The sequence below is a fragment of the Sporosarcina obsidiansis genome (assembly GCF_009651005.1).
Classification (GTDB): domain Bacteria; phylum Bacillota; class Bacilli; order Bacillales_A; family Planococcaceae; genus Sporosarcina; species Sporosarcina obsidiansis.
On sequence record NZ_WHVW01000001.1, the window covers coordinates 288,611 to 378,428 of the forward strand.

Genomic DNA, 89,818 nt, shown 5'->3' on the forward strand with positions numbered 1-89,818 from the left:
CTCTTGGCTTCGGCTGACCCCGCAGTTGCGCCTTCGCTGGTGACTAATAGTTTAGAGTGCAGCCATTCCTTTTTGTTGCTGATCAAGTTTAAGCGAACTTCTTTATAGAGTGTACGGTGAGTGGCCCTCGTATCGCTTTGGAGATGGGGAATTGCTTTTTCCAGAAGTCAACTAGCAGTGGATGGATGAAAAGCTGTAGAAATTCATCAGTCAATTTTACAGGTGTTATCTTCGAAAAAAATTAACGTAACCAACTAACCAAAGTGATATAAATCTTGGATTACTTATCGAACAAAATTATATGGATATCTGGTGTAGGAGGAGGCTTTTCAGCACGCTGAGGAGCTTTTTTATCGTGAGGCAGACCGATTCACCGTGTAGTTAATATCTATTTTTAGAAACGAGCCAGTGGGCATTGTATGCGAAGCGAGTGTTGATCTAGCCGTTTTACGTGGAGAGCAGGTGTCTGCACTGGAGTTGCTTCAAGTCTAGAAAGGAATGGTTTCAGTATTATTGAAGGATTTGGCCCACCCCCATTATCAGGCTTTTGTGTTGAGTGATTGTACCGCGGAAGATATTTTGTCCGAAAAGGAAGAGAATACTTTTTTAGCAGCAGTAGAAGTGCCAACTGAGCAAGGAACTGTTTTTTACAATGACACGTTCGGAGGCAAACAAATGAAGCAACTTAGGGAGATGAATCAAAGAAGGAAATCATAAATCTTGGTTGACATTTCGAATATTATGGAGGTTATTGGAAATTTTAATATTGAGTAAAGTAAGAAATAACGGATGTGCCGCAAACGGGCCATTTAATTGAATAATGTTTTTAAAGAAATCTTGGAGTCTATGGCATAATAAAGATATTTTATAGGGAATTATTGTTATTATAGATAGTAGAACAATCTCATTTATTTTCTTATCCAAATAAAAGAACAATTAGGATCCGCAAATTTTACAAAGGGAGTGTGTTCATGTCAAAAATTGTTATTATTGAGGACACGGAAAAGATAAGAGAGGAACTAAAAACCTTTTTAATCAGATATGGATATGAGACTGTTGCGCCAACAAATTTTGAAAATATTATTAATGATACTCTAAGGGAAGAACCTGATCTAATACTTTTAGACATTAACCTGCCCATATTTGATGGATACTATATTTGCAGAGAAATAAGAAAAACCTCTGATGTACCAATAATAGTCGTTACGAGCAGGGATAACGAGATGGACGAACTTATGAGTATGAATTTAGGTGCTGATGATTTTATTACAAAGCCATTTAATACTCAAATTCTTTTGGCGAGGATTGAAACTATATTAAGAAGAGTTCACGGATCTAACCTCCGAGATACTATTGTTTATAACGATCTAAAGCTTAATTTATCCAATGGTTCTGTTATTTATAATAAGAGGACAGCAGAGCTAACCAAAAATGAACTCAAAATACTTTCCTGCTTGATTAAAAATAAAGGAAAGATCGTATCAAGGGATGATTTAATGGACTTTATGTGGAATTCTGATGTATTTGTTGATGATAATAATTTATCCGTTAATATTACGAGATTAAGAAAAAAACTTGAAGGAGTAGGGATGAAGGAAAATATAGAAACAAGACGTGGATTAGGTTATATACTACCATGAGTATAAAAGATTATTTAAAAGATAGAACGTTATTTCTGCTAATCAATTTTATATTATTCATCATCATATGCGGGATTATGCTACTAATTAACATTAACAGCAAAATAATTCTCCTGATTTTCTGCATATGGTTTTTCCCCATTCTATCTTATATAATTGTGGAATTTATTAAACAAAAAAGCTTTTACGTTAAGTTAAACGATATAATGGAAAGTTTGGATAAAAAATATCTATTGTCTGAAATTGTGAAAGAACCCCATTTTATAGAAGGTAAGTTCTTATATGATTTATTAAAACGGGCAAACAAGGATATGCATGAGCATGTAAAGAAATATAGAGATATGGAGCATGAGTATAGAGAGTATATAGAAACCTGGGTACATGAGATCAAGACCCCTATTGCATCAGCAAGGTTAATTATAGAAAATAATCAAAATGATATTACCAAAGACATTAATACTGAAATAAAGGAAATTGAAGAATACATCGAACAAGTATTATATTACTCAAGAAGTAATAATGTAAGCAAAGATTATATTATTAAAGAGGTCTCTTTAGCTACTCTTGTAAGAAGCGTCGTCAAGAAAAACTCCAGAGACTTTATTAGCAAAAGTATTTCTATTGATATTGAAGGTGTAGAAGGCATTGTGTACAGCGACGTTAAATGGCTGGAATTTATATTAAATCAAGTGATAGGAAATGCCATTAAATACGTTAGAGAAAGTATTGGTAAGGTGAAAATATTTACTACTCGAAATGAAAACAATATAGTACTTACCATAGAGGATAATGGCATAGGTATTAAAGAGAAGGACATAAATAGAGTTTTTGAAAAGGGGTTTACTGGCGAGAATGGAAGGAAGTTTGGAAGGTCTACCGGTATAGGACTTTATTTATGCAAAAAACTTGCTGCACAGCTTGGCTTAGGACTAACCTTAACTTCAAAAACGGGAGAAGGAACAAAGGTTAGCATTATTTTTCCTTTAGGAAACGTAAACTAAATGAATTGTTTTTTTGAGTGTAACGGATTTATGGCAATAGCTATAAATCCGTTTTTTTTTATGCCTAACCTTGCAAAAATGTAACTTTAATAAAATATAAACAAATATGTCCTCCTAATGACTACTGATAAGATACGTATAAGAAATCAGATTAGGGGGAATTGAAATGAAAAAAATAGTAAACACCATAGTGGCTGTCATATTTTTATTTGTTGGAGTTTTCTTTGCATACGAATACATTACGGATCCAAAGATTGTAGATGGGGTTGTGTCGAAAAGTATCGATGACAAGGGAAAACCCGTAGGGATAACAACTGAGTTCTCACCGGAGGATACGATTTATTTCAGTGCAAAAGCTAACAGATTTTGGATAAAAAAAGCAGAAGTCGTATGGTATAAAGGTGAAATTGCAACTGCAAACAGATTGTTAGTGGAGGAAGGAATTAAGCTTAATGAAGCAGGATACTTCACAGCCGAGCTATCTGTTCCCGAAGGTCTTGATGAAGGTGATTATAGTGTAACGATTTATGTAGACGGTAAGAAAATTCGAGAAACAGACGCCGAATTTGATATTAAAAAATAGAGAGAGATGTGAAAACGATTATTTGAAAATCTCATAAAACAGATGGAGGAAAGATAATGCAAACTATACTAAGCGTTGAAAAGATTGAAAAATATTATGGTAATAAAGGAAATATAACTAAAGCCATTGACAATATAAGCTTTAAGGTAAGACAGGGAGAGTTTCTAGGAATCATGGGTCCTTCAGGCAGCGGCAAGACGACACTCTTGAATTGTATTTCAACCATTGATAATGTGACGACGGGCAAAATTATTATAAATAATCAAGATATTACAGTTCTTAAGGCAAAAGCCATGGAAGAATTTAGACGTGATGAATTAGGTTTTATATTCCAGGATTTTAACCTTCTTGACACACTAACTGCTTACGAAAATATAGCTTTATCCTTAACGATACAAAATAGGGGAATAAAAGAAATAGATGAACTGATTAAAGATGTGGCGAAAAAACTTGAAATTACAGAAATGCTCAGCAAGTTTCCCTTTCAAATGTCAGGGGGACAGAAACAAAGAGTTGCATGTGCTAGGGCTATCGTTACTGAGCCCTCTCTTATTTTGGCCGATGAACCTACTGGCGCATTAGATTCAAAATCCTCAAGATTACTTTTGGGTTCATTTGAAAAACTGAATAAAGAGTTTCAATCCACGATACTGATGGTTACTCACGACTCCTTTACGGCAAGCTATGCCAATAGAATTTTGTTTATAAAAGATGGCCGGATTTTTAATGAATTAATACGTGGAGAAGATACGAGAAAGGAATTCTTCAATAAAATAATTGAAGTTGTTACTTTACTTGGAGGCGATGTTGGCAATGTTCTTTAAAATAGCTATTAACAATGTAAAAAGAAGCTTTAGGGATTATACAATATATTTCCTTACACTGACCCTTGCAGTATGTATATTCTATAGTTTCAACTCGATTAATTCTCAAAATTCCATATTAGAATTAAATAAAAATGCCAGCTTTATGATAACACTGAATAAACTTATTGCTGGAACGTCAGTATTTGTATCTTTTATTCTTGGCGGGCTGATCATTTATGCAAATAAATTTCTAATTAAAAAGCGGAAAAAAGAATTAGGTATATATATGACATTAGGAATGTCAAAACGTAAAATTTCAAAAATCTTGATCTTTGAAACCCTTTTAATAGGTGTGCTGTCCCTTGTGGTAGGAATTTTACTCGGAATTATCGTATCGCAGGGTCTGTCGCTTCTTGTGGCTAACATCTTGTCGGTTGATCTGAACAAATATAAGTTTATTATTTCATTGAGCGCGGTGGGTAAATCGGTTCTGTACTTTGGAATAATTTATCTGCTGGTAATGATCTTCAATCAGTTTACTATTTCGAAATACAAATTGATCGATATGTTAAATGCTACAAAGAAGAATGAAGAAGTAAAGCTCAAGAATTCTTTTATATCATTGTTAATATTTATTTTATCAATGGCATTGTTAGTAACTGCTTACACCAGGATACTAAAAACCGGCTTAGCTGCTGGAAACGGTGAATTGTCAGTCACTGTCATGATGGGAGTTATCGGAACTCTGTTATTCTTTTTCAGTCTCTCTAACTTCTTTATCCATATTGTGCAAAAGAGCAAAAGAATTTATCTGAAAGATATAAATATATTTGTATTAAGACAGATAAACAACAAGATCAATACTAACTTTCTATCTATGACTGTAATATGTCTTATGCTTTTTTTAACTATTACCCTTTTATTTACGGCGTTTGATTTGAAAGGAACAGTTGATAAAAATTTAGAAGAAAATATCCCTTTTGACGCTTCTGCGTTTCTCGTCGTTGATAACAAAAACGAAGATCCAAAGGTAAATGATATAGAAGAATATTTAAATAAAATAAACTTTAAATTTGAAACATATGAAAAACATTCCTTTTATGATGAATACAAACTTAATTTAACTATTGAGAATTTGTTATTAGAGTATTTAAGCAGTCAGGAGCAGATTGATTTAAAGAAAAATTATTTGGATGGCGCTGTATCCGCCATTAAAATATCGGATTATAATTCAATTATAAAGCTTAAGGGTCAAGAGGCTGTAAATTTGAAGGAGAATGAGGTTTTAGTTGTATCTAACTATGGTCGGGTCAATAGTGCTTTGCCTGACTATATGAAAAATGAAAACAGCATTAATATAGATGATAAAGTATATACCATCAAAAATGAAACTCCTATAGAGGAGAGTATAAAGAACACAGGAGGCAGCAAATTCTTTTATCTCATAATTCCTGATAACTTTAAAGGAGACCTGCAAACAGAGTTTACAAGTTTTAATGTGCTATATGATGATCGCTATTTTGAGAAATCGGAGAAGAAATTTTCAAACTTGTTTAATAAGCTTTCGGAAGATCAATATAGAGACATCTCTCCAGCCTTAGTTATCGGGAGTACAAGGGATCAAATACAAGATAAAGAAAATGGTTTTGCAGCAATAATTGTATTCATTGGTCTTTTTTTAGGTCTCATATTTATAATATCCAGCGCAGCAGTTATGGCATTGCAGCAGTTATCTGACGCAAGTGACAGCCTGGAACGATATAAGTCCCTGAAGAAAATCGGTGTTACTGAAAAATTAATAAACAAAGCGATATTGAAACAAAGCTTAATCTATTTTTTTGTACCCTTAGGCTTGGCTATTATTCATTCAATAGTAGGAATAACCGCAGTTAATGATATTTTAGCATTTCACTATCAAAGTATCATAGCAAGTTTTTTATTCCTTGTCATAATATATGGTGCATATTTTTATGCAACGTATGCTGGTGTTAAGAATATAGTTAAAAATAGCAACTAATTCTAATTAAATATATGTTGATTGGTGAACTAACAAGGATGCTTGGTTCGAAAGTAGCCAAGCATCTTACATAAATCCACCAACACATCAACAAAATAAGAGTGGAGGGAATTGCTATTATTTTAAAGAGAAAAATATTAACTGCTATTCTTAGTAGTTTGTTATTTGCACTTATCTTTTCACTACTTGGTAGCTTCGAAGTGAACCGATTTTTTAATTTATATTTCAATTTATATTATTTAAACTTATTATTTGTAATTACATACGGAGTTATTGCTTCCTGCTTTAGTGACTGGATTAGTAGGAAAATTGCTAAAGGATCTTATAGTTGTGAAATTATCTCCTTCTTATTACATTGCGGTTTCGGAGCAGTATTACAAGCATTTGGTCTTGGGTCGGCTATCTCATTCTTTATGATTGATCGTTTATTAAGTAGGGTTAAGATTGGATGGCTATCAGTTATCATAGCATTATCTATTGTAGTACTGGCATTTATAATTTTAATTAATTGGTAGACAAAATAAGCGAATAGACTTAACAGTGAGAGATTCGTATTATGTAATTAAAGTAACAAAATTTTTAGTTGAATATCGATTTTCAACAATCGGGCGCGATTATCGCACACTAAAAAGGTTAACTTCTCAATTTTTTGTTGAGAAGTTGACCTTTTTGTTATCTTATCTCCTAGCTTCCTAGCGTACATCCTATAAACTACCATTGAAATACAAATGCAACCAATGTCATGAAAGGCATATTGACAGCACTTGTGGTTTTAGTCGGGATTTGTGCAGCTTTATTTATCTGAATTCAGCAGAATCCAGATAAAGCCTCCGAACGCAATCACGCCAAGGCGTAATGGATTATCATCAAGCGTATGCCTTCTGCAGATGATCCGCACGAGAAAAATAAAGTGGTCAAAAGTGTCGGTCGTGTTAGCTGCAGCTGTGATCTGGCTATTACCGTGGTTGTACTCACTGGTCACATAAGTGCAAGTAATAGAAGACTACTTAACAAAAGTAGAATTTTCTACTTTTGAAAATTGGATGTGTATGAGCTGATTGAATTAGCTAGGATATCTGCCAGCAATAGAATACTACGAGGACGAGCGGCTTAATTACACATCTTCTTCTATGTTAGCAGTATAGTCTTAAAGAATCATAATTTGAAATCTATTTGACAATGATTATCATTATCACTTATGCTATTTATCAATGAGAAGAGTTCTCATTAAAACGAGGGGGTTTGAAGAGAGATGAAGAGATTAGTAAGTGTGTTAAGTGTGTTCGTACTGCTGTTGATTTTGGGAGCATGTGGCACTCGAGAAGACAAAGCGGCTGATAAAGCAGCGGCTTCTAGTAAAACTGAAGAGGTAGAGACGGCAAACTCAAGTATCGAAGTGACAGATCTTACAGGCCAGACACTGACGTTTGATCAAACACCATCATCAGTCGCTACATTGAGCTCAGGAGATTTAGATATGTTACTAGCACTTGATATAGAAGTAGCGGGGCGTCCGACTGTTCAAGGCCCGCCAGTAGAAGCACTTGCAGAAATTCCTGAAATCGGGAATCCACATCAGCCGAATTTTGAGAAGATTGCAGAAATAAATCCGGACGTTTTGATTGCCGCACCGAGCTTCAAACAGCACGAAGCCAATATGGAGCGTCAAGGAACGAAAATAGTGTACACTGCTGCCAATTCTGTTGAAGATATTCAAAAAACAATTGGATTGTTTGGACAGTTATTCGATAAAGAAAAAGAAGCGCAAACAATTCAAGACACGATTGCTAGTGCAATTCAGAAAAGTACAGAAGAACAAGCTCATCCTGTGAAGACATTACTCGTCTATGGAGCACCTGGTACCTATTTAGCGGCACTTCCAAATTCCTTGTCAGGAAACCTATTAGAATTAGCAGGCGGAGAGAATATAGCTAGTGATTTTCCGAATGAAGAAAAGTATCCACAGTACGCAAGCTTAAGTGTTGAGAAAATCATAGAACGCAATCCTAAAATGGTGATGTTAATTACGCATGGTGAGCCGGAAGCTGTCAAAGCTGCATTCGAAGGCGAAATGTTGAAGAATCCAGCTTGGAAAAACTTAGACGCGGTGAAGGCTGGAAATGTGATCGTATTGCCTTCTCACTTATTTGGTACCAATCCAGGAACCAAAGTGGTAGAGGCACTACATGTGATGAAAGATAGCTTAGGCCAGGTGAAATAAAATGATTGCTGCACACGAACAGACGCAGAAAGAACGACATCCACTTGCTAGGCAGCGTCTCATTGTGTTGGTGACAAGTGGCAGTTTGCTCTTGATCGCAGCTGTCGCTAGTTTGATGATCGGTCCAGTTTCGTTCTCCGTGCAAGAAATTTGGAATGGAATTTTCCGAGCTAATGACACGATGGAACGTCGCATTGTATGGGAATTACGATTTCCGCGTGTATTAGTTGGGTTAATCGTTGGGACTAGTTTGGCGGTGTCAGGTGCAATCTTGCAAGGAATTATGCGTAATCCACTCGCAGATCCAGGAATTATCGGTGTATCTTCCGGAGCAGGGCTTGCAGCGACCACGATCATGATTATATTTCCCGCGTATATCATGTTCTTACCACTGGCTGCATTTCTCGGTGCACTAGTTACTGCACTGGTCATTTATGCCCTGTCATGGAGAGGCGGTGCGTCACCGTTGCGAATTATCCTGGTCGGTGTAGCAATCAATGCGGTTATCGGTGCTTTTATGAGTGCGCTTATGCTGTTATACAGTGATCGGGTACAGTCGGTTTTGCCTTGGCTTGCGGGTGGGATTGCAGGTGTAGGTTGGGTTCAATTCGAGATGATCATATACTACGCAATTGTAGCGATCGTCCTTGCAGCATTTTCGATTAAGCATATCCGAATTTTACGATTAGGAGATGAAGTAGCCAAATTGCTTGGACACAACGTAGAAAGAAGCCGATTTTTCTTGATTGTTCTGAGTACGTTATTAGCTGGAATGGCTGTCAGTGTCTCAGGATTAATTGGTTTTGTTGGACTGGTGGTACCTCATATTATGCGTTCGATTGTAGGAGGAGATTATCGTTTCCTCTTGCCTGCTTCCGCGCTCGGCGGTGGATTGCTCGTGGTCGTGGCGGATACGATTGCTCGCAGTGCGTTTAATCCCATTGAATTGCCTGTTGGAATTTTACTGTCCTTCCTAGGCGGACCATTCTTCTTGTATTTAATTCAAAAACGGAGGGATTCATTTGCTGATAACTAAAGAGCTTACTTATCGTCATTCCTCTTCATTCGAATTATCATCGATCGATCTGCATATCAAGCAAGGGGAAATCGTCAGCCTGTTAGGACCAAATGGCTCGGGTAAGTCGACATTTTTGCGATTGATTTCACGACTCATTAGACCCGAAAGCGGAGAAGTCCTGTTGAATGGAGAGCAGTTGAAGCAAATGAAATCGCAGGAAGTGGCGAGAAACTTGGCGATGCTACCTCAAATGCAAGATCATCAATTGGATGTCACGGTTGGAGAGCTAGTAGAATTCGGCAGACATCCTCACCGATCAGCATACGGGAAGCTTAGTGCAGAAGATCAGGAGATTATTAATTGGGCAATAGATGTAACAAATTTAGGGGCTTATAAAAATCGAATGTTACAGTCATTGTCTGGCGGAGAACGACAACGTGCATGGATTGCGATGGCTATTGCCCAGCGTCCGAAAATCTTATTGCTAGATGAACCGACTACGTATTTGGATATTTCACATCAACTAGAAGTGATGGAGCTTGTGACGGAGCTGAATGAAACATATGGGATGACGGTTGTCATGGTACTTCATGATATTAACCAAGCGGCAAGTTACAGTGATCGGCTGATTGTGTTGAAGGACGGACGTGTAAGATTCGATGGTATTCCACAATGCGTCTTATGTAAAGATATGTTTCAATCAATTTTTGAAATTGATGCGGAAATTTTTATGAATAATGGGAAGTGCTTTTTCACGCCTAGTAAATTACGAAAGGGAGAATGTTATGAGAACAGAAGGGGAAAAGAAACAACCAATTGATCAAGGGCTCGTACGTCAATTTTTGATTGCGGCTCATGGGAATTTTGAGGAAGTGCAGCAACTGATCGAACAGGAACCCGATTTAGTTCATGCGGTAATGAACTGGGGAGGCGATGACTGGGAAAGTGGTTTGGGCGCAGCTGCCCATACCGGAAACCGGGAGATTGCAGAGTATTTAGTGGGGAAGGGCGCCCGCATGGACATTTTTGCAGCGGCAATGCTAGGGGAATTGGAAATTGTTCAATTTATGCACAAATGGTATCCCGATTTTAGTGAGTTAAAAGGACCTCATGGTATTCCGTTATTACGTCATGCTGTGGCAGGCGGAGAGCAAGCGCAACACGTAGTAGACTATTTAGAGATGATGAAATTGGAGGCAGTGTAATGCAAATGATGACAGCAATTAATACAATTTTTGTAGAAAAAGGAAAAGGGGAGCAAGTGACAGCTCGTTTTGCGAAAGCGAAAGCTGTGCATACATTTGAAGGATTTATTCGCATGGAAGTGTTGTTGAAAGAAGATGCAGAAGAACGAGATGAAGTGAAGGTTTGCACGACATGGGAAGATCGTAAATACTTCGAAAACTGGCTGCATAGTCGTGAAAATTCGAAAGCACATGATGTGAAAGCTCCTTCGACAGAACCAAGTCCCATTCTTGGAAATGAAGTGACAACGTTCGCTGTGAAGGTGCAGCACTTACCGGTACAATCCAGTGCAGTAAAGTGACTGATTAGAGACATGGCGGCAGGCTAGATCAATTGCTCTGCCGCTTCCTATCCATTCCGAAAACGATCTATGCAAATACTCCGCTGCATAGATGGCTTTCGGAATATCGTAAGCAACACTGTATATCGCGTGGACACTTGAAAGTACATTATTGAATTCTCCCATTCGCAACCCTCCCTTACTCGCGGACATTCTGGGGATACGAAAACAATATGGATTTCAAGCTGTTCCTTTTGCTGCTTTCCTTAACGGGAAAGCAGTTTTTTTTATTGAGTTACCGTACTTACGGGTAACTTGAATTCGGCATGTAAGGTCTGCGCTCATAACGCAGTTTAAGTGATCATAAACTTTAACTGTGGCGATGAAAAGGAAGAAAACCGCAACAACCAGTGATAGGTTGTTGCGGTTTTCACTTAAAATAATAAATGGGCAATTCCTGCAATAATCGGTAACGCAATAATTGTACGAAGCAAGAAAATCATAAGTAAATCAAAAATATTCAGTGGAATTTTCGTACCTAAGATTAACCCACCTACTTCAGACATATAAATGAGCTGGACGACTGAAATGGCTGCAATCGTAAATAACGTAATAGGAGAAGAAATCATGCCTTCCGCTAAAATGACAGGCAAGAACATATCTGCAAATCCAACAACCATTGTTTGTGCAGCATCAGCAGCTTCTGGAATTTGTAAAAATTGTAAGATGTACTCAAAAGGTTTCCCCAGTATTCTAAACACACTTGTGTATTCTGCTACCATCAACGCCATCGTACCGAATGCCATAACAACCGGTGCGACACCGAACCACATATCCAGTACATTTTGCATTCCGGCTCTGAATGTTTTTCCGATTGAACGTTGCTTAGAAGCTGTTTGTAATGCGTTATCCAAGCCTAATGAAAATACATTTTTCCCCTTAGGTAGTTGCTCGTCTTCTAATGAAAACTCTCGGTCATCAATATACGTATTCTTAATAGAACGTAAAGGATAAATCCTTGGCATGATGAGTGCCAAAATCAAACCCGTCAAAATAACGGTTCCGTAAAATGGTATAAAGTAGTCTCCCATCCCAACTTTTTCGATGATGACCAATGAAAACGTAATGGATACAACTGAAAACGTTGTCGAAATAATGGCAGCTTCTCGCTGAGTATAGTAACCTTCTTCGTATTGTTTACTTGTAAGTAAAACACCGATCGTTCCGTCCCCAATCCATGAAGCGAGGGCATCGATAGAAGAACGACCTGGCAGTTTGAATAATGGTCTCATCACTTTGACCATCAGCGTTCCGAAAAACTCTAACAAACCAAAGTTCAGCAATAAAGGGAGCAACAGTCCTGCGAATAAGAAGATACTGAATAAAAAGGAAACTAGACCATCTTTCGCTAATAAAAGACCACCTGTATTTTCACTCCAAATGGCTTCAGGCCCCAGTTGATAGACGACCATAATGGAGAAAATTGCTCCAATGATGCGAGTGATCGTCCAGAATGGTGTCACCTTGAATAAATTCATAAAGAATGATGGACGATGTGTGTCCTTTTGTACAAATAGATAAAGAACTGAACCTAACGCTGAAAGCGAAATGAGGATCATCATTAATTGAGGGATAATTGGTTCCAGTGCACTTGCCATAAGGTCAGCTAGCTTGGCAATGGGTACTTTCCAGCCGCCAGCAAGAGGAAGGGGAACCATAAATAATAAAATTCCAAGGATCGATGGAATTAAAAATACAAACCAAGTACTGATGCTATATTTCTTCAATGTAAGTCTCTCCTCGTAATTGATCTGAAGAATGTATATTTATACATTATACGGTGTGAACACGCAATGTAAATACTTTAACATAAAATGCAACTTTTCAGTCAGTGAATGGACTCTATTGCTACTAGGATAAGGCGGTTTTGCAAATATCAGTTGGAAAATTGAGTACCTACAGTTGAATGATAACTAAACAAGAGAAACATTACATGAATGTAAATGCGATATTACAGGTTAGTAAAAGTAAAAAAATAGACGTTTCCTCTTTAAATCTTCTAGAAAAAAGCGTATGCTATTCCAATAGTATTGATTATGAGGTAGAAATGGAGGAGGATGTTGGTGGTTTTTGGAGAAAACATCAAAGTCCGTAAACGCATCTTACAGTTGATCGAAGGCTTAACAGATGAGGAATTTAACGGAACACCATCATGCGGCGGTTGGTCTCCCAAGCAAATCGTTGAACATTTAGCGTTAATGGAGTGCCGGGTAGCTACAAACATCGCCAAAGAATTAAAAAACCCTGACAGTCTCCGTGTATTCAAAAAGCCGATTGTTGTCTCGGCCAGTCCTCTAATCAAGGCTTATTTTATGGAATACACAGAACCGACTGATACGTATCTTTCGACTTCAGAGATTAAAGAACGATTGCATGAATCACGAAATTACTTACTTGATATTTATGATTCGGCTAGTGAGGATGAGCTTCGAGGAAAATCTTTTAAGCATCCCGTTTTCGGACATGTTCCGTTAATTCAATGGTTCCGATTTGTCGGGTTCCACGAGAAACGTCATTTGAGACAATTGAGAAGAGCTGTGGAGCATGTGAAGTCTGATTTCTCTCTGATATATCAATCGTCTAAATAATATATAGGAAAGGACTTGGCCATTATCTGGTACAAGTCCTTTTTTTTATACAAACAGATATAGCGGTTCATTATTGTGAATTTTCAGCTATACTTTACGTAAGTAGAAAAGGGGGAGAGTAGATGAATCAGTCTCATTTCGACACGCCTGAAAAGTTACGAAGTCTATTATGCGAGCTTGTTAGTTGGGATAGCCGTACATTGACAGAAGGAGAGCGTTTCTTTTCATGGAAATTACAAAATAAATTAGGCGAGTTATCTTATTTTAAAGAACATCCCGAGCAAGTGACACTTCATGATGCTGGGCTTGGAAGGCAAGTGGTTCAAGCACTTTACACACATCCTGATGCTTCCGATACGATTGTACTAATTAGTCATTTTGACACGGTGCACACAGATGAATATGGAGCACTTGAGCCGCTTGCATTTCATCCAGAAGAGCTGACGAAAAAATTATTGGAAAGCAAAGAAACCTTGACGGAAGCGGCGAGAAGTGACTTGGAGTCAGGTAACTATTTGTTTGGCCGCGGCACGATGGATATGAAGATGGGGCTTGCCTTGCATATGCAGCTAATTGAGCGGGCGAGCTTGGAAATGTGGCCGATTAATTTATTACTCTGTACAGTACCTGACGAAGAAGTAAATTCTGCTGGAATGCGTGCAGCTGTTAAAGAGCTCGTTCGTTTGCAAGAGGAAACAGGTCTACGTTACAAATTATTCCTAAACGGAGAGCCTTCTTTTTCTCAAGGACCTACTGATACGAAGGAATATATGTATTCGGGGACGATTGGTAAAATTATGCCTGCAGCTTTATTCTATGGTAAGGAAACGCATGTAGGGGAGCCGTTAAAAGGAATTACTGCAGATTATATGGCGTCCTTTTTAACACAGGCCATGGAGTGGAATCCGCTGTTTCAAGAGTCTGATCGCGGTGAATCTACGCCATTGCCTGTTACCTTACTGCAGAAAGATTTAAAAATACAATACTCCACACAAACACCGCAGCGAGCAGCCGCTTTGTATAATGTGTTCGTTTTCAAGCAGTCAGCAGCTGAGGTACTAAACCTGTTTGAGCGAGTGGCAAAAGATGCAATGGCACAATGTAATGAAGCGTATCGTACAGTCTGTGCACGTGAAAATGCAGAACCAGTCGGTAATATTCGGGTCATGCGTTTCGAGGAACTATTGGAATATGCGCACAACAAGCTTGGAGAAGGAGAAGTGGCGCGCCTCAAGCAAGAAGTATTGTTGCAGGAAGATTGGGATGATCGAGAACAATCGATTCGCATTGTCGATACATTAATGATTGAGTGCCAAGAACTTGGTCCTGCCGTTGTACTGTTTTACGCACCACCTTATTATCCTGCAGTGAATTCTTCTGAGGATCCTCTGGTCATTGAATCGATTCAGTTCTTGAAAGACAGGGCCCAAGCATTTGATTTGGCACTGGAACAAGTCCATTATTTTAACGGGATTTGTGATTTAAGCTATGTTCATTACCAGGATAAAGAGGATAATTGGAAGGCTTTCGCTAATAATACACCAGTTTATGGCGCCACATATGATATTCCTTTTGAGGATATGCGAAAATTAACAGCTCCTGTACTAAACGTTGGTCCATTCGGTAAGGACGCTCACCAAAAGACAGAGCGCGTCCATATCGATAGTGCGTTTAAAGAAATGCCTGTACTTCTAGAACAGCTTGTAAAAAAATTGGCGGGCATGCAACAGAAGCCGAAGTCTAGGTAAAGTTCTCCTTCCTTCATAACGTAACGCTCCTGTCTGAAAAAAGACAGGAGCATTATTATACTTAAAGTTGTTGTTTAAATGATTCGACTCACTTCCTGGGATTGGTTTTCTAAAGCCGTAGCCGATAAAGCGATCGATTGGAACTCTTTCATCGCGATTTCAATTTCTTGTTGGCATTGCACAATGTTTTGTTGAGCCAATGAAGTCCCTTTAGATATGACCCCGATATCTTCTGTGATGGTTTCAATCCCTCTTCGAACTTCAATAATAGACTCTTCCACATTACCAGATAGCTTTCGGACTTCCTTCGCCACTACGTCAAATCCTCTTCCGTATTCTCCAGCTCGGGCCGCTTCGATAGCAGCATTAAGTGCCAGTAGATTTGTTTGACTGGCAATTTTCCGAATGGTTGTAACAATCCCTTGGATATCATTTGAGTGTGCCTCCAAGTTGCGTAGAGATTGATTGTTTTGCTCGGACACTTCTGCTATCCCTTTAATCATTGTAAGAAGTTCATTACTTCTTTTCTCCCCAATATCTGCTCGTTCAGATAACACTTCTGCCATTTGGTGCATTTCATTTACGACTTCTACAACAGAGTTATGACGAGAAGTAATATCTGTAGCAATTTTTGAGACACCTATTACTCGTTTATGGTCTTCGCTGAAAATGGGTATATACGTAGCTTCAAGCCAGACAGGGACACCCGATTTCGATTTTCGCTGGATTTTTCCTTGAAAGCTAATTCCTTTAGATAAATTAATCCATTGTGTTTCATAGGCATCGCTTTTTAAAAAGTTTGGAAAGCAAAATGTTTCATGCTTCATGCCGATCATTTCTTCTGGTTGATAGCCGATCGTTTGGGCGAAGTTTTTATTCACATACGCAACACGACGGTCCATAGTAAATCGAATAATCGCTAAATTGTCTTCCATTGCCTTCACAACATCCTGATCGGTAACCTGTTGAATCATAGATTTTACCATAAACTAAGCCTCCTATAGATTAAATATCATACGATGGTGGTTAAATTTGTTATATTAATTAAACCATAGAGTCTAAAGGAATAGAACAGTAAGAGAAATTAAAATTTTATATGTGACTATAATTCGAAGTTACTATATTGCGGGAAAGTATTCCTGTTCGACTTCTTTTCAACTTTTAAATATTTCAGCTATACTAAGTACTAGTAGTAGCTAGAAGATGGGATGTGGAAAGATGAGTCATTTAGTAGTAGAGAAATTAACCAAAACGGTTGGAGATAAAACTCTATTTGAAAATGTTGAGTTTACCATTACGAGTGGAGAGAAGGTAGGCTTAATCGGCATTAATGGTACCGGGAAGTCCACGTTATTGTCTATTCTTGCGGGTCAGGAAGAGGCGGATTCATACTTCGCGGATCATCCGAATAAATTCAGGATTGCTTTTCTTCCACAGGAACCTATTGTAGATCCAAACTTAACTGTTATGGAAACTGTTTTTGAAAGCGATGCGCCGATTATTCAATTGAATCTTCGTTATGAACATGCTTTGCAGGAACTTTCAGTGGATTCATCAAATCGAGAATGTCAAGAACGATTCACGCGTCTTCAAAACGAAATGGACGAGACGGGTGGCTGGGATTTGAATGCTCAGGCACGTACGATTCTTATGAAGCTAGGGATTGATATGTTTGATCGCAAAATGGGCGAGCTTTCAGGTGGACAGCAGAAACGGGTAGCCCTTGCAAAAGTGCTGATTGAGCCGGCTGATCTCTTATTACTTGATGAACCGACCAACCACTTGGATGTAGAATCGATTCAATGGTTACAAGACTTTTTACAAAATGTGCAGGGAGCTGTATTGTTCATCACGCATGACCGATACTTTTTAGATCAAGTCGCAACTCATATATATGAATTAGCGAACAAAACGTTATATTCACATACTGGGAACTATGCGGACTATTTGGAATCAAAAGCACTGCGTGAAGAAATGGCTGCCTCAACTGAGCAGAAAAACCGCAATCGCTATCGGAATGAATTAAAATGGATACGTCGTGGTGCGAAGGCTCGTTCGACAAAACAAAAAGCACGAATTGGACGTTTTGAAGAATTAGAGGAAAAGGTGAAGCAAACCGATACTTCATTAGATCTAGAAATGGACTTGCAAACCTCGCGTCTAGGTAAGAAAGTACTGGAAATTAATGAAATCACTAAGCGGTTCGGTGATCAAGTTATTTTACATCCGTTTTCCGCCATCTTACAGGCGAAAGATCGAATTGCCATTGTAGGACCAAATGGTGTCGGGAAGACGACTCTTCTTCAGATGTTAGAAGGTTCAATTTCCCCAGATTCAGGTGAGATTGAAAAAGGATCCACAGTGAAAATCGCACATTTTCACCAGCACATCCCGCCTATGGGAGAGAATCAGCGGATTATTGAATATATTCGTGAGACGTCTAATGATATAGAAGACGGCAGTGGCGCACGTCTGTCTGCCACTCAAATGTTAGAGCGATTTTTATTTCCTGCTTCGACACATGGTACACCAATTGGAAAACTATCTGGTGGGGAGCGGAAACGCCTCTACTTACTAAAGTTATTGATGGAGCAGCCGAATGTCTTACTGTTAGATGAGCCGACAAATGATTTAGACTTGGAAACGTTGTCTGTCTTAGAATCATTTATTGATACTTTTTCGGGTGTTGTTGTAACGATTTCACACGATCGTTTTTTCCTAGATCGAATCTCCCGAAAGTTGTGGGTACTCGATGGCACTGGAAACGTGAACGTATGGCTTGGTATCTATTCTGACTTTTTAGAAGAAGTACCACAAAAAAATGATAAAATTGTGACGAAAAATGAAGTCAAACAGTCAGAAGAACCGAAACAGAAAAAGAAGATGACGTATTCGGAGAAAAAACAGTGGGAAACCATTGAGCAAGATATAGAAGTGCTAGAAGGAAAGATTTCTGAAACAGAACAAGAAATGACGGGAACAGGATCTGATTATGATCGACTTCGATTACTCGACGAACAGCTAACAGAACTGAATGAGCAATATGAAGAACTGATTGAACGCTGGTCTTATTTACAAGACTTAGCCGAGTGACGTAGAACGCGAAGATGGAGGAGATTTTCTTGAGAATAAAATCAATAGAACCGACGCCAAGTCCTAATTCGATGAAAATTATTTTGGATACTGCGTTGCCTGATGGGACGAGTCATAATTATAGAAAGAAAGATGAAGTAGAGGCAACTGAACCAATTCGTTCACTCTTGGCAATCCAAGGTGTAAAAGGAATTTATCATGTACAAGACTTCATGGCGGTGGAGCGAATTGGCAATATACCCTGGGAAATTATACTCGCGGAAGTGCGAGCTGTTTTAAATGAAGAAGGCGAGGTGACGGAACAATCGGAAGCAGTGGAAATAGATGAACATTATGGTGAAGTCTATGTCCATGTGCAAACGTATAAAGATATTCCGTTGCAAGTAAAAGTCTTCAATAGTGATGCGGAAGTACGTTTCGGTTTGAGTGAACGGTTCCGCCAAGCAATGGAAACTGTACACCATGCAGAGGTGGAAAACTATATTTTATTAAGAAAGTGGGCGGATTATGGCATTCGCTATGGCGAACTACAAGAAGTTGGGGATCAGGTAGTGCAGGAACTTGAAGCGGCCTATCCAGAAAAACGTCTGCAGGAGCTAGTGGAAAAAGCCCAGAAAGCAGGCGAAGAGACGAAAGCGAGAGGCCGAAAAGTGACACTCGCAGAATTTACCGTGCCGGAATGGGAAAAGAGATTCCAACTCTTGGACCAAATGCCAGATCCAGATGTTTCTGATTATCCAGTGCTGACAATTGCACTGGAAGATGAGAAAATGTCGATTCGTCGATTAGCGACGGTTTATCTTGGAATGATTGAAGATGAATCCGTCATTCCGTTTATCGAAAAAGCGTTAGAGGATAAAAGTTGGGCAGTTCGTCGTACCGCAGCGGATTGCATGAGCGATCTTGGGTATATTGGATTTGAAACTGCAGCGATCCGTTTGTTAAAAGACAAAAATAAATTAGTTCGCTGGCGAGCAGCTATGTTTTTATATGAAACGGGCACGGAGCGTGCATTACCTGCTTTACATGAGGCTGAAAACGATACGGAGTTTGAAGTGAAATTGCAAGTACGTATGGCAATTGCTCGTATTGAAGAAGGCGAAGAAGCAAAAGGGTCTATCTGGCGTCAGATGACGGAAAGAACATAATAACATGATGGGAAACCTTTGAGATCTGAAGAAGATTCAAAGGTTTCTCTTTTTTTTATTGACAGAGTATTTAAACGGGTTTATGATGGTGTTATTAATTCGGAATTGTTTTCCGGTATTCGTAAAGTAATAATTATTATTGTGGGAGTAAAAGAATGGAGGATGTCTATAATGGTCAACCAAGCTGTTGAAAATTGTGATGCACTTAGACCTGCATCTGAAGTAATGCAAATCCAAAGACTTGGGGTCATGCGCTCAACAAGTCTCAGCTTTTTACGTATTATGTTTAGGAAAATGATGCGTGAGGCTTGGAAAATAGAGCAGACTGCATTTAATTTAGATAACAAAGGTTATGGAGAGGCTTTATACGCTATTACTACCCCACAAGGACACTATACGTTTATCGCATTGTCACGGGAAATCAGCGATGAAAATCGAAGTGATCGCGTAATTTCAGAAAGATGGGATGTAACGTTTGCACTTTGCGAAGGAGATATTTCTGAAAAAAAATTAAAAAAAATGAGGCAAGAACTTCCTAAACAAGAAATGGGTAGAGGAGATGTAACAGATCTCGTTTGGTCCAGAGCCAATAAAAGTGAACGCGTATTTACACATGTTGTGGAAGCGTTATCAAAAGGTGAGCAACCTGATATGGAAATTGTCTATGATATTGGTTATTTGTTCAGAACTACCGCAGTTTATGGAAATGGCAAATTCGGAATTGCCCCTTATGAAAAAGTGAAGGATAATCACACATTTAGTGGTGCGTTTCAAGCTCAAATGTTTGCGGTGTATATGCTACGGCATTTTAGTTTTGAGATGGTAGAACATATTGCACGTAAACGAAATCCCCAGGCGGCTATCTTACAGCCTGAAGTTAAAAAACTATTAGGAACAGGAAATGCTACAGGGCTAGGGATGGTACCTTACTTGATTTCTCATCCCAAACTTCTTCACCAATGGATTTGGATTCGGGAGATCGCTTTAGCACGTGCGAAGCAAAAACATGTGACAGCAGAAGAGTGTAAGCGTTTTATAAAGCTCTTAAATAGAGTACATATTTTCTTTGAAGATGCACCCATACCAAATGTGCAGTTGTTTGAGAATCCAAGAGATTTGGCTAGCGAAATAGAAGGGATTTCAAGACTTGCAGAAGAACTGTTTTCACATGCTCTACGTTTTGGGCAGAGTTCGGAAAATACTTGGATAGAGTTTACAGATAAAGTAAAAGAATCATTCACTGTCGAAGCGCAAGAACTCGTAAATTCTCTATTGATCGAATTGTATCCTGACGTAATTGAAGATTTAGAAGAGCAAACGAATGCAGATGATGGAATTCATCTCATACCTGAAATGTCGATCGGCTCTTTGCGTGCTATTATTACGAAGCAATATAAATGGGCATTTCAATATGATTTTAACCAACCAGAAGCCAGACATTATTTCTGGTATCGATCTGTAGAGAAGGAAGAACCACGTATTGGAGAGCGTGGCATCGATCCGGGAGATGACCTGGCTATGCCGATGAATATTGCAGAACAAGTCCAACAGCTAGCTTCGGAATTACAGTCATGTCAAGATGAACAGTCCGTCGCATCCTTCCTGCTGAAGAAGCCAGAATTACGAGGGATTGTCAGAAGAATCCAATCGTTGGATGGACTGCAATACGGCGAAGTTCAGACGAATCTTACAGGATCAGATTTATTACCGGTGTACTTATTACGCTGCAAACTGGCTATTTTCGGAGCGGAACGGTTTGATCCAAAGTCAAATCGTTGGGTTCGTATTACTTTGTTCCAAGGGGCTTCATTAGTTGAAGAAATCGGAAGTCCGACATTCCAGGATGATTGGTTCTATCCGTTATTACCAAATTCGGAGGAGATTACATGACGATAGATACGAAAGAAATGATAACGATCGATGCATTGGTATTGAGTAATTGGGATCGTGATTTTATAAACATGCTACAAAAAGGCGGTGTAACTTGTGTACATGCTTGTTGTGGCCTATGGGAAAATGCACGAGAAACATTGAGCAAAGTCGCAGAGTGGCATCGTTTTTTTGAAGAACATAGCGACTTGGTCATGCCTGTAAAAACAGGAGAAGATATTGCAATTGCTAAGAAAATCGGGAAAATCGGAATTATTCTTGGTGCGCAAAACACATCCGCTTTAGAAGATGAATTGGGATTAGTTTCTATCTTCAATGAACTCGGTGTGAAAGTTATGCAATTAACATACAACAATCAAAACCTAATCGGCAGTAGTTGTTATGAAGAAACAGATCCAGGTCTCTCTAGATATGGTAAGAATGTCATTGCAGAAATGAATCGCGTAGGAATGATTATCGACTTGTCGCATGTCGGGACAAAGACATCATTAGATACATTGGCGATTTCTAGCCGACCTGTTGCCATCACACATGCCAATCCAGATTGGATCTATCCGACGAAGCGGAATAAATCAGAAGAAGTTCTAACTGCTCTACGTGAAAACAAAGGGGTACTCGGAGTTTGTGCGTATCCTCACCTGATCAATGGTGCGGATACTACATTGGAAGAGTTTTGTGATATGATCGCGCGTACCGCAGATTTCATGGGCATCGATCACGTAGGAATTGGTACCGATTTGACGCATAATATGTCGGTGGATTTTCTTGCATGGATGCGGATGGGAAGATGGACGCATGAAATCGATTATGGTGCAGGATCAAAAGCAAGTCCAGGCTGGCCTGAGTGGCCGGAATGGTTCCAGACACCAGTGGACTTCCCTAATATTGCGAATGGCTTAGCTGCTCGCGGTATGACGTATGATGAAGTTTCTAAAATTATGGGAGGCAACTGGTACCGGTTCTTTACAGAAGGATTTAAAGCAAAGAAGGAGTTGGAGAAATGCGTGTCTCTCACTTAGAATTATACACTCATTGCAAAAAAATCTTTCAAGCTTGTGGCGTTCCTTATGGCTATGCAGAAGAAGGGGCAGAAACAGTAGCAAATGCCGAGTTCCTTGGACTATATGGTTTACAGCAATTGTCTGATGAATTGCCGTACTTGCAAAGTCAAATGGAAGAATTGGAAATACAGTTTGAAAATGAACGAGTGACGATCATAAATGGCGGTAAACAAAGTGGAATGCTGCTCGGTAAAGCATGTGCAGATTATGTCATTGCCCGCTTACGTAATCAGCAGTCGGCGGCTGTCTGTGTAAGGGATACGAGACCTTCAAGAGTACTCACTCAGCAGGCGATGTACTTGTCCAGAAAAGGGCTCGGCAGTATTATTTTGTATCAAAAACCAAGTCATTCATCATTGATCGTTTCATCTCCAAAGTCTCCATTCCCAATCATGATCCATAAGAGAAATAATGGAGATATCATGGAAGGGATCAATAAGGAGTTAGGTTTAGCGGGAGATGAAAAGTTGTCATTGCCGATAGAGACGAATCGATTTTGCATATTCGGAACAACGAAAATAGAAGAAATTGACGACTTAATGGATCGTTTTCAGAACACAATTGATCCTTCCTATATCATTACGACGACTGAGGATTTTGAACAGAGATGGGAGTCGTCGTGGGGGAATGGAGCAGAAATCAGCCGCGAACTTTGGCTAGATTTAAATGAAACGGGCAAGGGGATGCTTGTAGAATCAACAGATCAATCACGTGAACGCGGCGCAGGTGAAATGGCGTAAGTACGAAATTTAACAGCTGGAGGAGATAGAGAATGATGACAGTTAAAAGTGATGTAAACGTATTGAAGAACTTTATCAATGGTGAATGGGTGGAAACATCAGGAACAGATATCCTTGAAATCAGAAACCCAGCGAATAAAGAAGAGCTAGTGGCGACAGTTCGACAATCCAATGAAAAGGACGCTCAAGCAGCAATTGAAGCGGCTGCACAAGCTTTCCCTGAATGGAGCAAAACACCATCTCCCGTAAGAGGTGAGTATTTATTCAAAATCGCAGCGATCATGGAAGCAGAAGCAGATGAAATTGCTCGTGTCATTGTACAGGAAGAAGGAAAAACGTACGCTGATGCATTGAAAGAAGTCAATTACGCAGCAGGAATCGTGAAGTTTTATGCAGGTGAGGGACGTCGCATGACGGGAAGAATCATCGAATCTGATATGCCAGGTGTCCAAATCGAATTGCATAAAGAAGCATTAGGCGTTGTGTTGGTAGTTACGCCATGGAACTTCCCATTGTCTATTCCAGCATGGAAAATCGCACCGGCAATCCTCAGCGGAAATACGGTTGTACTAAAAGCATCTTCTGAGACACCTTTGACTGCACAAAAGTTTGTAGAAATCGTGGAAAGAGCAGGCGTTCCAGCAGGCGTCGTAAACCAATTGGTCGGTCCTGGACGTCTTGTAACAGATATGATCAATCACCCTGCAGTTAAAGCCATTACGTTTACAGGATCTAATCGTGTAGGCAACCTGATTTATACAGAAGCTGCAAAAGACATGAAGCGTGTATTACTTGAAATGGGTGGGAAGAATCCATTGCTAGTGATGGAAGATGCGGATGTAGATGCAGCCGTACAACTTGCAGTAGCAGGTGGGTACGGTCAAACAGGTCAAGCTTGTACAGCAACTAGCCGTGTGCTTGTCCATAAAGATATTCGTCAAGAGTTCACTAAAAAATTAGTAGCTGCGTCTAAAAAAATCAAGATTGGTAATGGGATGGATGAAGGCGTGACGATGGGGCCTCAAGTAAGTGAAGGAGAGCGCAAGTCTACGTTAGATTTGATTCAGAAGGCAAAAGATGAAGGCGGTGAAATTTTGACAGGTGGCGGAATTCCTGAATTTGCTGGTTCTGATAAAGGGTATTTCGTAGAGCCGACTGTCATTAGTGGTGTGAAGACGGAGATGACAATTGCTCAGGAAGAAGTATTCGGTCCTGTTATTAGCATCATTGAAATCGACTCGATTGATGAGGCAATTGAAGTTGCAAATGACGTAGCATTCGGACTTTCCGCAGCTATTTGTACAAGAAACTTAACGTATATGAATCGCGCATTGAGCGAGATTCAAGCAGGAATTGTCAAAGTGAATATGACGACAACAGGAACGTTCTTCCAAGCGCCGTTTGGAGGATACAAGCAATCCAGCACAGGAACCTATAAAGAACTAGGCAGTGAAGCAATCGAATTCTATTGCCAAAACAAAACTCGCTACATTAATAGTAACTGATTTGGTAACATTTTTCCGGAAACAAAAGTAGTCAATTTAGTAGAGAAACTAGTCGATGGTAGCGTCCACCTAGAACGGAAATCAATGATACCTCAAATTTTGGTAGGAGTTGGAAGGTGGAGGGTGCCTTTCCCTTCCATTTCTGCTAATCTACATATGCTATAATATTCCGTAAATAATTGAGTATATGTACTCATTGTAGAGGAGCAAATTGAGTTGAAGAAAACACCAGAAGTATCATCTACGGTCGTACGCGCTATCTCTGTCATAAACTTTTTGAATGAAGTCTCAGGGCCACAAGGCGTCAGTGAAATTAGTAAAGGATTAGGACTTTCTACAACAATCGTCCATCGATTACTCACCACACTGAAACTAGAAGGTATGGTATTCCAAGATCCGCGTTCAAAGTTATATTCATTAGGTACAGTATTTTTGGATTATGCGAATAAAATTTTAACAGAAATGCCCATCGCACCTGTTATTGAGCCATGGCTCATGTCTTTACGCAATGATACGGGCGAGACGGTAGGATTTTATATGCCAACAGGACAAATGCGTATTTGTGTGTTGGAGTATGAAAGCCAGCAGGAAATTAGACGATCTGTCGGAATTGGCAAGCGATTACCGATCCATGTGGGTGCAAGCGGACGAGCGATTCTGGCATTCCAGCCGGCTGAATTACAAGATAGATTATTGTCAACATTACCGATGGATGAAAGAAGCCGTTTAGAAGATTTACTTGAAGAAACGAGAAATCTAGGCTACGCAACAAATGAAGAAGAGATAACATCCAATGTGGCGGCGTTATCTGCACCTGTTTTTGACCAGCAGCATCGTGTAATTGGTGCGATGTCCATCTCTGGACCACTCTTTAGATGGAATCGTCAAACGATGAAACCGCATATATCTACGCTATTGTCTGCAACCGAAGAAATTACACACTCACTATAATAGGGACAAGGTGATTATAATGAAACCAGAAGATAAATTAAAAGAATTAGGCTTAGAGTTGCCGGAGAAACGGGCGAAAGGTGGAAATTATATTTCTTGTGTGCGTACAGGAAATTTATTGTTTTTATCGGGCTCCCTTTCATACGATGTGATTGGTAAAGTGGGCGATACACTGACGATTGAAGAAGGCTATGCAGCTTCACAACAAGCTATTTTATTTGCACTAACAACGATAAAAGAAGAAGTAGGCGAACTTTCGAAGGTTAAGAAATTTGTAAAATTGCTTGGTATGATCAATACAGCTTTCGACTTTACCGGGCAAGCAAAGGTGATGAATGGTGCCTCTGATTTATTGGTAGAGGTGTTTGGAGAAGACGTTGGAGCGCATGCACGTACGGCTGTCGGTATGATGTTACCTCGTGGAGCCGCGGTTGAGATTGATGTGATCGTGGAGGTGGAGTGAATTTCTCCGCGACTGAAAAAGTAAGCGATTACAAAGATACGCTTTAAAGGAGGTTTTACATTGAATAAATATGAATCGAAGACGGATCGTCCTGTATTGTTCATTAGTGGAGGTTTGCTTGTAGCTTTTGTAATTGCTTCATTCATCAATTTAGATTTTGTATCGAATATGGTCGATCAATCATTTGCGTTTTCCATAAAATATTTTGGAGCATTTTGGCAAATCTTACTGTTGGGAACGTTTTTTATAGCGCTTTTCCTAGCGTTCTCTAAATATGGAAATATAAGGCTAGGTGGCGTAGCAAAAGCAGAAGTAGGATATTTTAAATGGCTAGCCATGATCATGACCACATTGCTAGCGGGCGGCGGTGTATTTTGGGCGGCAGCTGAACCAATGTATCATTTTTTAGATCGTCCACCTTTTTATGCTGGTATTGAATCAAGCACGGAGGATGCAGTGGTTCCTGCCTTTGCACAATCTTATTTACATTGGGGTTTTCTCGCATGGTCGATTCTTGGTACGTTAGGAACAATAGTCTTAATGTATGCACATTACCAAAAAGGAATGCCATTAAAACCTCGTACGCTACTTTATCCGCTTTTGGGTGAAAAAATCATGCGAAAAAGTACATTAGGTACTATTATAGATGCTTTCTCAGTCATTGCAGTAGCCGCAGGAACGATTGGTCCAATTGGATTCCTAGGTCTACAAGCTGCCTACGGAATGGAAGCGTTGTATGGCGTACCAAACAATCTGACAACACAAGTTCTCATCATCATCTGTGTGGTTGCAATTGCTACTATTTCAGCTGTAACGGGTTTGCGTAAAGGTATACAATTTCTAAGTAATTTAAATGTTATCATTACGCTAGTTTTAATGGTTGCTATATTATTAATCGGACCAGGAGCTTTTATTATTGATACGTTCATCGGAGCAAGTGGTGTGCATCTTCAAGAGTTTCTAGCGATGAGTACATTCCGTGGTGATTCTGCTTGGCTTGGTTCTTGGACTATTTTTTTCTGGGGATGGTTCCTCGGATATGGTCCGATGATGGCGATTTTTATCTCGACCATCACACGCGGACGTACAATCCGTGAGTTAGTGTTGGCGGTGTCTATTACAGCACCGATTGTTACCGCATTTTGGTTTACTGTTGTGGGTGGCACAGGAATTTTTTACGAATTAGCCCAACCAGGAGTAATCTCAGAAGCTTTGAATACAGCGGGTATGCCGGCTGCGATGGTAGCTATAACACAACAACTACCGCTAAATTCATTAATTGCTCCACTCTTCCTATTAGTAACTATTTTATTTGTAGTCACGACAGGTGACTCGATGGCGTATACGATCTCTGTTGCTATAACAGGAGATGGCCATCCTCCTAAAATTATGCGTGTCTTTTGGGCAGTGATCATGGGAGCAGTAGCAATTGTTCTATTGATGATTAACGAGGGCGGAATCAGTGCCATTCAATCCTTTATTGTCGTCACTGCTATACCTGTTTCCTTACTTTTATTGCCGACATTCTGGGCAGCTCCTAAAGCTGCAAAAATTATGTATCAGGAGCAATTTGGCATGGTATCGGAAGTGGATGAAAAAAAAGTGGTTACCCAACAGGCTATAAAGAATAAAAAGAAAACAAATATCCAGCAAACTGTAACAACTTCCTCAAATAATCATTTATAAAAGTGATGTTTTACCCTGTCAATTGGCAGGGTTTTTTTGTGTTAATTGCATATGTAATGAAAATTACCTACTTATATCTATCTTTTTGAAGGGTCCAAAGGTATACTTTAATAATGATTATAATTTACCTAGGAGGTCCTATAATTGAAGAAGTCTAGAAGTATTGCGTTGAGACTGTCAGGATTGATCATCGCCTTATTTTTACTGTTGTTTTTAGTGTATTCGATTGTCACAAGTGTGATGTTACATAAGCAAAGTATTCAGGATGCGGAAGAATTTGCAATGGAAAGTGCGAACAAAAGCTCGCTTGCTCTAAGTCTACAGTTGAAAGAAACAAATGATATGCTGCGAACAACAAAACACGTCTTGGAAACTCAGCAAGCGCAAGGGAAACTTCGTTCAGATGAAATCATTCGAATCATCAAAAAGAACCTTCAGAATAATGATGATGCAACGGGAATGGCTGCTGTCATTAATCAATCGGCACTTGCAGTAAATGATGCCTTGCCAAAAGGATTAGTTGATGAGGAAAAACAATTTATTCCGTATATCTTCAAAGACGATTCATCTATTGGTGTAGAGCCGTTAAGTGGAATGGATGATCCGGCGGCAAACTCTTGGTATACAATTCCTAAAGATGAAGAGCGTGCAATTTTAACAGAACCCTATGTATATGAAACAAATGGCCAGACCATTCTCATGACAACTATTTCAGTCCCAATGTTGGATTCAGCAGGAAACTACTTCGGATTGCTGACGACTGATTTGTCTATCGATTTCTTAACAGACATGGTGAATACTATAAAGCCTATTGGTGGCTATGCAACGATCATTACCGATGCTGGCTATATTACAGCAAATAGTTTGAAGGAAGAAATGAATGGTTCTAATATGCAAGATGCTATTGATTGGAAAGGCGTCAAAGAAGTTTTAGACAAAGGCGAGTTGACGAACCTGTATGTTGATTCAAAAAGCTTAGGTGAACAAGCATTTAATGCCTTTGCGCCCATTAATTTAAAAGGAATCGATGAAAAATGGACAGTGCAGACGGTTACTCCTAAATCTGAAATTCTAGATACCTTCAATTCAATTTTATGGATTACGATCATTTCTGCGATTGTGATTGTACTGCTTATGTCTGGTGCTTCTACAGTATTCATTTATCGTCAGTTAAAACCATTGCAATTATTACAGAAATCAATGGAGACGGCTGCAGCAGGAGATTTGACGGAACTCGTGGATGAAACTAGTGTACGACGCGATGAAATCGGTGCGGTTTCATTGGCTTATAATGATATGCTTCAACGAACCAATGAAGCGATTCGTACAGTGAGAGAGTCTTCTACTCAACTAAATGCCTCTTCTACACAAGTGACACATGCATTCGAGGAACTAGTCGCAGCGAACCAGGAAGTGTCTGTGGCGACAGATGAAATTGCGCAAGGGGCGTCAAGACAATCTGAAGATACTGAACTGACGAGTCAACGAATAGCAGATCTGGCAGAACGTATGGATCATTTGAATGAAATGTTTGCAACTATGAACAAGCTTTCTGGAGAAGCTTCTGAATCTACGAAAGACGGCATAGAAGAAGTGAAGAAACTGCGAGATCATAATACATCCGCTAATGAGATGAATCACAAAGTACAAAAGCAAATTGAAACGTTATCCAATAAGATCTCATCTATTAATCAAGTCATTCAAACTTTGCATGATATTACAGCGAGTACTAATTTATTGGCGCTCAATGCGAGTATTGAAGCAGCGAGAGCAGGTGAGAGCGGAAAAGGATTTGCAGTGGTAGCCAATGAAGTTCGGCAGTTAGCGGAGCAATCGCGTAGAGAAACTGAAGTGATCCAAGGGACAGTGAAAGAAATTTTATTGGAATCTGAACAAACGGTTGAAGTAATTGACATGAACATGAAATTAATGGATGGTCAAAATCAATCGGTGACCGATACGGAAGAATCATTTAACCGTAACGCCATAATCACGAAACAAATTCGTGAAGCCATAACAGAATTATCCGAAGAACTGGCAGAAATGATGGAGCACAAGGATCAAGCCATCCTCTCCATTCAAAATGTTTCCGCTATTTCAGAACAAACAGCTGCTTCGGCCGAGGAAGTGAGTGCATCTTCCGCAGCACAACAAAACGAGCTTGAGCAAGTGGCAGATTCAACAAACCAAATGAATAAGATCGCTGGAGAACTTCAGGACGTGGTAGAACGCTTCAAGTTATCTTAAGTAAATACTTATAAAAGTAGAGATGGAATGTATAGATCATTCCGCTCTGCTTTTTTGTCGTAAGAAGTAATATACAATGGCATTACATGAGAACGGTATAGCGCCCTTTCTATATGTATGGTAAACTTAACCGATTTGATTAGTCGTAAGTATGTAGACTGGTATTTTGTGGTGGGAGAGATAAATGTCATGGGACGGTTCTTTAAGAGGAGTACGAGTAAGTCGAAAGTTTCAGTTGAAATTAGTGATGATAAGCAAGTTACTGGAGTTATCAAGTTAGAAGGATTTCCAGCTGTCTTTAAGCAAACGAAAATGATTAATCTAACTGAAAGAGATCTTGAATGCTTACTATATATACAGGAACAAATAAAACCTGTGCTGCCTGTAATGGTAGAAGCTTTCTATAAAGCGATGTATGCGGAACCAAAATTGGTCCAGATTATTACGAATCATAGTAGCATGGATCGATTGCAAGTGTCCTTGACGAAACACTTGCAATCGATGTTTGAAGGGGTTATTGATGAGAACTATTTGGAACAGCGAAAAACAATTGCGAAAATCCATGTCCACATTGGCCTTGAATCGAAGTGGTATTTGGCTGCATTTGAGACTATTTCCGATGAGTTTTTTACATTCATAGAATATCTCGATATGCCAAAAGAGCGGCAGTTTAAGACATTACGTGCTTTCATGAAAGTACTAAATTTTGAGCAGCAATTGGTCTTGGAAGCATATGAAGAAGTAAATATAGAAAATCGGCAAAAAGTAGAAGAAACTAAAACGGTTGTGAAAGAAAAAGTATTGTATACATCACAGGAATTGGCAGCTGTTAGCGAGCAGACTAGCGCATCTGCAGAAGAACTGTGTGCTAAAACTCGTATATTAGAAAAGATGACTACTCATAATCTATCATTTATCACAGATACGGAAAAGGCTTCTTTACATAGCAAGGAAGTAGTGAATAAGCAGTCACAACAGTTTGCAGAAATAGTTGAGCATATGAGAGAGCTCATGAATCGGATGGATGCACTATATAAATCTTCAGATCAAATACGTGAAGTCGTGACGTTGATCACTTCCATTGCAGATCAAACCAACTTGTTATCATTAAATGCAGCAATCGAGGCAGCAAGAGCAGGTCAACAAGGTAAGGGGTTTGCAGTAGTAGCTGCAGAGGTACGTAATTTGTCTATTGAAACAAAAAAAGCGATTGGTAATGTAAGAGGCATGATTGAAGAGACCAATGCGAATATTAACGATATGTCAAAATTTGTACGGTCAATGGAGCAAGTTATTCAAGAAAGTGCTAGCGGCAACCAACAAGTGACGAGCTCATACATTGACATCATAAAAGCTGTATCGGGTATGAAAGAGCAAAGTGAACAATCAAAATCATCTATTGAACATACGGGGAAACTCTTACAGGAAATCAATCAAGCAATTGAAACAATTGCATATTCTTCAGATGACTTAATGCAACTTGCAGAAGGATTGTAGAATAATGCAAGGTAGAAAATTGGTGAAGGGTAAAGTATTCGTTAATCATAAATAGAACGGGACGTCCAGAAAATCACTTTTTGGACAGTCCCATTTTTTTTGTGAGCACAGTAAGCTCACCGCTGTTTCTCAATAATTCAATGAAGACTTGCAATGCTTTTGTTTGAAATGGTGAATTTGTCACGATGGAAAAATTGCGTTTAAATGGAGTGCCTTTAACTGGTATCGTTTTCAAATCACCGTACTGTAACTCTTTTTGAATCGCCCATTGTGAAAGAAAGCTAATCCCAAGACCAGCTTCTACTGATTCTTTGATTGGTTGGGTACTGCTGAATTGCATGGTGCGTGAAGGGGAAAAATCTGACTGCGAAAAAAATGTTTCAGCAGCTTCTCGTGTCCCGGATCTTTCTTCTCGTAATAACCACATATCATCTTCTAAATCTTGAATGGAAATTCGTTTTGTCTGTTTGGTCAGGGGATGATTAGGTGACACAACGACATACATGGCATCCTCTGCAAAATTTTCATTTTGTAAAGGTATCGTTTCTTTAAATTGGCCTTCTATGAGTCCTACATCGAGCTGGTGGCTAATGACGAGCTCTGTAATATCAGCCGTGTTGCCGATTGTTACCACGGGTTCGATGGATGGATAGTCCCGCATTAATTTGGACAGAATACGTGGAAGGACATATTCGCCAAATGTATAACTGGCTCCAATGGATAAGGGCCCACTTGCTTTATTCGCTAAGTCATCTACAAGATTCTGCATCTTAGAATACAGGCCAACAATCTCCTTGGCGTGGTGATAGACGATTTCTCCAGCTTGGTTCAAGCGCACATATTTGTTTGTTCGCTCCAGTAACCGCACTCCGATCGCTTCCTCAAATGAACGGATATATTGACTGACCGCGGGTTGTGTCATATGAAGTTCTTCTGCTGCTCTTGAAAAGTTTTTCTTTTCGGCTACGGCTATAAATACTTGTAGTTGATGATCGATTTTTGTACAACTCCTTTTCCTTTATAAGTGTTTACTTATCATCACTATTATAAATAATTATTTTTCTTATAGACAGTCTTTTTTTATAATAAAGACAGGAGGTGTTGTCATCGTGGCTTCAACAAACGTGACTCCAGAACAGCAAGTGCCAAAACAACCGTCAAAATGGGTGGCTTGGATTGGTGGCATAGCATTCACATTTTTTATTGCACTCTTAGGTTTTTTCTTAGCGAAAGTGCCAGGGTTTGATCATATTGGTCAGCTGGCATGTGCCATCATTATTGCTGTGGCATATCGTCAATTCTTTGGTTACCCTGAAGCAATTAGACCAGGAATTGCTTTTTCATCCAAGCGATTGCTTCGGACAGCTATTATTTTATACGGCTTGAAATTGAATATCGATACCGTGTTACATGACGGATTAGGCTTGTTAGCAAGAGATGTCGGTGTCATTGTTTTCGCGATTTTTATGACGGTTTGGCTTGCTAAAGTCTTTAAAGCAGATAAAAATATTTCATTACTCCTCGGGGTAGGCACCGGAGTATGTGGTGCTGCAGCTATCGCGGCTGTTGCTCCGATCATCAAAGCAAAAGATGAAGATACGGCAATTGGGGTCGGAATCATTGCGTTAATGGGTACTATTTTTGCTATCGGGTATACGATCCTTCGTCCAATCTTGCCACTCGATTCCATCGAATATGGAATGTGGGCAGGAATTAGTCTTCATGAAGTAGCTCACGTAGCCTTAGCAGGTGCACCGGCAGGAGAAGATGGCTTGGCGATTGCGCTGTTGGCTAAATTAGGTCGAGTATTTTTATTGGTTCCGCTTTGTTTCATTTTTATTTATTTGATGAAACGGAAGAATAAAGGAACGGATGAAGGGGATACGAAAATTGAGTTCCCTTGGTTCCTCGTAGGGTTCATTATTTTGAGTGTACTTGGCAGTTATGTGTTTGGACATTCAATTCCTGTTTCGGACGGTGTCATGGAAGGCGTTTCAGTGCTGACGACATGGCTGTTGACGGCTGCTATGGTAGGGCTTGGGCTGAATGTCAGCTTGAAGGACTTGCGTGATCGCGCCATGCGTCCGCTTGCAGCAATGGCGGTGACTTCTGTGCTGTTGTCGGTAATTGTGTACTTTATTGTGTGAGGTATAGAATTGAAGTAGGTCGGGCAAGGGAGATTTTCTCTTGTTCGGCTTTTTTTATGTTTATGTGTTAATAAAGGCTAGTTGTTGAGTGATCATAGTATCGCTTCAGCGCTGGGGGATTGCCTTACGCCAAGAGCCAACTAGCAAAGGGCGCTAGTTGTCTCTTGGCAACGGCTGACACCGCAGTTGCGTCTTTGTTAGTTACTGGTAAATTTAGGTAGATCCATCCTGTTTTGTTGCTGGTCAAGTTGAAGTGAACTTTTTCTTAGTGTATGGGTGAGTGGTCCTGGTACCGTTTGGGCGCTGGGGGTTGCTTTTCGCCAGATCTCGTAAACTTCTTCTTGTTTTGACCTATTATGTTAACTAATTAGTTTCTAAGGAAATATGACAATTAAGGAAATTTTTTTAATTACGTCAGCCGCCAAAAAAAGTGCCTGCTTATTCAAATTGACAGCATCGTTAATATAAGTATATGATAAGCGAATTTTAGCATGATACGGTACTTGTGCTGCTCAACGGTATGACCGATTATGCGAGATTGGGATCGATACTTATTCTGCGAAAGTACCTTTTGTGTTGTAGTTCTTTTTTAAATACATTATTAGTTCTAATCGAATCAAATCAATCAAAGTATACTACCATTCCAAGAGATTAACTTTTACCAAATCAAGTTATTTATCAATTATTGTCGGCTTAATAACTAGTCTTAAAAACAATCTCAACTAATGCCAAGCCTTAGGTAAATGGAATCGTTCAATTGAAAATTGAAAAAGTATATCTTTTTAATTGTTTAGGGAATATATGTAAGTATATACAAATAATTTGGAAGGTGATAGGATGAATATAAATAATAAAAAAGAGGTGTTGAATATGACTACGACTGCACAAAAATGGGGAGGCAGCATTGGTGTTCGCATCCCTCACAGAATAGCCAAGAAATATGGTGTCGTAAATGGTTCGCAACTTCAGGTGTCAGATGATGGAGAAAAAATTATAATAAGACCTGTTGAAAATGAAATTACGTTGGAAGAATTACTAGCGCAATGTGTAGGAGACAACCCTCATAAGGAAATTTTTGGTGATTCAGTCGGAAAGGAAGAAATATAATCAATGGTGATAACAGATAGAGGGGATATTATTTATTTAGATTTCACTCCCCAAACAGGTAGGGAGCAAGCTGGAAGAAGGCCGGCGATTGTATTATCTCCTAAAATATTTAATGAAAAAACGGGCTATGCATCTGTATGTCCAATAAGTAATACAACGAGACAGTGGGGTTTTCATGTTCATTTGCCTGAAGACTTAAACGTTGATGGAGTGATTATCACTGACCAATTAAAAAATCTAGACTTTCGAGCGAGAAATGCTACTATAAAAGAGAAAGCTCCTGATGATGTAATTGATCTATGCCTAGAAAAAATTAGAACTTTTTTATAAAAAAGGTATTCCTTGGATTTTAGGATGCCTTTTTTGTTTATTGAAACAGTGCTTCCCTATAATAGTTATGGAGCTAAATATACAAAGAAACCTCCTATCAACGAAATAACTAAGCAATCTTTTTCTTGTACGCAAGATAGGCGCTGATCTTTTTCATGATGAGTGCCCGTTTACGGAATATAGGTCATTGAATAACCTTCAACGATTACCCAATTAATCTTTTACTGCTTTACTATCTTTTATTGAATTTGTAAAAATCGGATCTTGCTTTTTTACCGGGTGCCCTTCTACAATTGAGATATAATACTCTCCATTGGTTAAAGGGAGGAAATTCTGATTTTCTTGCTCTTTCTCAAAGTAGATTGTGTATTTATGATTGGCAATTGTTTTAAACTCCCACATCCCAACTCCCACCTAACTCCATGACAACATTGGCTGATATTATGTTAGCAGCGAAGCCCTTTTTATCTTCCAACAGTTTACTATAACAATACACAATGCAATTAATATTCTGAACTTGTTTTTCATTCGCATTCCTATTCCTTCGCTCTTTGTTCTACTAACTATGAATACCTTTAACTAACCTGAATTTCTCTATCTTCTTAGTTCCTTTTCTCTTTTTTAGGAAAAAGAGAACTGCTAGACCACAATTAATTAAACTGATAGTAAGAAAAATTACAGTAAAGTATTTTCCGCCTATTGCTGGTGATTTAGATACCGTTATTCCACAAAAACATAAATCTTGGTAATAGATAAGAGTTGTATTCCTGATTTTTCCACATTCATTAGAAATTATACTCTTTAGGTTGAAATCTTAATTACTGTGCTCATTTGTATAAGCCTTCTGATTTAACTTTTCATCACATGAAGCGTGCTTTTTTATAGCCCAGAAACACGTAACCACTCAGACATAACTGGATAACGCTCAAAGCTAAGAATGGATTAGTTACTATATAGGATTCCTCTAAAATAATGCGTTGGAAAATTAGGCCGAAAAAGAAAACTGTCCCCATAATGGCAGAGGCAACCCACGAATTTTTATGATTATTTTTATAACTGCACACCGCTGCTATTATATTACCTAATCCAAATATGACAATTGCGAGAATGCCAGGCATCATCCAACTATCAAAAGGAAGCCTAGATGCCCAACTATCAGGATATTCTTCGGCAAAGATTGTTCCGCTACGTGACATCACCATTTGAGTTCCTATCCAAATTGCACCTGTAGCCAATAACAAATCATAAATGCTTAGCATCCTAGTTCTTAGTGTATGCTTCACTTTTTTCACCTCCCATAGAGTCCTTAAAAACCATTATGACCGTTTGCTAAAAGCTAATTTCATAGCAAATCAACTAAATTGGTATTACACCCACTATAACGTTTAATTTCCAAAAATGTTTCATTTATCTGGGATACTAGTCTGAAAATCGTCTCAAACAATACAAATCAACTAGTTGACTTTATTTAGTCCACCCCCTAAACTAATACTATTAGTTTAGGGGGTGGACTAGTTTGAAAGAACAATTACAAGAAGCAGTCGATCTATTCGAGGAAGTGATGATTTACGGTACGGAACATGTCGTCAAGAACCTGGATGTACCTATTTGGAAAGAATATTCACCTGAGCAAATTCAGGTATTAAAAATTCTTTCCGCCTATGAACATCTTTCGAGCGGTCAATTGGCTGAAGTTCAAGGGGTCCATAAAAGTGCCATTTCCACTCGGCTGAAAAAGTTAGTGGAGAAAGAATTGGTGCAATTAGAAAAAGATCCGAATGATCAGCGTACCAATCGGGTTTCGTTAACTCAAAAAGGAATGGATGTCTTGTCTGTGTCGAATGAAGCGATCTATGAAAATATTGAAAAAATATTTAAAGACCGGATAGATGAACAAGAGCTTGAAACATTCATTACAACATTCCGTAAGCTCAAAGAAATTTTATTGATGAAGGAGATGTAAGGTTTGAAAACCGTCTTGAAACTAAAATGGCCGATTGCGATCGGTTTGATCATACTGACTGCTGTCTTGTTCTTGTTGGCACCTGATTTGGCGAAACAAGCAGAGGATGCAGGGTCATTCCAATTGCCGAAAACCTCAGATTCACAAAAAGCGGCAGATATGCTAGAAGCTGCGGGCGAAGCGGAGGAAACTTTATCTCTGGTGTATCCGTTAGAGCAACCAGCAGATGAAGCGAAGAAGAAAGAAATCTCCGCAACTGCTAAGACAATTAAAGAACTGAATAAGACCGTGACAAATGTGCTAGATCCATTTGAAAGTGAAGAAATGGAGGGCCAGCTAGTTTCAGAAGATGAGAAGACCGTCTTATTGCCGATTACAGTCGATGGAACACAAGATGAAATCATACAGTTGGCAGAGCACATCAAGAAAGAAGTTTTGCCGCAAGATCAAACGATATATATGACTGGCGAAGCGATTATTAATCATGATGTCAATGAAAGTGCGCAAGAAGGATTGAAAAAGACGGAATTGATTACGGTCGTATTGATTTTTGCTTTATTGCTCATCGTTTTTCGTTCGATCGTGACACCGTTCGTTCCGTTGGTGGCTGTAGGGATTACATATTTATTAAGCCAATCCTTCGTTGCATTTTTCATCGATTGGTTTGGATTTCCGGTATCCAACTATACGCAAATTTTCTTGGTAGCCATTTTATTCGGTCTTGGTACGGACTACTGTATTTTGTTATTGAGTCGTTACAAAGAAGAGTTATTAGCTGGGCATGAAGTAGAAGAAGCGATTGTTAACACGTATAAGACAGCGGGTCGGACACTATTTATCAGTGCGATGGCAGTATTTATCGGTTTTGCAGCAATTGGTTTTGCAGATTTCCCGATCTTTAAATCGGCAGTGGCGGTAGCTGTTGGGATTGCTGTACTAATGGTCATTCTCTATACCATTGTTCCGTTGTTGATGTTGTTGTTGAAAGAGAAATTATTCTGGCCGTCTAAAGGCGCTGCATCTCACAAAGACAGCAAGATGTGGATTGCGTTCAGTAAGGTGTCTGTTATGCGTCCGCTCGTATCTATGCTGATTGTAGCGATCATTACGGTTCCGCTTTTATTGACATATGATAATGATTTATCTTTTAATACGGTTGATGAAATCGACAGCAGTAAGGAATCAGTAAAAGGATTGAATTTAATTTCTGATGCATTTGGTGAAGGGGATTCATTACCGGTGCAAGTATTGCTGAAAAAGGATGCGCCGATCGTTAAAGAAGGCGACGTGACGTATCTGGAAGCAATTGCTCGTGACTTGGAGAAGGTAGACGGTGTCAAGAGTGTCCGTACCGTGACACGTCCAACCGGTAAATTACTTGAAGATTTATATGTAGACCATCAAATAGCACTAATGGCAGATGGATTGAATGAAGCAACCGATGGATTGAATGAAATCGGTAAAGGACTTAGAAGTGTCCAAGGCGGATTAAATGAAGTAGTTGGGCAATTGCCATCTGGTTCAGCGGGTGGAAATGGACTTCGCCAAGCCGCTAATGGCATGGAGCTAATTAATGGCCAGTTAACGCAAATTGCAGGTGGTTTACAACAAGGAATGCCTGCCGCACAAGCTGCTGGAGGATTGAATGCTCTTAGTACAGAACTAGGTAAAATCAGTGCAGGCATTGCAAGTGCAGCCTCACAAATTGATCAAAGCGGCTCACAGGTTGGGACGCTAAGCAGTGGGTTGAAAGAACTCGCTGCTGGAGTGAAGGCTTCAAATGATGGGTTGACTGAAGTTGGGAACGGCTTGAAAGAGTTAGCTGATATGCTTCATGAAATGGGAGATACGAAGAGTGTACGAGATACAGGATTATTCATTCCATCAGGCACGCTTGACAATGAAGAGTTTAAGCCAGTGATCGATCGCTACACGTTTGATGGAGAAAAAGGCATCTTAATGGAAGTTATTTTGTCCGAAAATCCATATTCTCGAGACGCGATTTCTACTGTACATGATATTAAACAGACCGTCAAACGTTCTGTGATGGGTACTCCGTTTGAAGAAGCGGAGCTTGCATTCAGCGGTATATCTAGCATGAACTCCGACTTGAATGATATTTCATCGGCCGATTTCACGCGAACGGTAACGATTATGCTAGTTGGTTTGTTTGTTGTGTTGTTCATCTTGTTCCGTTCAGCGATTATGCCGCTTTATATGATTGGTTCATTGCTATTGACGTATTATACAGCGATCTCGATTACCGAGCTAATCTTTGTGAATGGACTAGGATATGACGGTGTCAGCTGGGCAGTTCCGTTCTTTGGATTCATCATGCTCATCGCATTGGGTGTCGATTACTCTATCTTCTTACTAGATCGTTTCCGTGAAGAAAGTATTAACGGCTTGAAGATCAAAGAAGCTTTAATGCGTTCCATGGCGAAGATGGGTACGGTTATTATTACGGCGGCTGTCATCTTGGCTGGTACGTTCGGGGCGATGATGCCTTCAGGTGTACTAAGCTTGGTTCAAATCGCAACAATCGTGATCTCGGGATTGTTGCTGTATGGCTTAATTATTTTGCCGTTGCTTATTCCGGCAATTACGGTTTCATTTGGGCGAGGTGTTTGGTGGCCGTTTAGAGGATGAAGTAATTATAGATACGCTCAGCTAATATGGCTGGGCGTGTTTTATTTGTTACTGACCAGCGAGATATGTTTTTTATTTTTCTTAAACGGGTAAATAGGAAAAAAACGCTAGGCAGGGGAGATCTACTAATGAAATTACATACAGGGTCTTTATATTGGGAGACGACATTTGAAAGAAAAGGTTTTAAAACTAGAGAGAAGAAGAGTCTATATGATGTGGCCATTATAGGAGGCGGCATGTCGGGTGCACTTTGTTCCTATGTATTATCACAACAAGAATACTCGATTGTCTTGCTTGAACAGCAGGAAGTTGGGGCAGGAAGCACTTCTGCAAATACAGGACTATTACAATTTTCAAATGATATTATGCTTCATGAGCTGATGGAACAGATCGGTGAAGAGAAGGCTGTCGAATTTTATCGAACTTGTAAAGAGGCGCTTCAACAGCTTCAGGAAGTTGCAACTCATGCGCCGTTTGACGTTCAATTCCATAGACGTGATAGTTTATACTTTGCCAGTACAGAAAATGATGTCACAAGATTGAGAAAAGAGTATGAAGCATTAAAGAAACATGGATTTCCAGTTGAGTTTTGGGAAAGAGAAGATATAGAAGCGCATTTTTCGTTTTCACAACCAGCTGCCATCATTACGAACGGGGATGCAGAAGTCAATCCACTTCGCTTATGCATGGGTGCAATTCAATATGCGTATGAAAAAGGCATGGATATTTTCGAGCACACAGAAGTGTTGGAAATTAAAGACACAAAAGAAAATGCTGTAGTGAAAACGACAAATGGGGATTTTATGGCACGTCAAGTAGTGGTGACGACAGGCTATGCACCCACTCCCGAACTTACTGTACCTCAAAAAGATTTAAAAGTGACGTATGCGATCGCTACACAGCCAATAGAAGATCTATCATTTTGGTATGAACGGATGATGATTTGGGAGACGAAACGACCTTATTTATACATGCGTTTGACGGACGATCAGCGCATTGTTGCGGGAGGATTGGATCAAGATGCTGAACAGCTCCCGAAATCAAAACAGGCGAATCGTGAAAAGTTCGCTGAATTGAAAGTGGAATTGAAAAAGTTATTCCCAGATCAAGATATACAATTTGAGTATGAGTGGGTCGCTTTGTTTGGCGAATCAACGGATGAACTGCCTGTTGTCGGGCGGCATCCGGAAGAACCTAATGTTTATTATCTTATTGGACTTGGTGGTAACGGCACAGTGTATAGCATGCTGGGTGCGCGCATGATCTGTGATCTGATGTCTCGAAAAGAGAATTTCAATCAATCTATATTAAAAGTACAACGCTAAAAAGAGCCTGTCCGTAAAGTCGTTTCATCTGACTTTTCGGACAGGCTCTTATTTTTGTATGGATAGGAAAATTTCTGTTCATCCTAGGCTGTTTGTAAGAAGATGAAATACGTGGTGAACGACTCGTTTGGCTGGATCTGGATGTGTGGTACGTAATGCTCGGTCGGAAATCTCACCCAACCACTCATAGAAACCACATATGCGATCATAAACTCCAGACGACCGCTCATAGAAACCACACGCGCGATCATAAGATCCTGTCAGCCGCTCATAGAAACCGCATACGCGATCATGACCCTCGCTCACCCGCTCATAGAAACTGATTGGTGGGATGCAACTTGGGCACGTTGCCTAACTTTCCTATACAATCCTGCACAAAAGAACTGCCACTGAAAGATATTTTACTTTCAGGACAGCTTCTTCTTACCTCCAGTCAATAGCTTTTATGAATTAATTTGTTTCGAGGATACATCTATCTTTATTCGGGATGGGGTACCCCATCCCGAATAAAGATAAGCATGCCAAAAAGACCTAACGACTTTTCATTTTTTCGCAAGGTCTATTTATGATATAGTGAATATAAGGGATTACGAATAGTTGGTCGCTATTTCGTAATCATAGGTTTTTCCGTGTGTGATCAGGTGAAAGGCTAGCTTCAAGAACTTATTCATACACGCTACACACGCAACTTTATGGGGTTTCCCCTGAGGTTGCGTTTTTAATTTGTCATAATACTCTACGAGATGGTTTTTAGTTTTTCTTCGTAAAGTAATCATTGTCTTCACCATGAAAAACAAGATCTTTCGTAAATGGCGATTTCCCCGGCGATTGATGATATCTTTCATTTGATGTTTCCCAGATTGATAAACACGCAAATCAATACCGACATACGCATTTACTTGCTTATGAGTTTTAAAACGACGGATATCTCCTAACTCGCCTATAATCCGTACGGCTGTTGTCTCCCCGATTCCTGGATACGACATTAGGACCTGATATTCAACTTTTTCCTCGGAGAGGGTAACCATTTGTTTAATGAGCTGCTCTTTCTTTTCTTTTAAATCACGTATTCTCCGAGCATAGTCGCGTACCTGTTCACATCGAATATCGTTTCTTGAGATAGCTGGATAGGAAAGCCTCGCAGCCTCCATTAGGCATTGCCCTTTTGCTTCTGCACGCTGGAGAGACAAATTCTTTTTAGTATTTTGCTTCAAACGATTGCGAATGATTGTTCTTGAATGGTCAAGTACTTCGTCAGGGTGCGGATATAATTGGACAATGTTTAAAAAGAGTGCAGAACGTGTGGAGAACACGGTTTCCAGTTCAGGAAAACTTAATTGTAAGATCGCATGCATCCGATTATGTAAGTGATTGATTTCTGTATCCAGCTCATTATAATAGCGTGACCATGCCCGCATTTGTCCATAATAATCTTCTTCTACGTAGGTATGAGCACGTTCGTTACGGAAATGTGTCCGGGCTAATCCATGGGCATCTGCTTTATCAGTTTTTTGTCTTCTCATCGTCTTGGTTTCTTCATTTGCTTGGATGGGGTTTAGGCAACAGTAGGTATACTGATGATCTTGTAGAAATTTCTCAAGCCCTTTCGAATAGACACCAGTTGCTTCAAAAACGATTTCAGGTGCTTGTTCATCTTTGGTTTTCAGTTGCTGAAGCGTCGCGTGTAGTTGCTCAAAAGATGGACGATTATGCAGGATCTCTCCCTCAAATTCACATTGACGATGACGATTGTAAATGACCATCGTGCTTTTCCCCATACTGACATCAAATGCCACGACATGTTTAATCATTATATCTTCTCCTTTGTAGCCAATCATAGAAGTCTTCACAGTGCCTTATCGATTCCATTTTCTTATACACGATCTCGAAGGACCCAACAGACTAATCTGATTCAAATAAGGGTGTGAAGTGGGCCGGTTTTTAATACGGATTCTTTGCTGATCCACGAGGCTGTTCGGCTTTCCTCCACTTCTACTATAAAAAAATAGTAGCACAAACCATGGCCTTGGTTTGTACTACTAATGTTAGTATGTTTCTTATAAGGAATTTACATGAATCATTCGGAAATGACCAGGTAGAATAGATAAGCGTTGAATGGTATTCTCATAAATTTCTCCGTCCATATCAATATCTTTTTTTATAGGTTGAGTGATCTCCAGTTCATCTGCCTGGAAATATTCCAGCTCTATTAATTGATCATTATCCACTTCGGAATTCTTTAATTTAAAAAGTTCAAGGAAGGCGGATAAGCTATAATTAGAGACGATCAAAACATCTAGTTTGCCATCGAATGGTGAAAGAGCTGTAATTGGCAGTTCCGTCGTACCAATAAATCGTCCATTCAGTACAAAGAGTAATATCGCTTCACCTTCCAAATTATGATTCCCCATACGTATTTTATAAGGGAAGGGCTCTACTTGGTTTAATGTGCGAAGTGTGCTCAGTAAATAGCTGATTGATCCTAAATTTTTCTTTTCGTTGTCTTTTACGTTTTGGGATGTAGCGGTAACAAGCCCAATACCCCAAAAGTTCATGAAGTAACGCCCGTTCATATTTCCTACATCTGTCTCAATGATCGAGCCATTGATCAAAGCATTCGCTGCTTCTTGCAATGACTGGGGAATGCCTAAGGAACGACTGAAATCATTTGAAGTGCCGCCCGGGAGTAAAGCGATAACAGGTCGTGTAGGTAGTGGAGCGATGCTGTTAATGCAGGTGTGTACGGTTCCATCACCGCCTAAAATGATGAGTAAATCAACTTTATCGCTATAATGTACACAAGCCTGTTGGAGTTCTTCTACTGATTTTGTATTCAAAAGTATTAATTCATCTACTGCCTGAGTGAAAATGGGAACGGTCTCAGAAAGTTTTTGCTCAATATCTGTATCTCCAGCGCTTCTATTATATACGAACAATGCTCGATCGAAATGAAGCATGATTTTCACTCCTTTCCTAACTAATTATTCCCCAATCCTCATTGTGAAAACTCAATTTAATGTAACTATAAAATTTGAAAAGTTTAAAAACAATGTTGATATAATTTTTTAACTACTATATACTAAAATAATAATTTATCTGATTTCTTTGAATAGGGATAATATTGAAGAGAAAAAGACGAGAAAGAAGGGGTTTCATGCTAACATTTTTATCATCCATCGTCTTACTGATTGTAGGATATCTTGTCTACTCAAAAGTTGTTGAACGCGTATTTGTTATAGACGATTCACGAAAAACACCTGCTTATACGCAAGGAGATGGAATGGATTATGTACCGATGAGCTGGTGGAAAGGTTGGCTCATCCAACTATTAAATATTGCAGGACTAGGCCCTATTTTTGGTGCAATTGCAGGCGCTTTGTATGGTCCTGTGGCATTTATCTGGATCGTTTTTGGTAGTATTTTTGCAGGTGCTGTTCATGACTATTTTTCGGGAATGCTTTCTTTGAAACATGGAGGAGCACAGTTTCCAAAAATAGTAGGAGAATATTTGGGAGATATTGCCCGTCGTTTTATCAATATCATTTCTATTGTGCTAATGATACTCGTAGCCGCGGCTTTCACTGCAGGACCAGCACAACTGATCTCGTCTATCACTCCGCTTACATTTACGGTTTCCCTTATCTTAATATTTGGATATTTTGTATTAGCGGCTATATTACCGATTAATAAAATTATCGGCCGTCTCTATCCATTATTCGGTATCGTTTTAATCATTATGGCTGGCGGAATAGGAGTCGCTTTATTGTTTGGACCTGAGAAAATACCTAATTTAACGTTACAGAATTTGCATCCAGGAGAATTACCGATTTGGCCGCTCTTAATGGTTACCATTTCATGTGGAGCCATATCAGGATTTCATTGCACACAAAGTCCAATCGTGTCTAGAACGATGAAAAAAGAGTCAGAAGGTCGTAAAGTATTTTATGGTGCGATGATCGCAGAAGGCGTAATTGCAATGGTATGGGCTGCTGCAGGTATGACCTTCTTTGGTAGTACAGCAGGGTTACAAGAGGCCCTAGCAGCAGGGGGGCCAGCAGGAGCGGTGAATGAAATTTCAAGTTCTTTGCTAGGTTCCTTCGGTGGACTGCTCGCAATTTTAGGTGTGATTATTTTACCGATCACTACCGGAGATACTGCACTTCGTTCTGCACGAATGATCTTCACTGAGGCGGCATCTAAGTGGATAAACCCCGATAAACGTTGGGTCGTATTGGGTTCTACGCTACTATTGGGAGTGCCGATGTTCTATTTATCAACGATTGACTACTCTTTCTTATGGCGCTATGTAGGCGGAACGAATCAGCTAGTTGCAGCTGTCATGCTTTGGACAGCGACCTCATTTTTATTAAGAGAGAATAAAGCTCATTGGATTGCAGGGATACCTGCGTTATTTATGACAGCAGTTGTCGTAACCTACTGGATGTATGCACCGGAAGGTTTACACTTGAGCTACGGACTATCGGTAGGAACTGGTATTACAGTTTCTATAGCAATCGGTGCATTTTACGGGTTTAAAGTGATTCAAGCCAAACAGCAACGTACTGTGGTGGATATAGGATGAAAAGAAAGGCTCTCAGATTTACTCTGAGAGCCTTTCAGACTGTAGACAAAGGAAAAGATAGAGGGAAAGGTACCCGTTTGATCTACGTTCCAGGCGGACGCTTTCCGGAGGGCGTGGCTTGAGCCTCCTCGTCCGCTTCGCTTCCTGCGGGGTCTCAAGTCTCACGCTGATCCTCCCGGAGTCGCCGCCTTCCACTACGATCAACTAGCGTAATTCTTTGGTTTTTAGCGGATCGACCATTTCTAGTTCGTAATAGAGAGTATTGTTACCTTTTGAGAATTGTTAGAGACTAATACCAATGAAAAAGTTAAAGTTAATAACCTTTTATTGGGGTTTGTCTACAAGCTGAAAGGCTCTCAGATATATTCTGAGAGCCTTTCCCACGTATTGAATCAAATTGTAATAACTCCTAAAGCTATAGTGATGATAAACAAGACGATACTAAAACCCCACATAATCATGAAGGAATAACGAATGTGTTTACCCATTTCAAGACCTGCTAAACCTAATGCCAACCATAGTGCGGGGGAGAATGGACTGACAAATGTTCCAATAATGTTTCCAACGATCAACGCATAAGCAGCGGATATGGAAGATACACCAAACCCTGTAACGACTTGCTCTACGATTGGTAATAAAGCGAAGTAATAGGCATCTGTACTTAGTAATAAATCAAAAGGGACACCGAAGAATCCAATAATGATGTGCAGATAAGGTACAATAAATGCAGGGAGGACTTTTACCAAATCAGTCGCAATGGAATCCAGCATATTGGTTCCATTTAAGATGCCTAAAAACGAACCCGCTGCTAAGATGATAGCCGCCATAAGCAATGCATTTGGCGCATGATCTTTTATACGTTCCATCTGTTCGTTCACCGTGCGGTAATTCAATGGAAGCGCAACGCTAAATCCAACCATGAAGATAAATCCTGCCGGAACGATCCCCCATACGAGTAAACCAATAACGCTTAATGCGATTAGTACGTTAAGCCAAAGTAGCTTCGGACGTCGTAGAGAAGCTGCTTTTTTGGAGGAATCATCGTTGGCGGTGTCTGTCAAAGGTGCTTTCTCTTCGACATCCTCTTTTTCAAAATCATTCGTTCCTTTTTTAGCAATCAAACGTTTCTCCCGCATTCCGAGAACGAAAGCCATACCAATTAACAACAATAAACCAATCACTTGAATTTTTATCAATGGACGCCATAATTCCGTAACGTCGACACCTAATACCGCAGCAGCACGGCCAAGAGGACCTCCCCAAGGTACCATGTTGACGATACTCGCTGAAGTACCTACGAGTAATAACAGTAAATAAGGATTCATCTTCAGACGCTTATAAAGCGGCAACAAAGCTGGAATAGTAATTAAAAATGTAGAGGCGCCTGAACCATCTAATTGCGCAATTGCTGCAATGACAACAGTTGCCATCGCCACCGCAATGACATTACCTCGTGAAATAGTAATCATCGTATTGATGAGTGGATCAAAAACTCCTGCATCTTGCATAATTCCAAAAAACAGAATCGCGAAGATGAACATAATGACAACGCTGATGACAGAATCAATCCCGCTACTGAAAAACTCTCCAATTTCTTTAAAGTTAAATCCGGCAAAAAAGGCGCCGAAGATTGGTACAATGACCAGGCCTACAATCGGCGTGATTCGACCGCTGATAAGAAGAGCGACAATGACAAAAATGGTTAGTAATCCAATCATGCTTAACATAGATATTTCTCCTCCAATGAACAAGTTTATAAAAGAATAATGTAAGCGGATACAAACTAGGTATCCGAAAATTCTTTCTTTAATTGTTCATAATGTAACACGGAGAAAAGTCGGTAAAAAGCATATGGAAATAAGAAGAATAAAGTTTATTTTACGCATTTTGTTCATTATGTTCACGACTGCTAAATATTACATTTTAACGTATGTACGTTCAGGTCTTCCAACGTCACCGTAATGAAGCATAGCTCTAGCCTTCTCTACAGATACAAGATATTCAAGATAGCGTCTAGCAGTCGAGCGACTGACCCCAGCGGCTTCACCTGTATCCATGGCAGTCATCCCTTCTGTGGAGCTGTGATTAAGAATCTCTTCTATACGTTCAAGCGTCAGTCGATCAATCCCTTTTGGTAAGCCGTCTGCAGAAATTGATGTGCCTGCACGCGATTCTCCACCAAATAACAAACGGTCGACATCCTCTTGATTTATTTCTTTTTTTGAAGACAATAATATTTTTTGTGCACGATAGCGTGTAATTGTCTTGTTAAATCTATCAAAATCAATTGGTTTAATTAGGAAGTCGAATACACCGCCTTGTAAAGCAGATTTGACTGTATCTGACTCTTTAGCAGCCGTCAAAAGAACGATATCAATGGTCGCATATTCTTTACGAATCTGCCAGAATAAATCGAGCCCCGGACTATCCGGTATATAGACATCCAACAAAATCAAATCAGGCAATTGTTTTGTATGTTGCAAAAAATATAAGGTGTCTACTGATGAATTTACCACTTTTATAACTTGGAATCCGGTGATGCTTTCAACAAGCCGTCGGTTGATTTCTGCCACACGAAAATCATCTTCTACAATTAATACTTGTAAAGTTCTTTCCATTGGAAAACGCCCTCCTTTAGTTGTGTTTAGGGAGTGAAACAACAAAGCAAGTGCCGCCTAATTCACTAGGCTCGGTGAAAAGTTGACCATTTGCTGCAGCAACAGCTTTCTGCGTTAATGCTAAACCAAACCCTCTACCAGATCCTTTCTTCGTGGAGAATCCTTCACAAAAAATATCCGTCAGAACAGATTCTGGAAGCCCAGGACCTGCATCATCGATTTCAAACAGCAGATCTTGTCCAATATCAGTGAAAAATATAGATATTTCCCGGGAAATTGCTTGTTCATCATAAACCGCGTCAAACGCATTGTCTAGCAAGTTTCCGACGGCAGTCAGCAATGCTTGTCGGCTACCATCGGATAAAATCGAATGCAGGCGACTACCTGATTGAATAGATACATTAATTTGCAATTCACTCGCTTGATTTAGTTTTCCTACTAGCAATCCACTTACATAAGGATCATGTACTTCATCAAGTAATGTATCCATCCATTCTTGTTGGATGTTAGTTTCATTTTGAATGAAATCGAGGACCTCTTCTTTTTTATTCAATCGTGTCAGACCCATGATCGTATACAGTTTATTGGAAAACTCATGGGTTTGTGAGCGTAGAGCATTCGCGTATTGTTGAATGTTTGTTAGTTTCTTCGTTAAGTTCTCTATTTCCGTTTTGTTACGAAATGTCGAGACAGCACCTAATAATTGATTTTCGTAATAGATTGGTACACTATTGACATAAACGCTGTGAGTACCGAATGATTTCTCTTGATCAAATACAGATTGTCCATTCTTTAAAACATAGGGTAAATCGGAATTGGGAAAACTATGATGAATCGATTTGCCGATCCAAGAGTTTGTTTGTTGGTCATCGCCTGTTAACAGTTTCAGTGCAGCAGAGTTGATCATCGTGATTTGTCCGTGAACATTAACTGCCACGATTCCTTCATGGATGGAGTGAAGGATGGTTTCTTTTTGAAATAACAAATGGGAAATTTCTTCTGGCTCTAATCCGAATAAAACTTTCTTAATATAGTTTGCGATTAGCACAGCACCCATAATGGCTGCAGCACTGATTCCTAAAAGCGCGAACCAGATTTCTTTACTGTAATCCCAAATAACAGATTCAATAGATTCCGCTAAAAATCCTACAGATACCACACCAACAATTTTGTTGTTTGAGTAAATAGGAACTTTTGCACGCAAAGAATTGCCCAATGATCCTTTAGATTTTGATATATAAGATTCTCCCCATAATAGAGCACGCTCATTGTCCTCACCGACCATTTTTTTACCGATACGATCAGGATTAGGATGGGCATATCGAATTTCTTGTTGATTTCCCACAACGATAAACTCCGCATCTGTTTGTTTCTGGATTTGATGAACAATGGGTTGAATAATAGAGGAAGGATCGTCTGCATGAAATGCTGCACGAATCTCGGGAACTAATGATACACTTGTTGCAACGCTTAGGGCTCGTTCGCCGATTTGCGTTTCTAACGTATCTGTTACAAAAAAATCCATGAATCCGCCAATCAGCACAATAATGGCCACGACAAGTGCCCCAATTAGGCCAATCATTTTCATATGTAAATTAACAAGAGGCTTAGACTGTAAACTATGCCTGTTTAAATCCTCTTTTTGTATACGAATCATGAACGGACCTCCGATGAACTAGAGTGATAGACTAAGCATAACATGAGGAATGGTCATTGCAGTTATGAAAATACAGAAATCTACTAATTATAATCCAACAACAAAAAAGACTGCTTAGAAAAGTCATCTAAAATGACTTTTGAGCAGTCTCTTCTTACATCATAAAATTTTAGGAACCGATCGTAAGCCTGAACGAACCGCGCCAAACCTAATTCTTTAAGCAGAGCACATCCTGTTTGCCTATTTATTTAATGGTAAACTGTATTTTTACGGAGTTTATCAACTGCTGTCCGCCTTGGCTCGATAAATCTTTTCGAACGTGCAATGTTTATCGACTACCAACTTTATATGGCTGTGCAGGTTGTACACTACTACAAAAAGAAAAGGCCCTAACTCAATTAAAGAGTTGGACCCCATCCTTTTTGCTTATGCGCCTACCTTAGCTTCTTCTTCATCTACGCCTAATTCTTCCAAGTATTCCTCCATTGTGATGGCATTCTTGATCACGTCTGCAGGTACTTTAATTTCTTTTACGCTATTATGGTTGCTGTATGTGCCTGAAATCACTTGAGTGATCGAAACCGTATCTTCATTGATTCCCATTGTCATTTTCGTCACACCTGACAGCTCAAGAGGGAATAACGTTTTCTTGTCGATTTTGGAAACAACAACGAATTCTTCGATATTGATATCCAATGCGTCAAGGATACTTTCTAAATCTTCAGTGCCTTCTTCTTCCTCGGTCACAGCTTCAGCGTCTTCTGTCACCTGTTCAGCTGCTACTTTTTGTTTCTCTTCAACTACAACATTCTCACCTGACTCACTAGGAAGTAGACCAGGAAGCAGAGCCATTACGTCGTCCATCATTTCGCGGAATTGCTCATTTGTCAACGTTTGTGTCATGACATACTGATCTGCATATTCGTAAATATGGATACCATCGATGAATTTTTTCGTAAGTTCTAGCTGTGCAAGTGGGTCAATTTGCTGCACAGACGTTTGGAATAATGAATCTGTCAATCCTTCATCCATTTTGATCCACTTATCGACCATGCTGTCGTACTGGAAGAAACCGTCTTTCGTCAAATATGCTTCAGATGTTTGATTGAAGTCTTCTCCATCCATGTTCATTGCAATTTTAGAATGAGTATAGAGGGCAAGTGGATCTTGAATAACATCCATCTTCATATCCATCACCATATCAATTTCTTCCTCAAGCTCAGACGACTTCATTTTCTGATCAATCGTCATTTCTGCAGAATAGCTGTTTAAGCCAGAGTTAAGTGTTTTCTCTAAGAATGCTTCAACATCGTTCACACGATTAGTTGTCACTTGTACAGATTTTTGATCTTCTGAAAGTGTTACATCAAAGCCTTCTAATGAAGATAAAAATGTACTAGAGATATAGTTTCCACCATTATTCAATGTTAGAGGAAACTGTGTGTCTGCTTTCTTTCCATTGACTAAAATCTTTTGAGCTCCTGCGTTAAAGTCAACTGTCAGATACGTATTTGTTGCAGTTACCACGCCTTTGTTTTTTGACACTGAATAGCCAGCTTCTTTGAAAACATTTTCGACTGGAATCAGCACTTCACCATGAGATAAAAATGGTTGCTCATAACCCGCTACTTCCACACCATCTACTAGTAACTTCAAAGAATCATTACTAGCAGCTTGTGCATTGATGTTTGGGATAGCAAAAGCTAGTAATAAAGCTAAAGCAAACACCCATGAACCAAACTTCTTCAATTACAAAACCCCCGTTTCATTTTGGAAAACCCTACCTACGTTATTCGTAGGTATACCAATTTATACGAATAGTTCCTGAAATGGTTTCAAATAAACGAAAGTTTTTTAATTATTTTTATCAATCTTCTCAAATTCTAGCGATAAGCCGATTATCATCAAGTTTTCGCACGTAACTGCAATTGATAGTGTTAAGGGGAAAGCAGCTGATCGTTTTGCGGAACTCGTTGCGGAAAAGACTGATGGAAAAGCGAAAGTAGAAGTGTATCCATCTTCACAATTATATGGAGATGCGGATGAATTAGATGCACTTGTATCAGGTAACGTTCATATGATCGCACCATCTGTTACGAAAATGGTGAAATTGGATCCGCGTTGGCAGTATGTGGATATGCCATTCTTGTTTGAAGATCAAGATCACGCTCGTAAATTTTTTGAGAGTGATGTAGCACAAACTATCTTGAATAGTGATCAATTGGCAAATAACGATATTATGGGATTAGCGTTCTGGGAGAACGGGTTCAAACATTTTTCAGATAGTAAACAACCTTTGAAAACGCCTGAAGACTTCAAAGGATTAAAGTTCCGTGCACAAGCAGGTAAAGTACTTGAATCACAATTCAATGCGTTAAATGCAGGAAGTGCAACAATTTCATTTGGTGAAACTTACGCAGCTCTACAACAAGGAACTGTGGATGGACAAGAAAACACATTCAATAACTTCGATACACAAAAGTACCAAGAAGTTCAGAAGTATTTAACAGTAAGTGAACATGGTCGTTTGGACTATGCAATTTTCGTTAACAAATCATTCTGGGAAGGCATGCCTGAAGAGATCCGTACACAAGTCGAGGAAGCTTTGAAAGAAGCGACTGAACTAGAGTGGCAGTTGGCAGCTGACGAGAATGCAGCAAGCTTTGAAAATATCAAGAATTCAGGAAAAGTTGAAGTCACTGAATTGACTCCGGAAGAACGCCAAAAATTCGTTGACGCTCTTCAGCCGGTATACGATGAGTTCTCTGATGATATTACACCTGAATTACTTGATGGAATCCGTGGCTTAAAATAAAAAGTATTTGTTATCTAAGTGGGAAAGCGGAGATCATAATGCCTGTTTGCGCAGGCGCATAGATGCCGATCTGATTACCGGATCGGCATTTCGCTGTTTATTTGAATTATGCCAAAGTGTAATTGATCGACTGGCATAGTGCGCTACTTGTCGTCTTTTGAGCTACTCTTCTACTGATTGGCAAGAGACGATCTTGAGTGAAAAGCTGAAGTTGGAAGGACGACCAGTACTGCACTTGCAGACGAAGAAGGGGTGCGAAATATTTGAAAACATTACAAAAGGTTTGGAGAGCGGTAGAGGAAATCTCGGCAGGGACATTTTTCTTTGGCGGAATTACACTTATCTTCTATGGCGTGATCATGCGATACGGCTTTAACTCTCCTAAAGCATGGGTAGAAGAAGTAGTTAGATACGTCATTATTTGGGGTGTATTTTTGGGGTTTGCAATTGCGTTACGACATAATCAACATATTCAAGTGGATATCCTCTATGATAAGTTGCCTGCTAAAATGAAGAAGTTTGTTGATCTCTTTTCAACGATTGTCAGCATCTTTTTCTGTCTAGCTTACACGTATTATGGCTATGTGCTTGTAGAAGCTCGATATCATTCGGGAATGGTATCGCTAGACGTTGGAATACCTATGTGGATTGTGTACTTAATCTTGCCTATTTCAGGTGTATTATTTTCATTGCGTTTTATCGAGAGACTTGTTCAATTGGTGCGCGGAAAGGATGTAAAATATGATAATCCTCTTACTTAGTATCTTCTTTATTTTACTTCTGTTACGAGTTCCGATTGCGATCAGCCTTGCGTTATCAACGATGGTTGTATTGTGGCAGATTGACTTTAATATGACGATGGTGCCTCAACGCATCTTTACGGCACTTGATTCATTTCCGATGATGGCTATTCCGGGATTTGTCTTAGCAGGTGTTTTGTTAGCGCGTGGTGGAATTTCGAAGTATCTAATAGAAGCTTTGAAATCATGGGTCGGCCATTTGCCAGGTGGTCTCTCGGTTGTAACGATTTTGGCATGTATGATTTTTGCGGCTATCTCGGGTTCAAGTCCGGCTACAGCAGCGGCAATCGGTTCCATCATGATCCCTGCAATGGTGAATGCAGGATATGATAAGAAGTATTCCATGGGTCTTGTAGCGGCTGGGGGAACATTAGGTATCCTGATTCCTCCAAGTATTCCGTTAATCATCTATGGAATTACAGCTGAGGTATCGATCGGTAAGTTATTCATGGCTGGTGTAATTCCAGGAATCTTATTAGGAGGCGTACTAATTGTTTCCGCCATTTTTTATGCGAAGAAAAACGGATATAAAAGTGAACGTAAAGCTACTTGGGAGGAAAGAAGAAAAAGTTCGCTTAAAGCAATTTGGGGCGCATTCCTACCATTCTTAATTTTAGGAAGTATTTATAGCGGAGTAGTTACTCCGACGGAATCTGCTGTTATTGCAGTATTCTACGGTATTATTGTATCCGCATTTATTTATCGTGAACTTCATTTCCGCGATGTCCGTCCGATTATCATCGAGTCAATCAATATTACAGCGATGATTTTCCTTATTATCGGAGCAGCCAGCTTGTTTGGTCTGTATTTGACAAATGCGCAAATTCCGCATCATATCGGTGCTTGGATTGCAGAGAGCGACGTTAATAAATGGGTATTTATTTTGTTGGTGAACTTATTGCTATTCGTGTTGGGTATGTTCTTAGAAGCGGTATCAATTATTCTCATTACGCTTCCAATTTTATTGCCTATGCTCGTTCACTTTGATATCAATCTGTTGCACTTTGCGATCATAATGACAATCAATATGGAATTGGGTATGATCACACCGCCAGTTGGTTTAAATTTGTTCGTTGTGAGCGGGATATCGAAAGCAAAACTTGGAGATGTCGTCAAAGGGGTTATCCCGTTTATCTTCTTGATGATTTTCGTATTGGCACTTGTTGTGTTGTTCCCTCAATTGTCATTGTGGTTAACAGAAAAAATGAACTAAAAGATGGTCTTCCAGTAGAAGTTACTGGAAGACTTTTTCATTTGTTTAAAAGGTTAGTTATATAGAAAACTAGGGAAGAGTGAGTGTAAGGGAGGAATAGAAGATGGAGATCTATACAGTTGGGCATTCTACTCATACGAAAGACGAATTTCTGAAATTGCTTCATGATGCAGAAATTGAAAAGTTAGTTGATGTGCGTGCGTTTCCTGGGAGTCGAAAGTTTCCTCATTTTCATGAAGAGTGTATGAAAAAATGGCTTCCCGCGCATGACGTTGAATATGAACATGTTAGAGAACTAGGAGGTAGGAGAAGAAAGTCTAAAACCGTTGACTCAACTGTAAATGATGCATGGAACAATCAGTCCTTTCATAATTATGCTGATTACACTTTAACTTCTGACTTTCTAGAAGGTATTCAACATGTAACAGATGAAGCGATAAATAAACGGATAGCGATTTGTTGTTCTGAAAGACATCCGGCACGATGTCATCGTCTGTTGATCAGTAATTGGCTCGCTTTTCATGGCTGGAATGTGAAACATATTATAGACGGGGCGGAAGAGAAAACGCTTATCGAAAATCATGAGCTTGGAAAGTGGGGGGCTTATCCAGTGATTGAGAATGATGGCATGGTTACATATCCACTACAAACAGAAGAAAATAACTAGCTCGCCCTTTCCAATTGAGAGGGCGAGCTAGTTATTCATAAAGAGTTTTCTCATGTGAGCCATCTGCATGGAAAATAGACAGGATGCCATCGTGTTCATTTACATAGGTTTTCGCTTTTTCAAGTAAATCATTTTTTGTTTGTTCTTTAAATTGGACATGATTGCTTCCAGCCTTTTTAAAGATCCATTCGTCCTGTCGAGGTTTTACTTCGTAGTGAGGTCGATCCTCGCTCTTACCTTCTACATATTCATGTGCTTGAGCAGTACCAATCGATATGGCACGACCTTCTTCATAATTCTCTCGCAATAACGCGTTGGCAATTTCAATCGCTTTGTCTCGAACTTTTGGCTCCAAATTCTTCATCGAAGTGGGATAATCATTTTTGCTCCATGGCATGATTCGTCACCTCCTGTTTACTGAATTCCCTGTTTATTAAAAGAATAAACGTGTATAGGAATAGTTAGGAAGTACAGGAAATCCGAACTCCAATATTGGGGAGTTCGGATTACGATTATTATTCTACAACTAAATCTAGAGTTTTCATATAACGGTAAACAGGGACTTCATCTTTTACGTTTACTGGGATGAAGTTGAATGTAACATAACTATCCACTGATTCAGGTTCTAGAGAAAGGGCAACGAGATTTGCAGTAGGCTGTGCCATGCTGATAACGTAGCTGCCAGCAGGAAAGAAAACTTTCTTCGCAGACAATTCTGCTTCTACATCAGCCAACAAATGCCCTTCATAATAGTTCGTATTCACTTTTTTATCAGTAATTACATAGCTTTCCACTTCGAGTTCCTGTGCATTCGTAGTTTTCAAGATAGTTGCACCTTGGATTTTTAGCTTGTCCGCGATATGATGATAAGCTGGCGGCAAAATATAGGCAGTTGGACGTACTCTTTCCAAAGTAGCCACGCCTTCTGTTGCGCTATTGTAGCTAACAGGCACTTCTTTTACTGTACCAGTTGCTACATCGACTACTTCCAATGTTTGATCTTTCATTTTCTTACGATCGCTTCGTAAAATTACTGTATCGTTGTCTGAAACAGTTTTTCCTTTTGCGATAATTTCGTCACGCGCGTCTTGTACCATTGTCTTAATACGATCAGCATGTTCAGCAGTTGTTCGTAAAATGCTAGAATGCGTTTCGACTTGTGAAGCTACACGGCGTACGAAATTTTCTTTTCCTATTCCAATGCCACGGCTTTCAACTAAGAAAGAGAAACTTGGCTGAAGACCATTCGCGTTTCTACCAATTCTAGCTTCCATTCCTCCTTCATCTAATGTGACATGCCCATCCTTTAAACTATTTGTAAAATATTCTCGGCTCGAATATCCCTTTTTTTCTAGATCGTTAAAGACCTTATTACCAAATAAATCATCTGATTCCTTACGAATTTGCTCTGGAATATTTAAATTTTTCCCGGATAGCAATAAGATGTCATGATATTTAATGGAACCTTGCTCGCCAAATTGCTTGAAAGTAGAGTCGCTTAATCCATATTCATGGGCATCTACCACGACTTCTGGGGTGAATTGATTCATCGCTTTGTGAAGAGCTTGCGTTTCTGGAAGATCTAATTTCACATGATCTCGATTAGCATCTAAGCGTAAGGCGGTTTGTCGCTGGAAGTATTGTGCTCCGTCTGGATTGATACGCGGCACAATGATGACGTTTATCTTCTCCAAAACTTCCGCTCCAAGACTGCCATTTGCTAATTCATTCGCCATGACAAGCATAGATTCTCCACCAGCAGGTTCATTGCCGTGAACATGTCCTTGCAACCAAACAGTGGGCTTCGCTTTAAATTCTGCTGAATCTTTTCCACTTGTGGTAGTGAAAGTTAGCATAGGCAATTCCACACCTTCAAGGGAATGACCGAACACTTCCATCGTGACAAGATGTGGGTTTTTGTCAACAATCGACTGAAGATAGCTCATCATGTCAGCATTGTTTGTCATCCATTTGTCTTTTTTTAAGCCTGGCGTCACTAAATTAAAATCAGGTTCCTTATAAAGTTCTAAGATTTGTGAAGATTGTTGGTAATAAGTGCTCGGTGCATAAGATATATGTGAAGAATTCGTTTGACCAGCTGCTGGAGGAGGTGAAGAATGTTCGGTTGTTGCAGCGGATGAATAAATAGGTGCAGCGACAAGTGTAGCTAACACTGTGGGTATGATTAGTTTTCTTTTCAGCATAGGTATCCCCCTATTAGTTAAATATTTTATCTTATAGTAAGCGCTTACAATAGTAAATTATAGTAGTTAGCTAAATAACTCAAGTACCTAAGACTATTTTAGCTCAAAATGATTCTATTTAGCTAAAGTGCTAAAATTTCGCAGTGCTCTTGATGCAATCAACTTAGTTAATCAGCAAATTAAGAAAATTATACATGACCTTAGTGATATTTCATGAAATTCTTTATTTACTTATAAAAACATAAAATGCGATGGGGACGTGGATAAACCATAATATTAGAAGAGAATAATAGATGTCATAAGTCCTGTACTATTATTGTTATATTTAAATTATTTTGAATAATTTTATTCTAATGTTAGAATAAGAGGGAGTGAAAATTAGTTCACCGCACGATCCACTAGGTACTAACCTATGTAGATGAGAACAAACTAAAAGGAGTGGACGCAATTGTCTCTATCTGTAAAGCAACTATTAGAGAACAAAGGGATTCAGGCTAAGCCAGAACACTTGGAAATCTTGGAAAGTCGCTGGAAGGGTATGCAAGAATTAAAAGGGACATTAGAAAATGTGAAAATTGAAGACGCCGATATTGGGCTTCGTAATATTCCTGGAGGTGATCATATTGGCTAAAGAGTTAATTCAGAAATCAGTTGAAGAATTAGCGCCACTTATACAAAACGGTTCCTTATCTCCAGTGGAATTAACTAAAGCGGTTTTGGATCATGCAGAAGATACCCAGGAATCCATTAATGCGTATATGACCATGTACCGAGATGAAGCAGAGCAGTCAGCTCTTGAGGCGGAAAAAGAAATTAAAGAAGGTAAGTATCGAGGGATGTATCACGGAATCCCGATGGCTTTAAAGGATAATCTATATTTTAAAGATAAAGTGACTACCATGTCATCTAAAATTCATAAAGATTTTATTCCTGATGATGATGCAACTGTCGTTAGCAAGTTGCGTGAAGCAGGAGTTATTTTCACAGGCAAACTGAGTATGCACGAATATGCGTGGGGGATCACCAATAATAATCCTCATTATGGTGCAGTCAGAAACCCATGGGACACAGATAAAATCCCGGGTGGTTCGAGTGGCGGTTCGGGTGCAGCTGTGGCAGTGGGTTCGAGTGTGGCGTCCCTTGGAACAGACACAGCGGGCTCTATCAGAATACCGTCATCCATTTGCGGGATAGTCGGGTTAAAGCCCACGCATGGACGAGTTAGTAAATATGGCTGTTATCCATTGGCTTGGACATTGGATCATATTGGACCCATGACGAAAACGATCAAAGATGCAGCGGGGATGATGGACATTATTTCGGGCTATGATTCAAAGGACCCTACTTCTGTGGATATGCCAGTTGACCAGTATCTACAGAAAATCCAAGGTAATGTGAAGGATTTAGTCATCGGAGTGAATGAGGAATATTTCTTTAAAGAGGTCGATAATGAAGTAGACCAAATAGTACGGAGCAACATTCAAGCTCTCGTAGATCAAGGGGCAAAAGTGGAAGTCGTTACTATTCCTTCTCTTCAGTACGCAGAGTGGGCTGAATTAGTCACGTCGCTGTCAGAAGCCTCTGCGATACACCATGAAGATATGCTGAAGAGACCTCAAGACTTTGGTGATGATATCCGTATGCTGTTTGAGTTGGGCGAACTGCCATCTGCTGTTGATTATTTGCAGGCCCAGCAAGTTCGAAGACAGCTGAAACTGGAATTCCAACAAGTATTCCAGAAAGTAGATGTAATGATCGCTCCTACTTTACCGGTTGTGGCAAGTACGATTGGTGAAGATACAGTAGATTTAAATGGAAAGCAAGTGGACCTGATTGATAATATTATCCGTTTTACAGGGCCTAGTAACTTAACCGGCTTGCCGGCGTTATCTGTTCCAGGAGGATTGAAAGGTAATTTACCTGTTGGTGTTCAAATAATAGGGTCTGCATTTTCGGAAGCGCAGTTATTAAATGTAGGTTATGCGATTGAACAGACGAATCCGATGAAAGGTAGAAAGCCTGAGCTATTAACTCGAGCATAAATAAACCAAAAGCTCCGCGATCAACCCATGGTCGCGGAGCTTTTAGTTTTGTATCCGCTCTTCGACTAAGCGGAACGGTATATTCGACGTATAGTTTCTTCGCTATCACAAACCCAGATGCACCAAACTTCAACCCAAATCCGTTTTGTGCAATTGGTGTTACTAGTAGTATAACCGATAGGGAACAGAATAAACGCAAATCATCGAACTGTGAAGAATGTCATGTTTCTGTATTGTTTGGCATCGTACTGATATAAATTACACGAACCTTACAAGCGCCTTTCATTACTCTAAATATATGATAAATACCCCAACTTTATGAATAAAAGTTGGGGTATTTACTTACATTAATTTAGAGATAAACATCGTGGCAATTCCAAAATAGATTAATAATGAAAGAATATCATTGATTGTGGTGATTAAAGGACCAGAAGCTACAGCGGGATCGATCTTGAATTTATTTAAGATCAATGGAATGATGGTTCCAGCAAGTGTACCAATAATTAGTGTAGCAATCAGAGAGGAGCCAACTACTAATCCAAGTGTGAAGCTGCCTTGCCATACATACGCAATGACCGAAATCACCACACCACATACAATACCTAACACAATGCCGACAATTAATTCACGGAAAATCAAATGAAGTGACTTTTTTAGGGTCATGTCCTCTGACACTAAACCGCGCACAACGACAGCGAGAGATTGTGTGCCCGTATTTCCAGTCATTCCTGCAATCATTGGCATGAAAAAGGCAAGTGCGACGACAGCTTCCAGTGTCTCTTCAAATCGGGATATGATACTACCTGAAACTAAGCCGATAAAAAGTAATAATATGAGCCAAGGCAGCCTTCGATAGGCAGCAACTAAGGGTTTTGTATGAAAGTCGATAGATTTACCAGAAGCAAACAACATTTCAATATCTTTATTTGCTTCTCTTACTACGATATCTAAAACTTCGTCTGTACGAATGATGCCTACCAAAATATTATTTTCATTGACCACTGGTAGCGAAACAAAATCATATCGTCCGATCATTTTTGCTACTTCGCCTTGCTGTGTCGTATCAAATACTTTAGCGATAGAGGTTTCCATAATATCTTGGACGCATTCATCATCTTCCGCAAGTAGCAAGTCACGATACGACAATACACCAACTAGTCGTTTGTCATCGTCTATAATGTAAACATAATTCAAATAGTGGGCGAATGCCTCATAATGTTTTAGCTTTTCGATGGACTTGGCGACAGAGTAAGATTGGTGGATCCAAACATAGCGCGTTGTCATGATTCGTCCTGCAGCGCCTTTTGGATATTTCCGTTGTTGTCTAATATTTTTCTTTTCTTCCTGACGCATCTCTGCGATTAATTTATCGACTTGTTTATCCGGAAGATCGGATAGCAAATACGATAAATCCTCACTTTTCATTTTATCTAGTAATTCAGTTGAACGAATAGGACCTACCACTTCGAGAAGACGAAGCTGTTCATTTCTTGTTAAAAAACCTAGCATTTGAATTAACTTATCGGAGTTCATGACCTCTAAAAAAATCGTATGCCGCTTTTTTGACAAGCGCCGATATTGAGCAGCGACTTCAGCTGGTTCCAATTCGTCGATTGCTTTCTTCAAGGATTCTAAATTACCATCTTTTATTAATTGAATAATGGCTCTTGAAATATCATCTCTATTTTTTGTTACTGGCATCTTCAGCACCCCGTTCCTATGTAGATAGTTGTTGTCTATGTACTTATCCCCTAAATAACAGGGAAAGAAACAAACAATATTAGGTAGGTTTTAGAGGGGGAAGGAAAAGAGGAGGAAGGAAAGAAAGTATAAGGTGATAAATACGAAAGAAAAAGAGCCTCCTTTTGGAGACTCTTTTAGATAGCAAGTTACATAATTGGACCTCGGCCATGTGGTGTATGGTTGGTGAGTGGATCATAGATCTCAGAATCAACCAATACTAGGATTTTTCCGTGATTGAAATGTTCATTGTATCGATGTGCTTCTTCATCAGGAATACCCATCCCAATTAAAGCCCCAGCGAGCCCACCGACACCGGCACCTGCTGCAGCACCTGTAATACCTGCTACAATTGGACCGGCTGCAATGATTGGGCCGACACCAGGTATAGCTAGTGCACCGAGTCCAGTCAATACTCCACCAAGCCCGCCTAGTAGCCCGCCAGTTGCTGCTCCTGTCGCCGCGCCTTCTCCTGCATGAGTATCCGTTTCTTCGACTACATAATCGACTTCCTCTGCATTTTTACTAATTACAGAAATTTCATCCGAAGTGAATCCCTGACGTTTAAGATCTTCAATTGCAGCGATCGCTTCTCTATCCGTGTCATATGTTCCGACTACATGTCTTTTAACCATAAATAAGTTCCTCCTCAAATTTCATTCTTTATTTTCCCGCTATTTGGAAACTACCCTTTCCGTCCAGAAACAAAACGTTAAAAGGAAAAAGGACGAAATCGACAATAGATGGCTAATTTATCAGACTATACCTGACAAAATTCCTGTTTTATAGGCAAATTTTCTGGAATATTTAACGTTTGTAACAAAGGACTTATCTTTGTAATAGTTTCGACTGATACTTGTAATAGAATTGTAACAGTGGCTTGGTAAGCTAGGTCTATCAAAAAGTTAGGGGTGGCACATTGAAGAAGTTTTTATTTTCATTGACAGTAGCCATGTTGATTACCATATTTACAAGTGGAATGAATGAAACGTCCGCAGCAACTTCTGTATATACAGTTAAGAAAGGCGACAGTTTATATAAAATTTCACAGATACATAATGTATCCGTCACGAATATTAAGAAGTGGAATAACTTGAAATCATCGGTGATTCATCCAAACCAAAAGTTGCGTTTAGTGAAACCATCTAAAGTGGCTTCAAGTACCTCTTCTACTAAAAATAAATTACCATCCCGCTCTGACAATCCAGAAGTAGTTAAAGAGTTCACAGTAAGTGCAACGGCTTATACAGCACATTGCAATGGATGTACAGGATTGACGAAAACAGGTTTGAACTTACGTAAAAATCCGGATCTGAAGGTAATTGCGGTAGATCCTGACGTCATTAAGTTAGGAACAAAAGTCCATGTGGAAGGCTACGGCTATGCAGTAGCTGGAGATATTGGCAGTGCGATTAAAGGAAATAAAATTGATGTATTTATTCCTAATAAAACACGTGCATACCAATGGGGACGCAAAAATGTGACAATAAAAATTCTTGATTGATCACGACCATCCGGTTCTTTCCGGATGGTTTTTTTTATGCTTTAGATCAGGGACATCAAAAAAACATGAATTCCTTTGATAAAAGGGATTCATGTTCAATTTAAGCGAAGGATACGATTTGATTTTTCCCATTTTGTTTGGCGCGATATAGGGCTAAGTCTGCTAGATGAAAGAGTTCTTTAAAGTTCTTTACATCTCGATGAAGAGTATCCCCTAATCCGATGCTAACCGTGATAGAAATTTGTTTTTCCTTCACCTGCAAAGAAAGCGCTTTAATTTCCTCAGAGATTTGAAGAGCTTTCATCTTCGCATGCTCAATTGAAATGCCCCGCATGAGTAGAACGAATTCATCGCCACCAAAACGTCCAAGCAGGTCATCTTTACGAATGATTCCTGAGCAGGTTTCTGCCACTAATTTTATGGCTTCATCTCCAATTAAATGGCCATGTTGATCATTGATTTCTTTTAAATTATCTAGATCAAATGCGATACAAACGACTTCTTGTTTTATTTCTTTACTTTCACTTAACCATTTATCAGCCGTTTCTTCTAAATACTTTCGATTGTAAACACCAGTCAAAAAGTCTATGTGCATATTTAATTCGTCAGTAGGTGCTTCTAAACGGAGTTCTAGTTCCATAGCCGTCTTGATTAAGCTCTGATTTTCTATCTCATGCAATAACTCAATATACTCTTTTTGTAGTAAATAGAGTTCCTCAGGTGGACATAGTAACTCTGCTAAACATACTCTTTTTTGTTGGATCTCTTTTAAAAAGAGATTGTCATGAAATAATTCATCTATTTCTTTAGCTTCGGTGTATAGACGAAAAGCTTCTTGAGGTTGATCTAATAATTCATAAAGGCAACCTTCCAACAGGGCTAAGTAAGCTTTTTCACGTGGAAACATCTGAAGTTCCCCAATTTGCTTTACGCACATAACAGCTGTTTTGGCAATATCAATACGTTGAAGGTTAATGGCAGATTCAATTAAACTTAAACTAGCACGAATAGAAAGAATAGGAGAATCCGATGTGTACAAATTGGAATACCTCACTGCAGATTGTGCAGCTTTTAACGCATAGGTAAATTGCTTTTGTTTATTCAGTGTAAAACTTAGGTTATTATAACTAATGCTCAAAAACTGATAGTCTTCAACTTCTTTTGCTATAGATAGTGCGTCTTCGGTCATTTTTTGTGCGCGTACAAAATTGGCAGTTAGTGAAGACAATAAATATTGCAAATAGTAATCTTGCAACCAATCATTTTTTGTTCCATACGATAAGCAGTGTTCATGATGCAGATCAATATGAAATAACGCTTTTTTAATATTGCCCAAGTAATAAGAAGCAACGGCACTTGAAAAATGAGCAGCTAAAATAGCATCTGCTAGCGAATATTGAGTTCCTTTCTCTAACAGTTTTTCAGAGGAAACAAGTACTTGTTCATATTTTCCTTTTGTTTGTAAATAGCTAATTGAGTTTTTTAAAGCCGCTAAATCTTCTCTTTGAAGCATATTTAGCCCTCCCCATTCGTCTGTTAGTCTATGCTAATAAGCGGGACTAAAGAATAGCTGTTAGATAATTGCAATGATTCCATTATATCATAGAGCACAGACAATTTGTGTTAATTTTGTGAGTGTATTAGAAAATTTAGTTATTATAAAATACGCTTACACTAGTTGTTTATACCCTGTTGAGAAATAGATAAACTACCTAAAATGATAAAATAACGAGGAATTTTTTAGGGGCTAAAGATTCATCGGTGTATTTCGAAGTTCTTTGAAGGCATCTATGAAAGGTTGAGGCTCTTCAACGACTTCAAATGTAAAAACTCCTTCATTTGTGTGTAGGTAAAATAACCCATTTCGACCTGAGAAAGGTCGGTAAGATACATCCCATACATGTTCTATATAGAAGGTTTGTTTGGAGGTCGTGATCCGATCCTGAAATAAGCTGATGGAATGAAAGGATGTATGAAAGGTTTGTTCGAGACGATCTACGACACGCTCTATGGAAACGTAGGAAAGGGTTTGAATTACATATTCAGATGAGTTATTCATTAAGAAGCCTCCTATTTCATTGTATCGTAACATGGGTTATTGAGGGGGGCAAAATAGTAGTGTGGTTACATTTGATCACATATATTCCTTCTTTTTATTTTTAAACAAATGAAGAAATTGCAAAAAGCTAACTATACAAAGAAAAGTAATCGCTCCAGCCATATCTAAGTAAACGTCTTGTAAAGTAGCGGTTCGGCCTCCCGTAAAAGACTGACGCACTTCATCTACACAAGCTAAAATTAATGTAAGAAGTGCGGCACCTAGCCAACGACCAGGACGTTTGGGTAATAGCCAATAAATTACTACAGCTAATAAACCGAATGTTAGAAAATGGGCAGCTTTACGTATTAAAAATTCTACAAAGTAATAGTAACCGCGTTCTTCAACCGAAATTGACCGATTCCAATAGAAGAACTCCAATTTTGACAATTGATCTTTGCCAGGCTCCCCCGGCAATAGCTGTTCTAGTGTGGATACGAGAGATTGCTGTTCATACGTTTGACTGGAAGAAATCGATAAACTTGTTAAAAGTACTATTAGTAAAAGGATGATTATAAGTTTTTTCATATTTGGATTGTATCATAAAAATGGGCCCGCTTTAACCGAGAATAAAAAATGCCGCTAGTTATAAATAGGTTACCATATAGTTACCATATTAATAGATCAATAGTTACCATTTTACAATAAATGTGTCCTGCAATTACCATTACCAATTGTTAAAGGATATGTTAGGATTTATCTCGGAAGCTTAATTGTTTCCCCCTTCCGATTGTCAATATACGAGGAGAAACAGATACATAATCTTTGTTTTGATGATTACTGAAGGAGAAAGAGGGTATAGGAACAGAGAATGTTTTTATGCAACTCTTAGTTTTATTAAAATTAAGTAGTTTTAGAAGAATTAAAAGGAGGAAATATTTCTATGAAGTTTCAATCAAAAAAATACAGCAAATATATTACAGGCGTAGCATCAGCGGCATTAGTTGCCTCAGCGGTGGCACCAGTTGTCAGTGCGGCAGATTTTAATGACGTACTAGAGACCAACTCACACAAACCGGCAATCGATGCGCTATCTGACGCAGGTGTTATTTCTGGCTATCCTGACGGTTCTTTTAAACCAAATAAAACATTAACTCGTTCTGATGTAGTGAAATTAATGGGTAAGTGGCTTGTTTCTATGGGATATGAAATTCCTAAAGACTATAAAACAAATCCTCGTTTCAAAGATTTAACAGCTAAATCTAACGATGAACTCTTGCAATCTGCAGCTATCGTAAAAGATAACAATGTATTCAAAGGATATGAAGATGGAACATTAAATGCTGCGGGAAATATCACTCGTGAGAACATGGCAATTGTTTTAGTTCGTGCTTACGATGCAGTGAACAAAACGGATCTATTAAGCTATGTGAAAGAAGAAAAATTCGATAAAGATGTTATAGATCTAGCGAAAGCTAAAGCGGAAGCACGTCCTTACATTGATGTACTCGACTATTTCGATATCACGAACCCAGAGGCACCAAACTTTAGACCAAAAGAAACGACAACACGTGCACAATTCGCTTCTTTCCTTCACAAAACAATTCAAGTAGAAAAACCGGGTGAAGAAACACCGGAAGTACCTGAAGTTGCAGAAGTAGCATCTGTTGAAGCTACAAGTGAAAAAGAACTTCAACTAACAGGTAAGAACTTACAGACTTTAAAAGCAGAACAGCTAAAAGTAGAAGGTAATGAGATTGTTTCTTATAACACAAACAAAGAAGGAACTCAGGCTACTATCGAATTAAAAGACGAACTGACTTCCGGTAAAGAAATGACACTTACTGTAACAACAAAAGCAGAAGGACAAGATGATCAAGTCAAAACTATTAACTTCACTTACGAGTTAAAAGTTGGCAAAGTGGTAGCAACGACTACACAAGTAAATGCAGCAGCTGATCAAGTGTTAACGTTTACTGTAGATGGTAAACCTGCTGATTTGAAAAAGTTGAAAGATGCTGGCTATACAGTAGAATTCCAAGCTACTAAATCAAATGTACTTAAAGACAAAACTACTGGTGCATTAGATGAGACGAAGTTTGTTGCAGGAGATACTTTTTCATATAAAGTCGTAGTTTCTAAAGATGGAAAATCCGTAGAATCTGATTTAGTAGATGTAAAAGTATTGAATTTCGGATCATATATTGCTGAAATCAGTGAAGTTTCAATTACTCAAGGCGATGTGAAAGTTGAAAGCGGAAAAGTTCCAGTCGAAAGCGGTAAGGTGAATGTAAAAGCAACAAAAGCAACTACGTTAAGTGGAGCTAATGTTGATAATCCAACAGCAACTTATACATCATCCAACCCAAGCGTAGCGACTGTGAATGCCAACACTGGTGAAGTAACACCGGTTAGTCCTGGTGAAGTTAACATCGTGGTGAAAGTAGACGATGCGACTAAAAATGTTCCATTGACTGTAGTGTCAGGCAAGCGAACAGCTTCTAAAGTCGAAGCATCATCCGCAACATCTAAGCTCATCGTTGGTGCGAAACAAGATATCGAACTGACAGTGAAAGACCAATACGGAGACCTATTTGGCGGAACGTTAGATGTGTCTACGAAAGATGAAGCAATTGTCAAAGCTAGCATTAAAACAGTATCTCAAGGAAAAGCGGCAGTTGAATTAGATGCAATTGCACCAGGAACTACAGATATCCAAATTAAGACTGGCGATACAGTGCTAGCAACTGTTTCTGCTTCTGTTTCTGACGATACAAAAGTCGCAACAAGAAAGCTAGAAACCAAGTCAGCTGCAGATGATCTTCAGTTGGATGCAGTGAAAGGTTCGAAAGATAATAAAGTCACGTTAGTATGGAATCAATATAACGAAAATGGCTTCTTGATCGGAGCAGAAAAAGATGCTAAATATGCAATCTCTTCTTCTGATAAAGCTGTTGCGACTGCTACAATAGATCCAGCTACTGGAGAAATTAAAGTAGAGGCTGTTAAAGCAGGTACTGCGACTATCGAGATTAAAGAAGGCGATGTAACAAGAGCTACTGCTACTATTACAGTTGTAGATTCTACACCTACTATTTCTTCTGTAGCATTTGAAAAGGTAGAGGCTGTAACAAAAGCTGAAGATCTGAATGTAGCTGTTTTAAAACCAACTGGCATTAAATTATCTTCTACTGAAGCAACGCCAATTATCGATCAAAGCGGTAAGATCTATATTGATGTAGACGGTAATGGTTTGAATGAGCAGACTGATATTGTATTAGGTACTATTGCGAAAAGCTATTCAGGTAACAATAACGATATTACTAACTTACGCATCGAAGGCGGATCAATTCAAGGGAAAGTAAACGCCAATGCGAAAGGGACGATCGTTGTCAGCGTAACGCCTACAGGACAAACTGTTCCAGTTAGTACAACTTCTATTGACGTAAACGTACCAGCAGCAAAATAATAGTAGTTTCCATCATGTACATGAAAAAATAGTAATCCATAATCTCTATTCCTTGAAGACGTTCAAGGAATAGAGATTTTTACGTTTACTAGGCTACTTGCCAAGGGTACAGGTAGAGTAGTACGTATAAGTTTACGAGAGGAGTGGAAGTATGCGCTGGTTTGAAGGGATTTATTTTGCGACATCATTGATTGTGCTATTGCTGCTCGCAGTACCCATTGTGATTGCAATCTTTCTGTATTTCTTTGATCGTCGTCAAAAGCAACACGCTATTTTACGTAACTATCCTGTACTTGGTAGAGTCCGATATATGCTAGAAAAGGCTGGACCAGAAGTTAGGCAGTACTTATTTAATGACGATAATAGCGGGAAGCCATTCAGTCGCCAAGAATATTTACATATGGTTATGCCAGGGAAATATTTGAGCAGTGTAATCGGATTTGGCTCCAAGCGAGATTTTCAAGAGCCGGGTCATTATATCCGTAATGCCATGTTCACAAAGCAAAACGAAGAAATGCGCGTAGATAATGAAAATCTAATTAAGACAATGCGTTATGAGGTGGATGAAGACAATTTATTTTCTCGTAAGGAACATCGCAAAGAAATCCCTACACTTCCTTGGTTACTGCCTGAAGAAGATGCGATCGTCTTAGGGCCAGACTGTAAACAGCCATTTGTTGTCCGCAGTTTACTCGGACAATCGGGAATGAGCTATGGGGCGCTAGGTGAGCATGCTATTACTGCGTTATCTAAAGGAATCGGGATGGCGCAAGGAGCATGGATGAACACAGGAGAAGGTGGATTGTCCGATCATCATTTAGCAGGTGGTGCCGACATCATCGCTCAAATAGGTTCGGGATTATTCGGTTTTCGTACGGAAGGCGGAGATTTCGATATAGAAAAGGTAAAGGAAAAAGCTCAAATTGCTCAAGTAAAAGCGTTCGAAATCAAACTGGCGCAAGGTGCAAAAATGCGTGGTGGCCATGTAGAAGGAGAAAAAGTGACAGAAGAGATTGCAGCGATCCGAAATGTCACGCCTTTCACATCCATCAACAGCCCGAACCGTTTCAATCAATTCAATGATTATCCTTCATTGTTCACTTTCATAGAAGATATTCGCACTGCAGGAGGGAAGCCTGTTGGCATAAAAGTAGTCATTGGCGGCAAAGAGGATGCGGAAGAACTTGCTTTACAGATGGCGGAGACGGGTATGGGACCTGACTTCATTTCACTAGATGGAGCAGAAGGAGGGTCAGGTGCTACCTATCAAGATCTAGCTGATAGTGTGGGTTTACCGTTACGTTCTGCGCTGATTTTATTAGATGACGCGTTGCGGAAGTACGAGGTACGTGATCGAGTGAAGATTATTGCTTCTGGTAAAATCATTACACCTGATAAAGCGGCTATCGCATTGGCGCTGGGAGCAGACTTGATACAAATTGCTCGTGGATTCATGATTTCCGTTGGATGCATAATGGCAGAACGGTGCCATACGAATGAATGCCCGGCAGGGGTCGCCACCACTGATAAACATTTACAGCGTGCGCTCGTTGTAGAGGAGAAAAAGTTTCGAGTCACTAATTACATTTTAACAATGAGGGAAGGATTGTTTCGAGTAGCGGCTGCAGCAGGTTTAGACTCTCCAACAAAGTTCGAACGAAAGCATGTCATTTATAAAGATGAACAGGGGAGGATTTATCCTGTAGAATAAAAAAAGTACTCGATGAGATAGTTCATCGAGTACTTTTAGTGTTTAGATTCTTCGGAAGCTATTGAATTTAGACTTCCAATACGGGTTGCTCAAGCTGACGACTTCTGATTTTTTACCGCCCGCATGGACAAACTTATTGTTACCGATATAAATCCCTACATGAGAAATGCCTTTACGGTATGTATTTTGGAAGAATACCAGGTCACCTGGTTTCGGTGATTTGATTTTCGCTGACTGTTTATACTGTCCTGTTGTTGTTCTAGAGATAGACTTACCGTTTTTCTTAAATGAATACTGGATAAACCCGCTACAGTCAAAACCTCTTGTAGTCGTTCCGCCGAAGCGATACGGAATACCTCGTAAGTTCATTGCTGTTTTTACAACACCTGTGCTACTTTTTGCTGGTGTGGATGCTGCGACTGACTTAGCAGATGACTTAGTTAAAAGTGTGCTAAGCACATAGCCTTTTTTGCCATTCACCTTCACTTTATACCACACTTCTGAACCAACGCTCTTTTGGTGTGTCAGTTGAACACGTGTACCTTTTTTAATTGAAAACACAATTCTATGTTTGGTGCCCGCGTCTGCACGGACATTCGTATTATATTTCGCTATGTATGTACCACTTTTTGCTTTCGCTACACTTGCTGCGTCAGCGTTGCCCCCCGTAAAGCCAATTACCATAATCATTGCCATCAATATCGAAAATAAAAACTTCTTCAATGCCTGACTCTCCTTCGAAATAGTATATGTCTATCTAGCTGCAAGTTACATCTTACACGACTGGCAGAATCTAAACATTACGTTCTTATTAAGAAGTTGTTACAGTGTTGTCATCTCGTAAAGTAATTGTAATAAAACAAACCAGCTGCTCCCTGGTAGGAACAACTGGTCGATAAGGTAGAAATATTAATCTCTCGGAAATGGACGCGTAGGATCTTTTGGAAGAGAATCTTCTATTAAAGCATCGGGATGTGTAGAAGAGATTTCAGAGTTTGAAATGATCTGGGATTCTTCATCTTCTTTCACAATATCAGTATTCTGAACATCAGCAGCTAACACTTCTGGAGGGACTGGATTTTTCAACGGTTCATAACCTCCATAAGAAGGTTCAATTTCATCAACTGGTCGGGTAGTTTGCATTGTTTTCTCATTTAGAAAAGGATCGCTCTTCCGATCGGGGTCCGAAAATTTCTTTGATGTGGCCGGTGAGAGATCATCCGTGTAGAAAGGTTCGTCCTTCGAAAAAACACTGAACGCCCATCCTTCGTCTACGTATAGCAGCATACCGCCATGTTGCACTTCCTCGTAATAGCGGTCAATTTCTGTATTATCCATACCAACACCAAACATCATTCTCTTGACTTGGTTTTCTCCTGTAAGAAAACCGATAAACCGGTCAGTCCAAGACTCATAAGCAGCGTGGACATCGGCAGCAGTTCGGCTTCGAAGCATCGACACATCCGTTTCATTTTTAGCAATTACATAAATGTTGTCGTCAAGATAGCCTGTTAGTTTCAATTCTTCTATCTTGTCGAGAAGGTCAGAATCATTATAATACACACCGATAAATGTCTTGTTGTTCATTTCGTTCATAGTATTGCCTCCTCTAATTTTTGAAATTTTGTTGGTATAGATACCATACCCCTTGGTGTTATATGAAAACCTACTATCATAGAACAGGGAATTATTACTAATAAAAAACCGGCAAAAGAGTGATAGACTCATTGCCGGTTTAACGTGTTATTTTTGTATTTTTACCTTTTGCTCTCCAACCAAATTGCCGTCCTCATCATATGCCAAGAAGGTCGCAAGGGAGGCGATTTGAAAGTCTTGAATCTCGAAAATCCCTTTACTCATCATATAAATATTGTGGCCTCTATGTGCCAGTTCGTAATCCAAATCTCCTGAACGAGAGGAAAAGCGAACGATGACTTTTTGGATTGTTCCGCAAGCATTGGATACTTCAGTCTCCATTAGAATATCTCGGCTAGTCAGCTTAACTGAAGGAGAATCGAAAACAGACGAGAGTAATGAACAAGTCGGTAACGGAATACCGCAATTAATGTCTTGCAGGATAGATTGATAGATCTGGGGAAGTTCTAAGCTATCGTGCATAGCATAGTAACTGCCTCCAGTTTCATTTGCAATTTGTTTTAATAGACTTTCATCTAGATCTTTTCCAAGACCAATTGTAAAAATGCGGATACCAAGTTTTTTGGCATTTGCCGCTTCATTTAAAATAGCTTGTCTAGAAGATTTTCCATCTGTCAGTAAGATCACAACTTTCTTCCGGTCCGTAGTGAAATGACTGAACGCTACTTTCAATCCACTAGCGATGTTTGTACCGCCACTTTGTCTTACATTCTCCAAATAAGGCGTGACATACGAAGGAGTTCCTTGTTGTAAAAACATCCCGCGAGTTGTGAAATGGGTGGCAATATTTTTATCTGCATGTAGTGCATCGATAAATTCTTTTGTTTTACTAACACGCAGACGATCCGGGTCATTACGAATCATGCTTCCAGAAGAGTCGATAACAAATCCGATTTCTGGCTTTTCGTTTGTACATGTTGTGTCAGCAGTGATCGGAGAAGTAAAGGTTACCGGTACAGTGAAACTTTTGTTGAGAATTGAAGCGACGGCATCTTCATTGATTGTAGAATTTGATACTGCCGTTGCAATAATCTCATCCTTCAATGCATAACGGGGTGTCGTAAAGTATGTTGTAGCTACTCCGTTATAAAAGTTCGGATAGGACTGATCAAATGGTAGCCCTGATAACGATTCAAGCTTAAGATAACCGTTGAAGCCAGAAATCCGGTCACCGCCAGGCTTTGCGAGTGTAGCGGTAACTCTAGTTTGTCCATATGATAAGTGTTCAATATCGAGCTGTACTTCTGCTTTTGGTTCATAGGTTACTGTTGCAGTAGCGGAAGGAAGTGTACAATTTCCCATCTTATCAACAGGTGTCACGGTAATTGTGTCAACTGTATACTTTGTCGTACGAGGAGCGATTACTTTTACAGTTACTTCAGGTCCGTCAGAAAGGACTCTAGTATTTCGCCATTCAGACAGTGTGTTTGCTGTTTTCTGAAAGTTCTCCACTTCAAAGCGCGCGCCTTCTTTAGAAGTAACATCGAATAATAGTTCCCTTTCATACGGAATTAATTCTCCATTACAATCACGGAATGTGAAGGTGATAAACGTGGTATCTTTACCATTCGCTGTCAACACCGGTTTTTCGATATCCACTGCCACATTAGTAGATGGCTTTGTTATATCTGTACCAGGAAGGGCAGGTTGATTTGGACGCTCGAAATTTATTTCATCGTCTTTAATGAAATTAGCAGGATACACATATTTGGAATCATGTTTTCCTGTTGCTTTCGAATGAAGACCTTGCAATTCGCACCCTTGCTGAAGAGTCATTTGATAAAGGTAGCTAACAGTTTCAGCGCGTGTTAGCTCATCATTCGGCCCGAAATCCAGGTAATCGTTTTTTCCTGTAATCCCATTTGCAATATCGTTGGAATATAGATAATAGACTGCTTGATGTTTAGAAAGATCTACACCTTGATAAGCGGCGAAGATACGAGCTGCATCGGCTTTTTTTACGGAAGCATCTCTCGCATAACGATTGGTCGTCCCATTTAAGGGTAAGAAATGACTTTTTAAATATCGATAATTGCCCATCGCTTTGTGCTCACCTGACAAAGCTGCAAATGAATTGGGTGAAGTACAGTCAAACCGGACGAGCATCGTGACTAGCTGAGCTTCCGTAATAGCTTGGTCGGGTTTGAATGTGCCGTCTGGATATCCAGCGGTCAATCCTTCATCATAAGCCCATTGGATTGCGTCTTTTGCCCAATGACGATCTTTAACATCTGTAAAGGTGCTTTTAGCAGAAACTTGCAATGGCAAAAGTGCAAAAAGGACGAGCAACATTCCCCATATAAATGAATTGCGTGCCTTCATTGTAGGCGCCCCCTTTCTTATTTAGTGAAGAAAATATCATCGCGATAATTTTGTTTTAAGTCATTTTCTAAGAAGTCTAAGAAACGAGAGGTAATGAGTGCGGCTTGTGCTCTCGTTAATTGTTGTTGCGGATTAAAGCGATTAAATTCATTTCCTTGAATCAATCCGAGCTCAGTAGCTACATAGACGCTATCTTTTGCCCAGCTTGAAATCTTATGATCATCCGCATAATGTGTCTTGAAACCAGGACTTGGCGCTCGGCCTTCCATGCCTAATGCGCGAACGAGAATTGCTACAGCCTGCACTCTTGTGATCGGACTGTCCGGTTCGAATGAGTCAGGTGTGACACCCGTAATAATGCCTTGTTCCACGGCACTTTCGATGTACATATAGTCAGGATCTTTTGTGGATAAGTCCGAGAAAATAGGTTTTGGTGGTACTTTACTCTTCTTCGGTGGCTCCAATACTCGTAAATCTACTGCTTTCAAAATCCCTACTGTATATTGATAACGTTTCATCGGTGTATTAGGTGAGAAAAATTGAGATTTCTCATCAAAAATCCCTAATGAATACAGTTTTTGAATCGCATCTTTTGCCTGATGACGATCTAAGTCACGGAATTTTGGCACGATGAGTCGCTCTATTTTAGGTGTGTTTTTCTTTTGCAATTCCATTCTGCCTTTTCCCGCACCAAATGGGATATCATACGTGTATTCACTGACCATATCAGAAGAGCTAATGACAGCGTGTCCACCCGTAAAGCTTGATAGGGAAGGATCAAAAGGTTCATATTGCAACACACGAGACTTACTGTCGGATGCTTTGCTTGTCACGAAAGCCGAGCCCTTTGGCGTAATGATTTCAGAATCCATCAACTGAGTTTCAGTAGCACCCCAGAAATTTTTATACCCCATATTGCGACCATTTAAATGAACGGTAATCAAGTGTTCCTTTTTCGTAGCTGCCTCTTTAAACTTGTAAATTTTACGACCTACCATATTACCTGAATAAAAGCTCGATGCTGGCAAGTTATCTGAGACAGTACCTTCTGAATACTGATAATTATCAAGCGTGTACGTATCTTTTCCGATTGTCACTTTTTCAGAATAGCTTTTCGCTTCAAATTGGGCGGTCGTTTGCCCTTTTCCTGCATGGTCATTGACATTTGCTACATAGTTCATACTTCTGGTTAATTTATCACCACTTGGGCTTGTCAACGTGAAACGGTAGGTACGGGTCAACGTATTTTTACTTTCTTTTTCACTGACGACTGCTTTACCAGAGAACTGGATCGGATAGCCCGTTAGAAAAAACAATTCTTTATATTCGTATTCATTCATGACACCACCATTTACATCTACTGGACTGGCTAATGCAGATGAAGCCTTAAACGAAACAGAGACGAGGAGGAACGAAAAAAGAAATAATATACTTAATCTGGTGAAAATCTTCATTTCATAACACCTTCTTTTAGGCAGTAAGAGGTGCTCTCTCACTGCCATATTTTAATCAACAATAATCATTCTGGCTTTAACTACGTTTTCAGCTACTATATAGAGTCGATCGTTGATGTGTAAATCTTGTGGTTGAATGACTTTTCCATCTTTAATAAAAGTCGCTTGCTGGATATCCATTTTATTAATGAAGCCTTGAGTAGCCCATGCACCGTTCATCCACTGGCTAACGTTGCGCACATCGATCGTCTGCTTGGCAGGAGAGATCGCAGATAATCTTCCAACAGATACGATACGCGTCGGATGATAGTCGGTGAAATGAGCTGCCATAATTTGGCCATCTTTCACATAAAAATATCCATATTGACCAATCTGGAATGATAATTCGGTTTGAGGGATCAAACCAATAAACGTTTTGTTTCTATCCTTGACGGCATAGGTCTCATTATTAAAATAAAAATCTTGGTCTACCGAATAAGACCAAACATTTTGCTTCAGTGCGAATGGCGATGACAATCGTAATTGATAGCCAAGGACACCCGATACTCTTCCATAATAAATTTGATGATCAGCTAGATTCGGACTATCCAATCCGTCATTACTGATATGTATAATGTTGGCATACTGCTTGTTCATCGGGCCGGCTGCTGCGATAAATGCTGTTCCATAGGCGCCCAACGCTTCAGGTTCTACCAGTCTTCCATTACGGATCAAAATCGTTCCATCATGATAATGAAAGCTTTCGGAAGTAGTTAAGCTCACTTGTTTTGTTTTTCCATTGAAGCTCTTTAACGGCTCGTAATATGTCCGTTCTTCATTTTTCTGGATGATAATCCGTTCCACTTGTTCCTTGCCATGTTTATTGACGGTTGCGATATATACTTTATGATTCGCATATTTCCGCAACTGATCATGAGGGACGGGTTGATTGTCCAAATAAATTGGCGTTTGAGCAGAGTAATAATAGCTAGAATTGCTATTTAAAGTATTTGGAAACCAATGCCAATTTAAAAACTTTGTTTCATCACGCATGATGATTTTACGGCTGATCGGATCGATTCGATGAAGAGTTCCTTTGTATAATCCAGCAACTTGTACACCTGGCTCTAAAATTTCTAACAACATAATATAGTTTGAGTTATAGACGGAGAACTTAATTTTGACACGATCTCCTTCATATAAAGAACTGATATCGGTTAACCTATCATTCTTGTAAAATTGCGTATCTGAATTCAAATAGACATTCTTGACTCGTCCATCATCTAGCTTAATGGTAAGGCCCTTTCGATTTCTTTCCATATAAGAAACGATACCACTATATACTTTCCCGTTAGTTTCAATGACTGCAGGAGGCGTATCGGTCTTACCACTAAGTGTTTTCACACGGCGGAGCTGGACATCTGCTTCCACTTCCATACCAAGTTTAAATGCGTCTATTTTCACAGGTACTGTGTCGATAGTTAGTTGTGCATAGTGATCTATCGATAAGGTAATGGTACGACCTGCATCATTTTTAATAGTCACCTTACTCAACACTTGCTTAAATGTGTTTTTATCTACTTGAATTTCGTCATAATCTGCTTTGACGAATGTGCCGGTTATCAGTTCACTTGCCTCTGCAGTATTTGAATAATTGAATAGACATCCGATTGCGATGGCCATGCTGCACATGAATACTGCAAACCATTTTTTATACAAATTCCTCACACCTCCAATAATTATTGCGTCAATTATATATCGGTCAACTAGCAAGGGATTGAAGGAAAAAGCCTCATGTTTTCATCTAGTCTTTTAGCCGTCTTACTAGGTTCTAGCGTTAACACAAACTACCATTATCTTTGTCAACGTTTTACAAATATGATAGGATACATTTTAGAGTCCAGAATAGAAAGGGTCGGTTATACAATGAAAAAAAGACATCTAGTGGCTCCGCTTGGCTTATCTCTTCTATTATTGGGAGCTTGCGGTGCGGATTCTGAAGAAGAAAAAAAAGTGGATCAAGAACAAACCGAACCAGCTGAAAACGAGACACCCGAAGTTGTGGATAAATCTGATACCACTACATCCAATGATAAAATGAAAGAGGAATTCGCTAAAGAAGATGGCGTATCTCAAGTCAGCCTGATTATTACAGAGGATGCGGGCGGTTATGTACTATTAGATTTCGAAGTTTCTGAGGATATGAAAAAAGAACAAGCAGAAAAAATTGCGAAAAAGTTCTATGACCGCATTGAAAAAGAATATGCAGATCATAGTATCGATATCCAAGCAAGAAAAAGTGGCGAAACTTTCGTACAGGAAACAAAAGAAGCGAAATAAATATCCAGACGATTGCTACTCATTCATTGGGTAGGCAATCGTCTTTTTAATAGATTACATATAAAAGGGTGTTTGGTAAATGAATGATTGCCATTCACTTAGACAGAAAGAACATGTATGAACAAGTTGTCGGAAAAGGATGGTTGGGCTATAATATGTAACAATCTTAGGGATAGAGAGTAGGAAGTTCATTGGGGAAAAAAACGACAATTATTCAATCAGCTATAGAAGTGTTTCAAGAACAAGGGATAGAGAAGACGAAGATTTCTGACATTGTTAAGCGTGCAGGAATTGCACAAGGCACTTTTTATCTATACTTTCCTTCCAAACTTGCATTGATGCCCGCCATCGCCGAAGTGATGGTGGCGAAGACGATGGAAATTGTAAAACGAACGGTCGATGATCAAGCGGACTATCCAAAACAATTTGAACAGATGGTAGATGCCATCTATGAAGTGAATAAAGAGTATTATGAAATTTTAGCTGTCATTTATTCGGGGCTAGCTTCTACAGAACATATACGTGAATGGGAATCAGTATACGCACCTTTCTATGAATGGATTAGTGGAAAGCTAGAGGCAGCCAAATTGGAAGGAGCTGTCCGACAGACGATTAAGCCTGATCGCACTGCAAAAATTATTATTGGTTTAATTGAGTCAACAGCAGAGCAAGTTTTTCTGTATGCTCATCATGATGAAAGTGAAGCTGACCGACAGAAAGAAGAAGTATTAGATTTCCTGATGCATGCACTTCAGTTTCAGACGGTAAAGTGATGTGAAGAATGAGTAGGCCCCCTATTTCAGTAAGGGGCTTAACTTAATTTTAGTTTAATTATACTAACAAGAGTGTATCAGTATTTTTATTAGTAAGTTGTTATTATACGTTCTAAGATGAATGACAGCTTTTTTATGTATTTTGGAGAATTTGGAACTGCTATTTTCTTGCTCTATATTCCTTTACATATCTACAAGTAAGCACCGCATATGCTGTGTGGATAGGAGTAGTAACAGTTGGAGCTGTAGTGATTAACATAATTTTTTTCGGAGAATCCAAAAGTATTGGAAGAGTCGTAATCTTCTTTAGCGTAGTTGGTTTGAAAGTTTTATCATAATAAAAGGAACGGTCTTTGGTGTGAAAACCAAGTGACCGTTCCTTTTTTGTTGACTATTATTGACCAAGCAATTTTTGTTCAAAATCCTTAATAGACATACCAGAATGCACTCGCTGACGGTTCAGATGAAATGGTGAATCACCTTGAAATACATTCCCTTCTGAAATGGTGTAAGCACTTTGAATGCCCGCCACTTTACTAGCTCGTACACTATCTATACTTCTTATGCCGTAAGGGTAAGCAAGGGCGGAAACCGAAGCTTGCTTAGGAAGAATGCTATGAATTTTCTGGTTTGCTTTGAGAATGTCTTCGTAGATGGCCAGTCTAGGTGTGTATTCCAAAAGGGCAAGCCCAGTCATCGAATTGAACCCATGCAAATCGTATGTGTGGTTTTGGTAAGAGATGACATCCTGTGTTGACCGCATATCATCTTCTGTCAAATAACCAGGACGACCGATTCGGCTGGCTATCAAAAATGTAGTTGCTGTAAAGTGATTGGCTTTCAATATAGGATATGCCAGCTCAGCTGTAGAAGAGTAGCCATCATCAAAGGTAATAAGTACAGATTTCTCCGGAAGTTTTATTTTCTTTTGTAGCCATAATGTCAGTTCTTCAGGTGAAATAGTACGCCAATGATTTTTTTTCAAGTATGCCATTTGTGCCTTAAACTTATCTACTTCTAATATAGAAATATTATTACCTTTTTTAACCTGCACTAGATCGTGATACATAATAACGGGAATTCCTTTTTGAACTTCTATATCTTTTCTATAAATATATCCAGTCTTACCACCAAAAATGATAGGATAAAAATCACCTTTAATACGTTGTGAATAAATTACTTGCTTCGGTTGGAGATGACCAAATGCTACAGATTTGGTGTTTGGTTTGGAATAAATTTTCACATGCTTCTTGGTGTATAGACGAACTGGATTTGCACTTTTTAATTGATCAGAAGGCTGATTAATCATTCGACCTTTCATTTTAGAGAATTTCACTTCTATGTCACCGATTTTAGTATAATAAAAACGCTGATCTGATTTGGTTACAGTATGCACAGTACCTTTAGAAAACACCGCAATCTTTTGGCTCTCTTGGAAAACGGGCGTAGTGTCCACAAGTTTCACAACTTGCTCGTTAGCTGCCTGGGTAGTAAGATTTGCAAAAAGTAAGCTGCTAAAGAAAACAACCACTAGTAATAACTTCTTCATTCTTCTTTTTATCTCCTATCTATATATCACTTTTCTAATAGTAAGTTGTCGCAATCGGGAAAGCAATATACTTTATACAGAAAATAATGCAGTTATTGTGAAGAGTATATCCGCTGTGGGCACATTTATTCATATAAAAAAGAACATATCCGAGAGATACTCAGACATGTTCCACTGTGAAGAATCCATTCTTTCATCCAAAAGAAAGAAGTGACTCCGAAGACTAGCGAGAGAGGTGCGTCAATTCTAAGGCGCGTTTCTGTATCTCTCGTTCTAACAATTGGATAAACTCTTGACTAAGATTTAACCTTTGTGCTTGTTGATACGAATAGAGCAGCATCTGATCGGACAATTGAAACATAGTAGAACCGCCTCCCTTTATTGAATATCAAGCATCCAACCTGCATAGACTTCTAGGATGTTACAGAACACTTTACCAGATAGATACCAAAAGAACAACCGTTCGTTTTATCCACATTTCTAAGTGGATAAGCTGTGGGCAGTTTGTGCAAAGTCTAAACAAGCTTAAGTGTATAGCGGTGGATAATGTGTACAGAGTTATAAACAAATACAAAATTGTCGAAAGTTGTCGAAATATTCTTATGTATTCATGTTCTATAGTTCTAGACTAACTAACAAAAGAATTCAACATACTAATAGAAGAAAGCGTTTTTTAGAAGACTACAAATTTAGGGTGAAATTTTTGTTAAAACAAAATTCATATGGTGAATATTATTGAACTGAATTACTAACTAGTAGTATCAAATAGATATGAAAATAAAATAATGTGGAACATTTTAACTTCTGTTGTTACAGAGAAAATGAAGAAATGAAGTAGTATGGAAATAAATAATAAAAAAAATTAATTATATTCGATATGCAATATATCGCAATATATTGCATATGTAAGCGTGTTCAGTAGGTTTCCATTAGTCGCAATTGATTAAAAACTTTAAAAATACGGTTGACCTTTATCCTCATACAAGATATGATAGCAACAATCTAGTTCGCAGCTGTGATTCTATTCACTAGCTGTTCAGAATATTCAATAGTAATTGGTTCGTTCAATTATTTTAGGAGAGATTGCAATGAGAAGTGACATGATTAAAAAAGGAATCGATCGTGCACCACATCGCAGCTTACTTTATGCAGCAGGTGTAAAAACGAAAGATATGAACAAACCATTTATTGGAGTGTGTAATTCATATATTGATATTATTCCAGGCCATGTGCATTTAAATAAGTTCGCGGAAGTAGTGAAAGAAGCCATTTGGGAAGCTGGTGGTGTACCGTTTGAATTCAACACAATTGGTGTGGATGACGGAATCGCGATGGGGCATATTGGTATGCGCTATTCATTACCAAGTCGGGAACTCATAGCAGATTCAGCAGAAACCGTAATTAATGCACACTGGTTTGACGGCGTCTTCTATATACCGAATTGTGATAAAATCACGCCAGGAATGTTAATGGCAGCAGTTCGTACGAATGTGCCTTCTGTATTTGTTTCAGGTGGACCAATGGAAGCGGGTGTATCAGCAACAGGTGAAACACTTTCATTAACCTCTGTATTTGAAGGTGTAGGAGCTTACAAAAGTGGTAAAATGTCAGCAGAAACACTTAAAGACATTGAAGAGAATGCTTGTCCGTCATGCGGTTCTTGTTCGGGAATGTTCACAGCGAATTCCATGAACTCTTTAATGGAGATGCTAGGCATGGCATTACCAGGAAATGCGACAATTCTTGCAACCTCTGATGAGCGACATAAGTTAATCAAGCAAGCAGCGAAGCATTTAATGGAATGTATCGAAAAAGATATTAAACCACGCGATATAATTACAAAAGAAACAATTGACGATGCGTTTGCGCTTGATATGGCAATGGGTGGCTCTACTAACACAGTTCTTCACACATTGGCCATCGCGCATGAAGCGGAGATTGACTACAATATTGAAGACGTGAACGAAGTGGCAAAACGAGTACCGTACTTATCTAAGATCATGCCGGCCTCTGATTACTCCATGCATGATGTGCATCTAGCCGGAGGTGTCAGCGCAATTGTCAATGAATTGTGTAAAATTGACGGTGCGATTCATAAAGATCGAATTACGATCACAGGTAAGACGATTGCGGAAGATGTCGCAGGACATGAAATTACGAACACAGAAGTGATTCGAACGAAAGACAATCCATATAGCCCAGTCGGTGGTCTATCCATCTTATTCGGTAATATTGCTCCTGAAGGTTCCGTTATCAAAGTGGGAGCAGTTGACCCATCGATCAAGGATTTCAGGGGAGAGGCAATTGTCTTTGAATCACAAGAAGAAGCGCAAGAAAACATCGATAACGGTACAGTGCAAGCAGGCCATGTAGTTGTTATTCGATATGAAGGACCAAAAGGCGGTCCAGGAATGCCGGAAATGTTAGCTCCTACTTCCGCAATTATGGGTAGAGGACTAGGGAAAGAAGTAGCCCTGATTACAGACGGGCGTTTCTCGGGAGCATCTCGAGGTATTTCAATCGGACATATTTCACCAGAGGCGGCAGATGGCGGGCCAATTGCTCTTGTCGAAAATGGAGACATTATTGAAATCGATTTGATTAACCGAACAATAGAATTGATTGTACCTGATGAAGTGCTTGCTGAACGACGACACGCATTAAAACCATTTGAACCGAAGATTAAAAAAGGCTATCTAGGAAGATATTCTAAGTTAGTTACTTCTGCCAGTACAGGCGGAGTTATGAAAATTTAATAAATAAAACGTTGATGAGGTTAAAGTAGATAGATACTTGTATTCACAGAGAGCCGGTGTTGCTGGAAACCGGTAGTACAACTATTTACGACATCCCCTCGGAGTGGACTGTTAAAAGGCATGCTGATTAGACAGTCCCGGGCTTGATATTCGGGCTCGTTAGCAATGAAAAAGTGGAGTTTCGACTTGCTTTTTCATAAGGTGACAATTGTCACGAACTAGGGTGGTACCATGGAAACTTTTTCATCCCTATGTAAAGAAATTAGGTTTCTTTGCGTGGGATGAGAGGGTTTTTTTTTAGGAAATCAACGGAAGTTAGCATAACTACAACTAGGTGAATAATGGTATGAAAATAAAACTGATTCTTCAATCACCTGTAGAGTCACTAACTATCGAGCACAGTTTAAAAAAGGATTTAATGATGGTGATCGTAATTATCTAGTAGTAGAAAAATGTAAGGAGGAGTTCATGATGAGTGCTGAAGTACAAGAAAAACAGACTGCAACTGCGTCAATGCCTACAGAACAACCGAATAAAAAGCCCGCTGATGGTTCTGCTATCTTGATTCAATCGCTAAAAGAACAAAATGTTGAAGTAATCTTTGGATATCCAGGGGGAGCTGTCCTCCCGATTTATGACGCTTTATATAATGATCCGATCCCACATGTTCTGGCACGTCATGAACAAGGAGCGATCCACGCTGCGGAAGGATACGCACGAGTTTCTCGAAAAACCGGTGTAGTTATTGCAACATCAGGACCTGGTGCAACGAATTTAGTGACGGGTATTACGGATGCTATGATGGATTCATTACCACTCGTAGTCATCACGGGTCAGGTAGCAAGCACAGTTATTGGTACAGATGCTTTCCAGGAAGCTGATATTATCGGTATTACACAGCCAATCACAAAGCACAACTACCAAGTGCAAAATGTAGCTGATTTACCGCGTATTATTCGTGAGGCATTCCATATCGCATCGACTGGAAGACCAGGACCAGTAGTAGTTGATATTCCTAAAAATGTGGCAACTGATATTTTTGTTCCAATTGAGAAGGAAAATAAAGAAGTCAATTTGCCAGGATATCAGCCTACTAAAACGCCTAATTATCTGCAAATTCAAAAAGCAGCGCAAGCACTTTCTACGGCGAAGAAACCGATGATTCTTGCAGGTGCAGGTGTCCTTCATGCAGGTGGAACTGCTGAACTGAAAGAACTTGTAGAAAAACATCGAATCCCGATCACAAATACACTACTAGGTTTAGGTTCCATTCACGGAGACCACGAATTGTTTGTAGGAATGGCGGGAATGCACGGTACAGCAACTGCTAACTACGCTTTAAGTGAATGTGATGTAGTACTGAATGTCGGTGCTCGTTTTGATGATCGCTTGACAGGTAATTTGAACTCCTTTGTTCCGAATGCACGAGTCATTCATGTGGACATTGATCCTGCTGAAATCGGGAAGAATGTACCGACTGAAATTCCAATTGTTTCAGATGCAAAAGAAGCATTGCTTGCATTGTTGAAAGCAGATTTCAAATCACCGGATACAGCAGAGTGGGTTAATTATCTGAAGAATATGTCCAATGAATATCCACTTTGGTATAAAGAAGACGATAAAGATCTACTGCCACAGCAAGCGTTGGAAATTATCCACCGCGTGACAAAGGGTGATGCGATCGTAACGACAGATGTAGGACAGCATCAGATGTGGACGGCTCAATACTATCGTTTGAATAATCCCGATAATTGGGTAACATCAGGTGGACTTGGGACTATGGGCTTCGGTTTCCCAGCTGCAATCGGTGCACAACTTGCTAAGCCGGATGCTACAGTCGTCGCAGTAGTTGGAGATGCAGGATTCCAGATGACAGCTCAAGAGTTATCTTTGCTGCAGGAACTGCGTATTCCGGTCAAAGTCGTTATCTTGAACAATGGTGCACTTGGAATGGTTCGTCAGTGGCAAGAGACGTTTTATGAAGAACGTTACTCTCAGTCACTAATACCGGTCCAGCCAGACTTTATCAAATTAGCGGAAGCATACGATTTGAAAGGATACCGCATCCATACGCTAGAAGAAGCAGAAAAAATATTCGCGGAAGCATTATTATCTGATGAACCAGTCGTGATTGATTGTCGGGTAAAACAACTTGAAAATGTCTACCCAATGGTTGCACCAGGCAAAGGCTTACAAGATATGATTGGAGTGAGTCCTAAGTGAAACGAATCATTACAGTAACAGTAATTAACCAAAGCGGCGTATTGAACCGTGTAACGGGACTTCTCATGAAACGCCAATTCAATATTGAAAGCATCACCGTCGGTCATACAGAACAGCCAAACAGATCCAAGATGACGTTTCAAGTTCATGTGGAAGACGAAAGTAAAATTGAACAACTTGTAAAGCAACTGCAAAAGCAGATTGATGTAATTACAGTTAAAGATATAACAGACAAAGCGATTGTGCTACGTGAGCTCGCCTTAGTCAAGGTGATCTCACCACCACAAATCCGCTCAGAGATGAATAGCATTGTCGAACCTTTCCGTGCGACCATTGTCGATTCAGGGAAAAATGTAGTAACTTACCAAGTAACGGGTGACCCAGATAAAATCGAAGCATTTATCGATTTGCTGAAACCATATGGCATCAAAGAATTAACACGAACTGGCGCCACGGCATTTGCCCGTGATGTGCAAAAAGTTCAAGCACCACAGTTGTCTATCTTAAAACAATAATTCACACACACACTAGGAGGAAATGAAAATGACAAAAATGTATTATAACCAGGATATCAATGAAGGACTATTAGAAGGTAAAACAATCGCAATCATCGGGTACGGATCACAAGGTCACGCACACGCTCGTAACTTGAAAGATTCAGGCTTCAACGTAGTAGTAGGAGTTCGTCCAGGTAAATCATTCGACCAAGCAAAAGCAGATGGACTAGAAGCACTACCTGTTAAAGAAGCTTCTGAAAAAGCTGATTTGATCATGATCTTACTTCCAGACGAAAATCAAAAAGCAGTATATGAAGCAGAAATCGAGCCAGCTCTTGCTAAAGGAAAGTCACTCGTATTTGCTCACGGTTTTAACGTTCATTTTGGCGAAATCAAACCACCAGCTGACGTAGATGTATTCTTAGTAGCTCCAAAAGGACCAGGACATCTTGTACGCAGAACGTTTGAAGCAGGCGGTGGAGTTCCAGCACTATTCGCAGTATACCAAGACGTATCGGGCCAAGCGAAAGATGTAGCGCTTGCATATGCAAAAGGTATCGGATCTGCTCGTGGTGGTGTATTAGAAACAACATTCGAAGAAGAAACAGTTACGGATCTTTTCGGAGAGCAAGCAGTACTATGCGGCGGCTTAACTTCATTAGTCAAAGCTGGATTCGAAACACTTGTAGAAGCTGGATATCAGCCAGAACTTGCATATTTCGAAACATTGCATGAAACAAAACTAATCGTTGACTTGATGTATGAAGGCGGAATGGCTGGAATGCGTTATTCAATCTCAGACACTGCAGAGTGGGGTGACTTTGTTTCTGGACCACGCGTAATTGATGCAGATACAAAAGCTCGTATGAAAGATATTCTTACAGACATCCAATCAGGTAAATTTGCAAAAGAGTGGATCGATGAAAACAAAAACGGTCGTCCTAAGTACAATGCAATCGTAGAAGCAGAATCTAAGCACCAAATTGAAGAAGTAGGACAAAAGCTTCGTTCCATGATGCCATTCATTAACGAAGGAGCTAAATCAAAAGAGGAAGAAGTGGTAGCGAGTGAGAAGAATTGATATTTTCGATACAACTCTTCGCGACGGTGAGCAATCTGCAGGTATTAATCTAAATACTGTAGAGAAGTTAGAAATCGCTCGCCAGCTTGAAAAACTTGGGGTAGCAGTCATTGAAGCAGGATTTCCTGCTTCGTCCCCAGGGGATTTTGAAGCCGTTCAGCGCATTGCCAATACTGTGAAGAATTCAACAGTTACCGGTCTTGCTCGTGCGATGAAGAAAGACATTGATATATCATGGGAAGCTTTGCGTGGCGGAGAACAGCCGCACATCCATGTATTTTTGGCTACATCGCCTATCCATATGGAGTACAAATTGAAAAAGACTCCAGATGAAGTAGTAGATATTGCAGTAGATGCAGTCAAATATGCCAAGCAGTTTTTCCCTCTCGTGCAATGGTCAGCAGAAGATGCTTTCCGTTCAGAACCAGAATTCCTCGTACGAATCATTAATAAAGTAATTGCGGCTGGAGCCACAACAATTAATATTCCTGACACTGTAGGTTACGCTACTCCCCAAGAATATGGTGCACTTTTCAAGTACTTGAAAGAGAATGTCACGGGAGTAGAAAAAGTTAAACTCTCTGCGCATTGTCATGATGATCTTGGAATGGCAGTTGCTAATTCGATTGCTGCTGTTGAAAACGGTGCAGATCAAGTGGAATGTACGATTAACGGGATCGGTGAGCGTGCGGGGAATGCTTCATTGGAAGAAATTGCGGTTGCTATGCATATCCGTAAAGACTTCTATAATATGGATACGGGCATTAACTTACAGGAAATCAAACGTTCTAGCCAACTTGTTAGCCGTTTGACTGGAGTTGTCATTCAGCCAAATAAAGCAGTTGTTGGTAAAAATGCATTTGCACATGAGTCGGGAATCCACCAAGATGGTATGTTGAAAAATCGACAAACGTATGAAATTATCACACCTGAGCTAATTGGTGAGACTGATATGCCACTTGCACTTGGTAAGCACTCTGGACGCCATGCATTTAAAGATCGCGCCGTTAGTATGGGATTTGAGTTAAGTGATAAACAATTAAATGAAGCATTTGATGATTTCAAAAAGCTAGCAGATCGTAAAAAGGAAATTACAGAAGACGATTTGTTTGTGCTCTTTACAGGGCAGCAATTGTCAGATACAGATACACCAATTTATGAATTGCATAACGTTCAAGTTCAATATGGTACTTCTAATATACCGACAGCTACCGTTACAGCTACTGTACCTAGTGGGGAGACCGTTACAGTCGCAACAACTGGATCAGGTTCTGTTGAATCAATCTTCAACGCACTGGAATTGGTTATTAAAGGCGAAGTTCTCATTTTGGATTATCGTGTAACATCCATCGGTAAAGGCAGAGATGCTTTAGGCGAGGCTGTTGTCAATTTAAGCTATAATGGCTTGGAACTCAAGGGCCGCGATGTAGCTCAAGACGTTCTTGAAGCATCTGCAAAAGCCTACTTAAATGCAATCAATCGTCAACTAGTCCGTGAGAGATTGCGAACGCAAGAACTAATTAAATAAATTGATTTTAAATCGGTATAATTGTTTAGTATACACAGCTGATTTTCAACATTATATAGCTAGGATTGTAGTGGAGGGCGGCGACTCCTGCGGGAAAAGCATGAGCCTTGAGACCCCGCAGGTAGCGAAGCGGACGAGGAGGCTCAAGCCATGCCTGCGGAAAGCGTCCGCCTGGAACGAAAATCCTTTACCACTCACTAGGTAAGCTTTTAAGCGGAAATTTCAGCATAAGCTAAAAATAGAGGATAGAGTATTCGATCGAGTGATACGAGATTGATCAAGGAGGAGAAGTTCTATGGAAAAGAAAGTAGCAGTATTGCCCGGCGACGGAATAGGACCAGAGGTAATGGCAGAGGCTGTTCGTGTGTTGGAAGTGATTGGCAGACGCTTTAATCATACGTTCCATACTGAGTATGGATTGATTGGCGGAGCAGCGATTGATGAAAACAATGATCCGCTTCCTAAAGAGACAATTGAATTATGTGAGTCAAGTGACGCCATTCTCCTCGGAGCTGTGGGTGGTCCAAAATGGGATCAAAATCCGTCTGAATTACGGCCGGAAAAAGGATTGCTCGCGATCCGAAAACATTTTGATCTATTTGCAAACCTTCGTCCCGTTGCAGCTGTTCCTTCTTTAATCCAAGCTTCTCCTTTAAAAGAAGAGATCGTCAAGGAAGTTGATATGATGATTGTACGGGAATTGACGGGGGGATTATACTTCGGAAAACCGAGCAGGCATACAGATCAATCTGCAGTAGATACTCTAGTATATACGCGTGAAGAAATCGAACGCATTGTCGACAAAGGTTTCGAACTTGCCCGGTTGCGTAAAGGTAAAGTAACCTCTGTGGACAAAGCGAATGTACTCGAATCTAGTAAGCTTTGGAGAAAGATTGTAGAAGAAAAGAAAGCAGATTATCCAGATATTGAAGTGGAGCATCAGTTGGTAGACTCCTGTGCTATGAAACTCATTACGAATCCGGCAGCATTTGATGTCATCTTAACAGAAAACATGTTTGGTGATATTTTAAGTGATGAAGCTTCCGTCATTACAGGTTCACTTGGCTTATTGCCTTCAGCCAGTGTGCGTTCAGATGGATTAGGATTATACGAACCGGTACACGGTTCAGCACCGGACGTCGCTGGCCAAGGTATAGCGAACCCGGCAGCAGCGATTCTGTCAGTAGCCATGATGCTAAAGTATTCATTCGGATTAGAAACAGAAGCTGCGGCTGTTGAGAAAGCAGTCAATACAGTTTTTGAAGAAGGTCACTTTACAGCGGACCTAGCAGGTAAAGATCAACGTGCATTATCCACTAAAGAATGGACAGATAAAATAGTAGATGAATTGGATCTTCAATTCGTATCCAACAGCATTATGTATTCATATATCTAAACAAAAGTGGAAAGCGCCGTCTAGCCTCGACAGGCGTTGGAAGATCAGCAATAAAGGCGTCCTTTGCCTTTACTGCTGATCTGAAACGACCCGAGAGGCTGGCGCTTGGAACTAGATGAAACAAAAGTGGAAAGCGCCGTCTAGCCTCGACAGGCGTTGGAAGATCAGCAATAAAGGCGTCCTTTGCCTTTACTG

At 39.6% G+C, this 89,818-nt stretch carries 76 protein-coding genes and 1 other annotated feature; of the genes, 49 read left to right on the forward strand and 27 right to left on the reverse strand.

The window, feature by feature from the left end; genetic code table 11:
• Positions 1 to 498: 498 nt before the first annotated feature.
• The 11 genes from GD002_RS01195 (at position 499) to GD002_RS01245 (ending at position 10,832) form a co-directional block, all read left to right on the forward strand.
• Positions 499 to 717, forward strand: coding sequence for a hypothetical protein (locus GD002_RS01195; protein ID WP_153730491.1), 219 nt, complete (start codon positions 499 to 501; stop codon positions 715 to 717).
• A gap of 254 nt (positions 718 to 971) precedes the next feature.
• Positions 972 to 1,640 (forward strand): response regulator transcription factor, encoded by a 669-nt coding sequence (locus GD002_RS01200; RefSeq protein ID WP_153730492.1) that lies wholly within the window; start codon positions 972 to 974, stop codon positions 1,638 to 1,640.
• Positions 1,637 to 2,641, forward strand: a complete 1,005-nt coding sequence (locus tag GD002_RS01205) for a sensor histidine kinase (protein ID WP_153730493.1) — start codon at positions 1,637 to 1,639, stop codon at positions 2,639 to 2,641. Before GD002_RS01200 ends, GD002_RS01205 begins: the two co-directional genes overlap by 4 nt.
• A gap of 166 nt (positions 2,642 to 2,807) precedes the next feature.
• A complete protein-coding gene (locus GD002_RS01210; RefSeq protein ID WP_153730494.1) occupies positions 2,808 to 3,224 on the forward strand; it encodes a hypothetical protein in 417 nt (138 codons plus the stop codon).
• 56 nt (positions 3,225 to 3,280) lie between these two features.
• Positions 3,281 to 4,048: an ABC transporter ATP-binding protein gene (locus tag GD002_RS01215; protein ID WP_153730495.1), complete on the forward strand. Its 768-nt coding sequence runs from the start codon at positions 3,281 to 3,283 to the stop codon at positions 4,046 to 4,048.
• Entirely contained in the window at positions 4,038 to 6,047 is a 2,010-nt protein-coding gene (locus GD002_RS01220) for an ABC transporter permease (protein ID WP_153730588.1), read from the forward strand. Before GD002_RS01215 ends, GD002_RS01220 begins: the two co-directional genes overlap by 11 nt.
• A gap of 1,252 nt (positions 6,048 to 7,299) precedes the next feature.
• Positions 7,300 to 8,268 carry an ABC transporter substrate-binding protein gene (locus tag GD002_RS01225; RefSeq protein WP_153730496.1) on the forward strand — a complete coding sequence of 323 codons (969 nt, stop codon included), beginning with the start codon at positions 7,300 to 7,302 and terminating at the stop codon, positions 8,266 to 8,268.
• 4 nt (positions 8,269 to 8,272) lie between these two features.
• Positions 8,273 to 9,304: a FecCD family ABC transporter permease gene (locus tag GD002_RS01230; protein WP_408020067.1), complete on the forward strand. Its 1,032-nt coding sequence runs from the start codon at positions 8,273 to 8,275 to the stop codon at positions 9,302 to 9,304.
• Positions 9,291 to 10,106, forward strand: coding sequence for an ABC transporter ATP-binding protein (locus GD002_RS01235; protein WP_153730498.1), 816 nt, complete (start codon positions 9,291 to 9,293; stop codon positions 10,104 to 10,106). Before GD002_RS01230 ends, GD002_RS01235 begins: the two co-directional genes overlap by 14 nt.
• Positions 10,072 to 10,491, forward strand: a complete 420-nt coding sequence (locus GD002_RS01240) for an ankyrin repeat domain-containing protein (protein ID WP_153730499.1) — start codon at positions 10,072 to 10,074, stop codon at positions 10,489 to 10,491. The genes GD002_RS01235 and GD002_RS01240 overlap by 35 nt, the downstream gene beginning before the upstream one ends.
• Complete coding sequence (locus GD002_RS01245; protein WP_228548241.1) at positions 10,491 to 10,832, forward strand: antibiotic biosynthesis monooxygenase; 342 nt, start codon at positions 10,491 to 10,493, stop codon at positions 10,830 to 10,832. The genes GD002_RS01240 and GD002_RS01245 overlap by 1 nt, the downstream gene beginning before the upstream one ends.
• Here the strand turns inward: GD002_RS01245 and GD002_RS01250 are convergent.
• Both GD002_RS01250 and GD002_RS01255 read right to left on the reverse strand, forming a co-directional pair.
• Complete coding sequence (locus GD002_RS01250; RefSeq protein WP_153730500.1) at positions 10,803 to 10,997, reverse strand: hypothetical protein; 195 nt, start codon at positions 10,995 to 10,997, stop codon at positions 10,803 to 10,805. The two genes, GD002_RS01245 and GD002_RS01250, sit on opposite strands and share 30 nt — an antisense overlap.
• A 248-nt stretch (positions 10,998 to 11,245) precedes the next feature.
• Positions 11,246 to 12,598, reverse strand: a complete 1,353-nt coding sequence (locus GD002_RS01255; protein ID WP_153730501.1) for a YjiH family protein — start codon at positions 12,596 to 12,598, stop codon at positions 11,246 to 11,248.
• 330 nt (positions 12,599 to 12,928) lie between these two features.
• Here GD002_RS01255 and GD002_RS01260 point away from each other — a divergent pair, with 330 nt between their 5' ends.
• The gene (locus tag GD002_RS01260) at positions 12,929 to 13,459 is read left to right on the forward strand and encodes a DinB family protein (RefSeq protein ID WP_408020064.1); all 531 of its coding nucleotides are present in this window, start codon (positions 12,929 to 12,931) and stop codon (positions 13,457 to 13,459) included.
• A gap of 122 nt (positions 13,460 to 13,581) precedes the next feature.
• Positions 13,582 to 15,207, forward strand: a complete 1,626-nt coding sequence (locus GD002_RS01265; protein WP_153730503.1) for a M20/M25/M40 family metallo-hydrolase — start codon at positions 13,582 to 13,584, stop codon at positions 15,205 to 15,207.
• A gap of 74 nt (positions 15,208 to 15,281) precedes the next feature.
• Here the strand turns inward: GD002_RS01265 and GD002_RS18090 are convergent, their stop codons facing one another.
• Positions 15,282 to 16,193 carry a methyl-accepting chemotaxis protein gene (locus tag GD002_RS18090; protein ID WP_153730504.1) on the reverse strand — a complete coding sequence of 304 codons (912 nt, stop codon included), beginning with the start codon at positions 16,191 to 16,193 and terminating at the stop codon, positions 15,282 to 15,284.
• A 232-nt stretch (positions 16,194 to 16,425) separates the two neighbouring features.
• On the opposite strand from GD002_RS18090, the gene GD002_RS01275 reads away from it, so the two are divergent.
• The 11 genes from GD002_RS01275 to GD002_RS01325 all read left to right on the forward strand — a co-directional run bounded on the left by GD002_RS01275 (position 16,426) and on the right by GD002_RS01325 (position 31,488).
• Positions 16,426 to 18,300, forward strand: a complete 1,875-nt coding sequence (locus tag GD002_RS01275) for an ABC-F family ATP-binding cassette domain-containing protein (RefSeq protein WP_153730505.1) — start codon at positions 16,426 to 16,428, stop codon at positions 18,298 to 18,300.
• A gap of 29 nt (positions 18,301 to 18,329) precedes the next feature.
• On the forward strand, positions 18,330 to 19,448 hold the full coding sequence (locus GD002_RS01280) for a conserved virulence factor C family protein (protein ID WP_153730506.1): 1,119 nt from the start codon (positions 18,330 to 18,332) through the stop codon (positions 19,446 to 19,448).
• Positions 19,449 to 19,619: 171 nt separating this feature from the next.
• The gene (locus GD002_RS01285) at positions 19,620 to 21,338 is read left to right on the forward strand and encodes a hypothetical protein (protein ID WP_153730507.1); all 1,719 of its coding nucleotides are present in this window, start codon (positions 19,620 to 19,622) and stop codon (positions 21,336 to 21,338) included.
• Positions 21,335 to 22,357: a membrane dipeptidase gene (locus tag GD002_RS01290; RefSeq protein WP_153730508.1), complete on the forward strand. Its 1,023-nt coding sequence runs from the start codon at positions 21,335 to 21,337 to the stop codon at positions 22,355 to 22,357. Before GD002_RS01285 ends, GD002_RS01290 begins: the two co-directional genes overlap by 4 nt.
• On the forward strand, positions 22,339 to 23,139 hold the full coding sequence (locus GD002_RS01295; RefSeq protein ID WP_153730509.1) for a DUF3726 domain-containing protein: 801 nt from the start codon (positions 22,339 to 22,341) through the stop codon (positions 23,137 to 23,139). Before GD002_RS01290 ends, GD002_RS01295 begins: the two co-directional genes overlap by 19 nt.
• 35 nt (positions 23,140 to 23,174) lie before the next feature.
• Positions 23,175 to 24,644 carry an aldehyde dehydrogenase family protein gene (locus GD002_RS01300; RefSeq protein WP_153730590.1) on the forward strand — a complete coding sequence of 490 codons (1,470 nt, stop codon included), beginning with the start codon at positions 23,175 to 23,177 and terminating at the stop codon, positions 24,642 to 24,644.
• Positions 24,645 to 24,860: 216 nt separating this feature from the next.
• Positions 24,861 to 25,595 carry an IclR family transcriptional regulator gene (locus GD002_RS01305; protein ID WP_153730510.1) on the forward strand — a complete coding sequence of 245 codons (735 nt, stop codon included), beginning with the start codon at positions 24,861 to 24,863 and terminating at the stop codon, positions 25,593 to 25,595.
• A gap of 19 nt (positions 25,596 to 25,614) precedes the next feature.
• Complete coding sequence (locus tag GD002_RS01310) at positions 25,615 to 26,058, forward strand: RidA family protein (RefSeq protein ID WP_153730511.1); 444 nt, start codon at positions 25,615 to 25,617, stop codon at positions 26,056 to 26,058.
• Between the two features lie 60 nt (positions 26,059 to 26,118).
• Positions 26,119 to 27,744: a BCCT family transporter gene (locus GD002_RS01315; RefSeq protein ID WP_153730512.1), complete on the forward strand. Its 1,626-nt coding sequence runs from the start codon at positions 26,119 to 26,121 to the stop codon at positions 27,742 to 27,744.
• A 144-nt stretch (positions 27,745 to 27,888) separates the two neighbouring features.
• Positions 27,889 to 29,991 carry a methyl-accepting chemotaxis protein gene (locus tag GD002_RS01320; RefSeq protein WP_153730513.1) on the forward strand — a complete coding sequence of 701 codons (2,103 nt, stop codon included), beginning with the start codon at positions 27,889 to 27,891 and terminating at the stop codon, positions 29,989 to 29,991.
• A gap of 189 nt (positions 29,992 to 30,180) precedes the next feature.
• The gene (locus GD002_RS01325; RefSeq protein ID WP_194841429.1) at positions 30,181 to 31,488 is read left to right on the forward strand and encodes a globin-coupled sensor protein; all 1,308 of its coding nucleotides are present in this window, start codon (positions 30,181 to 30,183) and stop codon (positions 31,486 to 31,488) included.
• A gap of 73 nt (positions 31,489 to 31,561) precedes the next feature.
• On the opposite strand, the gene GD002_RS01330 is transcribed toward GD002_RS01325, so the two are convergent.
• Positions 31,562 to 32,485: a LysR family transcriptional regulator gene (locus tag GD002_RS01330; protein WP_153730515.1), complete on the reverse strand. Its 924-nt coding sequence runs from the start codon at positions 32,483 to 32,485 to the stop codon at positions 31,562 to 31,564.
• A gap of 127 nt (positions 32,486 to 32,612) precedes the next feature.
• Between GD002_RS01330 and GD002_RS01335 the strand changes: the two genes are divergently transcribed.
• From GD002_RS01335 to GD002_RS01345, 3 genes are all read left to right on the forward strand, one after another.
• Positions 32,613 to 33,635, forward strand: a complete 1,023-nt coding sequence (locus GD002_RS01335) for a YeiH family protein (protein WP_228548251.1) — start codon at positions 32,613 to 32,615, stop codon at positions 33,633 to 33,635.
• Positions 33,636 to 34,472: 837 nt separating this feature from the next.
• A complete protein-coding gene (locus tag GD002_RS01340) occupies positions 34,473 to 34,742 on the forward strand; it encodes an AbrB/MazE/SpoVT family DNA-binding domain-containing protein (RefSeq protein WP_228548242.1) in 270 nt (89 codons plus the stop codon).
• A gap of 3 nt (positions 34,743 to 34,745) precedes the next feature.
• A complete protein-coding gene (locus GD002_RS01345) occupies positions 34,746 to 35,072 on the forward strand; it encodes a type II toxin-antitoxin system PemK/MazF family toxin (protein ID WP_153730517.1) in 327 nt (108 codons plus the stop codon).
• Between the two features lie 213 nt (positions 35,073 to 35,285).
• On the opposite strand, the gene GD002_RS01350 is transcribed toward GD002_RS01345, so the two are convergent.
• Both GD002_RS01350 and GD002_RS01355 read right to left on the reverse strand, forming a co-directional pair.
• Entirely contained in the window at positions 35,286 to 35,474 is a 189-nt protein-coding gene (locus tag GD002_RS01350) for a hypothetical protein (protein WP_153730518.1), read from the reverse strand.
• Between the two features lie 458 nt (positions 35,475 to 35,932).
• A complete protein-coding gene (locus GD002_RS01355; RefSeq protein WP_228548243.1) occupies positions 35,933 to 36,355 on the reverse strand; it encodes a hypothetical protein in 423 nt (140 codons plus the stop codon).
• A 233-nt stretch (positions 36,356 to 36,588) separates the two neighbouring features.
• Between GD002_RS01355 and GD002_RS01360 the strand changes: the two genes are divergently transcribed.
• The 3 genes from GD002_RS01360 (at position 36,589) to GD002_RS01370 (ending at position 41,009) form a co-directional block, all read left to right on the forward strand.
• Positions 36,589 to 37,035, forward strand: a complete 447-nt coding sequence (locus GD002_RS01360) for a MarR family winged helix-turn-helix transcriptional regulator (protein ID WP_153730519.1) — start codon at positions 36,589 to 36,591, stop codon at positions 37,033 to 37,035.
• A 3-nt stretch (positions 37,036 to 37,038) separates the two neighbouring features.
• On the forward strand, positions 37,039 to 39,684 hold the full coding sequence (locus tag GD002_RS01365; RefSeq protein WP_153730520.1) for an MMPL family transporter: 2,646 nt from the start codon (positions 37,039 to 37,041) through the stop codon (positions 39,682 to 39,684).
• 128 nt (positions 39,685 to 39,812) lie between these two features.
• Complete coding sequence (locus tag GD002_RS01370; protein WP_153730521.1) at positions 39,813 to 41,009, forward strand: NAD(P)/FAD-dependent oxidoreductase; 1,197 nt, start codon at positions 39,813 to 39,815, stop codon at positions 41,007 to 41,009.
• A 587-nt stretch (positions 41,010 to 41,596) separates the two neighbouring features.
• Here GD002_RS01370 and GD002_RS01375 read toward each other — a convergent pair.
• Together GD002_RS01375 and GD002_RS01380 are read right to left on the reverse strand one after the other, a co-directional pair.
• Complete coding sequence (locus GD002_RS01375; protein WP_304624924.1) at positions 41,597 to 42,817, reverse strand: IS110 family RNA-guided transposase; 1,221 nt, start codon at positions 42,815 to 42,817, stop codon at positions 41,597 to 41,599.
• 249 nt (positions 42,818 to 43,066) lie between these two features.
• Positions 43,067 to 43,966 carry a YegS/Rv2252/BmrU family lipid kinase gene (locus GD002_RS01380; RefSeq protein ID WP_153730523.1) on the reverse strand — a complete coding sequence of 300 codons (900 nt, stop codon included), beginning with the start codon at positions 43,964 to 43,966 and terminating at the stop codon, positions 43,067 to 43,069.
• A gap of 197 nt (positions 43,967 to 44,163) precedes the next feature.
• Between GD002_RS01380 and GD002_RS01385 the strand changes: the two genes are divergently transcribed.
• A complete protein-coding gene (locus tag GD002_RS01385; protein ID WP_153730524.1) occupies positions 44,164 to 45,591 on the forward strand; it encodes a carbon starvation CstA family protein in 1,428 nt (475 codons plus the stop codon).
• Positions 45,592 to 45,983: 392 nt separating this feature from the next.
• On the opposite strand, the gene GD002_RS01390 is transcribed toward GD002_RS01385, so the two are convergent.
• The 4 genes from GD002_RS01390 to GD002_RS01405 form a co-directional block, all read right to left on the reverse strand.
• Positions 45,984 to 47,318, reverse strand: a complete 1,335-nt coding sequence (locus tag GD002_RS01390) for a CitMHS family transporter (protein WP_153730525.1) — start codon at positions 47,316 to 47,318, stop codon at positions 45,984 to 45,986.
• A gap of 189 nt (positions 47,319 to 47,507) precedes the next feature.
• Positions 47,508 to 48,209 (reverse strand): response regulator, encoded by a 702-nt coding sequence (locus GD002_RS01395; RefSeq protein ID WP_153730526.1) that lies wholly within the window; start codon positions 48,207 to 48,209, stop codon positions 47,508 to 47,510.
• Between the two features lie 16 nt (positions 48,210 to 48,225).
• Positions 48,226 to 49,866: an ATP-binding protein gene (locus tag GD002_RS01400; protein ID WP_228548244.1), complete on the reverse strand. Its 1,641-nt coding sequence runs from the start codon at positions 49,864 to 49,866 to the stop codon at positions 48,226 to 48,228.
• 426 nt (positions 49,867 to 50,292) lie between these two features.
• A complete protein-coding gene (locus tag GD002_RS01405; RefSeq protein ID WP_153730528.1) occupies positions 50,293 to 51,615 on the reverse strand; it encodes a DUF6612 family protein in 1,323 nt (440 codons plus the stop codon).
• Positions 51,616 to 51,769: 154 nt separating this feature from the next.
• On the opposite strand from GD002_RS01405, the gene GD002_RS01410 reads away from it, so the two are divergent.
• The 4 genes from GD002_RS01410 to GD002_RS01425 all read left to right on the forward strand — a co-directional run bounded on the left by GD002_RS01410 (position 51,770) and on the right by GD002_RS01425 (position 55,361).
• Complete coding sequence (locus GD002_RS01410) at positions 51,770 to 52,681, forward strand: DctP family TRAP transporter solute-binding subunit (protein WP_228548252.1); 912 nt, start codon at positions 51,770 to 51,772, stop codon at positions 52,679 to 52,681.
• Positions 52,682 to 52,944: 263 nt separating this feature from the next.
• Positions 52,945 to 53,442: a TRAP transporter small permease gene (locus GD002_RS01415; protein WP_153730529.1), complete on the forward strand. Its 498-nt coding sequence runs from the start codon at positions 52,945 to 52,947 to the stop codon at positions 53,440 to 53,442.
• Entirely contained in the window at positions 53,423 to 54,694 is a 1,272-nt protein-coding gene (locus tag GD002_RS01420; protein WP_153730530.1) for a TRAP transporter large permease, read from the forward strand. Before GD002_RS01415 ends, GD002_RS01420 begins: the two co-directional genes overlap by 20 nt.
• Positions 54,695 to 54,797: 103 nt before the next feature.
• Positions 54,798 to 55,361 carry a DUF488 domain-containing protein gene (locus tag GD002_RS01425; RefSeq protein WP_153730531.1) on the forward strand — a complete coding sequence of 188 codons (564 nt, stop codon included), beginning with the start codon at positions 54,798 to 54,800 and terminating at the stop codon, positions 55,359 to 55,361.
• Between the two features lie 31 nt (positions 55,362 to 55,392).
• On the opposite strand, the gene GD002_RS01430 is transcribed toward GD002_RS01425, so the two are convergent.
• Both GD002_RS01430 and GD002_RS01435 read right to left on the reverse strand, forming a co-directional pair.
• Entirely contained in the window at positions 55,393 to 55,758 is a 366-nt protein-coding gene (locus GD002_RS01430) for a DUF2188 domain-containing protein (protein WP_153730532.1), read from the reverse strand.
• Positions 55,759 to 55,876: 118 nt separating this feature from the next.
• Complete coding sequence (locus GD002_RS01435) at positions 55,877 to 57,565, reverse strand: M14 family metallopeptidase (protein ID WP_153730533.1); 1,689 nt, start codon at positions 57,563 to 57,565, stop codon at positions 55,877 to 55,879.
• 448 nt (positions 57,566 to 58,013) lie between these two features.
• Between GD002_RS01435 and GD002_RS01440 the strand changes: the two genes are divergently transcribed.
• Positions 58,014 to 58,196: a hypothetical protein gene (locus GD002_RS01440; protein ID WP_153730534.1), complete on the forward strand. Its 183-nt coding sequence runs from the start codon at positions 58,014 to 58,016 to the stop codon at positions 58,194 to 58,196.
• Positions 58,189 to 59,607 (forward strand): amidase, encoded by a 1,419-nt coding sequence (locus GD002_RS01445; RefSeq protein ID WP_153730535.1) that lies wholly within the window; start codon positions 58,189 to 58,191, stop codon positions 59,605 to 59,607. The genes GD002_RS01440 and GD002_RS01445 overlap by 8 nt, the downstream gene beginning before the upstream one ends.
• A 342-nt stretch (positions 59,608 to 59,949) precedes the next feature.
• On the opposite strand, the gene mgtE is transcribed toward GD002_RS01445, so the two are convergent.
• Together mgtE and GD002_RS01455 are read right to left on the reverse strand one after the other, a co-directional pair.
• Positions 59,950 to 61,308, reverse strand: a complete 1,359-nt coding sequence (gene mgtE / locus GD002_RS01450; protein WP_153730536.1) for a magnesium transporter — start codon at positions 61,306 to 61,308, stop codon at positions 59,950 to 59,952.
• A gap of 188 nt (positions 61,309 to 61,496) precedes the next feature.
• A complete protein-coding gene (locus GD002_RS01455; RefSeq protein WP_153730537.1) occupies positions 61,497 to 61,982 on the reverse strand; it encodes a general stress protein in 486 nt (161 codons plus the stop codon).
• Between the two features lie 284 nt (positions 61,983 to 62,266).
• On the opposite strand from GD002_RS01455, the gene GD002_RS01460 reads away from it, so the two are divergent.
• Positions 62,267 to 62,851: a 3D domain-containing protein gene (locus tag GD002_RS01460; RefSeq protein ID WP_153730538.1), complete on the forward strand. Its 585-nt coding sequence runs from the start codon at positions 62,267 to 62,269 to the stop codon at positions 62,849 to 62,851.
• Positions 62,852 to 62,951: 100 nt separating this feature from the next.
• On the opposite strand, the gene GD002_RS01465 is transcribed toward GD002_RS01460, so the two are convergent.
• From GD002_RS01465 to GD002_RS01475, 3 genes are all read right to left on the reverse strand, one after another.
• Complete coding sequence (locus GD002_RS01465) at positions 62,952 to 64,364, reverse strand: GGDEF domain-containing protein (protein ID WP_153730539.1); 1,413 nt, start codon at positions 64,362 to 64,364, stop codon at positions 62,952 to 62,954.
• Between the two features lie 234 nt (positions 64,365 to 64,598).
• Positions 64,599 to 64,910, reverse strand: a complete 312-nt coding sequence (locus GD002_RS01470; protein WP_153730540.1) for a hypothetical protein — start codon at positions 64,908 to 64,910, stop codon at positions 64,599 to 64,601.
• A gap of 75 nt (positions 64,911 to 64,985) precedes the next feature.
• Positions 64,986 to 65,477 (reverse strand): VanZ family protein, encoded by a 492-nt coding sequence (locus GD002_RS01475; protein ID WP_153730541.1) that lies wholly within the window; start codon positions 65,475 to 65,477, stop codon positions 64,986 to 64,988.
• Positions 65,478 to 65,832: 355 nt separating this feature from the next.
• Here GD002_RS01475 and GD002_RS01480 point away from each other — a divergent pair, with 355 nt between their 5' ends.
• Both GD002_RS01480 and GD002_RS01485 read left to right on the forward strand, forming a co-directional pair.
• Positions 65,833 to 68,358, forward strand: a complete 2,526-nt coding sequence (locus tag GD002_RS01480) for an S-layer homology domain-containing protein (RefSeq protein ID WP_153730542.1) — start codon at positions 65,833 to 65,835, stop codon at positions 68,356 to 68,358.
• Between the two features lie 151 nt (positions 68,359 to 68,509).
• Entirely contained in the window at positions 68,510 to 70,069 is a 1,560-nt protein-coding gene (locus GD002_RS01485) for an FMN-binding glutamate synthase family protein (RefSeq protein WP_153730543.1), read from the forward strand.
• Between the two features lie 42 nt (positions 70,070 to 70,111).
• On the opposite strand, the gene GD002_RS01490 is transcribed toward GD002_RS01485, so the two are convergent.
• The 5 genes from GD002_RS01490 to GD002_RS01510 all read right to left on the reverse strand — a co-directional run bounded on the left by GD002_RS01490 (position 70,112) and on the right by GD002_RS01510 (position 77,199).
• Positions 70,112 to 70,792 carry a C40 family peptidase gene (locus GD002_RS01490; RefSeq protein ID WP_153730544.1) on the reverse strand — a complete coding sequence of 227 codons (681 nt, stop codon included), beginning with the start codon at positions 70,790 to 70,792 and terminating at the stop codon, positions 70,112 to 70,114.
• A gap of 186 nt (positions 70,793 to 70,978) precedes the next feature.
• Positions 70,979 to 71,665, reverse strand: coding sequence for a general stress protein (locus tag GD002_RS01495; protein ID WP_194841430.1), 687 nt, complete (start codon positions 71,663 to 71,665; stop codon positions 70,979 to 70,981).
• Between the two features lie 147 nt (positions 71,666 to 71,812).
• Positions 71,813 to 74,047, reverse strand: a complete 2,235-nt coding sequence (locus GD002_RS01500; protein ID WP_153730546.1) for an S-layer homology domain-containing protein — start codon at positions 74,045 to 74,047, stop codon at positions 71,813 to 71,815.
• A gap of 17 nt (positions 74,048 to 74,064) precedes the next feature.
• Positions 74,065 to 75,501 carry an S-layer homology domain-containing protein gene (locus GD002_RS01505; protein WP_153730547.1) on the reverse strand — a complete coding sequence of 479 codons (1,437 nt, stop codon included), beginning with the start codon at positions 75,499 to 75,501 and terminating at the stop codon, positions 74,065 to 74,067.
• A 51-nt stretch (positions 75,502 to 75,552) separates the two neighbouring features.
• Positions 75,553 to 77,199, reverse strand: coding sequence for a hypothetical protein (locus GD002_RS01510; protein WP_153730548.1), 1,647 nt, complete (start codon positions 77,197 to 77,199; stop codon positions 75,553 to 75,555).
• Between the two features lie 207 nt (positions 77,200 to 77,406).
• Here GD002_RS01510 and GD002_RS01515 point away from each other — a divergent pair, with 207 nt between their 5' ends.
• The 3 genes from GD002_RS01515 to GD002_RS17855 all read left to right on the forward strand — a co-directional run bounded on the left by GD002_RS01515 (position 77,407) and on the right by GD002_RS17855 (position 78,931).
• Positions 77,407 to 77,820 (forward strand): cation diffusion facilitator family transporter, encoded by a 414-nt coding sequence (locus GD002_RS01515; protein WP_153730549.1) that lies wholly within the window; start codon positions 77,407 to 77,409, stop codon positions 77,818 to 77,820.
• Between the two features lie 191 nt (positions 77,821 to 78,011).
• Positions 78,012 to 78,593, forward strand: coding sequence for a TetR family transcriptional regulator (locus tag GD002_RS01520; RefSeq protein WP_153730550.1), 582 nt, complete (start codon positions 78,012 to 78,014; stop codon positions 78,591 to 78,593).
• 215 nt (positions 78,594 to 78,808) lie between these two features.
• Positions 78,809 to 78,931, forward strand: coding sequence for a hypothetical protein (locus tag GD002_RS17855; RefSeq protein ID WP_228548245.1), 123 nt, complete (start codon positions 78,809 to 78,811; stop codon positions 78,929 to 78,931).
• A gap of 56 nt (positions 78,932 to 78,987) precedes the next feature.
• Here the strand turns inward: GD002_RS17855 and GD002_RS01530 are convergent, their stop codons facing one another.
• Both GD002_RS01530 and sda read right to left on the reverse strand, forming a co-directional pair.
• Entirely contained in the window at positions 78,988 to 80,142 is a 1,155-nt protein-coding gene (locus GD002_RS01530; protein WP_153730551.1) for a polysaccharide deacetylase family protein, read from the reverse strand.
• 223 nt (positions 80,143 to 80,365) lie between these two features.
• Positions 80,366 to 80,503 carry a sporulation histidine kinase inhibitor Sda gene (gene sda, locus GD002_RS01535; protein WP_153730552.1) on the reverse strand — a complete coding sequence of 46 codons (138 nt, stop codon included), beginning with the start codon at positions 80,501 to 80,503 and terminating at the stop codon, positions 80,366 to 80,368.
• 727 nt (positions 80,504 to 81,230) lie between these two features.
• Between sda and ilvD the strand changes: the two genes are divergently transcribed.
• The 6 genes from ilvD to leuB all read left to right on the forward strand — a co-directional run bounded on the left by ilvD (position 81,231) and on the right by leuB (position 89,623).
• Positions 81,231 to 82,898, forward strand: coding sequence for a dihydroxy-acid dehydratase (gene ilvD, locus GD002_RS01540; RefSeq protein ID WP_153730553.1), 1,668 nt, complete (start codon positions 81,231 to 81,233; stop codon positions 82,896 to 82,898).
• Between the two features lie 2 nt (positions 82,899 to 82,900).
• Positions 82,901 to 83,152 (forward strand) — a binding site (T-box leader).
• A gap of 217 nt (positions 83,153 to 83,369) precedes the next feature.
• Complete coding sequence (gene ilvB, locus GD002_RS01545) at positions 83,370 to 85,121, forward strand: biosynthetic-type acetolactate synthase large subunit (protein ID WP_408020065.1); 1,752 nt, start codon at positions 83,370 to 83,372, stop codon at positions 85,119 to 85,121.
• A complete protein-coding gene (ilvN, locus tag GD002_RS01550) occupies positions 85,118 to 85,636 on the forward strand; it encodes an acetolactate synthase small subunit (RefSeq protein ID WP_153730554.1) in 519 nt (172 codons plus the stop codon). The genes ilvB and ilvN overlap by 4 nt, the downstream gene beginning before the upstream one ends.
• Positions 85,637 to 85,664: 28 nt before the next feature.
• Entirely contained in the window at positions 85,665 to 86,699 is a 1,035-nt protein-coding gene (gene ilvC, locus GD002_RS01555) for a ketol-acid reductoisomerase (protein WP_153730555.1), read from the forward strand.
• Positions 86,686 to 88,227: a 2-isopropylmalate synthase gene (locus GD002_RS01560; RefSeq protein WP_153730556.1), complete on the forward strand. Its 1,542-nt coding sequence runs from the start codon at positions 86,686 to 86,688 to the stop codon at positions 88,225 to 88,227. The genes ilvC and GD002_RS01560 overlap by 14 nt, the downstream gene beginning before the upstream one ends.
• A gap of 295 nt (positions 88,228 to 88,522) precedes the next feature.
• On the forward strand, positions 88,523 to 89,623 hold the full coding sequence (gene leuB, locus GD002_RS01565) for a 3-isopropylmalate dehydrogenase (protein WP_153730557.1): 1,101 nt from the start codon (positions 88,523 to 88,525) through the stop codon (positions 89,621 to 89,623).
• Here leuB and GD002_RS17860 read toward each other — a convergent pair.
• Positions 89,604 to 89,818, reverse strand: a 215-nt coding sequence (locus GD002_RS17860) for a hypothetical protein (protein WP_228548246.1), incomplete at its 5' end; no start/stop codon positions are given. The two genes, leuB and GD002_RS17860, sit on opposite strands and share 20 nt — an antisense overlap.

Coding starts and splice junctions, on each gene's coding strand:
- GD002_RS01370 (WP_153730521.1), top strand. CDS start 39,813: ATGAAATTACATACAGGGTCTTTATATTGGGAGACGACATTTGAAAGA.
- leuB (WP_153730557.1), top strand. CDS start 88,523: ATGGAAAAGAAAGTAGCAGTATTGCCCGGCGACGGAATAGGACCAGAG.
- GD002_RS01215 (WP_153730495.1), top strand. CDS start 3,281: ATGCAAACTATACTAAGCGTTGAAAAGATTGAAAAATATTATGGTAAT.
- GD002_RS01195 (WP_153730491.1), top strand. CDS start 499: ATGGTTTCAGTATTATTGAAGGATTTGGCCCACCCCCATTATCAGGCT.
- ilvD (WP_153730553.1), top strand. CDS start 81,231: ATGAGAAGTGACATGATTAAAAAAGGAATCGATCGTGCACCACATCGC.
- GD002_RS01430 (WP_153730532.1), bottom strand. CDS start 55,758: ATGCCATGGAGCAAAAATGATTATCCCACTTCGATGAAGAATTTGGAG.
- GD002_RS01340 (WP_228548242.1), top strand. CDS start 34,473: ATGAATATAAATAATAAAAAAGAGGTGTTGAATATGACTACGACTGCA.
- GD002_RS01420 (WP_153730530.1), top strand. CDS start 53,423: ATGATAATCCTCTTACTTAGTATCTTCTTTATTTTACTTCTGTTACGA.
- GD002_RS01265 (WP_153730503.1), top strand. CDS start 13,582: ATGAATCAGTCTCATTTCGACACGCCTGAAAAGTTACGAAGTCTATTA.
- GD002_RS01400 (WP_228548244.1), bottom strand. CDS start 49,866: ATGATTCGTATACAAAAAGAGGATTTAAACAGGCATAGTTTACAGTCT.
- GD002_RS01285 (WP_153730507.1), top strand. CDS start 19,620: ATGGTCAACCAAGCTGTTGAAAATTGTGATGCACTTAGACCTGCATCT.
- GD002_RS01500 (WP_153730546.1), bottom strand. CDS start 74,047: ATGAAGGCACGCAATTCATTTATATGGGGAATGTTGCTCGTCCTTTTT.
- GD002_RS01300 (WP_153730590.1), top strand. CDS start 23,175: ATGACAGTTAAAAGTGATGTAAACGTATTGAAGAACTTTATCAATGGT.
- GD002_RS01325 (WP_194841429.1), top strand. CDS start 30,181: ATGGGACGGTTCTTTAAGAGGAGTACGAGTAAGTCGAAAGTTTCAGTT.
- sda (WP_153730552.1), bottom strand. CDS start 80,503: ATGTTTCAATTGTCCGATCAGATGCTGCTCTATTCGTATCAACAAGCA.
- GD002_RS01515 (WP_153730549.1), top strand. CDS start 77,407: ATGAAAAAAAGACATCTAGTGGCTCCGCTTGGCTTATCTCTTCTATTA.
- GD002_RS18090 (WP_153730504.1), bottom strand. CDS start 16,193: ATGGTAAAATCTATGATTCAACAGGTTACCGATCAGGATGTTGTGAAG.
- GD002_RS01390 (WP_153730525.1), bottom strand. CDS start 47,318: ATGTTAAGCATGATTGGATTACTAACCATTTTTGTCATTGTCGCTCTT.
- GD002_RS01455 (WP_153730537.1), bottom strand. CDS start 61,982: ATGGTTAAAAGACATGTAGTCGGAACATATGACACGGATAGAGAAGCG.
- GD002_RS01205 (WP_153730493.1), top strand. CDS start 1,637: ATGAGTATAAAAGATTATTTAAAAGATAGAACGTTATTTCTGCTAATC.
- GD002_RS01435 (WP_153730533.1), bottom strand. CDS start 57,565: ATGCTGAAAAGAAAACTAATCATACCCACAGTGTTAGCTACACTTGTC.
- GD002_RS01395 (WP_153730526.1), bottom strand. CDS start 48,209: ATGGAAAGAACTTTACAAGTATTAATTGTAGAAGATGATTTTCGTGTG.
- GD002_RS01345 (WP_153730517.1), top strand. CDS start 34,746: ATGGTGATAACAGATAGAGGGGATATTATTTATTTAGATTTCACTCCC.
- GD002_RS01380 (WP_153730523.1), bottom strand. CDS start 43,966: ATGCTTCATTTCGATCGAGCATTGTTCGTATATAATAGAAGCGCTGGA.
- GD002_RS01275 (WP_153730505.1), top strand. CDS start 16,426: ATGAGTCATTTAGTAGTAGAGAAATTAACCAAAACGGTTGGAGATAAA.
- GD002_RS01225 (WP_153730496.1), top strand. CDS start 7,300: ATGAAGAGATTAGTAAGTGTGTTAAGTGTGTTCGTACTGCTGTTGATT.
- mgtE (WP_153730536.1), bottom strand. CDS start 61,308: ATGCCAGTAACAAAAAATAGAGATGATATTTCAAGAGCCATTATTCAA.
- GD002_RS01310 (WP_153730511.1), top strand. CDS start 25,615: ATGAAACCAGAAGATAAATTAAAAGAATTAGGCTTAGAGTTGCCGGAG.
- GD002_RS01495 (WP_194841430.1), bottom strand. CDS start 71,665: ATGAACGAAATGAACAACAAGACATTTATCGGTGTGTATTATAATGAT.
- ilvB (WP_408020065.1), top strand. CDS start 83,370: ATGAGTGCTGAAGTACAAGAAAAACAGACTGCAACTGCGTCAATGCCT.
- GD002_RS01465 (WP_153730539.1), bottom strand. CDS start 64,364: ATGCTTCAAAGAGAAGATTTAGCGGCTTTAAAAAACTCAATTAGCTAT.
- GD002_RS01350 (WP_153730518.1), bottom strand. CDS start 35,474: ATGTGGGAGTTTAAAACAATTGCCAATCATAAATACACAATCTACTTT.
- ilvC (WP_153730555.1), top strand. CDS start 85,665: ATGACAAAAATGTATTATAACCAGGATATCAATGAAGGACTATTAGAA.
- GD002_RS01425 (WP_153730531.1), top strand. CDS start 54,798: ATGGAGATCTATACAGTTGGGCATTCTACTCATACGAAAGACGAATTT.
- GD002_RS01220 (WP_153730588.1), top strand. CDS start 4,038: ATGTTCTTTAAAATAGCTATTAACAATGTAAAAAGAAGCTTTAGGGAT.
- GD002_RS01480 (WP_153730542.1), top strand. CDS start 65,833: ATGAAGTTTCAATCAAAAAAATACAGCAAATATATTACAGGCGTAGCA.
- GD002_RS01245 (WP_228548241.1), top strand. CDS start 10,491: ATGCAAATGATGACAGCAATTAATACAATTTTTGTAGAAAAAGGAAAA.
- GD002_RS01530 (WP_153730551.1), bottom strand. CDS start 80,142: ATGAAGAAGTTATTACTAGTGGTTGTTTTCTTTAGCAGCTTACTTTTT.
- GD002_RS01385 (WP_153730524.1), top strand. CDS start 44,164: ATGCTAACATTTTTATCATCCATCGTCTTACTGATTGTAGGATATCTT.
- GD002_RS01505 (WP_153730547.1), bottom strand. CDS start 75,501: ATGAAGATTTTCACCAGATTAAGTATATTATTTCTTTTTTCGTTCCTC.
- GD002_RS01295 (WP_153730509.1), top strand. CDS start 22,339: ATGCGTGTCTCTCACTTAGAATTATACACTCATTGCAAAAAAATCTTT.
- GD002_RS01260 (WP_408020064.1), top strand. CDS start 12,929: ATGTTGGTGGTTTTTGGAGAAAACATCAAAGTCCGTAAACGCATCTTA.
- GD002_RS01210 (WP_153730494.1), top strand. CDS start 2,808: ATGAAAAAAATAGTAAACACCATAGTGGCTGTCATATTTTTATTTGTT.
- GD002_RS01475 (WP_153730541.1), bottom strand. CDS start 65,477: ATGAAAAAACTTATAATCATCCTTTTACTAATAGTACTTTTAACAAGT.
- GD002_RS01470 (WP_153730540.1), bottom strand. CDS start 64,910: ATGAATAACTCATCTGAATATGTAATTCAAACCCTTTCCTACGTTTCC.
- GD002_RS01485 (WP_153730543.1), top strand. CDS start 68,510: ATGCGCTGGTTTGAAGGGATTTATTTTGCGACATCATTGATTGTGCTA.
- GD002_RS01250 (WP_153730500.1), bottom strand. CDS start 10,997: ATGGGAGAATTCAATAATGTACTTTCAAGTGTCCACGCGATATACAGT.
- GD002_RS01290 (WP_153730508.1), top strand. CDS start 21,335: ATGACGATAGATACGAAAGAAATGATAACGATCGATGCATTGGTATTG.
- GD002_RS01200 (WP_153730492.1), top strand. CDS start 972: ATGTCAAAAATTGTTATTATTGAGGACACGGAAAAGATAAGAGAGGAA.
- GD002_RS01240 (WP_153730499.1), top strand. CDS start 10,072: ATGAGAACAGAAGGGGAAAAGAAACAACCAATTGATCAAGGGCTCGTA.